Source organism: Paenibacillus sp. BIC5C1, assembly GCF_032399705.1.
Taxonomy (GTDB): Bacteria; Bacillota; Bacilli; order Paenibacillales; family Paenibacillaceae; genus Paenibacillus; species Paenibacillus taichungensis_A.
The window spans coordinates 4,729,065-4,844,407 of the sequence record NZ_CP135922.1; the positions used below are offsets into that span (position 1 = coordinate 4,729,065).

Below are 115,343 nucleotides of genomic sequence, written 5' to 3' on the forward strand. Positions count from 1 at the left end.
TGTACTCTCTCTCCCTTATGTGAACATATTTTTAGAGGTTGTTCAAAAAGTCCGCTTTTGATTAAGAAGGGTGCGTATCGGCATCATCAGCATCGAATATGAAATTCAGCCGAAATAAGCGGACGCTTGCGAAGTGTTGTTCCTTCGGAAACATGTAGTTGCTCACGTAGTTTCCCCTACGCTCCGCTACTCCATTTCTAGCTTCATCCCATCTTCTCGGTACTGAAAATCGGTCTTTTTGAACACGCACTATAATTAATTGTAACTTAAGACAGTTTTGCTTTGATAGTGCTGACTTCCTGAATCATGCGCCCAAGTACGCCGTTAACGAACTTGCCGGATTCATCTGTACCAAAATACTTGGACAATTCAATCGCTTCATTGACAGATACTTTTGCCGGAATATCCTCACGGAACACCATTTCATACGTTGAAAGTCTTAGGATCTGGCGGTCGACACGCGACAAACGGCTAATCTGCCAGCCTTTCAAATAATCCACCAGTAATCCATCAATCGCTTCTTTATTGTTCCATGCGCCCTGTACCATTTCGGTCACGTAGGTACGCATTACATCTGCATCATGAATGACCACTTCGGTTTCATTGTCTTCAGCGGCTTCATTGATCAGCATATTCACGGCTTCAGCTGCGCCCACTTCATTCATTTCCATCTGATACAGACTTTGTACTGCAATTTCCCTTGCCAAACGTCTTTTCATGTCCTGCCTCCTGCAGCGCTCCCTTTAGAGCGTCATCATGCTTATTTTAAAATATAAAATCTTTGATGGAATCAGAGATCTTATTATATTGTTATCCCTTTTCACAAAAAAACCTGCAATCGTTTCCTCCAAAAAACGGGCAACCTAAACTACAGCTCTATTTTCGGAAGAAACATATTGCAGGGTTCAGGTGGCTCACTTAAAGGGACGCCAGCGATCGCCAAGCCATTGCCCCCATTCCCTCCAGGGAATGAACGAGCCCAACTTCGAGTCGCTTCGTCTGCCTAACGTATAACCGATGAACACCAAGAGTGCAAAGAACAACATATCCCAAAAACCGATCCATACATAAAGAAATCCAAAAAAGATGCCGCCGACAATTCCGGTAATTCGGCCTCTGTGACTATCCCAAATCTCTCTCCACAGCATCAGTGAAACTCACCTCATTCCACTCGACTCTTGTAGTTTGGCGACTGGGTAACATTGGCAATATACACGGTGACAAAAGAAACAGGGATACCCGTAATCTCCTGTACATGATCATGTATTGCCTTCTGCAGATCGGCCGTCAACGTCGGGATTGGCGTCTCGCCATCCACGACTGCACGGATCATAATCTCCAGTCCGGATTCAACCACACGAATACGAGCTTTGACATCACGTACTCCCCGGAAACGGGAAGTCGCTTTGAGACAGAGATTTTCAATCGTTTCCATCGAAATCTGCACATCACCATACTCGGTACGCTGATCTACAGACGGCAATGAAGCACGATCACGCCGAACCGAGATGTAGAAAAATCGCAAACTCAGGATAAACAAAATCGCTGCTGCAACAACGGCTGCAATAATAACGTTTTGTTCCTGCTGGTAATTCAATTCGTAAGGCAACACACCACTGATAAGAAGTATGACTGCTGCCGATATTGCTCCAACGCTTATGCTGTATATAAACAACAGAAGCCGATCCAGTATTTTAGCCACGAACTGCACAGCCTCCCTTGCTCACTAACATGGCTTAACCTGCACTTTGGCAAAAAGGTTGATCCTCAGGTGCAAGCTCCCGCTTTTTATGAAGACCTGTCCAAGACGGGATAACCCCCGGCAGTGATGCCGGGGGAATCTGTCTTCTTTTATTTTACGCGCTGACTGTTCAGGTCGATTTCTTCCACTTTCTCGGTGCTCTTGAACTGAACGTCATGAATGTGCACATTAACTTCATTCACATTCAATCCTGTCATGTTCTCGATGGAACGCTTCACGTTCTGTTGAATTTCGGTAGCCACCTGTGGCAGACGGTAACCATATTCAATAATAACAGAAACATCCACAGCGGCTTCACGCTGACCTACTTCAACCTTAACGCCTTTGGAAAGGTTTTTGCGACCAAGCAATTCAGCAAATCCACCAGCAAATCCGCCGCTCATGCCTGCAACACCTTTGACTTCAACTGTAGCCAGTCCAGCAATCACTTCAATAACTTCAGGTGCGATCTGGATTTCACCGATATCCGTTCGTTCAAATTCTGTCGGCAGTGTACTCATAACTGTTCAACACACCTTTCGCGAAATAAGTTTGCGGCCATCCGTCAGGGCGCTGGTACTCAGGCCAATCTGGCCTTCAGAACCCTTCCGGTCCGGCTTTACCGGAACTCCTGCAACCTTCATCCGCGTATGTGCGGCGGCTTATCCTCTGCAGGAGACATGCGCTCTTATTATTACATACTATATCATTTGGGCTACATTATGACAAACAAGCCCAATATACCTTTTAAATCTCATTTTCCTCAAGAAATTTGATATCAAAGTCACCCCGAACAAACGTTGGATGATCCAGTAATTTCTGATGAAAAGGAATCGTTGTGGAGATACCTTCAATCGCAAACTCAGCCAATGCACGCTTCATCTTCGCGATGGCTTCTTCCCGGTTTGCTCCCCATACGATCAATTTAGCGATCATGGAGTCGTAATAAGGAGAGATCGTGTACCCCGGATAAGCTGCACTATCTACACGTACACCCGGTCCTCCTGGTGCAAGGTAGAAACCAATTTTGCCTGGTGACGGCATAAAGTTACGGTCCGGATCTTCTGCGTTAATACGGCACTCAATGGACCAGCCATTGATCACAACATCTTCCTGACGGAAAGAAAGTGGATTGCCTTCAGCTACCGAGATCATTTCGCGGATCAGATCCACTCCTGTTACCATCTCTGTTACAGGGTGTTCAACCTGAATACGTGTATTCATTTCCATGAAATAGAATTCACCGTTAGGGCTGAGCAAAAACTCAAGTGTACCTGCTCCCGAGTAATCCACGGCAAGCGCCGCCCGCACTGCGGCTTCTCCCATCAATGTACGCACATCTTCAGAGATGATTGGACAAGGTGCTTCTTCCACCAGCTTTTGACGACGACGCTGAACGGAACAATCACGCTCGCCCAGATGCACTGCATTTCCATGTTTGTCTGCAATGATCTGAATCTCTACGTGCTTCATGCCTGTCAGGAATTTCTCCAGATATACTCCGGCATTACCGAAAGCTTTCTGTGCTTCCTGCTGGGCAGCTGTTATTTGCTTGATCAGCGTTTCTTCATCTTCAGCAATACGAATACCTTTACCTCCACCACCAGCGGTAGCTTTGATAATGACAGGATATCCAATATCTCTAGCAATCATAATGGCTTCATTCATATTTTCAACCAAACCGTCGGATCCCGGAATGACAGGTACACCTGCATCCTTCATCGTTTGTTTGGCAACAGCCTTATCACCCATTTTGGTAATGGCTTCCGGAGATGGGCCGATGAACGTAATATTGCAGGAACCACAGATTTCTGCAAAATCAGCGTTTTCTGCCAGGAATCCGTAGCCTGGGTGGATCGCATCACATTCCGTCAGTGTAGCTACACTCATCAGGTTAGTAAAGTTTAGATAACTGTCTTTCGAAAGTGTAGGCCCGATACAATACGCTTCATCTGCAAGACGAACATGCAGGGAGTCTTTATCCGCTTCCGAATAGACTGCTACCGTCGAAATGCCGATTTCACGACAGGCACGAATAATACGTACCGCAATTTCGCCACGGTTCGCAATCAGTATTTTTTGAAATTTCATTTCGTTATTGTCCTCCTTCGAAGCTCATGCAGTTGCCGTTATGCGGCTGTAACCGTTATTCCGGTTTCACCAGGAACAGGGGTTGTCCATACTCAACCAGCTGTCCGTTCTCAACCAGCACTTCAACGATTTCTCCCTTGATGTCAGCATCAAGCTCGTTCATCAGCTTCATCGCCTCAATGATACATACCGTTGTTTTCTCAACAACTTTATCACCAGCGCTTACAAAAGGACCTGCTTCCGGCGAGGAAGCTCTGTAAAAAGTACCCACCATCGGAGATACAATTTTATGTAAATGACTTGTAGTATCGACTTGCGGAGCAGCCTCAGCTACAACTGCAGCCGGTTGCACCTGTGGTGCAGCAATCATTTGCGGTTGAATAGCAGCTGTCTGAACATACTCGGTTTTACCCGGTTTGCGAATCGACAACCGTGATCCTTCATTTTCAATTTCCAACTCTTGAACGGAACTTTCATCTACCAGTTTGATCAGCTCTTTGATCTCACTCAATTTAAACATTTCCATTATTCACTCCTTCGGCATCATGCCAGTCTCACTAGGACGGTCATATGGCTTTATGTATTATATCATAATCATTAAAAATGGAAAGAGCCCGAGATCTAATCCAGCTCTCGGGGCTACTTTTCCATATTTTAGATTACTGTTCTGTCACGTATTGAACGCTGATTTTATTTTGGGATACAGCCAGTTCTTTCATAACCAGATCCACAATGGAAACCGCCTGTTTAACATCCAATTTGTCACTGAGAACAACGACTTTATACTTGTCGGCATCCTCTTGAACGATGGCATTGGCAAACTGCTGAGACAGGGTTTCTTCAATTCCATTGATTTTGGCTTCTTTTTCTTCCAGCGTACGAAGCTGCTCTGTTGCTTTGGCATTTTCTTCTGGCGTTTTGCTCAGATCACCCGCAACGGTCATGAGTTCCTCATACTTGCGATTGTTGCTCTCCTCACGCTGCCACTGGTAGTTCTGGAACTGGCTGCTCGCAGATGCCGCTGTATTCTGTTCCTCCATCTCCTTGAGAACGTCCTCATCTGTTTTCGTTGCCTTGCTGTCTGTTCCGGTACTTGCATCAGGAGTGGTTACAGCGCCTTTGTCTGTCCCTTTCTCGCTGCCTTTACCCGCTTCACCTTGTTTCTCTCCCGATTCCGCAGCCGGTGATTTCTCGGTGTCTCCAGCTTCTTTGCCATCTACAACCGCAGGATTATCCACAGATTCAGTAGCTGTTTGATCTCCTTCAGTCCCTGTAACTTCGCCGCCATTCACCACTTCATTCACAACTAGACCTTCTGTTGGATCAAGGATTCCAGCCGTTTCCTTCGCTTCTCCCTGTTTCATACCATCCACCTGCGTGCTCTCAGCTACAGGCGTATTAACCGGACCGGAATCTTCAGTGAACAGGTAATAAGCGGACAAAATGACCATCAGACTCAGCATGGATACGAGCCATACCGTTTGACGTTTATTATTCATTAGAACTTCCTCCTCGAATTGGCTTCATTCTTATGACATCAAATCTTGTGTTTCATGGTTTGGGATTAATCCTGCTTGCGCGGAACAACCGAAATCCGGTAGGCCGCAACATTCAGTCCTTTTTCCACAGCATCTGTAATCAGGTCCTTCACAACCTTGTTCTCTGCACCTCTGGCAACAACAAGCACACCCCGGATCTGCGGTTTGAGCTTTTTCGTGACAATCGGTGTCTGATCCCCTGATATTTCATACGTAATAATCTCGCCATCCCGGGTATATTGCGTCATATGTCGCTTTCCCCCGTTTGCATCCGTTTCTTCGGTGAGCTGCTGTGAATCCTTCACATTACGCTGTACAACAAGTTCCTCTGTAGAATCCACGGTAACCATCACATCAACAGTTCCCACACCTACGATATTTTCCAGCACACCCTTGATCTTGTCCTCAAATGCAATCTCTATCGCCTGAAATGGATTCTGATCCGTCGGATCCGTCTGTATGGATGCCATCGATGTAGCCGGATCAGGAGGTTCACGACCGATATTTTCGGAATCAATCTTTTTGACATTGACGAAGGAATTGAACAACATGATTCCGACTCCGATCAAACCAAGGATAATCAGCCAACGAAAGGTTTGACTGCGCCGCTGCCCGCCTTCTCCTCCGCCGAGCCAGCTTTCCATCTTTTTGAGCCATTGCCTCATCGGATACCCTCCTTCTTACAACGCCGAAGCGTTTTTCTTTTCTTTCACCTGAACCTTGTTTGCATCAATATCCCACTTCTCAGTCAACAGCGTAATAATTTGTACTGCTCGTTCAGATCGGGATGACGTCTGTCCTTGCTGAGAGTTTGTCTCTGTCTGCTCACCCGACACAGGTGTGGAGCCATCTTCTTGTCCATTTTGATTGCTGCCGCTGTTCACCTCGATCTGTACATCCGGGACTTCGATCTGGCCAATCTGGATTGGCTCCTTTACTGGAGGTGATTCAGTGGCTTCGGATTCCGGGTCAGAGTCGAATATCGGTTTTGTCGTTTCCGTAGCTTCCTGTTGAGCCGTATTGGAGTTGACTTTCCCCGCTGCTGCCTCACCTGTCATCTCCACCAAAACATACTGGATCACCGGAAGTTCCACCGAGGAAGCCAAGTCCGTCTCCGGCTTAGTAGTATCCATTGCGAGCTTTACCTCAACAGACTGCACTCTCTCCCCGGTTGTTTCTTCAATTTGCCCTTTCATTACGTTAGCCAGCTCTTTGGCTGTCCATTGCAGCGACTGTTCCTGTTCATTGGATTGCAGCCGCCTGCCTTGAGCCAAAATCTGTTCAAGTGTTGCATTTCCATCAGATGGCGAATCCATGGCGGTCATCGCTCGCTTAAGCTCGCCAACCGGATCACTTTTCAAAAGCTTCGTTATGGGCGATAACAGGGTCAGCAGGATAAGAAGGCTCAGCACAAGCTTGACATAACGCTCCATGGATCGATTGGGCAACAACATATCCACGAAAGTCGCCAGTAGAACGATCATGATCAATTCCCGGAGCCAGCTGCTCAGCCACCCCATCCTTCCAGCCCCTTTCTCTCAAGCATCCCCTCATCTCATCATGACGGTCAGATTGCCTGCGGTTAGCAGGATCGTGATTGCCAGAAAAAACATCAGTCCCACAGCCGCCAGTGCTGCAAATACATAAAGCATGCTTTTGCCTATCGCCTGCAGACATCCTACAATCGGCGTATCTCCTAACGGCTGCATGATCGCGCCAGTTATGTTGTAGATCAGGGCTAACGTCAGAATTTTAAGTGCAGGAAACGCACATAGAAACAAGATGATGATGACACCTGTTAGTCCGATTGCATTTTTCACCAGCAGTGACGCTGTGATAACCGTGTCCGTTGCATCCGCAAACGTTCGGCCAACAATGGGGACAAAGTTGCCTGCGATGTACTTCGCCGCTTTTAGACTGACCCCATCTGCCACAGAGCCCGATGCCCCCTGAACCGAAATTACGCCCAGAAACATCGTAAGCAGTATACCGAGCAGAGCCACACTAATGTTCCGTAACAGGTCTGCCAGCTGTGTAAGCTTGTACTTGTCGGACAAGGAGCTGACGAGATGTAATACGGCTGAGAAAAAGAGTAGCGGGAACACCAGCATGTGGATTAATGTACCAACCAGATGAATCATGAAAATGATCAGCGGATGGGTCACAGAAACGGTAATCACATTCCCCATTGAAGCCAGTAGCGTAAACAACAGGGGTACCATGGCCATCATAAAGTTGATCATGCTGGCTATGGCATCCTTGGCATATCCAATCGCCACACTGAAGCTGTTTATAGCGATGATAATAATGACCATATAACAGATGGAGTATGCGATTTTGCTAATATTGTTTTTCTCAAAAGCGGTCTGTAATGTCTCCAGAATCATGCTCAGCACACTTAACATCACAATCGTGACCAGAAGTTTGCCGTTATATAAAATCTCATGCAGCATGAAGGTTCCAATTGCTATAAACACTGATTTCAGGCTAAACCCTTCATTGCCGGGCATTAACATATCCATAAAGGAAGGCGTTTTTCCTTCGGGGAAAAAACCACCGTATTGTTGCATGAGTTGGTCCCAATATTTTTCTACCTGATCCTTGGGAAGCTGGTCAGCCTGCTGCTGCATCCACTCTCCCGAGGGAGAACCCGCGAATACCTGTCCCATGATCGCAAACAGAAAACACAGCGTCAGCACGAAGGTAAGGCGCCACTGCGGCTTGTGATGCATCATTTTCATATGAAGTCCGCACGCCTCCCTCTACACCGGCATCAGCTTCATGACGGTTTCGATAATAATGCTGATGATCGGTATCGCGAGTACAAGGATCAGCACCTTGCCAGCAAGTTCAATTTTGGAAGCTATGCTCTCCTGGCCTGCATCCCTGACGATCTGTGCTCCGAATTCAGCAATGTACGCTATACCTATAATTTTCAGTACCGTTTTCAGATAAATGCTCTCCATGCCTGAATTTTCGGCAAGCCGTTTTAACACTTCGATTACCGCGCCAATCTTGCCAATCAGCAGCATGAAGATTACGATTCCGGTAGCAGCAGCAATCAGAAAAGCAAACATGGGCTTCTGTTCTTTGATAACTAGAATGAGCACCGTTGCGATGAGCGCCAGACCTACAACTTGGATAATTTCCACAGGTCACCACCATCCCGGCTTCATGACCGTTTTCATTGAAAAAGAAATATCGATTTGATCTCTTGCAGCAGGCTGTCCAGCATGCGGACCACCATGAACAATACGACGACAAATCCGATCACGGTCACCCAGTGAGCCATATCTTCCTTTCCCATTTGTTTCAGCACCGTATGAATCATTGCAATAATGATTCCGATGCCCGCAATTTGAAAGATTGCGTTCACTTCTAAATTCATGACCTTGGCACCTCACTATCCCGGCTATTTCAGAAGATCAGAATGACGATTAACGCTCCGACAAGCATCCCGAGACTGCGGCACATTCGTTCATATTTCATTTGATCGGCTTGGGCACGGGATTCCTCATGCATAAGTTGCTGAATGGCTAACGAGATGTGCTTGGTCTGATCCTGACGATCGCTGGTGCCAAGGCTGAAGCTCAATTGCAGCATGACCTCCCGCTCGTCCGCCTTCATGGCTGATCTTCCCCACGCCTCTTCTATACCAGACTTAAGACTCTCACGAGCAGTATGTCCATGAGGTGGTTCCATCTGTTTGGCTGCGTGGAGAAATAGGGTCCGAACAGGCTCTTTTGTCTGGGCTCCCATTTTCCCCATGGCATCAGGTAACGGGGTCAGCCCGTAGTTAATCTCTGTCATCAACCGCTGGAGAGCGGCGATTAATTCTCGCAGTTGTCTTGGCCTCAAGGCATACTGCCTTGCTTTGTAGAATCCGGCGAGGGTACTGGCCAGCAGAATGATGACGGCACCGAGCATGTTAACCAAAGGCCTCACCTCCCACTTCCGCCTGCTGGAGACCACGCATTTTGCCATCGGCCAATCGAAAGGTCATGCCCCGGCTCGTCCGTTGCAGCTGTACATAGCGTTGGAACATCTGCTCGACGATCAGGGTTCTCAGTGCAGGTCTTGAAGAAAGCTCAGCCAGATCACGACCATGCGCAGTAGCGATGACAGATACGCCTGCATGGAGTGCTTCCATGACCGCCTCAGCATCTTCCGGTCGGCCTATCTCGTCCACGATCAGGACATCGGGAGACATGGAGCGAAGCATCATCATCATGCCCTCAGCCTTTGGACATCCGTCCATGACATCTGTACGAGGTCCTACGTCAAATCCAGGTACGCCCTTGTAGCTTCCAGCGATTTCAGACCGCTCATCAACGATGCCAACCTTTAGACGTGGACGTATGCCCTGAACAAGTTCATTGACACCCGTAAGTTTGGTACCACTGCTAATCTGTCTTGCCAGATCCCGCAGTAATGTGGTCTTGCCTTGCTGCGGAGGTGAAAGAATTAAGGTGTGCATGACCTGTCCACTTTTCATGTCCAACAGATACGGCAGAATCCGATCAGCGACTCCGTGAATCTCTCGGGCCACCCTGACATTAAATCCATTGATGTCGCGCAGGTATTCGACGCGGCCTCCACTTAACACCGTCCGGCCAGCCAGTCCGATTCTGTGCCCGCCAGGAATGGTGATGAACCCTTTACGCAGCTCCTCTTCCAATGTATAAAGCGAATGATTGCTGATCAGATCCAGCAGCCTGTGTGTTACCTCTTTTAAGGGAATATAGGCTTCATCAGGCTTCGAAGTCGGACTGCCCTGGGGTGTGAGGAAGTGATAAGTGTCTCCTGCATTGATTTCCAGTGGTCTTCCTTCACGGATACGTACTTCCTCCACTTTATCCAATAAAGCGGGCGGCATTCTTCCCAGAATGGTTCGAATCGGTTCCGGAAAGAGATCCTTCCAGTTCACCATCATGAATAGGCCCCTCCAACCTTGAATTCGGTTTTATTGCGTTCCTGGTGCTTGTTCATATCTCAAGTTTATGTGTGTACATTGAATTTATGACGCTGAAATCTATCATTTTCTTCAAAATAGGGAGGAGAGTTAAAAATCATAGACCCAGCCTACTATTTCAGTTCTAGGCACCCGTCTAGATCCAAGTGCATATAGTGCTTGCAGACAGGTGATAAACATTCCGGGATAAAAAAGGACAGAATCAACTATCCCCAAATATAGAAAGGAGTTGTGGGGGATGCGAGTCGATGTGGTAGGCAATGTGAATGAAGTTCGAAGAATGGATATTGCAGGACGCTGTGTGGTCGTTATCGATGTGTTGCGAACGACCAGTACCATTGTTACGGCACTGGCATACGATGCAGCGGATATTATTGCTGTAGAAACTGTTCCTCAAGCGAAACAATTGAACGTGAAGGATGCCATTCGAGGCGGGGAGCGTTTTGATAAAAAAATTACAGGATTCGAGGTGGGTAATTCCCCCTATGAATATATGACTCCAAATATTGCGGGTAAAACCATTATTCTGACTACCACAGATGGTACGCGTGCCTTGATCAAGGCATCCAAGGCCAGACATGTGTTTGCAGGCTCATTTCTCAATGTGAAAGCTGTGGCGGCTGTTCTGTGCGAGCTACGCCGGGATATCTTATTGTTATGCGCCGGGGATCAGGATGAGTTTGCGCTGGAGGATGGTTTATGTGCAGGCAGCATTATCGAGGAGTTGTACCGACAATCTCCTTTTCCCATTATGCTGAACGATTTGGGGTTGGCTCTTCATCAGGCGGCTACTCATGCCGAGGACAAATTACCCGATCTGATTAGAGTATCCGCTGGTGGCCGAAGATTGGAGAGGTTGGGGAGGATGCATGACGTAACGTATTGTACCCAATTGAACTTGCTGGACTGCGTTCCAGAGATGGGTGAAGGGAACCGGATGCAACCTTTTAGAGGAACGCGTAAGGAACCGTTGTTTAAATTGCTGTGAACAATCTAAAAAGGTGTACTGTGATCCCGAATGGGAACTCACAGTACACCTTTGGTGTTTCTTTACAATTTCCGCTCTTTATCTGCGAACTTGCGGTCCACCAATTACGGCTTGCTCAGCTGTATCCAAATCATACGCTGTATGCAGCGCCTTGATTACGTCATGAAGCTTCTCTCCATCAATTACACAAGATACCTTGATTTCGGAAGTGCTGACCATTTTAATGCTAACACCTTCGCCCGAGATGACTTTGAACATCTTCGCAGCAACACCAGGATGGCTAACCATGCCTGCACCAACGATGGAGACTTTAACCAGGTTTTCTTCAGAAGTAACTTCACGGTAAGGCAGGCGGCTATGAAGAGCTTCAATGACACGCAGTGCGTTCTCCCGGTCAGATAGCGCAACAGAGAACGAGAAGTCTGCTTTACCATCCATCACACCGCTCTGAACGATAATGTCGACATCCAGCTGTTCTGATGCAAGGGCACCAAATACTTCAGCGAGAACCCCCGGTACGTCTGGTACACCCAGAATACTGATGCGAGCCACATTTTTGTCATAGGCAATTCCACTAACTACCACGCCTTGTTCCATTGTTGCTTCCTCCTTCACAACCGTTCCTTCATTATGGTTAAAGCTGGATCGTACAATCAAAGGCACACCGGAATGCTTCGCGTATTCAACTGCACGCGGATGCAATACCGCTGCTCCCAGATTGGCAAGTTCCAGCATCTCGTCGTACGAAATTTCCTTAAGCTTGCGTGCAACCTTCACGATTCGTGGATCGGTGGAATAAATACCGTCTACATCCGTGTAAATCTCGCAAGCGTCAGCCTTGATGGCTGCTGCCAAAGCTACTGCTGTTGTATCCGATCCGCCGCGGCCAAGCGTCGTAATCTCGCCGTCTTCCGTCATTCCCTGGAAGCCTGCAACGATTACAATGTTGCCTTCTGCCAACGCCTGATTCACCCGTTCCGGATGAATATCGTTAATCCGAGCTTTGCCGTGTACCGGCTCTGTACGAAATCCCGCTTGCCAGCCTGTAAATGAAATGGCTTTGCGGCCCAGCGCCTGAATCGCCATGGATAACAATGAAATCGAGATCTGTTCTCCCGTAGTCAAAAGCATATCCATCTCACGTGCAGGCAATTCACTGTTCAGCTGTTTCGCCTGATCAATCAAATCATCCGTGGTATCCCCCATGGCCGAAACCACGACTACACACTGATGTCCTTCATCCGCTTTTTCTACAACACGTCCGGCTACACGCTTCATGCGTTCTGTATCTCCGACCGAGCTGCCCCCAAATTTCATGACGTACAATGACAACGCAAATCCACTCCCTACCTTGTGCAGTATGCATAATTGATGTCCATCGTCATTATTCTCTCCGAAAAATGACTTTAACCCAGTATATTACGAAAGCGCCTGATAGGCTAATCTTTTTTCGAAAAAACCCTTTGCCAGAGAAACGGCAAAGGGTTGAATTAACGCTTTATTTAGCTTACACCATGTGAACGTTACGCGCGGGAAGAGTATTTACCTTCACGAGTATCGATCAGCAGGACATCGCCTTCGTTGATGAACAATGGCACTTGTACATTCAAGCCTGTTTCAACTTTAGCATTTTTTGTAGCGCCTTGTGCTGTGTTACCTTTTACGCTTGGCTCGGTCTCGATAACTTTCAACTCTACGCTTGTAGGCAAGTCAATTCCGAGAATTTCACCTTGGTAGCTAACGATTTTTACGTTCATGTTTTCTTTGAGGAAGTTCAATTCCCATTCCAGTTGGTCGCTTGTCAGTGTGAACTGATCATATGTTTCGTTGTCCATGAATGTGTGCTCTGTACCACTAGCATACAGGTAGGATACGCCACGGTTTTCGATGATGGCACGGCCGATAGTTTCACCTGCACGGAATGTTTTCTCAACGGTGTTACCGTTGCGCAAGTTTTTCAGCTTGGAACGTACGAAGGCAGCGCCTTTACCTGGTTTAACATGTTGGAAATCAAGTACGGTATAGATGTCGTTGTCTACTTGTACGGTCAAGCCTGTTTTAAAATCGTTTACTGAAATCACAAAAAATCCCTCCTGATATGGTTGAAAAGTAGGTGATATAAGACGATGGGTTAATTTAAAGGTGGGTTCATTCTGAATTGATGACCATGTGCGACGTGACCGTTACGGGTTCGGATCGTTCCTCCGATCGCTGTTGTCCCCTCATTTTCCCGATTAGACTTTAATAAGGTTTAAAATGAGGAGACAAAGGCGAGCGCTTCGCTTCTTCAGAATCGATTCCGCTCCCTTCACTACTTTTGAAATGGTCCAGAACAATCAGCAATAACAGGTATCTATAAATTAAAAATCGTCTTATATTACCGTCGGCTGTAATTTAGCCGATTACGGTGAACTTCTTGTCCGAATTCGTCAAAATGTGAATACCTGTCTCGGTAATCACCACGTCATCCTCGATACGCACGCCGCCAAGGCCGTCAATGTAGATACCCGGTTCAACGGTTACCACCATGCCCGGTTTCAATACATCGTCGCTAAGCTTGGACAAACGAGGAGCCTCATGGACTTCCATGCCCAGACCGTGGCCCGTGCTGTGTCCGAATTGCTCTCCGTAGCCATGCCCTGCAATGATATCACGTGCCAATGCATCTGCTTCCCGCCCGGTCATGCCCGGTTTCAGGTTCGCCAGCGTATGTAACTGGGCTTCCAGTACGATATCGTAAATTTTACGCAGTTCAGGTACAGGTGTGCCCGTTGCGATGGTACGTGTCAGATCTGAACAGTATCCATCCAAAAGTGCACCAAAGTCAAATGTAATTAACTCATTTTGTCCGATGACTTTGCCACTTGCTACACCGTGAGGCATAGCAGAACGTTCACCCGATGCCACAATGGTGTCGAATGAAGATGAGGTTGCTCCATGTTTGCGCATGAAAAACTCCATCTCCAAATCCACTTCACGTTCAGTCATACCCGGTTTTGCGAATTGCAAAACGTGACTGAATGTTGCATCTGCCAGATTCGCAGCTCTTTGCATTACAGCGATCTCATCTTCGTCCTTGAACATGCGAAGTTGCTCCACTATACCGGATACAGCTTTCAATTCAATGGACTGAAGTGCTTCAGCATAAGCAGTATGCGTGCCATAAGTGACATGATCCTGCTCAAAGCCAACCTGTTTGATATTTGCCGATGCAAGCAATTCGCGTACGGATTCCAACGGTTTTGGTCCATGTTCCACAACGGTAAATCCTTTGGCTTGTTGCGGCGCCTGTGTCATGTAACGGAAATCGGTAAGCAGATAAGCTTCCTGTTCCGTAATCAGCACATATCCTGCTGAACCTGTAAAACCCGTCATATAACGACGGTTAATCGGATTTGTAATCAGCATAGCCGTGAGTTCATGTTCATGCATGGCCTCACGCAACTTATTTACTCGTTTGTTTTCCATCGGTAACCCTTCTTTCTCTCACATTCCCGGGTCCCCGGCTCAGGTTTGTTTGTCCAGATGACGCACGAGAGCCAGCAGCCCCAGTTCATAGCTTACTTCGCCAAATCCGGCAATTTGCCCGATTGTTTCTGCAGCAATTACTGAATGATGTCTGAACGCTTCGCGTGCATGAATGTTGGATAGATGTACTTCTACTGTAGGAACTTTTACGGCATTGATGGCATCACGCACAGCATAGCTGTAATGGGTCAGCGCTCCGGCATTCAGCATGATTCCGTCTGCATCGCCCATCGCTGCATGAATTCGATCAATGATGTCCCCTTCGTGATTGGATTGATAAAAAGCGATGGAGACGCCCAGCTCCTCGGCCTGTCTGCGAATTTTGTCCTCAATATCCTTCAGACTAAGCGTTCCATAGATGCCGGGTTCACGTACACCGAGCATGTTCAGGTTCGGGCCATTGATTACAACAATCCGTTTCATAGCTGCTCCACCCTTTCTGCAAATAACCATCTGCTATTTTAACACAGCTATTGCCGGATTGAGAAGCTTTTTTGCGGCTATGCTCCCGCTTGCTCTGGCTCACGTTTCCGTTCATCCGTGAACTCCATGGCTACGGTGTAGCCGATAAACAGTCCCCATAACAAAAAGAAACAAAATTCTGTAATGATTGAATCCCAGGTTAAGCGGTTTAAGGGCTTCACCATATCCAGTTTGGGACCTACCAGGACAAAGATAATGAGCCACCAAAAAATTCCGTATCCCATGCCTGGAAGCGGACCTTTCCATTTTTTCAAAGTGAACGTGTAAATCAGGGAGGTGAGAACGGAAAAGACAATAAAAAACAGCCATCCGGTCAAATGCCCTGCTGCAGTATAGATGAAGTTGTGTTTGAAAAATGGTTCAGCCAAAAATCCCAATGGCACAATCGTAAAATGAAGCAGATAGAACAGCCAATGCAAACCTCCCCAGATGAAACCTGCGAAAAAACCTAGCTCCACTGCAAAAGGGAACGGCTTGGTGAAATAATGTGCCTGGCCTTGTCGCTGGGTAGGACGTCTCCCCCGGTCCTTCTGCTCTCCTTTTTCAGCACGCTGATTTTCCTTATGGGATGTGTGTTCACTCGTGTGCTCTGTCATCGATATTCTCCTTCACCTTCAGTTTGCAAAACTGTGAATAAATCTCCATTTTCGTCCTAACTCTACCGGGTAGTATGTACAAATCAGGACAAAGTTAACAACATCGGTCCTGTATCGACTCGTAAACTAGAAATTGCTCTCAAAATTCGATACAATAGGGTTATAAAACTGCCTTCAACCATGAAGGCCTAGAACAGAATAGGAAGGTGAATAATTTGCCTCAACAATCCAAGCCTGTCAGCTACGGGGGGCAAGCTGTCATTGAGGGCGTAATGTTTGGCGGTAAACATGTCAACGTTACAGCTGTGCGAAGAAAAGACGGCGAAATTACGTATCTGGAAGTTCCCAAGCAAGACAAGTCCTGGGTCATGAAATTGCGGCGGATTCCACTACTGCGCGGGATTGTCAGCATTATAGATTCGAGCGTCAAAGGAAGCAAACATCTCAATTATTCTGCTGACGCATATGCTGATGATGAACTGGAACCTGAAGAAAAAGCAAAGCAAAAAGAAAAAGAAGGCTCAGGTTGGAGCCTTAGCATGATTATCGGCGTTACTGCAGTAGCTATCCTTTCGTTCCTCTTTGGTAAAATTGTGCTTACATTGTTGCCGGTTGTCATTGAGAATTTTCTGTTCAAAAATGCATTCGACAATCAGTTTTTGCATAATTTACTGGAAGGCGGAATTAAGCTGATTCTGTTGCTTGCCTATCTGTGGCTGATTTCTCAGACACCAATGATTAAACGTTTGTTCCAATACCATGGTGCTGAACATAAAGTCATTAGTGCTCATGAAGCCGGAGAAGAACTTACACCAGAGAATGTGCAGAAGTATAGCCGTCTGCATTATCGTTGCGGAAGCAGTTTTATTATGTTGACTGTCATTATCGGCATATTTTTGTACTCGCTCTTCACATACGACAACCTCTGGGAACGTATGGGACAGCGGTTACTGTTGTTGCCAGTAGTACTCGGTATTTCATTCGAATTGTTGAAGATGACCAACTCGGTACGTGACATTCCTGTACTTCGTTATCTCGGATACCCGGGGCTGTGGCTGCAATTGCTGACAACCAAAGAGCCAACAAATGAACAGGTAGAAGTATCCATCGCTTCGTTTAACCGTATGCGTGAATTGGATGCCAAACTCGCAAACGTATCGGCCACGTCGGAAGTTTCTGTTGCAACACTTGATCCTGTGAAAGGGTGAATGATATGAAGAAGCAGGCAATCATATTTTGGACGTTCATCGCACTCGCTGCTATTGGAATCTTGACTAGGCTGGGAAGTGGAGGTATATCCCAAATTATCATCCCCCTCGTCGTGTTCGGAGTTGTGTTCCTGCTCTATAAATATCCGCCCCGCCGCTGGGCACGCAAGACATCATCACCGAAGATCAAACCATCGGCTAAAACCATGGCTAAAGTTAATGCACAGTCTGGTGCCCGAAAAAGTAGCGGTTCTTCCAAAAAACGCAAGGATTATCCTTTCCAAGTCATTCAGGGACAAAAGGGTAAAAGTGATGAAGACGTACCCAAGTATCATTAGAGCGCTAATACAGACGAAACACACAGAAAAGCAGTTCTCCAAACATGCGGAGAATTGCTTTTTCATTTTTATACAGGAGTCAGCGGCGGGTTCTCCGCTTGTTTCTTTCTTAGCTCTCGTTTCTGTTTGTCCAGCTGTTCACCATATATCTTGGTATTCCACCCACTGAAAAATTCAGTACCAGCGGTAACACCAGATTGATATAAAGCTGCGCTATCTTGTATGGAAAGGTGAAATTCCGTAGGTTTAATTCCAAGGGTAGGAATTTTCACAGTACGGAATCGATTAACCTGTTCGATATATCGCTCGTCATGAGCAGTAAGCATCGTTTCGACCAATGCCTGAAGCATGCTTAGAGGTCCTCTGATTCTAGCTGGCTCTCCATCGGTTTTGCCAACCATCTTAAAACCGACTACAGGGATGATGTCTCCTCCACGTTCTGTACGCTCTCCATCAAACAGCCAGAGCGGAAAATTGCTGAGTAATGCGCCATCCACGACGTAAACAAACTGGTCCGCAAAACGTAAACCTTTGGATAGAATCGGGGATTTGCGAATGGCAACCGGGTCGAAGAAGTAGGGGATACTGCAGCTCATACGTACGGCCTTGGCTACTTCCAGTTTCGAAGGATCAATTCCGAATCGTTTAATATCGTCTGGAAGCACCAAAATGGTACCATTGGAAATATCAGATGCAATGATTAGCAACTTACCTGGAGGCAGATCAGCAAACGTCCGCACCCCCTTTTTTTTCAGCATATCCCGAATCCAGCTTTCCAGAGCTTCCCCAGAATATAAACCTTTCTTCAAAAACAGCCTTGCGGCAGGTCCGATCCACTTGGTATCAAATATGGGAGAACGTCGCAGCAACGAAGCAAACGGCGTATTCTCGATAATGCCTTTCATCTCTTCCGCCGAATAGCCAGCCGCCAGCAAAGCAGCTACGATAGAACCCGATGACGTGCCCGCTACGCGATTGAACTCAACACCGTGATCCTCCGCACCCTTTACAGCGCCAGCAAGTGAAATCCCCTTTACGCCGCCACCTTCAAATACTCCGTTAATCAACACAATAAAACCCCCGTTCTCCAGGCAGTCCATGCTACTACTGCAACTGTATGAGAACAGGGGTTGGTCATATTACGTTAAATTGTTTTACAGTCCATAATAGGCTTTTAATTTGGTAATCAGTCCAAGCGGATTTTTCGTCAGGTATTGTGAACTGAAGAAAATATCCCCTTTCACCGTATCATATTTCTCATTATATATAAGCTGATCAATGATCTCCTGGGATGTCTGCCACCCGATTTCCGGTGTGCCCAGCTTATAAGGAGAGTGACCAATATACAATTTCACATCGGTATTTGCCACTTCATTGGCCCACCAGTCAACCACCTTGTCATATCGTGCTGCACTTAGTGTCATGCTCCAGTACACTTGGGGTGCAACATAGTCAATCCACTCCTGCTTGATCCATGTCCGTACATCTGCATTCATGCTGTCATAAGCAGTTACTCCGGCCTTTGTATCAGAACCTGTCATATCAACCGATTTGTTACGCCATACACCAAATGGGCTAATGCCATATTCTACGCCAGCTTTCACCTTGTGGATGCTCTCTCCAAGCTGCTTGACGAATTGATTGATATTGTCCCGGCGCCATTCGGCACGGTCACTCGTATTCAATGTGTTGTATGCTTTGAAAGCCGCATCATCATTAAACGTTACATTGGAAGGATAGAAGTAGTCATCCAAATGTACGCCATCAACATCATACTGATTAACCACTTCCATGATGGAATCAATAATATGCTGTCTTGCTTCCGGAATGCCTGGATTAATATACAGTTTGCCTGATGCGTTAACAATCCAGTCCGGATGAAGCTTGGATACATGATTGGCTGCAAGCCCGGTTGTCGTTGCCGAATTAGTAGCCCGGAACGGGTTGAACCAGGCATGGAACTCAAGGCCACGTTTGTGTGCTTCTTCGATCATAAATGCAAGTGGATCATACCCAGGATCTTTCCCCTGTGTACCTGTTAGCACACTATTCCACGGTACAAGACCTGATGGATAGATCGCATCCCCATTGGCTCGCACTTGAACAAATACGGCATTGATCCCCATATCCTTCAACGTATCAAGCTGCTGAATGAACTCCAACTTTTGTTTTTCTACATTTCCTTTGGCACTAGAAGAAGGCCAGTCTCCATTTACAGTCGAAATCCAGGCTCCTCGCATCTCATCTGTATTTGGCGTAGTTCCCGTCCCTCCAGGCTCTGCTGGTGTCACTGGTGTAGGATTGGGAGCATTGCCTGTGTCCAGATTAATCGTCTGCTCAGACTGGTTCCAGGTGACCTGAATTCCCAAGTTCTCACTGACAAATCGAATCGGTACCATGACACGACCTTGCTTCAGTTCTACCGACGCATCAAGATCAACCACGCTACTGTCCACCGTTGCCTGCTGGCGTCCACTCGTCATCGTAATGACTGAATCGGATTTCTTGATCGTAACCGTGCGGGTAGCCTGTGACCAGAGCACAGATGCACCCAGCCCTTCGCTAATGACGCGCAGTGGAACCATCGTTACATTTACTTTGGGCAAAATGTAAGGTGACACATCCGACTCCAAACGCTGACCATCCAAATAAATCACAATTTCCTTTTGACTAGCTGCCTGCGCCGTCAGTCCTGAGGTTTGTAAACCCAGAACAAAAATGAGCAGCAGGATTAATCCGTTACGAAGCTTCATCAGTGCAATCCTCCAAAATAATTATAAATTCGCGGCAAATTCTGCTAGTTTAATAGACGCTCCTAATGATTGTTAAGTTGCGAATTATCGCCAAATTTTGGTCAGAAAAATGCAAAAGGATGCTGCCTACCGTTTTAGCGGCAGGTGCATCCTCTGATTTTGAATGGGTATTCATTGTAATTTTTTCAGTTAAGTCTGGCTTTAAAAAATTAAGATTCTGTATTGCTCATGACATCCTGAATACTTTTAAGATCACGCAGTCGAGTCTCATCCTGGCGGAAATATTCAACCAAAGATTCAATGCAGGTAATGGAATCCCAGCTCAAATGGTGTTCAATCCCTTCAACATCCTGGTAAATGTTTTCTTCCTGAACACCAATCGTCGTCAAAAATTGTTCAAGCAGATGATGGCGCTCCATCAACCGTTTGCCCATCTTTTTGCCTTTTGGCGTAAGCACCAGCCCGCGGTACTTCTCATAGATCAGGTACTCGTCTTTGTCCAGCTTTTGGATCATCTTCGTCACCGATGAAGGATGTACTTCCAAACCTTCAGCTATATCAGACACACGAGCATAGCCCTTTTCATCAATTAATTTGTATATACGCTCCAAATAATCTTCCATACTGGGCGTTGGCATCTGCTTCCCTCTCTTCTCTCTGACCGACAATATTCTTGCCTGATCACTATCTTATAATGATACATGTTATCAATACGCATTGGCAAGTCCTGCACAATTCATTCACTATTTACAGTCCATATAACACTCCTCGTCGCTTAAATTCCTCACCTTTACGCAAGTATTGGCAAGGGTGACTTATCTCTAAACGAGGCAAACTAAGCAAGGTTCCGTATTGAAAGGAGTGATTTCGTGAGTACAAGTGTAGCGCAACCACCCGTTCGCAAAGCAAAAGGCACTAAACCCTTTATTCCCGATTTGGTGTATTTTGAACCCGGCGCGCTGGAATATGAGAAAGGTAAACGGATTATGGAATGGGTTACCTCTAGGGATATCCCATATCAGATGACGACATCCCATAATCGAATTACCAATCTCCCTGGTGAAACGGAACAGGAAAAGTACCGAATGGCGAAGCGTACTCTTGTCGTCGGCGTGCGTAAAACACTCAAGTTTGACCAATCGAAGCCCTCAGCCGAATATGCCATTCCCATCTCCACAGGCTGTATGGGCCACTGTCATTATTGTTATCTTCAGACAACACTTGGGGCCAAGCCCTATGTCCGTGTCTATGTAAACACCGAAGAGATCATCGAGGCTGCTAAGGGATACATTGAGGAACGTGCACCTGAACTTACCCGTTTTGAAGCAGCATGTACATCAGATCCTGTAGGTCTGGAGCATATTACAGGAAATCTCGGTGACCTAATTCGTTTTATGGCGGAAGAGGAGCACGGACGACTTCGCTTTGTTACCAAATATCATCATGTAGATCCTTTATTAAACATCAAACATAACGGACACACTCGTATCCGATTTAGTGTGAATTCCGATTATGTGATCAAAAATTTTGAGCCAGCCACCTCAAGGTTTAATGAGCGTATTGAAGCCGCAGGCAAAATAGCTCATGCCGGATATCCGCTCGGATTCATTATTGCCCCAATTATGTGGTACGACGGATGGGAAGAAGGATATAGTGAGCTTTTACAAAAGCTTGCCGATACACTTCCCGAAGAAGCAACCAAGGATCTAACCTTTGAGATGATCCAGCACCGTTTTACCAAAACGGCAAAAGCCACCATTGAGAAGCGATACCCCAAAACCAAGCTGGAGATGGATATCGAAAAGCGGAAAATGAAATGGGGCCGCTGGGGCCAGTACAAATATGTGTATAAAGATGATCAGCAGGATGCCCTGCGGGAATTTATTACCGAGCGCATTTTTGAGCATTTCCCACTGGCCAACATTGATTACTTCACCTAAGCGTAGATCCAGCACTGGCAGCTTTAACAACAGCCATTGATTAAAAAAGCAGGTTACATGAGCCCAGAATTATTCTGGTTTTCATGTAGCCTGCTTTGTTCTTATTTAGAATAACCGTGGAGTAAAGCAAAAAACCTTGTTGATGCGCTAGATAATCATCCAGTCTGGTGTAATTTGCTGTAGCCAGATCGTAATTTTCGTCATCTGATCTGTGAATAACAGCACACCGAGGAACAACATTAATGCGCCTCCGGCTTTCATCATGATATTGGAATAACGCAAGATCCAGCGTGTAGAACCGATGAAAAAGGCCAGAATGAAGAACGGTAACGCAAATCCGGCCGTATAACCCGTAATTAAAGCCAACCAGGTTGTCGGTTCGCTCGCAGCCATCGCGATGATTGCAGTCAAAATCGGTCCAATACAAGGCGACCAGCCTGCCGAGAAACCAATGCCAAAAATAAATGAGCCTAAGTACCCCGCTGGTTTCCATTTCATATCTATCTTGCGCTCTTTCATCAGAAACTGAGGTTTGAACAAACCAAGCAGGAATAAACCCATTAACATAATCAAGATCGCAGATAATTGACGAATGAGATCACGGTTATCATTGAAAAATTGGCCAAACAATCCAGCTCCCAGTCCGAGCGAATAAAACACAGCCGAGAAGCCCAAAATAAACGCCAGCGTATGAGTCAATGTCTTGAAGCGAACTTCACGCTGATTACGCTCATCCTTCAACCGTTGTACCGTCATCCCCGTAATGTATGAAAGATACGATGGATACAGCGGAAGACAGCATGGCGATATAAACGAAGCTAATCCTGCTACAAAAGCCAGCCACACATTAACATCAGGCATGAAGCGGATGTCTCCCTTCCCTGGGGGCTCACTTGCTCACGTTCAAACTCAGGCTCGGAACCCTTTTTTTCCAATCATCGTAAGAATCAGCATCATAATAAGCAAAAGTACAATTGTTGCTCCTGGTGCAAGGTTCCAGATCCCGGCCACAACCAGTCCGATGACCACAGCAATTTCGCCAATGACCACGGACAATATAATCGCCGATTTGAAACTTCGTGCCATCAGCAGGCTTACAGCTACCGGAATGGTCAGCAGTGCAGATACCAGCAATGCACCCACGATTTTGATCGCCGTACTAATGACAAGGGCTGTCATCACGGTAATCAACATGTTAAGCAGTTTCACGGGCAATCCGGTAACCGCCGCGGCATCCTCTTCAAAGCTGAGCAGGAAAAACTCCTTATGTAACAGTGCTACAACGATGACCACGATTAGCGTGACCACACCGACCAGCTTCAAATCCGTGGAGTCTAGTGTATAAATACTGCCGAACAGGTAACTCATAACATCTGTATTATAACCTTTGCCCAGCGTGAAGAACAATGAAGCCAGCGCCACCCCACCGGACATGATTATCGCGATCGATAACTCGGCATAACTTTTGTACGCCTTGCGCAGTTTCTCTATTGCAAATGACGCAAGCACGGCAAAAATAAGCCCCACCGCAATCGGATACACTTCAATCAGGAATCCAAGTGCAACCCCGGCGATAGTTACATGAGACAAAGTATCCCCAATCATGGATAACCGGCGCAGCACCAGGAACAATCCGATTAATGGTGCGGTGATGCCGATTAGCAGTCCCCCCGCCAACGCCCGCTGAAAAAAATCACTCATTAAAATTTCCAAAACACACACGACTCCTTCGGCCTTGCTCTAATCTGGTTGCGCACTCGCGTCTAACGTACCTGGGTGGTGGTATGCTGCAAATTAGTCTCGGCGCAGTCTTCCACCTCATGGGAATGACGGACATGGAAATGTATTTTTCCGTTTGTCACTGCTGCTTTGGAACCGAGATAACTCTCCATCCGGTCCATATCATGTGATACCATCAAGAATGTCATCCGGTGGTGTTCATGCATATGGGTAATCAATTCGAAAAAGCTGGCCTGGGATTCGGCGTCGATACCCACCGTCGGTTCATCCAGAATTAGCAGGTCAGGATGATTAATAAGCGCCCGTGCCAAAAACACACGCTGTTGCTGTCCGCCGGACAGTTGTCCGATCCGTTTGTTCGCCAAATCCTCAATCCGCATCACCTGCATAGCATCTGTGCACTGCTGCTGACATTTACGAGACATTCGGCGAAACATATTCTTGTTATTATACAAGCCAGACATCACAACTTCCCGTACCGTCGCAGGAAACAATGGGTTAAACGCATTTTTTTGCGGAACATAACCAATCCGTTCCCAATCCTTGAATCGGCGGATCGACTGTCCGAATAGCTTGATATCTCCCTCAGCTGGAGGCAAAAGTCCAACCAACATCCGCAGCAATGTCGTTTTGCCCGCCCCGTTTGAACCGATAATTCCGACAAAATCCCTTTCCTGGACCATAAAATCAAGATTTTCAATTACTCGCTGGTCACCGTAGGAAAATGATAGTTTCTCGATCTCTATGATTGGATCATGACACAATGGCATGATTTGCTGCATGGCAAAGCCGCCCTTCATTATATATAAGGATCAAACGAATCCTTCAGTCTATCTTATTTTAATGCGATCAGCAGATTTTGCAAATTTTTCTCCATCAGGGTGAAATAATCATCCCCGTTGGCAGCCTGTTCTTTGGTTAAACCTTCAACCGGATTCAGGACCATAGTCTCTACACCCGCCTCATTGGCAAGAGTTTTCGCCAGTTTGTCAGATACCAGCTCTTCGAAGAAAATGTATTTAATCCCTTCATCCTTCACCAACTTGGCCAACTTCACAATATCTTGGCCTGTAGGCTCAGCATCTGGAGAAAGTCCCATAATGGCATGCTGGGTCAACCCGTAATCACGTGCAAGGTACCCAAAGGCTTGGTGCGATACGACAATTTCCTTGTTGGGTACGTTGGACAATTCATCCGTAAAGTGTTGATCCAGTGTTTCCAACTTGGTCCGCAACTCTTCATAACGTTGTTCATATCCTTCTTTATGTGCAGGGTCTACTTCAACCAAGCTGTTTTTAATATTCTCAGCCATTACCATTGCCGATTTTGGACTTACCCACGTATGAGGGTCCACATGATGGTCTGCGATGTCCTCTGCATTAGCTTCATCTGCATGTTTGTCGCTATGTTCATCCACCTGTTCTTCACCATGACCGTGTCCATCATCACCTTCAGCAGTCAATAGAGTAACCCCTTCACTGACTGCAACTGACTTCACCTTGGTATCACTATTCAGTGACTTCAGGAAGTTGGGGACCCATCCTTCCAGACCAGCACCATTGTATAGAAACAACTCGGCTTTGGATGTATTCACAATATCTTGGCTCTTCGGCGTCCAGTCATGTGGTTCAACACCAGTTGGCAGCAAATTAATGACATTTGCATCTTCTCCGCCAATAGTCGAAGTAAACGCATAGACAGGATAGAAACTCGTGATGACGTTCACTTTGCCTTCCACCAGCTTGGCACTCTCCGAATTATTCTGACCGCATGCTGACAATATGAGCAAACTAAGAACAAGCAGACCGCTGAGCAACAATTTTATATGCCTTCTTCTACCTGACACTAAAGTCCGGTTTACCTGGTCTAGATTTCTTCCATTATAAAGTTTCACTAGTATTCACTCCGCATCTCTTAATCGTAAACATTACTGAAAGAATTATAGGTAACCTGCTCGAACTTGTCAAGCCGCTCTGTCCTATTCATTCTTTCCTTGAGCACGGAGTTCATAACAGTATATGCTTGTTTTCTTCGCATCAGATCCGATTTCATCCCAAAATAAAAAGTGACCCGATTCGCATCGAGCCACCTTCTATACAACTATATAAATCAAATCCTTGGTTGCACGGGTCAAATTCTTATTTCACTTGTGCACCATTAGGCATATTATCAGGCACTGTTGCCAGTGTAAGCTGGTCGCCATGAGACGCTGCCAGGATCATGCCCTGGGACAGTTCACCGCGCAATTTCACAGGCTTGAGGTTCGTCACACAGATGACTTTGCGTCCAACCATATCTTCAGGTGAATAAAACTTCGCGATTCCTGATACAACCTGACGTTGCTCATAGCCAAGATCCAGCTGCAACTTCAGCAATTTATCGGCTTTCTTGACTGGTTCACAGGCAATTACTTGAGCGACACGAAGTTCCACTTTAGCGAAATCATCAATACCGATCTCTTCTTTGCCTTCTGGTGCTGTGACAGGTTGAGCCGCTTCCGAAGAGCCTCCAGCATCAGCTTGAGCTGCCTCAGGCTGCACTTCAGCTTTTTTGCCCCCAGTCATCGCTTCAGCAATATATGCAATCTCCTGTTCAGAGTCCAGACGCGGGAAGATTGGATCACCCTTCTGCAAAGCGTTTCCAGCCGGGATAACGCCCCATTGCTTCGCTGAATCCCAAGCCGTCAGTTCACCTTCCTGGATGCCGAGTTGTTCCCAGATTTTGCGCGGAGCACGTGTCAAGAACGGTTGCAAGAGGATGGAAGCAATCCGCAAGCTTTCAATCAGATGCGACATTACCGATGCCAGTTCATTGCGTTTCGCTTCATCACGAGCCAGAGCCCAAGGCTGAGTCTCGTCAATGTATTTGTTACTGCGGCTAACAAATTGACTGATCGCTGTTAGTGCTACGGAAAATTGCAGGTTTTCCATAGCCTGCTCCACTTTCTCCACAGCAGCAAGACCCGCTTCTTCAAGAGATGCATCAAATTCAGTTACACCAGAAGTAAATTCAGGCGCTTTGCCTTCGAAATATTTGTCCACCATGGCTACCGTACGGTTCAACAGGTTTCCAAGGTCATTGGCCAGATCGGAGTTTACACGTTCTACAAAGCTTTCTGGAGTAAATGTACCATCTGAACCAAATGGAACTTCACGCAGCAGGTAATAACGCAGTGCATCCAGACCATAACGGTCAATCAAGGTTACCGGGTCAACGACATTGCCCTTTGATTTGGACATTTTGCCGTCTTTCATCAACAGCCAACCGTGAGCGAATACTTTCTTCGGTAAAGGTAGGTCCAACGCCATCAGCATAATCGGCCAGTAAATCGTATGGAATCGAACAATTTCTTTCCCTACCAGATGTACATCTGCTGGCCAGAATTTGTTGTACAGCGATTCGTCGGATGATCCATAGCCTAGAGCCGTAATATAGTTGGACAACGCATCAATCCATACGTATACAACGTGTTTCGGATCACCTTTAACTTTGACACCCCATTCAAAAGTTGTCCGGGATACAGCCAAGTCTTCCAAACCCGGCTTGATGAAGTTGTTGATCATTTCATTTTTACGGGACTCCGGCTGAATAAAGCCTGGATTCTCTTCATAATATTTCAGCAAACGATCAGCATACTTGCTCATCCGGAAGAAGTAAGATTCTTCTTTTACCAGCTCCACCGGATGTCCGCTATCCGGACTTTTGGCCGAAATAATTTCACCATTGTCATTCTTCTCCACATCAACCAGCTGGGTTTCCGTGTAATAGGTCTCATCCGGGATACTATACCAACCTTCGTACTCACCTTTGTAGATATCCCCTTGTTTCAACAAACGGTCAAAGATATCCTGAACCACTGTTTTGTGGCGTTCTTCCGTCGTACGAATGAAGTCGTCATTGGAAATGTCCAGTTTGTTCCACAGTTCCTTGATGCCCACAACGATGTCGTCTACAAAAGCCTGCGGTGACTGTCCTTTCTCCTGTGCCTTGCGTTCAATCTTCTGTCCGTGTTCATCGGTTCCTGTTAAATAACGAACTGCATAGCCGCGCAGACGTTTGTAACGAACCATGGCGTCACCCGCTACAGTCGTGTAGGCGTGCCCGATATGCAGCTTGTCACTCGGATAATAAATCGGTGTTGTCAGATAAAATGTTTTTTGATCAGCCATAGATGACTTCTCCTCCTTCATATGGTCGTGCTTTTTCATTACATTTGCCTAAAAAAGAACACAAAAAACTCCCGTCCCTATATGGGACGAGAGTTGCTCTCACGTGTTACCACCCAAATTCCCCGTGCTTTTTGCAAACCACAGGCTCTGCCGGTCCTTCGACCGCCCATTAACGCTGGATCACGCCTCAGCCTTACGACAGCCGTACTAATCAACGTCTGCACGCTCGAAAGAGGTTCCTCCGGGACCATTTTCCATCCTCCTCCCAGACCGGTTCTCAGCTCATCCGGCTCTCTGCACTGGGGGTGTGTCTGTACTTATCCCTTCACTGGAAATCATATAGAAGTTATTCAAAAAGTCCAATTTTGATTACGAATGATGCCTAGTGGCATCATCAGCATCGAATATGAAATTCAGCCGAAATGTCCGTTACTCACGTAGTTTCCCTACGCTCCGCTACTCCATTTCTAGCTTCATCCCCTCTTCTTGGTACTGAAAACCAAACTTTTTGAACAGCTGTACATACCAAAAATATACTGAAATACTGCCTCCTTTGTCAAGTGGACAGCAATCTTAAATCAACTCAATCCGGCAAAAATGACCATTGAATTGTTAATCCGATACCATCACAGTCTTTTCAGCCTTCGGCGGCACCAGATCCACTCCACCTGGATGAAACGGATGGCATTTCGCAATACGCTTTGCCGCAAGCAATGATCCTTTGAACGCACCGTGCACCTCAACCGCCTCCATCGCGTAAGCCGAGCAAGTGGGATAGAAACGACATGTCGGCGGCTTCAAAGGAGAGATATAGCTGCGATACACCCGAATGGGAGCCTGAACCAGTCTGCGGGATAACTTCATCGTCAGTGCTTCCCGTGAGTGTGCTGATGACCAGATGACACTTTGGCCGGCATATGGTCAGCACAGTCCTTACAGTACCCGAAAACTTCAAATTTATGATCAACAACCTGAAATTGCTCAGGCGCATCTGCGAGCTGCATTGGGCAAAAAACGATTGGATATGTCTTTTGGCATTTCAGACAGATCATATGGTGGTGATGGTGATCCTCGCTGCAATGTGCTCTGAACTTCACCCCATCTTCAAAGATGACCTGCTCCAGCACACCCAATTCTTGCATGACACGCAAATTCCGGTACACCGTGTCAAAACTCAGTCCGCTGTAAGTTTTACCCATATATTCATAGACGTCCTTGGGTGTCAAATACCCAGGGGATTCAGCAAATAACCGGGCCAGTGTCTTCCGCTGATCCGTAATGCGGAGCCCCTGCGAGGACATGGTAGTAATAATCTGTTCTGTCGACAGCATGATCTAAAGCACCTCCTGTCATTCGAGCATTATGCATAACTCCCAAAGAGCGAGTTCCATTACAGCGATACTTAGAACGAAATGGTTTTATTCGTCTAGGTAATGTACCCGTTAACCTGTGGAATCAATTTATGCAAATGCTGATAATTATGCTTGATTTATATACTACTAATAATGCCTTAAATGAAGTTCATAGTCAACGAACGAACCTGGGCCCGTCGTCGCTTCAGTCACAATTAAAAAGGACCCCATGAACATGGAGTCCTTTCCTGACGGTTCAGATGTTTAATCCTTCGGGCGACTTTTGGGGTGACAGGATATATAGCATATAAGCTTTCACTCCAAACCGTCCGTTCCTGGTAAAAGGTGAAACAATTACTTCTCTGTCGGAAGCGGTGTGAACAGCAAGTTGACAGGAAGGTTGCTTCCTGGTGCAGCCGAGAACACAATCGTTACAGCTTCGCCATACGAACCTGTACGATAGAGTACACTTTGTTCATTTGGTGCACTTAAGGATTTGCTGCCATTCGAAATCTGCACAACCTGACCATTAACGAGTGCTACACCCGAGTATCTACCACCACGAGGGTTGAATGAGATCAGCGTGCGCGGAGCCACATTGTTCAGTGTGATTTTGTAAAGTACGCCGAAGTTACCTGCGTTAGAAGCTTCCGTATAGGCCATAGGGTCTGTGCCGACCAGGTTCGGGTCACTTGCATTATCCCCGAGCGGCAGACGAGCGGGCTTCGAACCTACTTCTTGGTCATACGTAATGACACGTGTTGCATTCGGATACGTACCACGGTTGTGCACACCATCACGATCCAGAACAGGCAGTGTGGACCATACAGCCATCGGATCTTTATTTTCTTCGATCATGATAATGTTATAATCCAGCCTGTAGTCGCTGAAAACATCAGAATAAAGTGAAATTACTTGCCCTTGCTTCATAGGAAGAGCATTGAGTTCAGTAAGAATCAATTTGCTCTCTCCTGGCTGCAACACAACATTCAATTTTCCAGTGCCATCTTGCATGGACTGGAACCAACGCTCAATCGATAACCTTCCGGCTACTGTTGCGAATGGCGAAGGACCCGCGAAGCCCATATTTTGCTGCTCTAGTGTTGCTGCGTACATATTATTATTCGTAGCAACAACGTACATTTTCACATTTTTACCGGTGTTATTTACATGGTGAATCATGAAACGGGTCTGACCGATTGAAGACTCTTTGTACACAATCCCTTCCGAATTAACGGTTTCTGGGCTGTTACTACGAATCAGTACACTTTGCTCATCGTAATAAGTGTACGGAACTTTCTCCATGGCAGGAACTTCACTGCCGTTGAAGCTGAACTTATCACCTACCGGCGTGAACAACTGATTAAAATCAGAGATAGTATACAGTGTTTCATTTGTGATATTGACATTCTTGGTATAGCTGTTACTAGCACCATGTTTGTCCGTAACGGTAATTGTTACTGTCTTTGGTCCCGGAACAAAGAATGCCAGAGCATTGTTTTCCCATTCGGTTTTCACAATAGCGTTTTCATCATCGGTGCTTTGATCAATATAAGTGATCTTTTCACCCATTTTGTACTCTTCCTTGTCTGTCGTAAACATCGCTACAGGGGGAAGATTCGGTTTTTGGACCTGAATCGTAACAGAGTACGGATCACTCCATTGTCCGCTTGAATCCTGGACAGCATACGTTACCGTATATGTTCCTGGTTGGTCAAACGAATCCTGACGGCCAGTCCAGCGCTCGTCTACGATGTCCAATCCCTTTGGAGAGCTGGATTTAGTGTTGTAGGTCACCGTATCTCCTACAAAAATCTCTTTTGGTACGGTGAAGCTGGCTACCGGTTTTGTATTCAGGTTCAGTACAACAGTCTTGGCAGATTGATTAACTTTATAAGTAATATTGAGTGCCTGAGTAATCGACGTCAGTGGCACCATGAACGTATTTTTTTGTTGATAGGCAGGGCCTTTCATCGTTCTGGATTCACCGTTAACAGTGTAAATGCTACTATTTGTTTTGAAGCGAAGCTCATCTTCGCCACTAATAATAATGGTTTCTTTGGTTGTATTGTCATATTTCACTTCATAACCAACCCGATCAACCAGTGCGCGGATCGCTACATAAGATACTCCATTTTTAACAGCCATCGGCTGTCCGGCAAGATATGTTTTGCCGTCTTGCACCATTTTGTTGCTGTTCATATAAAGTGTCAGATCTCCGCCTTTACTTCCGGCTACAGATTGACCACTTGTGGATGGTTGCTCTACCTCAACTGGAGCTGTTGGAACTGTTGTTTCCTCTCCCGCATCCTCTTCATCAGCAGGGTCTGTAACAGGGTCAATCGGAGTAACATCTGTACCGGTAGGTTCATTCGTCACCGGGTTTGTTCCTTCGACTGCATTGTTATCATTGTTATCAGGCTGTTTTGTATCTGACCCAGACTTTACATCCGATTCCGAGATTGTTTGTTCTTTCTTCACAACCTCCACGGATTTAACATTGGCTGTATTTGTTGTTGTTGTATCACTTTGATCGGCTGCTAGTGCATTCGCTGGAATCGCTGCAAACGCTTGGAATACAGCTAAAGTGGTAAGTATGGATAATTTCTTCTTCAAATTCATTCTTTGTCTTTGGCTCCTTCTGCTCCCATTTTATAAATATCCCCCTCAAAAAGTCATACTATTAGACGCTTAGTACCGGGAAAAGTTGCTAAAAATATTTGATAAGAATTGTAAACATTTAATAGAGCGAAAATACTATGAAAATAGTTATCTATTACACCTTCGACTCAAAACGAATTCTGTATTGCTGCCTGTCACAAATCCCAATAAAAAAATCTCTCCAAAGCATGGTTGAATAAGCACCATGCCACAGAGAGATATAGAGAATATAGAGTTTACGAATATGCTAACGTAAACTGACGGGCAAGCGTCCTGTTGGCTTCAATTCACCTGTTAAGACGAGGGACAATGCGCGAACCACTGCAGGAGTGTTCTCGTACGTACATACATAACTTCCCGGCGTCGGAATCTCCAATAGATCATATGGATTACGCAGAGCGACTACAATCAAGGAATGCTTCTCACTAAGTTTTTGAACCAAATGATGTTGTCCTTTCGGAAGATGGCCTGCGGAAGTGTAAGTACATACGATGATTTGATCTTCATCCGACACATCTTTCAGTATCTGATCCGCTTCATCATAAGTGGGCTGTGTCGTTATTTTGTGCTCCCGAACTCCGCCTCTCAGCTGCGATAACGCCACGCCAAGTGAATCTGTATGAGACCATGGTTCATCCACTTCTGTCCGCTGCACAACCTCGGGCCAGATGACATACACATTCTTCTCAGGGTTTAAGGGAAGCAATCCATCACTCTGAACTACAGTAATGCTATTGGAAGCAATCTCATCCAATCTGGATTCGATGGAGGCCAGCGACCTTGATGATTCATCTTTCTCTTTTGTTGAGAACGTGATCCCATCCTCATCAGATCCATCTGATATAGCATCATTCTCTTCCATAGAGACAAACGTATGCTTCCAATGACCACAACGCGCTGTCTTCCATGAAATAATACGTTCCAGTGCCTGGTTAATGGTGGCTTCATCCACTCGTCCAGTACGAACAGCTTCCACAACAGCTTCCACAGCCGAAATTTGATCTTGCAGTGTGTGACTGACCAGAATTAGATCGGCACCTGCCTCCACGGCACGAATGGCTGCCTCGGCCACACCATATGGCTTGGATATCGCATGCATTTCCAGACAGTCAGTAATAATAATGCCATCAAAGCCCATTTCTTCGCGTAACAGCCCCGTCAATACTTTACGGGACAATGTAGCTGGAATCGGCTCCGGTTCAATTGCCGGGAAGATAACGTGAGCTGTCATAATAGCATCCACTCCGGCCTCGATAGCGCGATGGAAAGGCAACAGCTCCACCTGATCCAGTCTGTTACGATCATGAGGTACAGTGACCATCCCCAGATGAGAATCCACCGCTGTATCTCCATGTCCGGGAAAATGTTTGGCTGTCGCAGCAACGCCTCGGGATTGATACCCTTTGATGGCTGCTGCACCATGAGCTGCTACGCTCTCCGCATTCTCGCCATAGGAGCGCACGCCGATGACCGGGTTAAGAACGTTGTTATTCACATCCAACACTGGAGCGAGGTTCATATCAATACCGATGTTTTTTAATTCATGACCTAGAATTTGTGCGCATTCAAGGGTATAGTCTGGATTCCCCGTCGCTCCCAGCGCCATGTTTCCAGGTACCTGGGTCACTCCCTCTTTGTCAATCCGGGCCACCATCCCGCCCTCCTGATCCACGGAGATCATCAGAGGTAAATCTCCGGCTTCAGCCGCGATCGATTGCAATTCGGAAGACAGTTGTTTTAACTGGTCTATGCTTGCCACATTCCGCCTGAAATAAATGACGCCTCCAACATGATAATCACGGATCAGTTGATTGATCTGTTCATCTGCATGCTGTCCATGGAATCCACACATAAACATCTGTCCTACCCGCTGTTCCAATGAAAGCTTATCGATCGAATTCATACGCATGCTTTCCTCCCCATTATGAACCTGCTCTTTGGTTTGACCTGAATTCTGATGGTTTCATGTGAAAATGTTTATGGAACACTTTGGAGAAATATCGCCGCTCCTTATACCCCGTCGCTTCTCCAATGGCTGTAATACTCCATTCCGTCGTACTCAATAATAAGGCTGCACTCTCCATCCGCTTATGGGTCATATATTCAACAAAGGTTACACCCATCTGATTTTTGAACAGCTGGCAAAAATAGCCCGGACTGATGCCCAGCCAATCAGCTACCTCATCAATGCCCAGATCACATTCCAGTCTGGCGTTCATATACTCGCACGCAGAACTGATCAGCTCCGACACAGAGGGGCGAGGTACACTTTTCTTATCATGACAAGCATAAGCAAGTGCCTCCGCCAGTTCGATTAATTCCTTGATGGAGGTTGCTGAATGCAATGCACTCCAGAAGTGCATTTCGTCCTGTTCAGCCATGACATGTACTTCGCGCAATTCACGAAGCATATGTACCAGCAGAAAACGCAGACTATTTTCGGCTACGCCATCCAGCTTACTCTTATGCTCGCTCATCCGATGTTTGAGCCGCACGAGCAGGTCTATCAATCCTTGTTTATTTCCCTGTCTGATCCAGCGGGTGATCAAGTCCAAATCCTCTTTTGTAACCCACATTGTTGTCCTGCTGGAAGGTTCTTTGGATGACATGATAGAGTGCTCAGCAGATTGTTGTTCCAGCGCATCGCTGCGCTGATTAGAATCATTCATGATCAGCAATCGCTGACAATGCCGGTATCGCTCAGCCATCTGATCATCCAGTTTCACAGGCATAACATCCTGAATGACTCTTGTCTTCATGCCTGAACCCATCTCAAATGTCGTATCTAGTTCCAATTGAACCTGTTGAGCCAGTACATCTGCTCGCAGTTTCCATTCATCTGACGCCTCCACCAACATGCACCATTCTCCCTTACGGGCCGAAATCAGCAGAGTTCCTTCACAAATCCGGTCTGTAATCTCCCTAAGTTTGGAACGGATCATTCCATGCCAGCTTTGGTGCTGTGCCCCAGACCAGCCGATCGAATGTTTGAAGTAACCCGACACATCGATAAGCAGCAGAATATACCGTAACGAAGATGCCTGTGTTTCCGGGGAAGAAGGAGGGGAAGAAAATAACGAATCCTCCTCTTTTCGCATCAGGTCAATGATATGTTTATGCTTTACCCATACTTCCATCTCCGATTTACGGTGGCGTTCAGCCTCCATTTCCAACCGTTTCTTCTGAATCTGACTGGCAAGCTCACGCAATTTCTGTTCCAGATCCAGGTAATCGATTGGCTTGCATATGTATTCATGGACATTGTAACGAATGGCTGTACGAGCATACTCGAACTGCTGATATCCTGTCAGCAAAATAATCTCACAAGTTTCTCCTTGTTCCCGCAATATTTGAATCAGCTCCAGACCATCCATAGAGGGCATGCGAATATCACATAACATGATGTCAGGGTGACATTCTGCAACTTTATCCAGTGCTTCTGACCCGCTTCTGGCCGTACCCACAATTTCAATGCCCATGTCTTCCCATGGCAAAATAAAACTCAAATTCTCCAAAATCGGCAGCTCATCGTCAACCAGCAACGCGGTTAGATTCATTCATCTTCCCCCTGCTCATATTGTGGAATAATACATTGAATGACGGTGCCATGTCCCGGAGAGGAACATATAAACACCCCATATCCGGCCCCATATTGAATCCTTATCCGATCTGCAACACTTCTTAAACCCAGCCCTCGACGCTCTGCCATTGAAGACAGCGGCTTCGTTCCCTCAGCCATGATGTATTCAGGCGGGTCTTCTGCCATGTATTCGAATCGAGCCAACATTTCCTGGGGAATACCGATACCATTGTCCTCAACTCGCAGCACCAAGTTATTCCTTTCCACAAATGCACTGATCCGAAGTATACCCTGATATTCAATTCCCTCGAACCCATGCTGAATACTATTTTCCACAAGAGGTTGAAGGGTAAGCTTGAGTATAGATGAGGTGTACAGATGAGATGGAATGTCAATCTCGTACCGGAACAAATCACTAAACCTGTAATGCTGGATCTCAAGATAACTCTGCAGGTGCCGTAACTCCTCACTAAGCGAGATCTCCTCCTGATCCTGAATACTGATCCGCAGCATATTGCCAAGACGTGTTACCATTTCACTTACTTTACGCCCTTCTCCCCTCATGGCTAGTCCGTTAATGGATTCCAGCGTATTGAATAGAAAATGAGGTTTAATCTGGGCTTGAAGCACGCGTAGTTCTGCCTTTGCCTTCTGTTCCTGCTCTGCACGCACACGTCGGAACAGACCTCCGATGCGATCCAGCAATTCATTGAACCCTTGGGCAAGCAGCTGCATCTCGTCAAAGCCACTTCCTTCGACCCGGGCATTAAAGTCTCCATCATCTACACGTCTCATGAATCGCACGAGTACCGCAATATTGCCTGTAATCCGGTTCATGAAAAACACATTGAAAACCATCGCAGCAAGCAGGCACAGCAGAATGATAATAATCGACCAACCTGCGAACACATTCGTCTCTGCCGATAATGCTTCCCATGAAGTGACACTGACCAGACTCCAGTTATAGTTTTTCAGATGATATTGTGAAATGATGCTTTCACTGCCATCGAACACTGCTCTGGTGCTGCTGAACCCTGGTCCGTAAATTCCAGAACGCACACCCAGATTCTCCATCCTTTCTCCGCTATAACGTCCAGAAGGATCGTATACAATCAGACCTTCTTCATTGATCAGCAGGAACGAAGTATCTTGTGCAGGATCACTTATTTGCAAATGGCGGAAGATGCGGTCCATCTCCCCTTTTTTAATCTGAACAACAAGAACCCCAATATTCTGAAAATAACTGAGTTCCTTGACCAACCGAATCTGAGTAAAGACAGGCTCTACGCCCGTCAGTTCAGGATATTCCAGAGGGGCCAGCCATTTGGGCACGCCGTTGAGTTCCTGGATTTCTTTGAATATTGGATGAACCTTAAATTGTTGAAAAGGAAGCGCTTGAAAATTTTCTTTCGTAAATATAGAAACAATCTGGTTATCCTGAGACGAACGCGGACGCAAATCATACAAAAAGGCATAACTGATGAACGGGTAGTTGTATAAAAGGGAACGGAAATTACGCTGGCTGGCATTCAGCGACAATTGATTACCGATTCCAAGATCCTGTTTGCTCGGATCTTTGGCGTTCAAAGCCATCTGGAATACCGATGTGGCAATGCCGTTGTCCGTGACATTGTTGATCTGCTGAAAAACATTCTCGATATTATAGCTAATCGCCTGGAGTGCATATTCAGACTGCTGATTGTATTTTTTCTCAATCGTATGTGATGTGACCAAGAACATGCCGATTCCAAGCGTGCACATCGGTACAATGATGAGCAACAGAAATGCCATGGCCAGCTTCATCCGCAAGTTCATTTCCCGTTCTCCCTATATAACGCATCGTTAATTAACCTTTAACACTACCTGCCGTTACGCCTTCAATGATTTTCTCCTGCAATATGGCGTAGATTACTACAACCGGTACAACACTGTATACAATGCCTGCTGACATCTGGGCATAATTCATTTGATACTGATCACGAAACTGGACCATGCCGACAGGCAGTGTACGCAGTTTATCGGTGGATAAGAAATAGTTGGCGAGTAAAAATTCGTTCCAGTTGCCGAGGAAATTCACGATAAACACCGTAACAATGGCTGGAACTGTAAGGGGTATCACTATTCTAGCAAAGATACCCGGAGCCCTCAACCCATCCATAACCGCCGCTTCCTCAATTTCCCCAGGAAGCGACCGCATAAAAGCAGCCAAAATAATAATCGTGAACGGAATTGCATTCGCAACATAAGGAATGATTAGCGCCAAATGAGTATCCAAAATGCCGAGCTTGCGGACAAGCAAATAAATCGGCAGCATGAGCGCATTGTTTGGAATCAGCATACCCGCCAGAATGAGACTGTACAGTAACATGCTCCATTTGCGGTGTCTCATCCGTGTTATAGCAAAGGCAAACATGGCACCAAGCACAATGGTTCCGACTGAGGACAAGACCGAAATATACATACTGTTCCAAAAATACGTTCCAATCTTGGCATTTACCCAAGCCTCCACGTAGTTATTAAACACCCAAGTGGAAGGCAGACCGAACGGATTCAGTGCAATTTCGTTGTTATCCTGCTTAAATGAAGAAAAAATTACGAATAAGAAGGGAAACAGAATCGCAAGTAGATACAACATCAACAAAACATGAGGTATACTGCCTTTTATGTTCTTTACCATCAATATTCCACCCTTTCGTTGCGTCTCGCCACCAGCAACTGATATACCGCGGTGAGCACAAGCGTCAGAGCAAAGATCAGAACCGCAATCGTATTGCCATAACCGTATTTAAAATTGGTAATCGCATATTTGATCATATACGTGGCAAGCACTTCGGTAGAGCCTGCGGGTCCACCTTTGGTCATAACCAGAACAATATCGGCTGCCTTCATCGCCCCGGCAATGGATAACATAATGACGACAGAAATGATAGGTCTGATAAGTGGCAATGTAATTTTGAAAGCTCTTTGTACGGCTGTTGCTCCATCAATGGCTGCCGCTTCATCCAGGTCCTTGGGAATAGCCAGAATGGCCGCCAAAACCATGACAATATAGAATCCCGTCCACTGCCACGCATTGGTTACGAGAATGGATATCATTGCGAATCGGTTATCGGACAACCAATAGACCGGCGAGATTCCTACCGTTTCAAGTAATTGATTCAACAGGCCGATGTTAGGCTCGTAGATGAACCCCCATAGAATACCGATAACTGCCGTTGACATAATGGAAGGCAAAAAGACGGCTGTTTTGTATAATCCCTTCAATCTCTTCACGTTTGCAATGAGCAGGGAAAACAACACAATGAGAGGCACCTGGATCAAAACCGAAAATGCGATAAAGAAACCGTTATTGCGCGTAGAAATCCAAAAACGTTCATCTGTCAAAGCTTTTGCATAGTTGGACAGTCCCACAAAACGAGGCTCTGCGGATACACCGTTCCAACTGGTCAGACTGTAATAGAGCGAACTGCCGATAGGATACAGGAAAAACATGATAAACAGGATCAGTGCCGGCAACACAAACAACGCATAGATCAGCGGGCTGCGGAGTGAAGTATTCATGATCTACCTCCTTCAGTGACTTCAACTTCTTATGCTCATATATAGAGCAGATTCCTCAGCAGTGTAATTCTCTAGATAGGACCAAGGGTTTTACCCCGGCAGTGTTCCAACCGGGGTAAACCAGCATGGTGTTAGCAGGTACTCTTCTTCGCTTAAAGATCGTTTATTCTACTGAAGCATTAGCCTCTTCCTGAACCTTCTGCAATTCTTCAGCCATTTTCTCTGGTGTCGTTTGTCCACCAACCAGCTTCTGAATTTGCAAGTTACTGATCTCTGTCGTTACATCGGCTTGAACGAGTGCATCGAAAGCCGGGAATGAAGTCTGCGATGCATTCAGAACAGCTACAATTTCTTTCATCAAATCGTCAGTGATGCTGTCTGTCAGCACTTTTTCATCCAATTTCATCGCTGGTAACACACCGTCTTCTACGAGTCCACGAACTTGCATATCTTCGTTGTAGAAGTTTTTGATAAAGGCTTTAACAGCCGCAAGCTTCTGAGGATCATCCGCAACCGCTGCGGAGAAGCCGTATCCGTTATTGACGTCACGCATCAGGGCTGTTTGATCTCCTGCACCGTTCTCTACTGGAGGCATATTGAAGAAACCAACCTTGCCAATGAGTGACTCACCGCTCTGTCCTTCCTTGAATACAGACGATTTCCATGTTCCGTCGTACATCAGAATCGCTTCACCACTCGTAAATTGAGTTGTATATTCTGCATATTCAAAGCCAAGCTCACCTTTTTTGAAGTAACCTTTATCCACCCATTCCTTATGCTTCGCGAATCCTGCGACAACGCCTGGATCAGTCCACTTGGCTTCGCCTGTAGCAAACTTCGCCGTAATATCAGGTCCAGCGTAACGGGACCACAGATGGTTCGTTAACATGAGTGGAACCCAGCCTGCTTTGGAAGCAGAAGCAAGTGGCACTTTGCCATCAGCCTTGATCTCAGCGAGCATATTATCCAGCTCAGCCATTGTTGAAGGCGCTTTCCAACCTTTTTGCGTAAAGTACTCTTTATTGTAGAAGAAACCTTCTCCCGATCCGCCAATAGGCAGTCCGTAGACTTTACCTTCATAGGTGAATGGTTCAAGCGATGAAAATTGGTCCTGAATGCCCAGCTCTTGCAAGATTGGCGTGAGATCCAACAACATGCCCTCTTTGGCATATACTTTGGAGTCCGGACTGCCGAACAATTCGAAGATATCCGGCGGATTGCCTGCTGCCATCTCACCACGAAGCTTCTCCTTACGGTTTACATCGGATTCAACTCCGTCCAGTGTAAAGGTCAGGTTAGGTACTTCACTCTCCACTTTGGCCACAACGTCCTGCAGAATGGCCAGCCTTTTTTGTTTGTCGGCACCCACCTGAGTGTGACGGAGAAGCATCTCAACCGGTTCCTTGCTTGGCTCCGCAGGCGTATTGCCTGCTCCCTGTTGTGGTTCGTTAGTTGAGCTCGAACAACCTGCCAATGTCCATGATGTGATTAGCAATAATGAAAGCAGTAATGTCATTCCTTTTTTCATTCGTATGACCCCCCTCAAGATATTGAGCATTTGGCTTTACACTCTGATTATAAAAAGTTGTAGCTTACATCGTAAGGATGACAATTCATCAATGGAGGGATAAAATCCTTCACTGGACAAATAATCTTGTATTTACAATAGATAACAGCACAAAAAAACAGCCCCTGCGAAACATGTTCGCAAAGACTGCTTGGTTGGAAATAAGTTGAACTAAAGAATATTTACACTTGCCACTCCGATGACAGAACAACCTTCCGATCGCTGTTATCCCCCGATTTTTTTGATTCACTTTTACAAAGGTGAAAATCTGGGAATAAAGGCGAACGCTCCGCTTCTCCAGCTTATTTCTGTCCTCTACGTTCTCGTGTAAATAGATAGTTCAATTTATTTATAACTGTTGCTACTTATTTGGAGCAAGTCATGCCCGCCGTCTCCGCACGACCTTGTTCAATCAAACGATACGCTCGTTCCACTTCCTCATCACTCGGAGAAGGAACACCATCAAGCGGATAGGCTTTCCCCAGCGCCTGCCATTTGTAGATTCCCATCTGATGATAAGGCAGGATTTCGAACTTCTTGACTCCATTTAGCGTTCCAATAAACCGCCCCAGATTGAGCAAGTCTTCTTCCTCATTGTGGATCCCTGGCACATACACGTGGCGAATCCACATTTTTCGTCCATTGTCCGATAACCATTGTGCGGTGCGCAATGTTCTCTCGTTGGATTTGCCTGTCAGCTTGATATGTTTCTCATCATTGATGTGCTTCAGATCCAACAAAACCAGGTCCGTGTTATCCAACAAATCATGAATCCGATCCGGTTCATTGAAACCGTTGCTGTCCAGCGTAGTATGCAGTCCCCAGCGGCGTTTCGCTTCTTTGAAAACTTCGGCTACAAAATGAGCCTGTAATGTTGGCTCCCCGCCGGATACCGTAAGTCCTCCGCCGGAGCTGCGATAGTAGGACAGGTATGGCTCGATTTCAGCCAATACCTCCTCCACGCTCATTTCTCTGCCACCATCCAGTGCCCATGTATCCGGATTGTGACAATACTGGCATTTGAGCAGACATCCCTGCATAAAAAGCACGAAGCGGATGCCTGGGCCGTCTACCGTCCCGAAAGTTTCGAGTGAGTGAATATGTCCATTAACCATGCTGCCTCTTCCTTTCTGTATCGCATCCGCTGTGCGTTTAATATGGAGTTTCTACTCCTTTGAACCGTTGAGTTAAGTCCGAGTTACATCGAACCGTGGAAGGTCCGGTTAATGACATCGAGTTGTTGCTCACGTGTCAGTTTGATGAAATTAACCGCGTAACCGGATACCCGTACTGTCAGCTGCGGATAGTTTTCCGGGTGGTCCATCGCGTCAATCAACTGCTGACGATCAAATACGTTCACGTTCAGATGGTGTGCCCCTTGACCAAAATAACCGTCCATCATTGCAACCAGATTGGATTTACGTGTGTCTGACTCTTTCCCGAGTGCTTTAGGCACGATAGAGAATGTGTTAGAGATCCCGTCAAGGCTGTGTTCGTACGGCAATTTGGCTACTGAGCCAAGGGATGCCAGTGCACCTTTTTTGTCCCGACCATGCATTGGGTTCGCCCCTGGTGCAAACGGTTCGCCTGCTTTACGACCATCCGGCGTTGTACCTGTTTTCTTGCCGTACACTACGTTCGATGTGATCGTCAATACAGACTGAGTTGGGATCGCATTACGATACGCTTTGTGTTTGCGAATCATTCCCATGAAGCTTTCCACCAGTTCAACGGCGATGCTATCGACACTGTCTTCATTGTTACCGTAACAAGGGAAGTCACCTTCAATTTCAAAATCAATTGCGATGCCTTGTTCGTTGCGGATCGGTTTGACTTTCGCATACTTGATGGCACTCAGAGAGTCTGCTGCAACCGAGAGACCAGCAATACCACAAGCCATCGTACGTACAATGTCACGGTCATGCAGGGCCATTTCAATACGCTCATAGCTGTATTTGTCATGCATGTAGTGAATGACGTTGAGTGAGTTCATATACAGTTTAGCGAGCCATTCCATCATCGGTTTAAAACGTTTCATCACTTCATTGTACTCCAGCACTTCGCTTGTGATCGCCGGATATTCAGGTCCAACTTGCGCTCCCGATTTCTCATCACGACCGCCGTTGATTGCATACAGCAATGCTTTTGCCAGATTGGCACGAGCGCCGAAGAACTGCATTTGTTTCCCGATCTTCATCGCAGATACGCAGCAAGCAATACCATAATCGTCTCCGTAGATCGGACGCATAAGATCATCATTTTCATACTGGATGGAGCTCGTTTCGATGGATACTTTTGTACAGTATTGTTTGAAAGCTTCCGGAAGCTTGGTAGACCAAAGTACAGTAAGGTTCGGCTCAGGTGCTGGACCAAGATTGTTCAGGGTGTGCAGGAAACGGAAGCTGTTTTTCGTAACACGGGTTTCTCCATTTACGGACATGCCACCGATGGATTCAGTTACCCATGTTGGGTCTCCACTGAACAATTCATTATAATCCGGCGTACGCAGGAATTTGACAATCCGCAGTTTCATAACAAAATGGTCAACCAGTTCTTGAGCCTGTTCTTCAGTTAACAAGCCTTCTTGCAGATCACGTTCGATATAAATATCAAGGAAAGAAGATACACGTCCAAGTGACATCGCCGCACCATTTTGCTCTTTGATTGCTGCCAGATAACCGAAGTAGAGCCATTGGAACGCTTCTTTTGCAGTTGTAGCTGGCAAGGAAATATCGAAACCGTGCATTTCACCCAGTTGTTTCAATTCTTGCAATGCACGAATCTGCTCGGACAGTTCTTCACGGAGGCGAATGACATCTTCATCAATCACATCGACTTCAAGTGCATTTAGTTCTCCTTTTTTATTTCGAATCAGGAAGTCCACACCATACAGAGCAACCCGGCGATAGTCACCGATGATCCGGCCACGGCCGTAAGCATCCGGCAGACCGGTAATAATCCCTGCTTTACGTGCTGCACGCATTTCAGATGTGTAAGCATCAAATACACCCTGGTTATGTGTTTTACGGATGTTCGTAAATATATCAATGACGCCTTGAGGCATTTCAAAACCATAAGCTTCACAAGCATCAATCATCATGCGAATTCCACCGAATGGCTGAATGGAACGTTTGAACGGAGCATCCGTTTGAACACCAACAATCTGTTCTTTGGATTTATCCAGATAGCCGGGTTGGTGAGAAACAATCGTTGCTGGCGTGTTTACGTCAACATCAAGTACCCCGCCGTTATCGCGTTCTTTTTTGGTCAGATCGGAGACGATATCCCATAACTCTTTCGTATTCTGAGTTGCACCTGCAAGAAATGCTTCGTCGCCATAGTAAGGTGATAAGTTACGTGCCAGAAAATCATTCACATCTACGGATTTCGTCCATGTTCCTTTGGTAAAGTTTCTCCAGCCTGTTTGTTGTTTGACATCTTTTTCGATCACCGACATAGTAATCCCTCCACAAATTTGGATTTCCGGACACATGACAGGATGCATCACTCGTCTCATCTGTGCCCAGAGCCGCGATTAATGTGATAAATTTCACATGTAAGCCGGAACATGTTCTCTCTACTTGGGAACCGGAACCGCGGATGAATGTTTTTCTTACATTTTCAGTATACGTCTTCGTTCTTTCATCATCTGTGATTTTTATCACAAAGTTTGTGACCATCCTCACTTCACCTATGCTGTGTTCAAATTGAACCCTGTAAAATTCACACTTAGTCACTACGCGGGCAGAACAACTTCCGATCGCTGTTACCCCCGGATTTTTTCAATTATATTTTTCAAAGGGTAAAATTCTGGGATAAAGGCGAGCGCTTCGCTTCTTCAGTTTTTTCTGCCCCCTCCGTTATCGTGTGAATACCTGGTTCAAAAAGTAACATCACGGATTACGTGTAACCTCTTTTAAAAAAGGCAACTGCAAGGATTCCGTTATACCTTTTTTTACAGGAAAGACGGCAATCGGGGCTCCCCTTACGGGGAACCCTGACTATAGCTGCCTGAATCATGCTGCTGCTTTAGTTGTTATTCAAACTTGCCGTAGAAAGCGTTGCGGTATACATCAGCCAGTTCAGTCACCAGCGGCAGTTTTGGATTGGCTGTTGTACATTGGTCCTCGAATGCACGGTCTGCCAGATAATCGACATGTGCCTCAAAGTCTTTGGCATCGAATCCAATTTCCTGGAACGACTCTTCTATACCCAATGTTTTGTTCAGTTTGCGAATGGCATTGATGAGGCTGGTAACCCCTTCTTCTGTCGTACGTGCAGGCAATCCCAGAATGCGGGCAATTTCGGCATAACGCTCATCTGCCACAAAGTGCGAATATTTCGGGAAAGATGCAAACTTGGTCGGTTTTTTCGCATTGTAGCGAATGACGTGCGGCATCAGGATCGCATTGGTACGTCCGTGTGCGGTGTGGTACTGACCGCCCCATTTGTGTGCCAAGCTGTGGTTAATGCCCAAGAACGCGTTGGCAAAAGCCATACCGGCAATCGTCGAAGCATTATGCATTTTCTCACGAGCCAGTTTGTCACCTTGCAGTGCCGATTGCTCAAGATATTGGAATACCAGCTGGATTGCTTTGATCGCCAGTCCATCCGTGTAATCATTCGCCATAACGGATACATACGCTTCGATCGCATGCGTCAGTACGTCCATACCTGTGTCTGCGACAGCTGTTTTAGGCAGCGTGTATACAAACTCAGGGTCGACGATCGCCACGTCTGGTGTCAACTCGTAGTCTGCCAGTGGATATTTTGTATTACCTTGATTTTTATCTGTAATAACTGCGAACGATGTTACTTCCGAACCTGTGCCCGAAGTTGTCGGGATCGCTACGAATTTCGCTTTCACGCCGAGACGTGGATATTTGTAGATCCGTTTGCGGATATCCATGAATTTTTGTTTCAAGTCATTGAAATCCGTGTCAGGATATTCATAGAACAGCCACATCGCTTTGGCAGCATCCATCGGTGAACCCCCACCGAGTGCGATAATACAGTCTGGCTGGAAGCGGCGCATCATTTCCGTACCGCGGTCTACCGTTGTTGTGGATGGATCAGGTTCGACATCAGAGAACACTTCAATGGCTACCGGCATTTGACGTTGACGCAGATAGTGCTCTACTTTTTCCACATAACCGAGTTTGACCATCATCGCATCCGTAATAATGGCTACGCGTGTGATGTCCGGCATTTTGGCAAGATACTGTGTTGCACCTTTTTCGAAGTAGACTTTGTTCGGCACTTTGAACCACTGCATATTCACGGTACGGCGAGCCACCCTTTTCACGTTGATTAAGTTCACAGCGGTTACGTTGGAAGAAGTCGAGTTCCGTCCATACGATCCGCAGCCAAGTGTCAGAGACGGCATGTTGGTGTTGTAGATGTCACCGATAGCACCGTGTGTGGATGGCGAATTCACGATAATCCGTCCGGTTTGCAGGCGATCTGCGAACTTGCCAATAACTTCTTCATTCGTCGAATGAATAACGGAGGAGTGACCCATGCCGCCAAAAGCAACCACTTCTGCTGCACGCTCAATCCCTTCAGCTGCCGTTTTCACTTTGTAACAAGCCAGTACCGGGCTTAGTTTCTCAGCCGACAACGGGAATTTCGTACCTACCCCTTCAATCTCTGCTACGAGAATTTTGGTGTTAGCAGGGACCTCGATTCCGCACATTTGCGCAATGCTTACTGCAGATTGACCAACAATTGCCGGGTTGACCGCACATTTCTCAGCGTTAATCGCACCTGCGGTCAGTTTCGCTGCTTCATCCTTGTTAACAAAGTAACAGCCGTTGGCGATCATTTTCTTTTTCACCTGATCGAAGATCGGTTCTTCGATGATAACTGCTTGCTCGGAAGCACAGATCATGCCGTTATCGAACGATTTGGACAAAATCAGATCCGTTACCGCTTGATTGATATCTGCGCTCTTCTCAATAAAGCAAGGTACGTTCCCTGGCCCTACGCCCAGTGCCGGTTTACCACAGCTATATGCGGCCCGTACCATACCTGATCCGCCTGTTGCCAGAATGAGCGCCACATCATTATGATTCATCAGTGCGTTTGTACGATCCATGGAAGGATCATCAATCCACTGGATACAATCCGCTGGAGCTCCATGCTTCACTGCAGCATCTCGCAAAATTTTGGCAGCTTCCCGGCTACAGTTCTGTGCAGATGGGTGGAAACCGAAGATGATCGGGTTACGCGTTTTGATGGAAATCAGTGCTTTGAACATCGTGGTGGATGTTGGATTCGTTACCGGGGTAATCCCCATGATAATGCCGACAGGCTCCGCAATTTTCTGGAAGCTCTCGTACTCATTATCTTCAATAACACCTACTGTTTTGTCATATTTGATGCTATGATATACATATTCTGTTGCAAATATATTTTTGGTGATTTTATCCTCATACACACCCCGACCTGTTTCTTCCACAGCCATTTTGGCGAGCATCATATGTTTGTCCAGACCTGCCAGCGCCATCGCTTGCACGATGCGGTCAATCTGTTTCTGATCCATGGACATGAATGCTGCATGTGCTTTATTCGCTTTGTCAATTAACGTTTGAATATACTGACCTGCTGTCGGTTCTTTTACTGGGGCGACTTCGTTCTTTACAGCCATCTCCCTCATCCTCCTAAAGGTTCGTATTGGTTTGTCTCTCTTCTTTACATTCACATCGTATCATGGGGAAAGAGTTAATTATGTGATTTTTTTCACAAAGTATAACAAATTTAATTTAAGTTTTTTAGTGTTCCTCACTTAGCCATTTACACTTCCTATTTAAAATATATAGCTGTCAGATTCATACTCTCCTTTCGAAAGTGAATTTAATCACAATGTTTGAAATTTCGCCATTTTTGCCCCCTTTCCATGCCCCTCAAACGGCAAGATAAGGTATATACTGAACTTAAAAATTGAACCACCGCAATTTGTACCGTCCTTCCCGGCCGAGAGATGACCCTGATCAGGACGGCAACGGTTTGCGGCGAACCACGGGGGCCAGTCCAAGCTGCAGAAGGCCGTCCGATGGACACAAAGGGGAGATAGACTTATGAGAGAACAACTGAGTGTACTGGAAAAACGCGGAAATACCAACTGTTTCTCGGAAGCGAATTTCAACCATCTACTCGTAACGATGAAGGACAGAACCTATCCGGAAGGAACCCATCTGTATTGGGAAGGAGATGTCTCTGACAAACTTTATTATATGAAACGGGGCCGTGCCCAGATCACCAAATCCACGGATGAAGGCAAGGAACTGATTATGTACATGTATCAATCCGGTGATATGATTGGGCAGGCTGATCCGTTCTTCGGATCGAAACACAGCTTTTCGGCGGAAGTGCTGGAGGATAGTGAGATTGGTGTACTGGAGCATAAAGACCTGGAGATGCTGATCTGCCAACATTGTGACTTTGCGATCGACTTTATGAAATGGATGGGCATACATCACCGTTTGACCCAGACCAAATTCCGTGATCTGATGTTATATGGTAAACCGGGCGCACTTTGCTCCACGCTAATTCGATTGTCCAATTCCTACGGCGAGCCCCACGGAGAGCATGTCATGATCCATAAAAAAATAACACACACGGATCTGTCCAATATGATTGGAGCGACCCGTGAAAGTGTCAACCGCATGTTAAGCGATCTGCGTAAAAAAGACGCCATTGAATACGATAACGGCATGATTGTTATCAAAGATCTGCACATGCTGCAGGGCATCTGCCACTGCGAATTGTGTCCTAACGAGATTTGCCGAATCTGACGCTTTCCCCGACTTTTAAACATTTGATATGAAAAAAGCCCATCTTCTATAACGAAGATTGGGCTTTTGTTATACTTAAGATACAGTAGTTAACTCGAGCTTTACTGCATCACGTGGATTCAATTTCATGTCCAAACCGTTTTCCATCAGTTCCTTATCATTCACCATGATCATCCAGCGTTGGTTCATTCGGGGAATTACATTTTCAACGGAAACAACGAATTTGTTGTTCTCTGACATTCTTACAATCCCACTGGACTTCAATACATCACGCACAGTACATTCCTGAACATACACCCCGGCATATTGACGATTGAGATTTGGCATAATATTTCCACCGCTCACCTTGAGTAATGTTGTTTGGTAAACAACATCGTCTCCCCCACTGTCAGCGGCTTTTACATATATGATTACTTCATCTTTGACATGAAGCTCCATGTCCCAATTTTCGGGGTCAATATCCTTGCCATTCAGTTTGACTGCCCAGCTAAGTGAGGAATCCAGAGAAACTTCCCCCACGGATTGGATCCGTTTTCCATCTGCTGTAAAATCGACAAGTCCACTGTTCAACAGTGCTTTTTTGAGCGTCAGACCTTCACTAAAATCTCTCTTAATGGACTTCGTTGCGTCAGGCAAAAAAGTGCTGCCATCCACTGCCACAGTGATCGTATTCTGCGATTCGGTCTCTTTAACGATTGGTTGTTCGGAAGGCTGTGTCTCGCTACACCCGGCTAATATAACCAGAATAAGCAGACATATACCTATGTAACCGGGGATTCTCTTCTTCATGTAGGTAACACCACCCTGCGTAAAATCATTCACCCTGTTGTCCATAACCTCTATTATGGCACAAAATTCATGCAAAAAAAGTGTCAATGCCGTTACTTTTCATCCAGCAGCGTCCATAACTGGTTTGTACAACACAAAGAGCCTGCAAGCAGGCCCTTTGGCTCCTAATTATCATTAAGCACTATTGAGTAGCATGGTTACTGGACACAAGCCTGCATGTAGGTACGGCCTCCGTCTCCATCCTTCAGATACGGATTGAGCCCAAAGAACTGTTCCTCCGACACATAAACGCCTGTCAGCAAACGCCCTTCAAGTAATCCACCGTCCACCTGTACACAGAACGAAGGTGCATCCACATATTCCTGGTAGAGCGGAATCTGACCTGATGAATGGTGTACCTTGGATACCTTACCCTGCTCATGCAACGGCCGTTCGGAGAAATAGGTAGGTACAATATAACGGGCAATCACATCCAGCTCCTGTACAGTGTAGAAGGTATCATCACCCAGCCAAGGTGCGAACAGGCGGATCTTCTCATATTGTGACCATACAATCGCCTGAATCAGCATCTCCGCTTGAACAAAACGACCTTCGCCCACATCCAGATACACACGTTCTTCATGAAAGTTGGCTTCTTCAGTCTGTACACCGATAGAATTGGGTTGTCTCAGTTCACATCCGATACATTTCCAGCCTCTTGCTGTCTGAATCCATTTTTGCAGTACCGCCGGAGCCATTACCTGACCATTGTTATTCGTGGAATGAGTCTTCTCTCCTGCAACATCATCCTTAACCGACGCGGAATATGAAGTTCGTTTAAATAGCTCCGCAGCTTTTTTGTAGATTAAATGTACCTGGATGGATGCGCTCTCAAGTTCTGCAATATCTTGCTTGCCGTAGCGTACTTCACGGGATAAGCTTTCTTCTCTCATGACAAGTGGCCTCCTCGCTCCGGCCGCCTGCGGCCATTTTATTTACAATTATACTACAACTCGCGACAACATGTGCAGGACCCTGAAGACAAAAACTCCTGATTTCCACTGGAAACCAAGAGCCTTTATCCCAACAGTTCCTTTTAGTTTGAGCCGGGGAAGCTGTTACTACTCAACCCACTGCTCTGCCCAGTCTTGAATTTGATTCATAACAGGCTGTAGCGCCTTGCCTTTCTCCGTCAGTTCATATTCAATACGAACTGGCGTCTCCGGATAGACATGACGGATCAGAATTCCTTCGCTTTCCAGATCTTTCATCCGTTCTGACAACATCTTATCACTCATCGATGGAATCAGGTTGGAGATATCCTTGAATCGCTTCGAACCACTCATCAACGTTTGAATAATCAGACCGTTCCAGCGCTTACCCAGAAAAGAAAACGCCGTCTCAAAGCGCGGACACATCCGCAGATCTTGGCCTTCCACATTAATCACCTCTTTAGAGATCACTCAACTTACGTTTAGTTAGTATATTTCATAATAACATATTTAAGTCTCAAAGAAAACGTCTGCCGCTAAAAAGTTAAGATTTTAGAGGCATAACCCAACTTCGATGATACAACTCAGTATACATCACATGGGACAACGGAACCATGGGAAAATATCGGCTAACTCCCATGTAGCTATCTTACCCAAAAAGAACCCAGCTGCCACAGTCATACATGACTTGGAGAAGGGTTCTTTGGTATATCGTTTATTTTATGCGATCACACAGCCAATTTGCAGCTTAAACCAGTACGTTACCAAGTGGTCTTACCGGTTCGCTGAAGCCAAATTCAGGCTTAACGTTGCGAGCAGGATATGCCCACTTCACGCCATTGCTGATCACTTTTAAAATTTCCGGATTGTAGAAGGTTGGGTACGTTTCATGACCTGGACGGAAATAGAAAATTTTACCTGAACCGCGGAGGAACGTACATCCGCTCCGGAATACCTCTCCGCCTTGGAAGTTGCTTACAAACACAAGCTCATCAGGCACTGGAATATCGAAGAATTCCCCGTACATTTCTTCTTTTTCCAGAATAATCTTGCTATTAATACCCTCGGCTATTGGGTGGGACGGATTTACACACCAGATAATCTCCTGCTCATTAGCTTCACGCCATTTCAGATCACAACTTGTGCCCATCAGTGCTTTGAATGGCTTGGAGAAGTGACCGGAGTGCAACACAATTAACCCCATACCATCCAGGACCCGCTGTGCAACCTTTTGTGTAATCTCGTCGCTCACGCGATCATGCGCCATATGTCCCCACCATATAAGCACATCTGTAGAATTCAACACCTCATCACTTAATCCATGCTCAGGCTGATCAAGTGTTGCAGTGCGAATGGCAAAGCCTTCCCCTCCCAGTCCGTTTGCCAACGCCATGTGCAAACCGTCTGGATAGACTTCCCTTACTTCATCGTGAATTTTCTCATGGACAAATTCATTCCAAATGGTGACGTTAATCATATTCAATTTCCCCCTAGTGTAACTCTAAACCCACCACATATCTCCCAGCGGCTCTTCAATCAATACTTGTTGGAGATTTTGCACAGCTTTAGAGAATCCTTCTTCTACCGACATCAGACCATCTTCGTGTTCAATACTTACGACATAATCATATCCAACCAGACGCAGAGCGCTAATAATATCAGCCCAAGTCTTGTTATCGTGACCATAACCGACCGAGCGGAATTGCCAAGCACGATCAAGCATGTTTGTATAATCCTGCATATCCGTTACGCCATATTTATTCACGTTAATCGGATCAATAGTTGTATCTTTCGCATGGAAGTGATGAATCGCGCCTTCACGTCCCAGAATGTGGATTGCTTGTACCGGATCGATACCTTGCCACCACATGTGGCTTGGGTCCAAGTTAGCGCCAATCACTTCGCCTGCTGCTTCACGCAATCTCAGCAAAGTAGCTGGTGTATGCACCGAGAATCCACCGTGCAGTTCCAGACCCACTTTCACATTGTGATCTGCAGCGAACTTGCCCCACTCTGTCCAGTAAGGGATAACTTTGTTGTCCCATTGCCATTTAAGAACTTCCTGGAAGTCATTAGGCCATGGTGCAACAGGCCAGTTTGGATATTTGGCATCCTCATGGTCTCCCGGGCATCCGGAGAACGTATTTACAACAGGTACTTCCAGTTTCTCAGCCAGTTCTACCGTTTTAACGAAATCATCGTGGAACCCTTTCGCAATATCCTTTTGCGGGTGAAGCGGGTTACCGTGACAGCTCAATGCGCTGATGGTCAGACCGCGGGATTCTACTGCATTTTTGAAGTTTTTCAATGCTGTCGGGTTGCTCAGAAGCTCATCCGGTTTACAATGAGCATTCCCTGGATGTCCTCCAGTTCCGATTTCTACTGCTTTCAAGCCCTTGGATGCAACATAGTCGAGTGCATCCTCCAATTTACGTCCTCCGAATAGTACCAAAAATACGCCGAGTTTCAAGTGCGATTCCTCCCTAGAATAAATATCATATTAATTGCTGGTTTTATGAACAATGAACTGCATAAATATACCGTTCAGATCACATGATTGTATCATTATTGTGGAAAATCAAGAGCTATTCTATCCTGAAATTAAACGTAAGAATACTGGTTATTTCATTGGAAATGACACCCGGTCGGTTTAGTCGAAATAAACCGCTTTGCCTGTTTGAGCAGACTCGTAGATCGCTTCAAGGATCTGAGTAACCACGATAGCTTGTTCAGGTTTTACAACTGGATCTTTGTCTTCGATGATCGCTTCAAGCCACATTCTAGCTTCACGATCCGCTTCATTTTCTGCGCTACCGGAATAAAAAGCAACCCCGCCAGCGTCTAGATCTACCTTGGTTTCAAACAGACGGCTGCGTTTCTCGCCATTGATACGCAGACCATCCTGCATATCCGCGCCACCTTCTGTTCCGCAAAGCAGTGATTTGGCTTCGCCGAACTCAGCAACATTCAGTGCCCAGCTGGACTCGATAATAATTGTAGCCCCATTCTCCATCGTCACAAAACCAAATGCAGAATCCTCTACCTTGAATTGTTCCGGGTCCCACGGACCAAAAGCATTGGCCGCATTCTCACGTTGACCCAGCTTGTGGAAAGTTGAGCCCATTACACTCTTCGGCTTGTAATTATCCATCAGCCAAAGAGTCAGGTCCAATGCATGCGTACCGATATCAATCAGCGGTCCTCCGCCCTGCTTTTCCTCATCAAGGAACACACCCCAGGTAGGGACAGCACGGCGGCGAAGTGCAATTGCCTTACCGAAATAAATATCGCCCAGCTCGCCTTCTTCACACATTTGTTTCAGGTATTGGCTGTCATTGCGGAATCGGTTCTGATACGCAATGGACAGTTTTTTGCCTGTACGTTGTGCGGCTTCCAGCATAGCCTGCGCTTGTGCAGACGTCTTCGCCATTGGCTTTTCACACATTACATGTTTGCCCGCCTCAAGAGAAGCGACCGTGATCACGGAGTGGGAGTCGTTTGGTGTACACACATGTACCACATCGATGCTTTCATCCTTCAGCATCTCGTTATAATCCGTATATACTTTGGCTCCCTCAGCACCGAATTCGGCTGCTGCCTCCTCCGCACGTTCTTTCACAATGTCACAGAAAGCGACCATACGGCCTTTAGATTGTTTGGACAGGCTGGGCATATGTTTACCTTTGGCGATTCCGCCACAACCAACGATGGCGATATTAAGTACTTTAGACATGAACAAGTCCTCCATTAGCGGCATATTTTCTAATCCAGTTCATACTGCTCTCGATGCTTTGCAGTGGAGGATTCTGACATACATCCTGTTCCACAACAAGCCACTCGGCTCCCGCCTGATCTGACGCTGTAGCTACAGCCCCCAAATCTACCTCGCCTTGACCGAATTCCACTGTAATGACTTGACCTTCTGAACGGCGCATGTCTTTCCAGTGGACCAGTGGCAAACGTCCCGCATACTTCGCGATGACTTCCGTTGGCGGGTATCCTGCGGCGTGAGCCCAACACGAATCCAGCTCCACTTGCAGATGGGAAGCGGTTACGGTATCATACATCGCGTATAACGCCGGCTGCCCCTCAACCTGCTCTGTAAATTCAAAATCATGATTGTGATACATTAACACCATGTCCTGAGCTGCACACTTCTCGCCAATCTCATTCAGGGAAGCAAATACGTTATCCCATTGCCGTTGTTCTTCCGACAGATAAGGCACAATCAGGTTTTTGTTTCCGATGGCTTTGTGATACGCGATCACGCCATCAAGATCCTCAAGCAGACTAGTGTACTGAACATGGGTACCAACGATCTCCAGACCAAATTCATCCAGAATGGCCCTTACTTCCTCCGGGCTATGCCCGTAAAAGTTATGGAACTCCACACCTTGATATCCAAGCTCTGCAACTTTGGCGAGTGTGCCTTTGAAATCGCGCTCCAGTTCATCACGTACCGTATATAGCTGTAATCCAACCTTCAACATTTACCGTTTCACCTCATCCAAGATCAATTAGTGTGACTGTACAGCCTCTGACTGATTTTCATCTGTATTGTTTTTTGCTCCTGCTTGATAAGTGCTCTCCATTTGAATGTGTTTGCCCTCAAGCGAGGAGCGCTGGAACGCATGCATAGCTTCAAGCACATGGTAGGCGAGCTTACCGCTGGCTTTGTGTTCGCGTCCGGCTCGAATGGATTCAACCATTTCGGTAACGCCGATTCCGCGCTCGTTCTGTCTGCTTTCAAAAGCAGGCGTCACAGTCTCCCATGTGTCCTGACCGAATCTGCGGAGCTTCACTTCCCCGTTAAAAAAGTTGGGATCCGGTATGCTCATCGTACCTTCGGTACCGTAGATCTCAATCCGTGGCAAATCCGAAGCACCCCGGATATCGAAGCTGGTGATCATTGTTGCAATGGCACCTTCCTCAAAATCAATCGTTCCTGCCAAGTGTGTTGGCGTCTGTACCTCAAGAGGTGTACCTTCCTTCGGACCGGAACCAATAACGCGGTCCGTGATCTGTACACCTGCCGATGAACTGATTCTGCGAATCGGTCCAAGGAGAGTAATCAGAGCGGTCAAATAGTAAGGTCCCATATCAAACATCGGTCCACCACCAGCGACATAAAAGAACTCCGGATTCGGATGCCAAGCCTCTGGCCCTCCACCCATGAAGAATGAAGTTGCCGCAATCGGTTTACCGATCAGTCCTTCTTCAATAGCCTTGCGGGCAGTCTGAATACCTGATCCAAGGAACGTATCTGGTGCTGAACCAACATACAATCCTTTTTCCTCAGCCAGTTCGATTACCTTGCGACCATCCTCAAGAGAGATTGCCAGTGGTTTCTCGGCATACACATGTTTGCCTGCTTCAAGCACAGCCAGATCCGTCATGGCATGACTGCCAGGAACCGTAAGGTTTAGCACAAGCTCAATCTCGTTATCTTGCAGCAACTCATCTACATTGTAAACGTTTGCGATATTAAATTCATCAGCTCGTTCTTGTGCCCGTTCACGAATCAAATCCGCAACAGCCACCACTTCAATGTAAGGATTATTTTTTAAATTTTCCAGATATATGGCGCTAATGTTACCGCAACCAATAATGCCTGTTTTCATTTTCTCCACAGTGGTGTTCATCTCCTTATGAGTGGTGAGAACCTGTAATTTGCATATGAGCCTAGGTGTTGCACTTGAATTTAATACTATGGTATTCCGTTTCGGCTTCAATTAAAATGAATAATATGATCGAAACATGAACTATCTGGTCATAATTTTCAAATTGCAAGGAGTATGCCAATGCCGACTGATTATTCCTGCCAGGTTCTTACAGCAGGCTTCTCGTTTCATCGCAAACCTTATATAGGTTTGCATCCTGAGGGAGTAAAGAATTACTTGTTGAGGCTCCAGACGGACGGACGGTGCCGAGCCCGTGTAGACGGCGAGATGTCCCTTGTTGATGCGGGTGATCTGCTTCTGTTTAGTCCAGATGAGCCATATGAACTGAGAATAGACAAAGAGCAAAATCCGATGGGTGAACGACTTGTGGAGAGTGGTGATTACCATATTTTCTTCAATGGGGACTGGGTGGATGAGTGGTGGAAACATCACAAGAGACCTAACCGGATCAAGGTGCAGCTGACCGAAAGCCTGCTTACCCTGTTTCGACAGCTTGTACTCGAGCAGCGCCGTATTTCCAACCCTTACCCAGAAATTGCCAGTTATTATATGCGAATTCTTTGTCTTGAAGTGGATCGTATGCTCTCGGAACATCCGACGATTACCAATACCAACTACGTGGCATATGAGATTAAAAGTTACATCGAGGAGAACGCTTCTTCTCTATTCAAGCTTGAAGATATAGCTACCCATATTGGAATCAGTGTTTCCAGGGGAGTTCATCTCTTCAAAGAAGCGTTTGGTAAAAGTATTATGCAATATACACTTGATGTACGACTGAACATGGCCAGGGAACGGATCATTTTTAGTCCAATGACACTCGAACATGTAGCCGAATCTTCCGGCTTTAACAATTATACGTATTTCCACCGGGTATTCCGCTCCCGGTTCGGCATGTCGCCCAAAGAATTCCGCGTCATTCACCGGGAACAGATGTAATCGCTTCATTAATACGTATACGTATTATCCATAACCGAAACTTATTTGCGCGCGGCAATCGCCTCGGATACAACCATAGCCAGATCTTCATTGCCAAACATGGATAACACGCCCAATACAGTGTCGTCCGGAATGTCCCCGGCTTCCTCCTTGGATACAACTAGCTTCAGCACTTGCTGCAAACGCTCATTGCTCAGTTGTTCCGGGTAGGCTTGCCGGTACATCTCTTCCGGATCCAGTCCATGATTGACACACCACTGGGCAAATACCAGAATCATCATTTCCTCTTCCTGTTTATACGACTCAATTACAGCTTCCTCAATCTGTTTATTTCGTTCTTTTTCATATTCATCCATGGTATTATTCTTCCTCCAATATCGTTTAATGAATCATTGGTGCGGAAGACTTCATTCACACTCCCGCACGACCTTCTGCAAGATTAACCGCGAATAAGCTGTTCGGCCAGGTCATGACTGTCCATGACGTGACTTGCACTGATGGCACAGTCATCCGGGGTTTCAAGATTTGCCAAGAATTGATCAATCGCTCCTGTGAATCCTCTTCGGGTCAAAATACTTTCCCAACTGCCAAAGGTTTCCTTGCGTTCCTGTGCACTGCGTTCCTCATACTTCGCTATTTCCATGTTCAGCACTTCTACCGATCTTCCCCCACCATACAGCTCAAGCTTCTCCAAATCCGCTCCTGCTTGGCGTACCATATCGAATCTGCCAATTGCCGTTCTGCCCAGCTTGGCTGATCCAGCAGCATGCAACAGTCGGTCCAGATCATTTTTACGTATCCACTGATGGAGCAGCTGCACATCGTGATCCGAATACCATAACATCAGGTCAAGGATATGAATCAGATCATCATATATGGTTTCCGCAGCGGGACGATCCTGAATTCCTGTCCGATGTTTAGTAACTGTCAGCGATTCAAAACCCTGTCCAGCCTGCATCCATTCCTTCGCATTTTGATACAACGGTGCAAATCTCCGGTTAAAACCTACCGCCAAAAGAAGACCCTGTGCTTCCGCAAATGCGGTCATTTCTTCCGACTCCCGTAACGTATAGGACAGCGGTTTGTCCACATACACTGCCAGCCCACGTTCCAAACATTGCATAACGATGTCAAAATGAGCTTCTGTCGCTGTATGTACAAACACCGCATCCAGATCCCAGGACAACAATTCTTTTATATCCGTTGTTCCATTGTTCAATCTATAGGTATGCTGTATTTCCTTCACCGGCTCGGGAGAACGGTTCATAATCCCCGTAATTTCCACGTTAGCGTGGGCAGTCAACAGCGGCAAATATACTTTACGTGCAATATCCCCGAGTCCGATGATCGCAGCACGAGTTCGCTTGGTTGTTTCCATTATGATCATTCCACCTTCAGATGAGTTCTATATTTCTACGTCCTATAGTGTAACCCTTCAGACAGCAACATGCCAGTGATTGCCGCTAGAACCGGCATGAATTATCCATCCTTTGGTTGAACGTGGTAAACTTTAAAGAGATAGCAATACGGATTGGGATACAGGTAGACCTTCCTGGTCTGAAAGGAGCGTTTGGGATTTTGCGAAAATGGTTATGGCTCCTCTTATATGTTTTACTTGCCGGAGTCACGTTTATTTACAGATATAAACTGCTGGCCTGGACCGATCTGCATCAGTCCATACCACTTTTACTCGCCATGGCGACATTGTTTGCTCTTGTACCTGTAATTCCGTATAAAATTGTCATTATTGCCTTTGGCTACAGTTACGGTGCTGCAACAGCAGCCTGGATATGCTGGCTTGGAACCACAATTGCTGCACTGCTGGTATACACCGGAGCAAGAACGATATTCCGAAATCAGGCCAGATCCTATCTCGAACGCATTCGGGGTTTGAATCGATTTACAACATGGATGGAGGCTCATCCCTTCATGGGTATCATGACTATGCGGCTGCTGCCCATCGTGCCCCAAATGGCGGTTAATATCTATGCGGGCATTACCTACACCCCATTCTGGGTGTTCATGGTCGCGACCGCGATTGGCAAATTGCCTGCGATTTTTGTTTTTGCCTATGCGGGTGCACAAGCAGAATCATCAATCTGGGTGAGCCTGTTAATCCTTGCCGGTTATCTCGTGTTCATGACGATAATATTGCTCTTGTTTCGCTTACGTTCTCGTAAAAAGGTCTAAGTCGGAACAGTCAGAAACATTTCAGACTCATCCTCTTTCCGATCCTGCTTGGTTGGCTTGCCAATTCGGGATATAATAGAAGAGTAAGCCAAAATATCATTCTTCATCAGAAATGGAGTGACTATAGCATGGAACAACATACAAGTGAAAAAGCAACTTTTGCAGGCGGGTGCTTCTGGTGTATGGTATCCCCCTTCGAGGAACTACCCGGCATTCATAAGATTGTATCGGGTTATACAGGAGGACATACGGAGAACCCCACATATGAAGAGGTCTGCTCGGAAACGACAGGTCACGTAGAGGCTGTTCAAATTACGTTCGACCCGGCCATCTTCCCATATGAGAAACTCGTTGAATTGTTCTGGCAACAGATCGACCCAACAGATACGGGTGGACAATTCCACGACCGTGGATCATCTTATCAGACGGCCATCTTCTATCACAGTGAAGAACAACGTCAGATCGCAGAAGCTTCCAAAGCAGCTTTGGCACAAAGCGGACGATTTGACAAACCGATCTTTACTCCCATCCTGCCAGCGAAACCGTTCTATGAAGCAGAGGAGCATCACCAAGGTTACCATCACAAAAACCCTGCGCACTACAAACGGTATCGTAAAGGTTCTGGACGCGAAGACTTTATCGAACGGAACTGGTCCGGCAAAGTGGATAAAGACGGCCTGAAAGAGCGTCTGACGCCGCTGCAATATGAAGTTACCCAGAACAACGCAACCGAGCCAGCGTTCCATAACGAGTTCTGGGACCACCATGGTGACGGAATTTACGTGGACATCGTATCCGGTGAGCCACTGTTCAGTTCCACCGACAAATACGATTCCGGCTGCGGCTGGCCAAGCTTCACCCGTCCACTGCGGGACTACAATGTGAAGGAAAAAACGGATCTCAGCCACTTCATGATTCGTACCGAAGTGAGAAGTCGTGAAGGGGATTCCCATCTGGGTCACCTGTTCAACGACGGCCCTGCCGAAGCTGGTGGAATGCGTTATTGCATCAATTCCGCAGCCCTTCGTTTTGTACCCAAAGAAGCCCTTGAAAAAGAAGGATATGCCGAATACGCCGTACTTTTTAATTAAGTAATGGCTCATTGAAGGTACTGAATTTAATCAAGCGCTAGCGAATCGACCGCTGAGCAATACACCAAAAAGGGGATTCCCGTCATGTTTATGACATATGGGAAATCCCCTTCTTAGTGTGCCTTTTTGGTATATAGATCGGAATCAGAGCTACACCCTACCTTCTTACCTACCTCTTCACATCGGATCTCACATCATACTCACAATCCAGCCGATCCAGTAGGCAAATGGAATCAATAACAACTGGGCCAACAATGTGCCAAATAAACGGGATACAAGCATACAGCCATAGATCTGATTCATTCGATCCAGCCGGATTTCACCGCGCAGAGATTTGTCGCTGAGCAACGAAATACGAGGATCAATCAGGATGGTTAACAAAATGGTTGCTACTCCATTAATGAGTCCAGTAGATTGCGAGGCAGCTACAGCCTGCCCCGGATAAAGATACGCAGCGTACAGACTGGACAGAACTCCCGTCGTATAGATTGCCGTCACCGCTATGTTCAACGTCATTAGACGTCTGGGCATTCCGTTGTGTACCAACAGCTTTACCATTTTCCATGAAGGTGGGGTAATATAATACATCGCATTTTTGATCTTGCTGCGTTTCAACAAGCCTCGAACCATGGAAGGAATTGATCCTGCCGCCTCAAAATGAACGACCATTCGGGAAGCGAGCTTGACCATCGTTGGAAAACTTAGAATAGCCAAGGCTGTTCCTGCCGTAGCCGCACCCATTAGCCAGTGCAGTTGTGCTGCAAAGTGTGGGTTCCCTCCATTCGTCGCAGTGTCCACGAGATTACCTACCATCGGCCCTTGGGCCATATTGGAGGTACGCGACACCAGCAGCAAAATTCCGGACAGGGACAAGGCCAGCGCTATTCTGCGAGTACGTAATCCTCCAAGGCGCAGCGCATAGGACAGACTGTCAGCTGCATGAATAAGCATCGTAAACAACATAGGAATGGCTAGGCTCAAACTAAACATATGTAAATCTCCTTATCTTTTTCCTAAAGTACTTCTATTGAATTTTTAAGTATGGAAGCATTATACTCCTCATCCACATAAAAGTATAGAAAAGCACTATGAAGTTGAACGTATAATGCACAAGAATACAGTACACGCTTCAATACCCAACACAATAATCGTTTATCCATCCCCGTACAGGGTAATATACAAATAACTTACAATGTACAGGAGGGAATCAATATGCCGTGGAACAAACAGGACTATCCCGTTTCCATGAAAAATCTGGAGCCTCGTGTCAGACATAAGGCCATTGAGATTGCCAATGCATTGTTGGATGACGGTTATGAGGAAGGACGCTCCATTGCAATCGCTACTGCCAAAGCGGAAGAATGGGATGAGAATCATCCCACATCGAAGAATTCGAAGCAGGATACCAAACATTCTTCATCAGACAGCAAATCAGAGCATGGAAAATCTTCATCTCCACGCCGTCATTCCGAGCCCGTCTCTTCTTCCAAAAGCCATGATAACATTCATGTCGTTCCTACCGACTCCGGTTGGGCCATTAAGGAAGAAGGTCAGTCCAAATCTCTGGCTACGTTCCAAACCAAAGCCGAAGCTGTGGATGCTGCCAAAGAAAAGAGTGAAAAACAGAACATTCGGGCTATTATCCATAATGAAGATGGGCAAATTGCCTCTTCTATTAAGCCTTAAGTGAATCTGTTCTAAAATAGGATATATCGTGGATGTATTACGTTAATTTTTTTACTGAAGGTAAGCAAAAAAGCCCTTTCGCCGCTAATGGAATAATTCCCATCAAGCATGCAAAAGGGCTTTGTGTTTGGTATGAGGCAAGCCCACCATACTCGAACAACATTTATTTCGAATAAGGTGGTCGTTACGTTCAATGGGAAACCCCTCTAGCCACCGGAACTCGTTGTGAAGCACCGCTGACTACTTTGGCTGCAGTCGACACGGGCAGTTTCACAGCTGAAGTGGTAACCGACCGGCGAGCAGGGAAACTGACCATGTACGTAATCACTTTACTGGCAATCCATACGGCCAGAATGGTATATAAAGTTTCTTTTACCGGTAGAAAGAAAAGCGACAATCCGAGTACAAACGCATCACTGACAAAGAAAACCGTTCCCAGCTTCCAGCCCTTCCAACGGCTAATGAGCACCGCCAGAATGTCATCTCCACCTGTCGCTCCTCCAAATCGAAGCACCATACCAGCTCCCACGCCCGTGATAACACCGGACAGGACTGCCGGAATCCACAGATTACCGTGAAACGAAATGACCAGGGTAGAGTACCGCTCAAACCCGTCATAGAACAATGAGAATGCGGCCACACCCAGCAGCGCCTGAATCATGAACTTCCAGCCCTTGAGGAACCAGGCCAGAATCATGACTGGAATATCCAGCAGCAGCATGCCGATTGCAGGTGATAAGCCTGTCGCGTACTTTCCAAGCAGGGCCAGACCGACAAATCCGCCCTCCGATAAATGATTCTGAAAATTAATGTGATAGTAGGCAAATGCCAAGATAAATGTTCCGAGCAGCATAATGGCGAACTTTCCCGCCTCTGTCTTAACTTGTTGTAAGGTTAACGATGTTCTCTTCATTCAGGTTCCCTCGCAGTTTGTAAAGGTTGGTTTGCACCGACCGTACCCTGCAAAAGGCAAGCCTGGAAGAAATCATCGTATTTGTCCTTCGAATATTATTCATTCCAATCCCCTCTTTCGCAGAGTCAGCCGTTTTTTTCTTTACGGTGGTGTACTCTACAAGGGGCGCTAAGTGTAAGAGAGATCGTAACGTTTCCAGATCGTCCTTGGGGAGATTATCCTTCGGGAACTCATGGTATCCTGATCCTTTCTGTCTGTTGGTGGTTAGCTATGCTTGGTTAAACTGATGAATATTACACCTTGCATAAGACCATATAAACTTTACACTAAACCACTTCGATTGCAGTACCCTCTTTCGATCGCTGTTATCCACGAATTTTTCTGATCCCATATTTCAAATGGGAAAATTCGTTGATAAAGGCGAGCGCTTCGCTTCTACAGACGGGTTCTGCACTCTTCGTTCCTGTGTGAATGTAAGTTCAACATGATTCAAAGCGTGTAATCGTTCATTCTGCTTAAACATCAAAAGCTAACTTGCTTGTTCTTCTATTATATAACACCGATGTGATTGGGTCGAAACAGCAGACCCTTCAAATATGCGCAAAAAGCATACTCTGGCCTGCTTGAGTCGCCAAACAGCCACACCAGGACAAGCTTCTCTAACTAATGGTGCTACCTGCTCCTTCATTCTATGACTGAAGCTTCCAAATATAACTGTCCAGTCACCCAACTGTGACAATTTGGGTCCATTTTTTATTTTTCCGCGGATTTTAAAGGAATCATCTCCCTCTTACACATACACTATAGCAAATGTGATCGGCTTATCTTGGTCCAGCAAACGTTTCCAGACTTACTCTGCTGTTTATGGTATAATATAACAATTGATTCCCACTACCCGTTTAAGCGAGGCGGATTGATGAAAACGTTAAAGCCAAGAGTCTTTATTGGCTGCTCGCTGGAAGCGAAGCCGATTGCAGCCGCAGTACACGAAAACTTGCGTTTCTCGGCCGAAGTTACCCCTTGGTACTCCGGAGTTTTTAATCCAAGCAGTTATACCATGGACGATTTGGAAACAGAAGTGCGCACGACTGACTTTGCCATTTTTATTTTTCATCCGGATGATATATCGAAAATTCGCGGGAAGTACTATGCCTCTGTCCGTGATAATACAATGCTTGAAATGGGTTTGTTTATGGGGCGGCTAGGACGAAAGCGTATTTTTTTCATTCTTCCTGAAGATATTACGGACATCAAAGACGCTTCCAAGATTGAAGGTTTACGCATGCCTACAGACCTGCTGGGATTAAATCCACTGGTTTATGAAATTCGTTCAGATGGGAAATGGGCGCCAGCTGTCTCGGTGGCCTGTTCCAAAATCGCCGACAGCATCGAAGAACAGGGACGATGGAGCGATCCCGAAGTGGAAAAAATCATCGAGAAGCACAAAAGGTCTGAGGGCGAAGCCCGGTTACAGTTGCTCAAGCTGCTGCGATTCTTCAGGGAGTTACTACGTACCCGCAAAGCAGATGCAGTTATGCTGGAGCGAATGAGCGATGCACTTCGAAGTGCATTTGTATCCCTTCCTCCATTTGCCGTGCGTGGGACTGCCATATACCGTACAGATGACAGTGGTCATATTGAACAATTATGTGGTAATGTTGGGGAACCGGGGAGAAAATATAACTTGTCCGCCAATGACGACAAACAACCTGATGATCCGAAGCGGATTCTGGTTATTGATTCTTATCGGGAGAACAAAATCAAGATCAATCTCTACGACGACTACCTTGAGAAAGAGTATCTGCTATGCTATCCTGTAGCCAAGAGGTATGTAATCACGGTCCATATTATTGGACATATTGAAGCGGATGAGGCGATATTTCAGCAGATGGATTTGGAGAACCGTCATCTGTTCAACGCCATCAACGATTTGTTAGGAGGCGAACCGGAATGAAACCGGAAACGAAAAAAATAAGCAAGCGCTGGGGCAGCGAGAAAAAGGTACGCCTCAGTTCTGCGCCCGAATCATCACGACCGGTTCCGGAACCCAAGGAAGAAGATCGTTTCCACAAACCGGCCGTACCGCTGACTACCATTGGCCCTTCGCTGAAGGGTAAAGAAAGACCTTACAAAGTGATTCTGGAAAAAGAGGCTCTTTATGAGAAACCTCAGTATCTGGCTTAACCGCTTTATGCTCATATACAACTCTGCCGTCTGGTTCGGCAGATCATCTGGCCCCGCCGCCCAAGGCAGGGGCTTTTTTGTTGCAATCACTTTGGCAATTCTTCATAACCTTTGCTAATCAACGAACCGAAAAGCTTTTCATCTCTTCCTCTGATGCATTAAGTCTTTTTCTTTATGCCCTTAGGTTTCCTGCAAAACCCAAATATTATACCTTATTTTGGAGAAGGCCTGTCCCTATTTCACCGCCTACAACCTCAACATCAATCGCATACGGACTACTTCCAATATTTCTCGGTTGTATTGTGTATCATCATTGCATATATTGATTATAATATAAGAACATACGTTCTGTAAATAAGAACATGTCCGAATTCAAGGTTAAGGAAGTGAAAGTATGTCATCATCCTCTTCCGCCCCATCCCCTGCGGATGAAGACCACCGATTGATTAAAAGCATGGTTGTACGCACCCTGCTGCTGGATGTGCTTGAACGGGACATTCGCACACTGGATACGTTGCAGCTCAAAATGCCAGAGGTCTACATTCTGTCTCTAACCCGTATTCAGAATGAGGTACTTAAGGAAATGCTCACGCTTCGCAAACAGATGAGAACTCGTGGCGTCAAGGTTCTGGAGGAGAAACGGCAAGTTGATGGAATCGAAACCGAGTATCTATGCAGAGGATATTTGCAGCGGTTCTATATGCTATGGACGTTCGCACGGAATGAAGTCAAAAAAGAGCTAAGTCGGCATCTGGATATGGACCTGGCGCAAAATTGACGGCTTTGACAACATTGCACTCAGGTACACGCCATATTGTTATTTCAGGAGATAGACCTGACCCCCTTATCCGTCATTACGTTCGATTCTGACTTATACTCGCTTTCTCCAATATCTTGGCTCCTCTGGTTCGAACCTCCCTGATTATCAAAACAGGTTGACCCCGTGAGGCTGCGTTCATTAAGATGGAATAGACATGTCTGTACATTCCGTTCAGACTTGTAATGAAAATGGATTCCTATAAGCAACAAGCCTGCCTGCCATTTACGGCGGAGAGACTTGTTCATTGGAATTGCTTTCAACGTCTTATCAATCAAGGAGTTGTACTTCATGGACTTGAATTCGCATTTCATTCAAAATCAAAAAAACGCACATACAGGCATTGCCGCAGATGTTACGGAACTGATCGGCCAGACACCTGCCGTTAAACTGAACCGACTCACAGGCAGCGACTCCGCTGACGTATACGTCAAGCTGGAATATTTCAATCCGAGCGGCAGCGTAAAAGACCGTGCCGCCTATAACCTGATCGTTCAGGCTGAACGGGCAGGACTGCTGCTTCCCGGCGCAACCATCATCGAGCCGACCAGCGGCAATACCGGCATCGGTCTGGCAATGAATGCTGCCGCCAAAGGATATAAGGCCATCCTGATCATGCCTGACAACATGTCCAAGGAACGCATCAACATTCTGAAAGCCTATGGCGCAGATGTCGTACTTACCCCTGCTGCCGAACGGATGCCTGGTGCGATTCGCAAGGCCAAAGAGCTTCAGGCCGACACTCCGGGAAGTTTCATTCCCCAGCAATTTGAGAACCAAGCGAACCCGGATATCCACCGGATCACCACGGCTCCCGAAATTATGCAGCAGATGGAGGGCAAGCTGGACGCCTTCATTGCTACAGCAGGAACTGGCGGTACGATCACCGGAACGGGAGAAGAACTGCGCAAGCAGTTGCCGGACATTCGTATCTATGCGGTAGAGCCGAAAGGTTCACCTGTGCTGTCCGGCGGCGAGCCCGGACCCCACAAGCTCGTCGGTACAAGTCCGGGATTCATTCCGGACATCCTGAATACCGACGTGTGGGATGCCATCATCCAGGTGTCCGATGAGGACGCACTGGATACGATGCGGCAGCTTGCTGCCCGGGAAGGGCTGCTGCTCGGCCCTTCCTCTGGCGCTTCGGTGTGGGCCTCCCTGCGCATCGCGCGGGAACTGGGGCCGGGTCACCGGGTGCTCTGCATTGCGCCTGATACCGGGGAACGGTATTTGAGCATGGGTATTTTTTAACACAATTAAAATCTGTACACATCAAAAAGGCCGCTCCATAAGTCATCATAAAAATGACAGGAGACAGCCGTTCTTCGCATTTATTGCGTCTAATGAACCTGACACACGCTATTCGCTTCTATCTGCGCAGGTTTGACGTGTAAAGAATCACAGCGACGTTATCCCTCCAAATTCGGTCGATTTCTAGGTTGATACGCCAATTTCGGACGGGATAATGTTACTGAGATTCGTTAGAATTTACATCTCTTAATGATCACGCTAATAAGATGCGGTAGCTTCGTTAGAATGTTGGAGCGATTGGAAGCGAGGGAAAATTCCTCGAAAAAAGGGAAGAGAAGAACATCAGAGGAACCATCAAAATAAGCTCTTGCTCACTTACGGATGATGAATCCACAGAGAACAAGAACTTATTTTGGTAAGAAGCCTTATCATCAAAAACAAAGCAGAACATTTAACGTAAGCTGGTTAATGAGTCAGGGTTGTCCATTCTACACCTTCGGGGAGCAGAGCCGCAATGCGGTCTTTGGCTTCCTTTTTGCTGTACAACGATTCATCCAGAATGGCGGCGGTACCCGAATCACTGCTTGTCCGAATCAGACGTCCCAGACCTTGCTTCACACGCAGCAGCATATATGGAAGATCTATCTCTTCATAAGGCGCCGCTGACGCTGTACGTTTTGCATTAAATACAGGGTCTTGTGGTGGATACGGGAGCGACCAGATCATAACATTGGATAATGACGGCCCTGGAACGTCCAGACCTTCCCACAGATTGACGGAGCATAGCACACTCTCCTCATCCTCCTGAAAAGCGGCAATCAGGTCACTAATCTCCCGATCTCCCTCATACATAAAGCGTAACCCTTGAGCCTCAGGGACATGAACGATGTCCTGCTTGAATGCACGCAACTCTTCCATCGTACGGAACAGAATCAGGGCACGCCCCCCACTCTCCTGAAGCAGCGTCACGGCGTCACGCAACCGATTTTCGTTTTCCGGGTGACCAGGTACAGTTTCATCGGTAATCTTCATCTGCATTTTGTCCGCGTAGTCATATGGAGAAGCCACGGAGAACGATACAAAATCATCAATCCCCAGACTGTCTGCCACATAACGGAATGAACTGTCCACAGATAACGTTGCGGATGAGAAGACAATCGGAATGCCTGTATTGAACACACGCTCGTTCAGAATTTCCTTCACGGTACGCGGCATGATCGATAAGGTTGTTTCGTCTTCGCTCTCTTCAGCCCAGCAGATGTATCCATCTTCCTTACGGAACAACGCAAGTGCAGACTGAATCATGTCCAGATGTTCTTCCACGACGCGCATCTGATAGCCATCCAGTGAGAACAATCCGCTCTCAAATACCAATTCTTCGCCGATCGCATCCAGTACGTTGGTTAGTCGTTCAATCTCACGCAGCAGCGGCGGCTCTACCCGCACTTCTTTCCGTTCCGAGCCGGGAATGGCTACCGTATACGTATCCAGCAGTCTGAACAGTCGTTCACTGCTCTCAATCGCTTCATCCACACGCTCCGCGAGAGATTCACGAATCTCACCTTCAAGCAGACGGGTAACCAGTTCCTCGAAGATGCGGTGTTTCAATTTGTAGCTCAGTGCGTTCAGGGCCGCTTCTTCCAGCAAATGTCCTTCATCAAATACAACCGAGCTGTGATCTGGCAGCAGTGGCAATTGTCCCTCGCGTTTGCGCGCTTCATAGGTCCACACATGCTCCATGTAGTAATCATGGGAACAGATAATGATGTCCTTGGAACGACGATAGTGGTCACGCGACAGCGTCAAGCCACAGCGTTGACGTTTGGGACAAACGAAGCAATCCTGGAACGGGTCCCAGTTAATTTTGTTCCACTGGCGATCATTCAGATGTGGATACTGTTTGCGGTCACCATACGGATGGAAAGCCTGAAGCGTACCCGGCGTATTCACAAAATCCGGAAGGCTTTCATGCACTTCTTCAATGACAGGCGCATCCTCATCCGCAAATCTCATCGCACTTAATTTGTTCAAACAGACGTATTGGTCAGGTGACTTGCCCAGACGTGCGTCCACTTCCAAATCCAGATGTGCAGCCAGCTTCGCAATATCTCCGCCGGGCTTCACGAGCTGTTCAATCAATGACTCATCCGCACAGGCGATTACTGCCGGTTTACCCGTATAACGTGCATAACAGACCGCGTAGAGCAGATAGACTAATGTCTTGCCTGTTCCCACACCGGCCTCAGCCATAATGGTCTTTTTTTCTCCATAGGCCCGTTCGAGCTGGTACGCCATAAAAATCTGTTCATCCCGTACCTCGAAGCCGGACTCAGGCAAAATATCATAGAAAACATCGGCAACCCATTCCCCTAAACGGGATACAAAAGGTTCAGCCGGATCATATGCGAAAGGATAACGTTGTGTTGACAATCCTGGGTCAGCCTCCATTCTTCTATAAGTGGTGCATTTTTATCTAAAAACCGTCCATAGGGCAAAAGTTAATTATCCCACGCCATGAGGTGGGTGACAAGCTTTTTTTGCGAAATTTTATGTATAGAACCGGACCACAGGGAAAATATATACAGAAATCCAACCTAAGGAAAGGTGGTACTCCATGGATAACCATTCTTCACAACCTGAGCATTCCTCAGACAAGGGACCCGAGACATTAACGGATCGGCAAGGCCATCCCATCACGGATAATCAAAATGTTCGAACCGTCGGCAGCCGGGGACCGACCACGCTGGAGAATTATCATTTTCTTGAAAAGATCACCCATTTTGACCGCGAACGTATTCCAGAACGGGTTGTCCATGCCCGCGGCGCTGGCGCCCATGGCGTATTTCAGGCTTATGGAACGGCCGGGGATAAACCGGTATCAAAGTATACTCGCGCACGTCTGTTTCAGGAAAAAGGTAAAGAAACGCCCGTATTCGTTCGCTTCTCTACAGTTATTCATGGTGGGCATTCACCGGAGACGCTTCGGGACCCGCGCGGATTTGCTGTGAAATTCTATACCGAGGACGGCAACTGGGATCTGGTGGGCAACAATCTGAAAATCTTTTTCATTCGTGACCCGCTCAAGTTCCCGGATATGGTACATGCCTTCAAGCCAGACCCGTTGACCAATGCACAGGATATGGAACGGTTTTTCGATTTCGTTTCGCTCAGTCCCGAAGCCACCCATATGATTACGTTTCTCTTCTCCCCTTGGGGAATTCCGGCCAACTATCGACAAATGCAGGGGTCGGGCGTCAATACATACAAATGGGTGAATCAGGAAGGCACTGGCGTGCTCATTAAATATCACTGGGAACCGCTCAATCAAGGCATACGCAACCTGCTCCAGAAGGACGCCAGTGATATTCAGGGGCAGAACTTTAACCACGCCACACTCGACCTGTATCACGCCATCGAACAAGGAGACTACCCGGAATGGGAGCTGTGCGTTCAGGTTATGGAGGACGGCGAGCATCCCGAACTGAATTTTGATCCGCTGGACCCGACCAAGCTGTGGCCGCCAGAGCAGTTTCCATTTTTGCCGGTTGGGAAAATGACGCTAAACCGCAATCCAGAGGACTACTTCAATGAAGTGGAACAAGCAGCGTTTGGCACAGGAGTGCTGGTAGATGGACTGGATTTCTCGGATGACAAACTGCTGCAAGGCCGCACCTTCTCCTACTCGGATACCCAGCGTCACCGGGTGGGTGCCAACTACCTGCAACTGCCAGTTAATGCACCCAAAAATCGGGTTGCCACCAATCAGAGCGGTGGACAGATGCAATATCAGGTCGATCGTGCACCAGGTCAGAATCCACACGTCAACTATGAACCTTCGTCACTCGGTGGACTAAAGGAAGCAGCGCCACGTGGCAAGGAGCATGAACCATTGGTGGAAGGTAGGCTAGTGCGTGAGAAGATCGAACGTACGAATGATTTTGGTCAAGCCGGTGACACGTACCGGGCGTTCGAGGATTGGGAGCGAGATGAACTGATCAGCAATCTGGTAGATGCTTTAGCCACATGCAAACCGGATATCCGCGAGCGCATGATCTCCCATTTCACACAAGCGGATGCTGATTATGGACGCCGGGTAGCGGAAGGATTATCCTCCGTCTCAACAGATGACAGTCCCACGGTTCAGCCCAAGCATGAGCCCACAGTGGAACAGGCTGCCAAAGACAGTCATGAAGCAGATCCATATTAAAGATTGCTGATGTAGCTGATGCATGCATGTTTAAAGGCAACGGATATGTTTTAAGGCAACGCACATGTTTTATAGCAACGTATAGGTTCATTTCATAACCCCTGGTAGCAAAGACTGCTTGAAGTGGCCTGCTATCGGGGGTATTTGACGTTTCAACCTGAGCAGACTGTGAGCTGTCCACGTGAGGCTCTTCTATTCTAAATATTGTTAAGTTGATTTCAGCAGATTGGAGGTATGGATCATGCCGTTTGCTGGGAAAAGGGTCTCTTTCAACGTTCATTTCAGATGATCCCCTGTTAAATGAGGGACATGAACTGAGCGCAGGATTATGCGTTACTTATATAAACTTCCATTTTCAACCAGCTATACGAGGCTTGTCAGCAGGTTGAGCCCATCTGATCAAATGATTATTGATGATAACGTTTACAACATTTACCATGAACCTGTGTCCTAGAGATTGCATCCAGCCAACCGCGGTGACTTATCTCATTGATAACGGTCTGGTACACAACTGCCACGCTTCTTCATTCTACTCCCAATTAACCAAGGAGGTTTGCTTAATGAAATTATTCCCTATTACTTCTGCTCATGCCTCATCTCAACGTTCGCTGAAATCGAAAATGACTCACATCTGCCTAAGTGCCGCGTTCCCTCTATTATTGCTCGGCGGTGGATCCGCTGGTGCGGCGGAATTGATCGATAACGGACTGCAAAATCCCTCTGATTCTGTGGCTGCCTCCAGTATCGCACTCGCTGCAGGTGATCTATATGTCGCTCCTGGCGGCTCGGCTAGCAATCCCGGAACCCTCGCGAGTCCTACGTCACTGGCTAACGCGTTGACCCAGATTGCACCGGGTAAAACAATATATCTGCGCGGTGGCACCTACAGCTTCTCGGAAACGGTTACGATTGAGCGAGGCAACAGTGGTACATCAGGACAACGCAAAAATCTGGTGGCGTACGGATCGGAAAAGCCTGTCTTTGATTTCTCGGCACAAGCCTTCGCCTCCACCAATCGTGGGCTGCAAATGTTCGGAGACTACTGGCTCGTCAAAGGGCTTGAAGTGAAGGGTGCGGGCGACAACGGTATCTTTATCGGGGGCAGTTACAACCGTTTGGAGCAGATCGAAGCCCATCACAACCGGGATACCGGCATTCAACTCGGACGCTATGCCTCTACTGCCGCCAAGAATGATTGGCCTGCTTATAACGAAATTATCCGCTCCTATTCCCATGATAACTATGATCCGGATGACGGAGAAGATGCAGACGGCTTTGCTGCCAAATTGACGGTAGGCCCAGGCAACCTGTTCGATGGTTGTATCGCCGCCTATAATGTGGACGATGGTTGGGATCTGTATAGCAAAACAGACACAGGTGCCATTGGCGTCGTGACGATCCGCAACAGCATCTCCCATCACAACGGGCAGACTTCGGATGGTACATCCACCACCAATAGTGACGGTAACGGCTTCAAACTGGGCGGCGAGAAAATCGCAGTGAATCACATCGTTGAGAACAGTATTGCGTTTAATAACAAAAAGCACGGCTTCACCTATAACAGCAATCCCGGTTCCATTCAGATGAAAAACAATACGTCCTGGCAAAATGGTCAAAGCAACTTCGCCTTTGATGTAGGCACACATATCTTCACCAACAACCTGTCCTTCGAAGGCGGCGCCAGCGACAAAACCAGTGGAACCGACGTTAGCAGCACCAACGTCTGGTGGAAGAACAAGAAAAGCGTCAACGACAAAGGCCTACTCGCCAGCGCAGCCGACTTTGTCTCGCTTGTGCCATCGGTGACACGTAGCGCGGACGGAACGCCTGTCTTGGGAAATTTCCTGAAGCTTGCCACAGGCAGTGATCTGATCGGCTCGGGTACTCCATCGGGTACGAATATTGGGGCGCGGTAGGTTAGTTAGACAGCTGTAGTTGAAAAGTTCAGGATTAAACACAAAATCCCCTTTCCATTCCAGTCTGATTGCTGGTGATGGATTAGGGGATTTGTGGTTTTAAAATGATCGGGCAGTCACAGTGCTAGTTGCTTATGTTTTTGGCTTTTGTGGGCCTGGTTTTAAAAAGTGAAATCTGCCCTGCTCGCTTCTAGGTAAGGCTAATCATTTGCGCTCATGTTCTGCACAAAACCTCGATCATCAACCTACCGCCTGTACGGAAACCTTGCTCAAACGCTGCTTCCACGTACATGGACGTCGATTGCCCAATTAAGTCTACCAATTCTTCCAATGCATCATATTCATTCTCGCTATGCTATATCTTATAGTTCTGCATAAGATCCGAGATCCGACGATTGATCTTCTGATACTAGGCATGCTCAGGATGAATCGACTCGTCCAACCGCAGATTCCCGTGAAACAAATCTTCGATCAGGTTTGGCATGTTATCCTTCATAGTAAGGTCACCTCAGGAAAATTGTACATGAAGGAAATTAGCAAGGTGAGCTTTTAGCGGGAAATCCGCTAGTATTGTTTTATCGTTTATAAATAGGTTGAGTCGAAGTATAAATTGATCATTTTTCTGTATTCTAAACAACTCCTAGATAAGGTGTTACGAAGAATTAGAATATTGAAAGGCAATAATTTAAAAATCTAAGCCTCGTTGTAAGACCTGGCTATTTCTCCTCTGAATATATAAATACATAATTACCTTCATCCGACTTCTCTTCTGAAAAAACAAAGTCTAACCGATCAAAGTTTCTAATATCCTTCACATCTGTAATCTTACGCTCTGCCATATACCGTACCATCTCACCTCTAGCCATTTTGGCCCGCGTTGCCTTTTCAACAAGCTTCCCATCGACCATTTGTCCAAATACACAAGTAATCAACCGGGTTTCCTCCTTCAGAAAAGGAGTGATGTTTTTGCTATACTCTTTGGAAGCCAGATTCAGAATACAGTCGCTTTCCGATTGAAGCTGATCCGCCAATTTGCTACCCCAGAACTGATAAAGGGATTTGAAGCCCGGACCTTGCAGCTTGCCCTGCATCTCCAACCGATAAGGGGTAACTCCATCCAAAGGCCGTAACATGCCATAAAAACCGGATAATATGCGTAAATGCTGCTGAAGATACGCCAGTTCTTCATTTTGAAAAACACCCAGAGCCATATATTGATACTGAATGCCCTCATAGGCATAGATGGCTGGCGTAAGATTTGCTTTTATATCCATATTCCGAATCCGCTCCACGTTCTGTTCGGCGATTGCATCGTTACACTTCCACATCGCTTTAAGTTCGTCATAGGATAACTTTTGAAGCAGACTCAACAGCTGTTCTGACTCGTTTATAAACTGCGGCATCTGCGCAATAGCCATAAGATCGGTATCAATCTTCATCTTTTTAGCTGGTGATATGATAATTCTCATCGTGCTGATCCATCCTTAATCTACCGTTGTTTTTGTCGTTATTCATTGTACAGGATCGGCTAGGTAAATCCAATGTCAGGGCTTAACTAAATCCCTCATGGTACCTTGTAAAGACTCAAAAATGAACAAGTCAGCCCACCATTGGACCGGCTTGTTCATTGGAATTCAACACATTAAATTGTTGAGAAAGCAAGGCTCGCATTTCAGACCGCAATTAGGGAGATACGCTTCCCGCCCCGCTGTTTTGCTCTACTTTAGTACCCGGCAATTGAATCATTGGCGTATTGGACCCACTTACATATGGAAGGGCTCCATCCCATTTCTTAATGGTTTCATATTCAACGAGTTGACTCGATAGAGATTGTTGAAGCTCTTTATTCGCTTTAGCCTGACCTTCTGCTTCAATTAATAGTTTGTCTGCATTACCTTGTGCTTCCACACGCTTGCGTTCTGCTTCTTTCTTGGCGATCTCAAGTTCAGTCGTTTTACGTTCCAGTTCTTGAGAAGCTTCGACACGCTTATCGATGGCTTCCTGAGTCTTAGCATCTGGTTGAGGAACACCTACAGTAACGTTCGATACAATAAAGCCTAACTCTTTAACGTCATCAGAAAAACGTTGCTGGACGTCCACTCCTGCATCGGATGACTTTTCACCATACACATCAATGACTGTAAACTTGGAGATACCTTTACGAGCTGCGTCACGGAAACGTGTTTTGAGATATGTATCCTCAATTTCTTGAATGCTAATTGGCCCAAATGTATTAAAGATAGAAGATACTTTACTTGGTTCGACTTGGTAGTTGTAAGCAAAATCGATTGTGATGTTTTTCCCGTCAGAAGTAGCAATCTGAATATCTTTGTATTCAACCGTTTGAATTCGGATCGGATATTTCGTCACTTTATCAAACGCTCCAACGAGTTTCCATCCTTGACTCAGTGTACTATCTTTTACGCCTCCATTGGGTGAATATACGACCCCAACATATCCGTTAGGAATTCGTGTGACAAAGAAGGTCACCAGTAACACTCCCACGATAATAACCAATGCAACCGTGATCGCCCCTACCCTATACGTCTTTGAATTTTTCATCTGCATTCTCCTCTTGTTTGAATTTATCGTACTTTTTCAGAATTCTACTACCTATTTTATTGAATAGCGGGATCATTAATGCCCATAGAATAAATGCTAGGATCAATATTAAAATGATTCCCCCAATAAATGGCATATTCGTCCTCCCCTCTATGGATGTAACCAAGCACAAATTTATAAATTGCAACTAATTATATCCTTCTTTATATATACTTTGTAAAATCGTATTCGGTTTCAATGGTATTCAGACACCATTCTAATATTCTTCTATCGCTGTAGATTGAAAAGAGGGACATACAAAGGCGGAAGATTTCCCCACTTTCCTCGTCTGCACAACCAAAATATAAAAGAAACCCCGGTAGCACGTCTGCATTCAGCAGCGTTCAGCCGAGGTTCATCATTATATTTCAATTATTAAAAAATATATTTCTACTTAAACTCATCTCGTAAAATCATGCTGCCCAATCGTCAGCAGCGTTGGTCTGCTCTTACTCCACAAGGACGTCGCAATCTTCGGATTGTAGTAATACAGCGCTCCATTCGTGGGATCAGTACCATTCAAGGCTTTTCGAGCTGCCTTATAAGAGGTCGCCGTCGGCTTGGTATTAAACTGCCCATCGTCTATGGCCGTGAACTGCCCTTTTTGGAAAATCACTTTCGGGATTGATGACGGGAATGCATTTGAATGCACTCGGTTTAAGACGACCGCACCTACGGCAACCTGTCCTTCAAAGGATTCTCCGCGTGCTTCCCCATGAATCAGCTTCGCGAGCTGGCGCAGTGTATTACCTTGGGCTGCAGCCTTCTTGTTCAGTCTATTTAATGTTGCCGGGCCTGCAATCCCATCCGCACTCAGCCCCTGAGCCTGCTGGAACTTACGGACAGCGCCTTTGGTAATAGAACCGTAATATCCGGTTAATCCAGCCTTAAAATACCCCAGTTCGTTTAATTGCTCCTGCAATTGCAGCACATGTTCACCGCGAACGCCCTGCTCCAGTTTCTGTGCTCCAGCTGACGGAGCTGCCATTGTCAGTCCCAGAGCCATTGCAAAAGCACCGAGAAACACACTGACTCGTCCTGCTCTTTTGCCAGCCTTTTCCCCCCTGCGATGGGTGACTTTCCGACTGACGGTAATAGGCTCCATGTGGTCAGTGCTTGTGTGCATATCTTGCAGATCAAGCTTCTCATCCCCGCGATCTAATCTAAATTCTTCATCAAGGCTGTACATATAGCTCGTCATCTTCATCTGTTTCATTTCTCTCATCTCTTTAACAGGAGTAAGATCAATCACATCGTATCTCCCGCTTATCTCACTTATCCTATCATTGCCATTATAACTGTACATCACATTCATCCCCACATTATCAGTCACACGTATTACTTCACACACGCCATTCTGTCCACTCATCATATACTTTTCATTCATTCTATTCTTGTCACTTATTCTATTCTGCTCATTCATCATATTCTCTGCATTCGCTTCGCTCAATTCATTCATTTCACGGGTCTGATGCATTTTAATATTGTTCTTCATCATTCCATTAACCTCCACTTTTCTGAATCCAGATCCCACTTCTTCCCCCTGAATCCTCACGGCCCTACATCCCGAGTGTCATTATAGGATATCAAAAAAGTGACGTCTATCGGACCGATGGCGCAGGCGAAAATCCACTCCAGACACAGCAAAAAGAGGCATGAGCCCATGGTCACGCCATAGTCATGCCTCTTCTTGTATCAACCATCTGCCGCTCGTCTAGCCCATCATTTCCGTAGGCAGGTTGACCCGTACAAAAGTTGCGTTGTATTTATTGACATTTATTCAGCCAATTCCAGACCCTTGGTTTCCCGGCCCAGGAACAGCACAGCCGCTGCCCCAATAAGAATGGTCACGAAGAAAATCGTGAAAATCAGGCTGATTGCAACCTCACGCTGAACCAACATACCCACCATTAATGGAGCAAGCACGCCCCCAATTCGGCCTACCGATGTGGCAAGACCCACACCTGTTGAACGAACAGAAGTGGGGTATAATTCCGGACTATATGCGTACAGACCGCCCCAAGCTCCCAGATTGAAGAAGGAAAGACAGATCCCTGCGGTCAGAATCGTCGCTTCCGTTGTTGCCAGTCCAAAAGCAATCGCACTTACTGCTGTCAATGTAAGATAAACGACAAGTACAAATTTGCGGCCAAACCGCTCAATGAAGTACGCCGCCGTGAAGTAACCTGGCAGCTGTGCGATCGTCATAATCAGCACGTACTGAAAGCTTTTGACCAGTGTAAAGCCTTTTGCCATAACAACCGAAGGTAGCCACAAGAACATGCCATAATAAGAGAAAATGACGGTAAACCACAAGATCCAGAGCATCAACGTTGTACGGCGATGAGGTGCTGACCATACCGTCGCAACCTTTTCTCGGAACGTGATTTTCTTAATCTTGGTATTGTTCTTGTAACGAGGTGGGTCCTGAATGGCACGGCGCAGATACAGCGCATAGAACGCCGGAACGGCACCAATGGCAAAAGCAATTCTCCAGCCATATTCCGGGATAACAAAGTTGGCAATGAGTGCTGATACAATCCAGCCACCTGCCCAGAAGCTCTCCAGCAGTACAACTGCACGTCCACGTTCTGCCGTAGGCATCGACTCCGATACCAACGTAGATGCAACGGGCAGCTCCCCGCCGAGGCCAATACCTGCAATCAGACGCAGTACACACAACACGGCGAATCCGGTCGCCAATGCTGACAGGCCACTAGCAATCGTAAATACCAGCAGAGTCCACATCAAAATGGCCTTTCGGCCGAAACGGTCCGCAAGTGCCCCCGCAAGCAATGCACCTAGCGCCATACCGATGGAGTTGATACTCGTAAGCACCCCAACTTGTCCCGGACTGAGACTCCATTCCTTGGCGAGTGCAGCCACGATGAAGGAAATCATGCCGACTTCCATGGCATCAAACAGCCAGCTCATGCCAGCACTGAACAGCAGCTTGCGCTGCTTGGGATTCCGCAATACTTCCAGTTTGCTCATGTCTTATAGCTCCCTTGATCTCTATGTAGTCATTCTGACACTAAACCATTATTATGCAGAATGATCCAGAAATCAATGTAAAATACGCATATCCGTTGATCTTCTTCACATACCTTACCCCTTGAGTGAACCCGCTGTCAGACCTGCAACAAAATAACGCTGAAGCAGAATGAACAGCACGATCATCGGAATAGCCGTTACCAGCACACCGGTGAGCATCATCGGATAGTTTGTCACGTATTCTCCGCGGAACTGCATGAGTGCGAGTGGTAACGTCAGCTTGGACTTACTGCTGAGCATTAGCATCGGAATGAGCAAATCATTCCACACCATCACGAGCAGGAACGTCGCTGTAGCTGCCAAAGAAGGTGCGGCGAGTGGCAAAGCAATCCGCGTGTAGAGTCTCCACTCATTCGCGCCATCCATACTGCCCGCTTCCAGAATTTCCGCATTGAGCATACGCATGAAGCCTGTCAGCATAAATACGGAGACCGGCATCAACATGGCGGCTGATACTACAATGAGTCCTGTCAGACTGTCCGACCACCCGAGCGTACGCGTGAGGGAATAGATCGGCAGCATGCTTACTTGGGAAGGAACGATCAGACCTGCCACAAACAAGGCAAACACGATTTTGCCCACACTGCCGCCCCAGCGAACAATGGCATAAGCAATCATGCTGCTAAGCAGCAGCTCAATCGCAACCGTGCCCAGCGTGACGACCAGACTGTTCCCGAAATACTGCCACATCGGCTGGTTGCGGAACATGCCCGTGAGATTATCCCACGTAAACGGGTCCGGCCAGCTAAATGGACTGATGAAGAAGTTGCTGCTTGTTTTGAACGAAGATACAAATACAAAGTACAGCGGCACGATAATCAATAGGGCGTACACCAATAGGATCAGTCGATTGAACCATTTTAAAACCATATGAACCCCCTCCCTTCTTGTATAAGTCTTTTAGGTCTGTTCAGGCATCGTTCTCATTCAAGTTTTCTGCCCTCGTTTAATCATTCGTTGAACAACTAACATACTCACGATTCACGACTCACCTATCCAAGCACATCTCCATCTGTCTACCCCTTAATAGCTTACCCGGTCGGCACGCAGCGCCTTGAACTGCAATAACGTCAGCAAAGCGAGCAGAACCAGGAAGATCATCGAACCCGCAGAAGCGAGGCCAAATGAGTAGCTGCCAAAGGCGGTATGATAGATATATGTGGTCAAAATTTCAGTAGCATAGTTCGGGCCTCCGTCCGTCATCGTGAAAATGAGATCAAAAGCTTTGAACGATTGAATCGTGGTATAGGCCACGACAATCGTTGCCGAAGGTGCAAGCAGCGGCCAGGTCACGGTACGGAATACCTGCCATTTGCTGCCGCCATCCATACGTGCTGCTTCATACAGCTCCGCCGGAATGCCTTGCAGACCTGCGATAAACACGATCATCATCTGTCCGGCATGTGCCCAGACCTGTACCGCGGCAATGGAGTAGATGGCGATCTTCGGATCACCAATCCAGTTGTGGGCCATGCTCCCCATACCTGCCTCTTTCAATCCATAGTTAATCAGTCCGATCGAAGGATCGTACATAAAAGCCCAGATCAAACCCACCGATACGGAGGACAGAATCGCAGGCAGAAAATAGAGCGCCCGGAGCGCGATGCGTGTCTTTGTGTTACGTACCAGAAGCAGCGCCAGAACAAGTGAAATAAAGGTTTGCGCAATGACAACCGTTAACATGAACTCCACGTTGTTGCCAAAAGCTTTGCGAAACACGATGCTGCTGAGACTGTCCTTGTAATTATCCAGCCCTACAAATGCATACGACGGGGATACCCCGTCCCAATCCGTAAAGGAGTAGAACAGCCCCGTCAATGTAGGAAATACGAACAGTGCAACGTACAGCAGCAACCCGGGTAACAAAAACAGGGATAGCTGAATACGGTTCTTCATCGTTTATTTCCCGATATGCTGATCAATGATCGCCTGTGCCTGCTGCGCTGCCTCTTCAGGAGAAGTGCCGCTCAGTACAGCCTGAATGGAGTTCGTCACTGCTTTCTGGTTATCTCCGTTCAGGATAGTGAACCGTGGCTGGAACACGGTTTTTTTGCTTGCCCAATCTCCGGCAACCTGAAGCTCAGGTGAATCGTACTTCACATCATTCACCGTTACATTCTGTCCCGTCTGGTTGGCATATTCGCCAGCCACTTCCGGACTGCTCAGGAATTCGATGAACTTCTTTGCTTCTTCCGGGTGTTTGGACTTGCTGTTCACCGCGAGCATGAATGTCGTGGTATGAACACCTTCATACTTCGCTTGATCTGCACTTACGGTAATCGGTGCAAGCAGCTTCTGCTCCAGATTCGGATTTTGCAGTTTGTTCTGTGCCAACTGATACGATCCGCTCGCCAGCATGGCTGCTTTCTCCTGGATAAAGAGTGCACCCGCTGCCGGGTCTTTCGTTCCCAGTGCATCCTGTTGGAAGTATCCTTTGTCGTTCAGTTCCTTGATCTGAGTCAATGTTTTCACCCAAAACTCATCCGTCAGTTTGGCCTCTCCGGCTTCCACTTTGGTAAAAATGTCGTCACTCGGTGCATTGTTCATCACCATCGTATTCATGAATTGGCCCGGACCAATATCCGCTCCGGCAAATGCAATCGGAATGATGCCGTTGTCTTTCAGCGTCTGGCAAAGTGCCAGAAAGCCTTCCCAATCTGTCGGAGGAGTCAGTCCGTATTTTTCAAACAGCTTCACATTATAGATTGGATCGTTATATACGAGTTGATAGGGAATTGCATATTGCTTGCCATCGTGCTGGCCTGCTTCAATCAGCTTAGTATTGTAGGCCGAGAGAAACGACGATCCGGTCAGATCGGTGAACAATCCGGCTTTGGTGAAGGCTTCGAACTGTGCACCAGGGAAGGAAGCAAATACATCCCCGACCGAACCGTCACTGATTTTGGATTGTACAGTGGATTGATATTGGTCCGAAGGAAGCGTCTGCATTTCCACATGGATGTTCGGATTTTCCTTTTCAAACGCATCAATGGTCTTGTTCAGTGCTTCCACATCCTCTCCACGCCAGTGCATGAAGCTGATTGTTACTTTGCCCGAACCGGAGGAGTCGTTCCCTCCTGATGCCGCGTTATCCCCGCCGCCGCAGGCAGACAGCAGGATGGACAACACCAGCATGCTGACAAGGGGCAGGATATATTTTTGTTTTTTTCTCATGAAAGAAGACCTCCTGAAGGATGATTAATGTAAGTTGCACGAATGTTTTTTACACTGGATACTCCGAGTGCAGTACCATCTTCCGATCGCTGTTATCCCCGAATTTCTTTGAATCATCTCTAGAAATGGTTAAAATCCGGGGATAAAGGCGAGCGCTTCGCTTCTTCAGATCGGTTCTGCCCTCTCCGTTAAAGTGTAAAAAAAGGGGCCCTTACTTAGATTTGGTAGTAACTTAGTTCGTAGTAACTGAATGCTCCTTCTGTCTTGTTTTCCACTTCTCACGAATGATGGGCATAACCGTGCGGCCAAAAATTTCGGCTTCTTCCAGATGTGGATAACCGGACAAAATAAATGTGGTCACGCCCAGATCCCCATATTCCATCAATCGTTCTGCAACCTGTTCCGCTGTACCCACAATGAGGATCGCTCCGCCGGAACGTACGACGGATAACCCTGTCCACAGATTGGGACCTACGACGAACTGCTGTTTCTCGGACAGTTCCCGCAGCTCATTCTGTCTGCGTTGGTTGGTTGCATCCGTCTCTGCGAAGGCTGCTTTGGCTTTTTCAATCGCTTCAGGTGGGACTTTGCTAATAATCTCCCAAGCCGCCGCCCATGCTTCTTCTTCCGTATCCCGGATGAGTACTTGTGCCCGCATGCCGTAACGCAACTGGCCATCTTGTCCGGTTTCCTCTTTGATCTGTTCGCGAATGACTTCAATTTCTTCGATCTGCTCCTGAATCCAGTCATGAGGCTCGCCCCACATGAGGAATGTATCTGCGTGTTCAACAGCGACCCGTTTGGCAATCGGTGAACTTCCACCCAGGTAGAACGGCGGATACGGCTTTTGCACCGTTTCAGGCATGCCTACCGGACCTTTGAAATTGTAATACTTACCATTAAACTCCGATTTGTCTTCGGATGCTTCCTGATTCGACTGAGCACCACTTCCGGCAAACTCGGTCAGATTGAGCCCGGCCGATTGTGTCCATGAACGCTTCATCACTTCCATGTACTCGCTCGCCCGTTCATAACGTTCATCATGGGCATGAGCCAATGGATCTCCCAGTTCCTCCAAATCCCGAACCGAGCTGCCTGTCACCACATTGATCATGGCACGACCGCCAGACAGTTGATCCAGTGCCGCTCCCATTCGTGCCGCCAATACAGGGGTGACCAGACCTGGGCGAATGGCCACAAGCGGACGCAGTGTTTTCGTGTGACTCATGACAGCCGAACCCACAACCCACGCATCCAGACAGGCTCCACCTGTCGGAATCAATACAAATTCAAAACCTGCCGTCTCCGCTGTCTGCGCCACTTGAACCAAATAATCCAGACTCGGCTCCCGCTCCGGGGCAACCCCTACATACTTTCCGTCTCCTGCTGTAGGCAAAAACCAACCAAACTTCATTTCTTCCTGTTCGCTCATGCAAGTCAATCCCTTCTATGAATAAATAAAGTCTCATGATTAAAATAAGATCGGTGTTGTGCACATTGGCCGTTCCGGTTACGAATCGTTCTTTCGATCACTGTTATCTCCAGATTTTCTTTTATCTCTTTTTCAAGGGTAAAATCCGGAGATAGCTTATGCTTCCGATGTAGCTTTCTCTCAGAAAGCTTTCAGGTGAACGCGTTGCTTCTTCAGAATCGATTTCGTCCCCTCCACTACGTTCGCACTCGTTAACCTTATTTTTAAAGTGCGCCTAATTTCTAATCATTTTATAAGTACGTTTACATCCAAATGCCGATTAATTAACTTGGTTTAATAGGTATGGACATCATAACAATTGATTTGTCTGTGATCAATGTCATTTCGCGGTAATTTTATTTTGTCATTTTGTGGTGAATTCACAGGAATAGGTCTTCTCGATCTTGAATATTTACAAAACCCACCTGTATAATAGGTTATAAGAGAAACTTTCAGAGATTACAAACTATACTTATATTAAAGAGGTGTTCCTGATGATCGAGAGCATGAAGGAGGACCACCACGAGTTTTTGGATATTATTTTTTTTACTCCGTCTGAATTCGAGAAAGCCGGTGGAGCTTGGCCGATTCGAATTGGCCGTAATATAGCCAAGAGCAATTATCATATTGGCCCTCGAACGACGCCTTTTCATTATTTGATTTTTGTTCTGGAGGGCGAGGGAACGTTCATCCAGAACGGACATCGTTATTCCCTGCGTGCCCGTGATGCTTTCTGCCTGTATCCACAGGTTACCCATGAGTACTGGTCCGACCCGAAGGAATCTTTGCACAAAATTTTCATTGCCTTTGATGGAAAACATGCAGCTGAACTTTTGGCACGAATCGGGCTTACGCCGGACGCGCCGCATCGTTCAGGTGTACTCACGCCGGAGACGGCAAGTGGCATGCGTGCTTTTATGGAAGAGGTTCGCAAACCTCAGGGAGGCGCAAGCGACCTGGGACGACTTACCCGTTTTCTCGGATTGTTTGACCGCATTGCCAAATCCCCCACTACCCGAGTGCTTCAACCAGACACTGCTACACCATGGCTGCAAAAGGGCAAGGAGTACATGGATATTCACTTTGCCGGCGGTATTACCGTGGAAGGTGTATCTTCACACGCAGGCGTGGATCGGACCCATTTTGCCAAACAATTCCGCAAAGCCTACGGCCTGTCCCCTGTCCAATACATTCAACGTCTGAAAATGAATCAGGCCAAACGACTGCTTGTTCAGACCCCGTTAACGTTAACTGAAGTAGCGCACTCGGTCGGTTACCCTGACCTGTTCTCCTTCTCCAAAGCATTCAAAAAGCAGGTCGGTCTTCCACCCAACCGCTATCGAACGGCCGAGAACAACAAAAACAAAAACTGATTTATCGCCAAGCCGCAAGCTATGAATAGCAAAAAAGGCAAGCCTCCCTGACGGAGACTTGCCTTTTCTCTCTTACAATTCACAACGATCTTTCCATTAACCACATGCACCTGTTACTTCTTCTCCTCGCTCTTTCTAGCCAGCGGAATTCCATTTTCCTTTGCATACCATGCCTCATAATGATGCACTGCGACACCTGCAAAAGAGGAATGAGAAGCACCGAGATCAAACACTTTCTTCATTTCTTCGTCCATGTTGGTGATGGATTTGCTGAAAAAGGTTAGATGATCGCCCTCATGTGTATCTGCAAGCTCGGCTCCAACCCATACCTTCTTGCCAAGCTCATCCGCTTCGTCCAACTCTTCCTTGGACAGATCATACATCTGCTGACCACTATCCCGATAGGCCATAATAGCCACCGCATCAAAATGGTCAATCACCCAGCGGCTGAATGTACCTCCGCCTTCTGCCGACTCGCGTGCATCCAGCCAGAAAGGGATTGCGGCGCTCATGTAGAGCCCGGCACCCTTACCAGCTTTGGTCCAGGCCTTCATGTTGTCGCTCCACTCCGCAATAACGCTATTCTGCTCGTCCTCCCAGCGTTTTAACTGATAAGGCTCCACATCCAGCTGAATTCCCTCAAAGCGTTCCTTTTTGGCTGAAGCTGCATTATATGCCCGTACTTTTTCAATAAACGCAAGTCCCTCTTCCCGCTTCTCCGTATAGGCCCAGTCTGCATGACCATTAAGGGCATGTACTTCGATCTCAGCCTGGCTCGCAGCCGCGATGAATTTGCGGTATGTCGCATCGGTTACCTCATCCTGAATTTGCAAGAAAATGGTATCCACGCCCTGCGCTTTGGAGAAGGAGATAATCTCAGGCGTCTGCTCTGCAATAATGGAAGCGTCCCACAGCCAGGTCGCCTTATGTTCCTCATGTGAAAACCATTTGAGTAGCCAGGGCAGAAGAAGCAGGCAGAACAGCAGGGCCAAGATGGCCCATTTTGCCTTCACCGTCAATTTGCCCCACTTGTTCGTTAGATTCCTCAGACGAGCAACGCTTCACTTGGCTCAAGCACAGGGTGCTGTACCGAATGACCAATCTTGTAAATGTGCGGATGTGTATACGTTTTGAACGCATTACGTGTATCCAGAATCGGCACACCCATCTCGGCAATATCAAAGTAAGGCAAATCGCTGTGGTTGGTGATCAGCACGATGCAATCGTACTTCTTGAACTGTTCCAGATTGAACGCTTCGCTATAAACCGTCTCGCCATGTTTGTCCCGGAACGATTCAGCATGTGGATCATAATAGCTGACATTAGCTCCACCTTCCTTGAACAGTTCGTAGACTTCCAGTCCTGGAGATTCACGCAAATCGGCAATATTCGGTTTGTACGACATACCAAGCAACAGAATGTTGGATTTACGTACCGATTTTGCGTACTCATTCAGAATGGTTGATGTTTTGTTCAGTACATAATATGGCATATTGTCATTGGTGGATTGCGCCAGCTCAATGAATTTGCTGTAGAAACGGAATCCTTTGGCCTTCCAGGACAGGTACATCGGGTCAAGCGGAATGCAGTGCCCACCGATACCAGGGCCCGGATAGAAAGGCATGAAGCCAAACGGCTTCGTCGCAGCTGCGTCGATAACTTCCCAGATATCAATGCCCATACGGTCACACATCATGGCCATTTCATTAACAAAGGCAATGTTTACGCTGCGGAACGTATTTTCCAGCAGTTTGGACATTTCAGCCACTTTTGGTGAAGATACAGGTACAACCGTTTCAACATATTTGCTGTACAACGCTGTTCCCAGCTTGAGGCAAGCTTCAGTTGTGCCCCCGATTACTTTTGGTGTATTAAACGTAGTGAATCGTCCGTTGGACGGGTCCACACGCTCAGGCGAGAAGCACAAGAAGTAGTCTTTGCCTGCTTCATGTCCGATCTTGTCCAGCTCATCCTGAATCAGCTCTTCGGTTGTACCCGGATAAGTGGTGCTCTCCAGGGTAATCAGCATACCTGGTTTCATATGCAGTTTAATCTGATCCACAACCGTCTCGATATAAGACGTATCCGGGTCCTGATTTTCACTGAGCGGTGTAGGTACGCAGATACTCAACGCGTCAATTACACGCAGCATGCTGTAATCCGTAGTAGGCTGGAAGCGGCCGCTTTGCATCACTTTTTTCAATTCATCGGACGAAATATCGTGAATATAGGAATCTCCCTGATAGATGCTCTCCACTTTGGATGCATCCAGATCAATCCCGATTACCGTGAAGCCCTGATTGACCATCTCCACCGCAAGTGGTAATCCTACGTAACCGAGCCCGACCACGCCGAGCACCGCTTCTTTATTTTCAATCGCATTCAATAATGTGTGGAATTGTTGATTCTCCATGATATTCCCTCCGGGCAGTGTATTTGTTTGGTTAATTGACGAATCCATTTGATAGATGTTTGTCTGTAGATATACTTGTTTGACTGATAAAAATTAAAGAAGACTATCTGTTTCTCTTAGCTTTACTTGTGGTTGCGTTTAATGCAGGCAACGCCTGATTCGGGCATCCAGCTCCACAGGCGAGAACGGTTTGGTCATATAATCATCGACTCCGCTGCGGAAGCATTGACTGATTGTTTGTTCCACACGCTGTTCCGTCAATACGACGATTTTGGGCGGCTGCGCCACATCCAGGTTCTGGATATGTTGAATGAACGGCAGGCCATCAATGCCATACAGGTTCAATTCAGTCAGCACCAGGTCAGGCGTGATTTTCTCAATCAGTTCCAGTGCAGCCAGTCCATCCACCGCTTCATAGGTTTCGTACCCCTGCATCCTCAGACGCAATTGCAGAAACTCGCGTACCGTCGGATCGTTATCCACAATCAAAATTCGTTCCGGCTCGTCTGCCGTCTTGTCCAGCGTGTAGATATGAATCTCCGACGGGTCTACCAGCTTGGCGGACTCAGCCATATGTTGAATGGTTGCCTTTGAAGGGCGTTCACCTGCCGGGAAACTTGCCAGCGTGATTTGCGGATCGGCACCAGGTACCGTTTCCTGCAATTCATGCTTGATGCGAAGCCCCTCATAATGAACCTCATCCAGTGTCAACCCTGGCAGCAGGACAGCAATCGCCTGTGTAGCTCCATCCTCCCAGACCTGGAAGGCAGACTCACTGGTCTGCTCCAGATGTGTCCTGACCTGCTGCTCCGGCTGAGACTGCCCTGCACAATGGATGAACATTAAGCCGCATGTTTCGGCACCCGTTTCTTTCAATCCCTGTTCTACACTGCGATACACATTAACGGCAGCCTCACGCTGCAATGTCGCCGTATTTGGCATGTTCTTTTCCACCCTTCTCCCTCGGTTATCTATATTGTTTCTGCTGTATTACACTGTGCTTATGCCGCCTCGCTTGTTTTCTCTTCCTCGGACCAGCTTTGGCGTGTCATGGTACCCCATGAGTTGTTATTTTGCATGAACTGAATATGCCCCTGCAATCTCCACAGCACGCCAAGCTGATGGTAGCCGACGAATTTTAGCGCGGAGTAGAACAGCATTTTGACTAGATCGGACAGCTTGTTATATCGCTTGAATGCAATCTCCTCGAGCACCAGGGCTCCCACACTCAGCAGATAACCACTCACCACGTTGAGCAAACCAAAGAGTACAAGTATCGGCCACTGGGTCATATCCATCAGTACATATCCCGTGAGAGCGAGAAGTCCGGTAATGCGGAAATATGGATTCAGCGCTTCAAAAAGAATGTTGTACGGCATGGTCAGCATGCCCATGACTTTATATTTCGGGTTGAACAACATACCGCGATTCTCGATCATGTTCTTCAGATTTCCACGTCCCCAGCGTTTGCGCTGACTAGACAAGATCCGATAGGAATCCGGCGCTTGTGTCCAGCACACGGCTTCAGGGCAGAAGGCTACACGGTATTTCAATTTGTTCTCCAGCATATAACGGTGAAGCTTGATGATAATGTTCATGTCTTCACCCGGATAACCGTCCCGGTATCCCCCAACCGCGATAACCGCATCCTTGCGGAACATGCCGAAGGCACCCGAGACGATGATCAGACCATTCATGTGACTCCAGCCAATCCGTCCACCGAGAAAAGCTTTGAGATACTCGATAGACTGGAACATCGGCCAAATCTTGCGAGGCAGTGAAACGTCCTGCACTGCCCCATTCTCGATTTTGCAGCCGTTGGCTATCCGTACATCTCCGCCAATAGCAACGGTCTCTTCCGGATTCTCCATATACATGCGAGCCATACGAATCAGGGCATCCTTCTCCAGCAAAGAGTCGGCATCGATGGAAGAAATCAATGGATAATGAGACAGGTTGATTCCGGCATTGAGGGAATCGGCCTTCCCGCCGTTTTCCTTGTCAATGACGTAAAGGTCCGGGAATTCCGGATTATGGTAGATCCCGCGAATTTTCTGACAGGAAATCTTGCCCCGAATCTTCGTGTTGGGTACCGGCTTTAGACGATATTCTTCCAGCAACACCTTTAAGGTGGTATCGCTGGATCCATCATTCACCACGATGACTTCATATGTTGGATAATTCAGCGTCATCAGGCAGTTCACATTTTCAATAATCGTCAGTTCCTCGTTGTATGCGGGAACCAGCAAGGAAACCGATGGTACCAGTTCCGAGCCTGACAACGTATTGTATTTCGAATAATGCGATCGCCTGAAGATCGTCCAAATGTTACGGAATGACAAGGCCAGAATGGAAAAGTAAAGCGTATTTACGGCAACGACATAATAGATTGCAACCATGCCGTAGATTAATAGTAGATCTCTAAGCAGTGTAATCCCCTCCTACCGCAGCCACACCTGTACGTTTCTTGCTTGTTGTCCGGTTCCCACGTACGGGACCGAAGTACCGATCATACAGCAGCCTTTTTTTGTTATGTGCAATCATCTGGTCAACGGCTTTGTGGTCTGTTCCTGAGTGCTGCATCGTGCTCTCAATCTGCTGCATTGCAATTTCCCGTTCAGCACCTGTGCCCTCCACAGCGGCCTGACACAAGGCTTCAAATCCCGGTTCACCCAGCTTGCCCAGGCTCTCCGCACTGTTATAGCGTACTCCCCAATCTTCATCACGCAGCGCTTTGCGCAGCAGTGGAATGCTGCCTGCCGCATGTTTTGAACCGAGCGCCTGAACCACTTCGGCACGCACCTCCGGGTCCGAATCCTGCATGAGCTTCAGAATGGTTTCGTCCTGAAGTGCCGGACTTGCGCTAAGGTACAGCTTCACCGCTTCTGCCCGTACATCCTGATGTTCTGCGCCAACGAGTCTGTCGAGTGCAGGCATTACTTCCGGCACAGCTTGTCCCCACATCGCAACCAGTCCCACTTTGACAAAGTCAGGATTGCGATCTTCCAGCAATTCAATCAAAATTCTGCTTGTATCCAGACTGGTTTCGAGCAGAATATCTGCTGCCAGATGATGAATCGATTTTCCTTTGGTCAACAGCAGTGCGAGCATGTCTTTCAGTTCACCCTGACGAGTGGTACATCTTGCAATTGAACGACCAATCATAATCGCCATCGGGCCGGGTTTCTCATCCTTAAGCAATTCCATTAAGCCTGGAACGGCCTCTGGACAACGCATGCCGCCCAATCGATAAGCTGCATCAATCTGGCGTCCATAACGAATACGACTCAGTTCCTTCAGATCATGCTCTACAAATCCGGCTTCACGGCAGAGTACAATCAATTTGTTGCGATACTCGCCCTTGAACTGATCGATCCATTCAATAAGTTTGCTCTGGATGACCCGGCGCTCAAGCGGGGCCAGCTTCCCAGGTGGCAATCTCAGGGGACTGTCCTCTGTCAACGCCGTCTGCAGATACGTAAAGTAGTCACGCTGCTTTAGTTTATAAAACTCAATCTTGCGCCGTTTGCCGTTGTGGGACATTTTCATGGCAAACAGCAGGATTACACCCACAGCGACGAGCGCCGTACAGATGTATAGAAATAGATAAGCCAAAGCCAAATTCGGAAACATGTGAAAAGGTCCTCCTTTATACTCATTTATTCGGTCTGAAAACTTGGAATTTGTTCATACCGTTTCTTCATTTCCTCGTAGCTCAGTTTCAGTCGTTCACTGTACTGTACCTGCTCCCATGGCTTCCAGCTGTATATAGGCAATGTTTTCACATCCAGTGTCTTCTGGTCACCACCAGGCCAAGAGATATTTCCAGTAGAACGATCCATTAGCCACGGAACCAGGGTCACACCCTTGACTGCGACAGTTTCGAATTCCCGTCCACCTTTCAGCGCTCCATACTTGATCGCTTGCAGTGAACTTGGGTCACCGAATCCAAGCAGCATCCAGGGAATACGCATCTCGATCTGATTACCGTTATACTGCCAGGCGGTTAACGAATCGGTATCGGACTGATCCGGAGCTGTCGTTCCCCGTTTCAATGTACCCACCTTCTCATTCATGAACGGTTGGGCCGACCGGGTATCTGGTGGGGTCATCCGCAGGCTGACAGCCAGGTTCCATGGATGGAATGGATCTGCCGCATTCTCTTGCTTCTCGGGCAGCATACCGTAACCGTCCTTGCCATAGAGGCGCTGGTTAAAGTCATAGTCCTTGGCGATCTCCACTTGTGATTCATCATCCTGCCCCAGTGTAATCACTGTTTCGAGTCCGTCACTCAGCGTTCGATCTGGAAGTCTCGTACCTGGCTGATTGCCACCATCCAGCGTATCTGTTCCGATACGAAGCAAAGTCTGATTCGGGTCAAAAGGTTGTTCCAGCGTCATGCCAATGTACAGGTAGGCTTCATCATGGGTCATTTTCATTTCCTTGATGCCTTCTACCTTGCCTTGCCAGATGGTGACCTCTTCCTTCTTCAGATCATTCCAGTCGTCCAGTTTCCCGTCGATGGTCAGCTGTTCCTGCTTACCCGGGTCCATGGCGAGCAGACCGAACATCTTCTCATTAGTCAGCACGTTCAGCCAGTAGGCCCGCCGATCAGCGGGAATTTCCAGCGGCATCGTGTTCCAGGTTTTTTTGAACCACTCATCCTGCCACATGAACAAAATCGCTCCCGCATACCCCTCATCATAAATATCCTGAGTCAGCGATGCGTCGATCTCGCCCTGTTCGGCCTCGTTATGTCCGCCCTGATCCCGACCTCCCATACCCAGATGGGAGATCCCAAGCGAAGACGGTACACCGTACTCTGTAATCATTACAGGCATATCGGAAAACTCGGCTTTGAGCTTGCGCAGATAACTTTTGTACGTGTTGTACTCGCCGTTCTCATCCTTGATCGTCTGGAGTGTCTGGTCCGTATGGAACAAGTCCGGGTAATAAGGGTACACATGGTATGCTGCAAAATATCCGCCTTGCCACTCTTCCGGTTGAATATGTCGCGCATCCACACTCACCAAATCCTCTTCAAACAGCGGCTCGCCCGGATGATCCAGCACATCGGTGGTTACCCAGTTGGTAAAGGTCATCGGATGCTCCCACCCGTATTTCTTCTCCAACACGGCGGTATAATCCAGCAGCTCTGCGAGCCAATTCTCGAACGGTGATGCATCCTGCGTCCCGGAAAAATGAACGCCTTTGTACTGCGGCACGTCAGGATGGCTCTCATTCGTGTTGTTCACCATCGAAGGGTCCCACTCGGTTCCCACATGCCAAGCCATCAGATATTTCCCGGCATTCGTCTTGTATGTGCCGCTTGACTCTCCCGGTTTATCGGGAATGTCCGCATCCCCATATACAGCCGATACCGCCTTTTCAATCTCCTGCTTGAACGTCTGCTCAATATGGTCAGCATAGGCATCCTGCTTCTCGATCAACTCTTCTTCCGGCGACCATATGCCCTGTATAAAATATAACGGTTGCTCCCGGCCACGGTTATACTCAACCAATGCGGTGTAAAAAACCGGCTCATGTACCGTGTACACCCGGATGACATTGGCCCCCAGATCCTCAATCTGCTGGAACCACTTTAAGTAATCCTCTTTGGTCAACGGAAACTCGCCTGGGTAATGTCCTGGTGATGTTGCGCCCAGGTTCACACCTTTCACGAACATCTCCCGCCATGCAGCATCGGGTCCATATTCCATGAACCGGTCTCCATCGGTCTTGAATTTCATCTCCGTGCCATTATCCGCTGTGTACGTAACGAGCTGGGGTTGCATATAGTGCCAGCCGGCAAATATTCCGCCTGTCACTACGGCCGCTCCTGCAAACATCGTTAGCAACCAGCGTCTTCGTCTTCGTCTGCTCATGGCTCTTAATTGCTCACCTCTCTAGTATGCATCCTGCTTCATCTGCGGATCTTAAATGACATGAAGGTCTACGGGAAATTCCGCATCGGATGTCCGCTTTGGGTAGAGATGTCAGCGGTGTAGTTCTCACTATAGCTCTAAGTCTCTGCATTTGTAACTAGGCTGATGGAAGCAAACGTGAACTGCAACATTCTGCCCATAATTCGTAAAATGCGCCATCAACTAGCATCCAGGAGTCCTTCTTGCTCTTATGTTCCATGGACACGAATATTGCCACTTTAACCGTCCGTTTGAGGTTCTTCCAGCCTTGCACATCTCTACCCGTTATTGTTATATGCAACGCGGATTGCGAGATCTGTTTCCGCTTGAACGCTTACCCCATTAAACGCTAATGATATTTTAAAGTTGCGGACATTTTTACAGTATTAACCATAAAGATTACAAAATTGATACTATAGTCCGATAACGCATCCTTGAAAACCCGCGTCCTATCAAGGTTTTCTGAAAAGTGCAGAAAATGAAAAAAGGACATCAGTCCCCCCCTATAGGACTGTGCCCATTTATATTACTTTTACATAAAGCCCAATGAACACCCGGTCATCACCCGGAAGTCACGGATCTCTTACATGAAATGTAAAAAAATACATCTTATTTCCTAAATTTTGACTCTATTAGGTCCATCCAATATTTGTGTCCAATTTGCAAAATAATTCCGGTTGCCGCGTCTGACATTGTCGGATATGCTTATAAAACAGGAACACTTGTTCCATACTGTAAATAAACTGTAAAATAACATTGGCTGAATGAATCCCATCGCTGCACAGAAGCAGCCGAATTATGAATAAAAGGAGAGAAGTACTATGCCCCGCAAAGACGGACGTGTCATTATGCTGGCCGATTGCCAGTCATTTTATGCCAGTGTGGAGAAGTCTGCACATCCTGAATACAGAGACCGTCCGCTTGTTGTTGCGGGAGATCCTGCACGCCGTTCAGGTATTATTCTGGCAGCCTGCCCACTCGCCAAGTCCTATGGAATTACTACAGCAGAACGTCTGGGCGAGGCTCTTGCCAAATGCCCCGATGTTGTCGTCATTCGTCCCCGGATGGCCGAATATATCCGTGTTTCCCTACACATTACCCGTATCCTTCAGTCCTATACCGACCTGGTTGAACCATATAGCATTGACGAACAGTTTCTGGATGTCACCGGAAGTTTGGATCTGTTCGGCAGTCCCGAAACGATTGCCCGCAGCATCCAGGACAGGGTCATGGATGAGACTGGCGTCTATATCCGCGTCGGCATCAGCGACACCAAGGTTGTCAGCAAGATGGCCTGTGATCTGTATGCCAAAAAAGTCCCGGGAGGCATCTATACACTGCCCCGCAAGGACATGCAGACAACGTTGTGGAATAAACCTGTTCGAGACATGTTTATGGTCGGTTCCCGGATGGGGCAGCATCTCTATAAGATGGGGATTCACACGATCGGTGATCTGGCGCAGACTCCATTGTCCCGGCTTAGAGAACGTTGGGGGGTAAATGGTGAGGTATTGTGGCGTATTGCCCGCGGAATCGATGATTCTCCGGTAAAACCCGGGACATATGCTCACCAGCAGCAGGGCATTGGACATCAGATGACATTGCCTCGGGACTATGAATCGTGGGCAGACATCAAGGTGGTACTGCTCGAACTGGCAGAGCTGGTCAGCCGGCGTTCCCGGGACAAATCGCTCATGGGCCATGTCGTCTCTGTAGGATGTCGGGGACAGGATTACGATCGTCCAACCGGCTTTTCCCGCCAGATGAAGGTGAATGAACCTACCAACATCACCGATGAAGTATACGATGCGGCAGCAGCTCTGTTTCTGCGCCATTGGGACGGATTACCCATTCGCCGCATCAGCGTGTCATTGACCGGGCTTGTGCCTGATTCCGAAGTACAGCTGTCCTGGTTCGATGACCGTGAACGCAAAAGAGAACTGGAACGTGCCACGGATGACATCAAGCGCAAGTTCGGAGAAACCGCGATCATGCGGGCCTCCTCGCTCTGCTCGTCCGCGCAGGCACAGGACCGTTCTCATAAAATTGGAGGTCACTATAAATGAGTAAAAAATTACAGCAAAACGGGATTTTTGAATCTTCGCGCATGATGCTTCCTGAACACCGGGAAGCCTACATCATTCATCAGGAGCAACTTGCTCCCCGTACCCGTCCATCCCTGGATGCCCAGGCAGCGGAAGAAATGTCCCGTTTGCTTAGTAACTCCATGCTGCTTGGGGATGCAGTCACCATCACCCTGTTTCATGAACATGATGATATCCGTTTTACCGGACAGGTGCTCCGATTGGACTCCCCTGCCCGTACCCTTAAACTGCTGATGGAGAGCGGGACCCGGGACATTCAGATGAATCTTATTACGGATGTGGTGCTCGCGAATGAATGATGCGGGCTGGGGTTGCGGGTATACAGGAATAGATGCAGCATAGCCATTGCTGTGCAGGACCGTTTTCCTACACATTCTGAACCAAGTCTGAAGCAGCCGACAGGCCAGATTCCTAACGGATCATTTCGTTCAAAAGAATCAAAAGGACGGATTGATGATTCATCGGCTGCTCAGGAGGGTAAAGGAGATTTCTTAGTTTTAGAACAAAGTTTTAGAACAAACTCCAGTCAAATTCTTTGGAAAGACGCTCAAGCAGATGCACGCCTGCAATGCTGTTTCCTTTCCGATTCAGAGCCGGACCTACAAGACCGATGCCAAACTGGCCTGGAACCAGAGTCAGAATTCCTCCCGACACTCCGCTCTTGGCAGGCAACCCGACCTGAATCGCGAATTCGCCTGATGCATTATACATACCGCAGGTGGTCATGAACGTTTTGGCGATCTGTACATAACGACGAGGAATAAGCTCAATCCCGGTGATGGGATCTGTCCCGTCATAAGCAAGCACCAGTGCCATACGGGCCAGGTCCGCACAAGTCACCTCGATGGAGCAATGGCGGAAATAGACGGCGAGCACATCTTCCACGTCATCCTTGAGCACACCATTGTGCTTCAGAAAATAACCAAGCGAGCGGTTCAGATGGCCTGTCTCCGATTCGGACCGATATACCGCTTCGTTATAGCCCAGCCGATCATTATTCGCCAGCTTGCGGAAAAATTCCAAAATGCGCCGTGACTTCTCCTCTTTGCAATCCCCGGCAATCAGGGACGATACCGTGATCGCACCCGCATTGATCAATGGATTAAACGGAATGCCCGGTTCGACCAGTTCGAGCTTGATCATGGAATCATAATCATCCCCGGTAGGTTCTTTTCCTACATTAAAGAAGACCGCTTCCTCCCCATGATCCATCAGGGCCAGAATGAGTGTAAATACCTTGGAGATACTTTGCATCGTAAACGGGACACCACAATCTCCGGCTGATACATGATTGCCTTCGGCGTTCATGATATGTATACCCAGTTCGTCTTGTGAGGCCTTGAACAACTCGGGAATATAAGAAGCGACTTTCCCCTGTCCAGTGTGCAGACGGCTGGTCTCCAGCCATTCTGGCAGCAATTGGTTCAGACGTTCCATTGCAGCATTGCTCATCTCCATCTCCTCCAAATCTCTGTATAAGCATTTCACAAGCATCCGAATGACAAGTTCCCATCAAAGTGATGCAAAATGCTCGGTATAGTATGTATTACCCGCGAGTCTGATCCCTTACCGCTTCACCTGAAGATTCAGCTCCAGAATCTCGCCGGGTAACCCATGATAATCCCCAACCCATGTGGATACAAAGTTCTGTCTGAGCAATATTCGACGTGATGCCGCATTGGACGGATCGATAACCGCATAGAGTACACCAATTCCCGCCGCCTGTGCCTGAATAATCAGCCGAGCTGCGATGGAAGTCCCGTGTCCTTTCCCCCAATGCTCCGGCAGAATCATATAACCCATTTCCGCCCGGGACGGATCGGATTCATCCGGGATCAGTTTCGCATAGGCCATGCCTACCCCATCTTCACCAGATATCCGATAATAGCCACAATTGTTTCCGAGATTATAATTCAGCATGGATTCAAATTCCGCCGTAGCTTCATGCTCAGGCAAAGCACGTTCGGTAATCTGCTGCATGACTTCAATATTGGACACAAGAGCATAATAATCAGCAAAATCAGATGGTGCATATTTCAAGAAATTCATGACGAACATACCTCCTCCAAATGGCTAACAAGGACTTGCTCTTTTTATTTCACCTAGAGTATACCAGAAGCAAAGTATGCATTGCACACAACCGCATCATGTACAAAAATCTCATTCCTCCCCAGTCGAGCAGGTACCAAAAAAGCGGCCTCCACAGAGACCGCCCAGCTTGCATTTATAAAATAGAACTTCGTCCCTGGCTACACTCAGCTTGCCCGGGATGAAGGCTTAAGATTCATCTGCTGTTCACGTTGACGTGTACGACGTCCTTGACCCGGAGGTGTAATAATCAACGCCAGCAAGAGCGAGATGGCACACAGTACAGCGATCACTATAAAGGTAAGATGGAATCCGCCCAGCAGGGCGCTGATAAACGATCCAGCCAAGGCACCAAATCCAAATCCCTGATAGATAACGCCATAGTTTTTGCTCTGATTTTTCAGTCCGAAGTAATCTGCTACAATCGCCGGGAAGACCGTGATATTCCCACCAAAGCAGAACGCGATAGCGGCTACACAGGCGAAGAAAATGCCAAAGCTCAGCGGTACCAAACTCAGCGTCATTACGGCAACAGCCGTGACCAGCAGTGCTCCGGCAATAACTTTCATCCGTCCTACTTTATCCGACAGCGCACCCAGAATGATACGTCCAGCGGTGTTAAAGATGGCAACCATCGCCACCGCATTCGCGGCTGTAGCCACATTAAGACCTGCCAACTGTACACCGATGTCTTTCACAATACCGATCAGATACAGTCCGCTCATACATGCCGTGAAGAAAATAACGAACAGCATATAAGCTTCTTTCGTACGCAGCATTTCTTTGACCGTATAATCATGACGTGTTACTTGTTGCTTCCCACCGTCCGTGCTGCTTGCTGCCGGAGCTTGTTCCCGAACAACCGCTTCACGGATAAGGAACGAGCCACCTACAATCAATACCAATACAATAATGCCCCAGTACATAAAAGCTTGAGCAGGACCAACGGCACCGATTAATGCAGAGTTCACGTATTTGAACAACAGACTGCCTGTACCAAAGGCCCCGACCGAAATACCTGAGATCAGACCTTTTCGCTCAGGGAACCACTTGATCAGGTTGGAGAGGGAAGTAATATACGCCGTACCATCCGCGAATCCAACCACAAATCCGGCCAGAATGTAGAGTAGTGTCAACGAACTCACTTGAGAACTGAGCACGAGTCCCAGACCAAGCACTATACCCGCTACCCGAATCAGGCGACGAAGTCCCCATCGTTCTTGCAGTCGGCCTGCAAATAGTGTGGCAAATGCCAAAGCAAAGCTGGTAATCGAAAAAGTTATCGCGACCGAGCTGACGTCCCATCCGAAACGATCAGACAACGGTTGATTAAATAAACTCCAGGTGTAGATGGTTCCGAGACCCATTTGTACAATAATCGTTCCCAGTACAATAAGCCAGCGGTTCATTTTTATAGTTGTAGATGCTGAATTAGGTGTGGATGAAATAGTTGCTTTCATCGTGATCTCCCCTTTGCCGATGTCATATATATGAATGCGTTCACAAGCTAATCATACATGAAAGGGGATTCATTACACCGATTTAGGCATGAGTTGCATCAGATGCGGAATGAAATGCCTCTAGATGCGCATGAGCTGCCTGAATTCTTTAACCTTGCCCCGGCTGACGGGCACTTCAGCCTCCAGATCACGCAAACGAAGCAGGTACGTATTGTTAAACCAGGGTACAATTTCACGGATTTGAGACAAATTTACCACGTAAGATCGATGGCAGCGAAAAAAGGTTTCCTGCGGTAATCGGCCGTGAAAATCCGAAATGCTGACTGGCATCGTAAACTCACCATTTTTGGTATACACCTTCGTTACTTTCTCTTGTGCTTCCGCATAATAAATATCGGCGGTGTCTGTCACAATAATATTGTCATTGCGCAGCAGATTGATGCGTCTTCCCGTCTGGGCATTGGATTCACGCGCCTGCATATATGATGCAGACCATTCATCGTTTGTTTGAGCCGTATTGTGAGCCTGTCCATCGTCGCTGCCACGTTCACGTTCGTCCTGCTCATGATCCCGTTTGAACGCCGTTTCGAGTTTATGCAGCATCGCGGCAATTCGTTTCTCATCATAGGGCTTCAGAATATAGTCAAACGCCTCCAGCTCAAACGCTTCAGCCGCATGTTCCTTGTACGCCGTTGTGAATACGATATATGGCTTGCTCGCAAACTTCCCTATATGATGTGCCAGCATCATGCCATCCAGCGAAGGGATATTTATATCCAGAAAAATAACGTCGACTTCCTGCTCCTGCAAAAACTTCAGCACATCCAGTCCATCTTCCAGACAATCTACCACTTCAATTTGACTATGTTCCTGTATCAAGTAATTCAGTTCCTCACTTGCCGGAATTTCATCTTCAACAATAAGGGCTCTCATCGACCGTTCATCACCTTGTTACTACATCTCCTTTGGGTACATCAAATAAAATATCGGTTCCTTGCTCCAGCCGGGTAATCGTCACCCCCTGTCCATAGATGAGTTTCACCCGCCGATGCACGTTGTACAACCCGATCTGGTTGGCAGGCATCCGGTCATGGTATACACGCTCAATAATGTCGGCTCCAATGCCTGCTCCCGTGTCACTGACCCCAATTCGCACAAAGTCAGGATACTCCTGTACCCGAATCCGTACGGTCCCGGGTCCTTTTACCTTGAGAATACCGTGAATAATGGCATTTTCCACAAGCGGCTGAATGACCAGGCTTGGAATATGCACAGCCACCTCATCAATATCATAGATGACGTTAAGCCTGCTCCCGAAGCGTGCCTTCTCGATTTCCACATAATTGCGGACCTGCTCCAGCTCTTTGTGAATATCGATAAGCTCATCCGACAGCTCCAGGTTATAACGCATATATCCAGACAGATTCACAATCAGCTCGCGCGCCCGATCCGGCTTGGTGCGAATCGATGAGGCAATCGCGTTCAGCGCATTAAATAGAAAATGAGGATGAATCGTGGTCTGCAATGCACGCAGCTCCGCTTTATTGGCGGCAGCCTTGATCTCCTCCACACGTGATACTTCCATCTGAGTGGAAATAATCTGGGACAAACCCACAGCCATCGTTTGCAACGGATACGTAATCTTGTATGCTTTACGGTAATAGATTTTCAGCGCACCCGTCACTTCCCCCCGCTCTTTGAGCGGAATAATGAGCAGGGAGTGGATATCCGGCGTTTTTTCGTCAATTACATCATTGCTGATTGTAATCTCTCCACTGGAGATCGTCTTCTTCGTCATCTCACTAATAATTTCATTACCGATGTGATATCGTTCTTCACCAAATCCCACATAAGCCAGTACATTTCGGGTATCCGTAATCGCAACCGCATCAGCCTGAATATCCTCCTGAATAATCCGGCAGATCGTACGCAGAGAGTCTTCATCAATGGAGCGGAAGTATGGCAAGGTTTTGTTCGCAATCTCCAGCGCCAGCTTGGCCTGACGAGCTGCAATCATTTCCTTTTCCCCTTCCACACTCTGTACCAGCAGCACGATTAGTCCAATGTTCACCTCACCCAATATCATCGGCAGCGCAATCTTCGAGACAATATCAGCACCCAGAGGATCGGGATAGGAATACAGCAGGATAAGCAGCATCGTAAGCGCCTCACAGATCATTCCGGCCGCAATACCGATCATCCAACGCTTCGACTTAGGTGTATACTTGTGTATATACCCGGAGACCAGACCTGCAAGGATACTTGTGATCAGGCACGGGATCGCCGTGACCCCATCCATATCGATTAGATACCGATGCACCCCGGAGACAATCCCCGTAATGATGCCCACAGGCGCTCCAAACAGAATGCCGCCAGACATGATCGCAATAATGCGCACATTCACCAGCGAGCCTTCCACATTAATACCGGTATACGTACCAAAGATGGCAAATGCACAGAATAACAACGTAACCGCAATGTACTCCTGCCATCTCAATTTTCCCTTTTGCAAAATCTGTCTAAACCGCGGTATCCTCGATAGAAAGAATAAAAATATAATCAGCAGTGCCGCCCGTTCAAACAGCCCCAGCAGCATCGTAAACATTTCCATCAATCTGACTTCCTCCAAATCCGTCAAAAATAAACGCCCCTCATCGCAGCATCGTTTTTACTCGCTTTGAACTCCATGCACGCTCGTATGCAACAGTTTACCGCTCCAATAGGAGGAAAGCAAAGTCAATCCTGTGAAAATAGCAGCATATGCACGTTCGTCAGGCCAGCTTACGGATAAATTATTCCAACAAATTTATAGCTTAAAAATATAATGTGGTATAATCAGGAAATTATTGTTGCGTTGTCTTATATCCATATTATTATCTAAATTCCAATTGCTCTGTTCATTTTCCTCACAGAAAGGTGTACTTACATGTTTACCCTCCTGATCCTTGGTTCATTTCTACTTTTTAGTCTCATATGGTTCACCCTATCCGAAATTTCCAAACGCTCCAAAGATTCCGAACGCTCATCAGGACGAATGCTCCACATCATTTTATGTGTTTCAACTCTGATCCTGATTGTACAGGACTACATATTCAAAGTAATACCGTATAACGGCAGCATTATTGCAACATTCATCGCAGTATTCATAATGACCACAATCCCCGACCCTCCTCCGCACATGAAAAAGAAATAAGAGCATATCCGGCAGTGTCACTCCAAATTCTAACGAACCTCAGCGACCTTATTTCATCCGCAAACAGCAATAAATAACGTATGCATGTCGGAATTGAGAAAATAGCGCCTCTCAGGTTCGTTACAATTTCTATCAGGCAGAAATGCTCCAAATAGCGTCACCTCAGTTCGTTAGCCACAGTTAATACGTCTATCCACGCTCTTCATCTCACTGTTATAACCTCAGCTTCACAACCATAAAAAACGCATAGCATAAATCAATTCAGGACCAAGGACACGCCTACATTTAAATCAAAAAGGCGATCCATAAGTCAACTTCCTGACTTATGGACCGCCCAGCCACTAAAATTACTTCATACACATTCGATGTAATTTGGTTTTTATAAAATAAAACTAAAATTTACACAGTAACGGAGAGTGCAGAACCAATCTGGAGAAGCGAAGCGTGCGCCTTTATCCCCGGATTTTACCCTTTGAAAAAGGTAATTCAAAAAAATCCGGGGATAACAGCGATCGGAAGATGGTACTGCAATCGGAGTGGCCACGTGTAACGCCATGTAGTTCATTTTATAACACCCAACATTCCATCGAATCCCTACCTAAACATGCCCCACAGCTTAATCAAATGAAACGTATTGTTCGGATCGATCTTCTGTGCAAGAACAAAAGCAACGAATTGTTCCTCCTGAGTCGTAGAAAAATTCTCGTTCATAATGACCGCTGACGACTTGACCAGCCTTCTCACCTTCGCCTTATCCTGCAAATCGGACTTGGTGACCCCATCTATCAACTTTTTGATACGCTCTTTGACAGCGGGATTTTTCATCTTTGTTTTGATCCGCTCCACCAGCTGCGGACTGATTCCATATTGTTGGTAACCCAAAACGTACAGCACCTCCTGAATAATGAACTCACTTCTTATTCATATGACAGGAGGGCCTGTACACTTGACATTTTCCCACGGAAAATGTGGAAAACCACACATCCACAGCTCCGATTAATCGATCAGATCACCCTGGAATACTTGCTGCTGCTGTAAAAAGTCACGTAAAGGAGCGTAGTCAACAGACGTCCAGAAGTTCGCATCCCCAATCAGGCTGGACACATCATCTCGCGCCTGCTCCAATACGGCAAAATCCGCAACCATGTCGGCAAGCCGGAACTCGGGTAGTCCACTTTGCTTGGTGCCAAAGAAATCCCCCGGTCCCCGCAGATCCAGATCCCGACGGGATACTTCGAACCCATCTTCGGTTTCCGTCATGACCTTCATGCGCTCCTGCCCAACCTCTGTCTTGGGATCAGCAATCAGCACACAATAAGAGGCATGAGCGCCCCGACCGACCCGACCACGAAGCTGATGCAGCTGCGACAGACCGAAGCGGTCCGCATCCATAATGACCATAAGCGTAGCGTTAGGTACATCGACACCAACCTCCACAACCGTTGTGGAGACCAGAAGCTGAATTTCGTTGCTGTAGAAGTCCCGCATCATCTCTTCCTTCTCACCAGCCGTCATCCGTCCATGCAGCAGACCTACACGGTACTTCGGAAAGTTCTGCTGCATCTGGATGTGCAGGTCAATGGCATTCTGTACATCCAGCTTCTCCGACTCTTCAATGAGCGGGCAGATCAGATAGGCCTGACGTCCTTGGTCCACTTCGCGCGATATAAAACCAAGAACCCTGTCCATCATGTCATGCTTGACCCAGTACGTTGAGATTGGAATCCGTCCCTTTGGACGTTCCGAGATGGTCGATACCTCAATATCACCAAAAGCGGTAATCGCTAGTGTTCGCGGAATCGGCGTCGCCGTCATCGTTAACACATCCGGGTTATAGCCTTTACGCCGCAAAATGCTGCGCTGGTTCACACCGAAGCGATGCTGTTCATCCGTAACGACAAGACCCAGATCGCGGAAAAATACATCCTCCTGTATCAAAGCGTGTGTACCCACAACGATATCGATCATGCCCATTTGCAAGGATGCAATCAGATCTTTGCGCTTCCGTCCATTCACACTGCCCGTTAACAGCCCCACAGTTACGCCAAAGGGTTCAAACAGCTTTTGCAGTGAGCGCATATGCTGTTCTGCCAGAATCTCCGTAGGGACCATCAGAGCCCCCTGAAAACCGGAACGCACGGTCGTATACAGCGCAATCGCCGCAATAACCGTTTTACCCGAGCCTACATCTCCCTGCAGCAGTCGATTCATCGAATACGGTGAACGCATATCATGCAGAATTTCAAGCTCTACCTTCTTCTGCGCGTCCGTCAGTTCAAATGGCAGACTACGGACAAACTCCCGAATCGTCGTATTATCCGTTGTGTGCACTACACCATCCATACGATCCCGGTTCAATGCACGATAGGCCTGCATCTTGAGTTGAAACAAAAATAGCTCCTCATACACCATCCGTTGTCTGGCCTGCTGGCCTTCCCGGTTATCCTGCGGACGGTGAATCCCGGCAATCGCCTGTTTGCGAGCCATGAATCCATATTTCTTCATGAGTGATTGAGGCAGAATTTCGGGGATCATTTCCCCGAATTGGACTAACCCCTGATTAATCGTTTTGCGCATCCAAGACTGCGTAAGCTTGCCGGTTACGGAATACACAGGCTGCAGCGTGCCTGATCGCCCTTCCCCTTTATCCGGGAATTCCGAATCCGTTACGGTCATCTGCATACGTTTCTGTTCCCATTTCCCCGTAATAACAATCTCCCGATTGGGCGTAAGCTGTTCCTTCAGAAAATGCCGATTGAACCAGGTGGCTGAAATCATCCATTCTTCCGTCATCACCTTACAGGTAAGGCGTGATTTTTTGCCATAACGCTGCAACACCGGGATACCCATCACTTTACCCTGTACCGTGATTTTATCCCCGTCCTTCACTTCACTGAGCGAACGCAGTCGATAATCCTCATAACGGAACGGATAATATTCAAGCAAGTCTTTTACAGTAGAGATGCCAAAGGCGTGAAGCTCTCCCTCTTTGAGAGCACTCACGCCGCTAATTTGTTTTACCGATATTTCTTCCCATTTCATGTCTAATCCCTCATTCCGGAACAGGCCACATAAAGATGGCAATTACGCCAGGCCCAACATGGCTGCCAATGACGGCCCCAATATTGGTATATACCACTTCATTCAGTGTAAAATGCCCGCGTAATTGCTCTGCACAAGCGATCGCTGATCCGGGGTCTGCGGTATGACCTACCGCCAGATTAACACGTTGACCCGCCAGATCCTGCTGAAACAGCTCAATAATGCGTGCCATGGCTTTTTTGTGACCTCTGACTTTCTCCACTGCGTAAATAACGCCTTCCTCATCAATGGACAAGATCGGTTTAATATTCAGCAGTGTTCCCAAGATGGCCGCAGCTTTGCCTATCCGACCGCCTTTCTGCAAATACTCTAATGTATCTACGAGAAAGAACAGCTTGCGGCTCTGCTGCATGGCTGCTACAGCCGCAGCGATCTCCGCAGCGGACTTGCCTTGTTCAGCAAGCTCGGCAGCCTGTACGACCAATAAACCATATCCATAGGATGCAGACTTCGAATCCAGTACCGTTATGTCTCCCTCACGTTCCAGCAACGATTTGCCAAGCAGTGCCGATTGATAGGTACCACTCATGCCGGAAGACAAATGAATCGATACAATGGGCCGCTCTGGGTCCTCATCCAACAATGTGTTGTAGATATTCATAAAATCGGTGGGAGAAGGCTGTGAGGTTGTAGGCAGCACGGATACCTTCTCCAATTTTGCATAGAACTGTTCCGAAGTCAGATCAACGCCATCTGCATAAGCTTCTTCCCCGAACAAAACACGCAGCGGAACAACATGAATTCCATATTTACGGATCAGTTCTTCCGGTATATCTGCCGTGCTATCGGTTACGATCGCAACCTTGTGGCTCATCAGATCCCCTCCTCTTTGCTTAAGTGCTATTAGTGCATGTTCAAAAAGTTAACTGGGAACTTTTTGAACAACCTCTATTAGGACTCTACAGAGAACAAATAATAATAAACCGGCTGTCCTCCAAGATGCACCTCTACCTCAGCATCAGGATATTGTTCTTCAAGCCATGCGACAAGTGCAGAGGTAATCTCTGGGGTAGCCTCGTCCCCTTCAAGTATGGTCACTACTTCATCTCCGCTCTCCATCATCTGTTGCAGAAGGCCTTCACATGCGTGCAGCATGCTCTCGTCCGTTGCCACGATCTTGGAATTATGGATACCGATATAGTGTCCAGCTTTGATATCAAGCTCGTCATATTGTGTATCTCTGACTGCATGAGTTACTTGACCGGACTGTACCCGGCTAATCGCCTCAAGCATATGGTCACGATTGGTTTCCGCAGACTCATCCTCCTGGAAAGCAAAAGCCGCTGCCATACCCTGAGGGATCGTCTTGCTCGGAATCACAATAATTCGACGTTCATCTTCAAGCAGCTCCCTAGCCTGCTCCGCAGCAAGTACAATATTGGAGTTGTTCGGCAAAATAAATACCTGTTCTGCCGCGATCGAACGCACCGCTTTCACAAAATCTTCAGTGCTCGGATTCATCGTCTGTCCACCAGAAAGAACTACATCCACGCCAAGACTCTGGAAAATCTCCGCAATCCCTTCACCAGAAGATACCGCGATGAATCCATACGGTGCCATCTCGTCTGCTGGGAGCACAGCTTTTTCCATGCTACGCGTCGCTTCAGGTGGAATCTCTGCGAACAGCTCAGGCGAAGGCGCAATGTCCATGCCTGCAGTCAGAAGATCACGATGCTGCTCACGCATATTGAGGATGTGAATTTGTGTGATTTCTCCATATCGGAGAGCCAGGTTTAATACATCCCCAGGTGTCTTGGAATGCACGTGAACCTTAATCACTTCATCGTCAGCGATTATAATGATGGAATCCCCGTTAACTGACAACGCTTTCCGGAATGCTTCGTCATCAAATACAACACCTGCGTTCTCTCCAAGCTCGCGGTTAATAAAGAACTCCATGTCATAAAGGAACTCAATATCTTCCGTTTCCAATCGTGCTTGGGCAGACATTGGCATCTCCGGCACGATTACCCGCTGTTCAGGCTTCGCAGAAACCACTTCTGACGGTGCAGCCGGTTTCAATGCAGATGCCGCTACGGTTGGTTGTACGTCTCTCTGGAAGGATGTACGACTTGCACCATCCGTCTGCAACAGAACGTCCATAAAGCCTTCGTAAATATATACAAGCCCCTGACCGCCCGAATCCACAACACCGACCTGTTTCAATACAGGCAGCAATTCCGGAGTCATTGCCAGTGCTTCTTTTGCTTTTAACAATACTTCATTCATTAATTCAGTTATATCATTCGTCCGTCTTGCGTAGTAGCTGGCATGTTTCGCCGCTTCCTTGGCTACGGTAAGAATGGTCCCTTCAACGGGTTTCACTACAGCTTTATAAGCTGCGTCCACACCGTTCTGCAGGGCTGCGGCGAACTGGAGCGTATTCAGTTCCTCGTAAGGAGCAGCTGAACGACTGAATCCGCGGAACAATTGCGATAATATTACTCCGGAATTCCCCCGTGCGCCCATAAGCAGGCCTTTTGATAAAATACCGGCAGCTTCTCCGATGGAGGCAGAACTCTTGCGTTTAATCTCTGCGACTCCTGCACTCATTGTCAAATTCATGTTCGTTCCCGTGTCGCCATCCGGCACAGGGAAAACATTCAGGGAATTGACGTGCTCTGCATGCTGTCCAAGTTGTTCCGCTCCGGCAAGTACCATTGCGGTGAAATCTGTTCCATTTAAAGAACGTATACTCAAGTGAGAATTCCCCTTCCTAGCTTGATACACGAACATCTTGCACCAAGATGTTATCTGGTCTGTTCATGCGCAAACGCTAATCGCGTTATTCTTCGTCCATACCTTGTCCGGCCCAGGCATATAATACAACATGTCAGCCGGATTAACGGTCTGGGCGGCCGGGCAACCGATATCCTGCAATTGCTCTGTAACCCCTAATTCGGGGCATACGGATATGCACCGGTATCAAGAGCCGGCATGAATGCCGCATGGAGACTGGTGCCAATGATGGAATGCCGCAGCTCACAGCGTTGCCAAAAAAGCAGACCACCGACCCTTTAAGGCCGGTTTTTTCTCCGGCTTCCCCGCGGCAACAGCCTGTTCACCGCTGTATTATGGACTATTCAACATTGTACTATATTAGACAGGAGAAATAAATAAAGTTTTTGGATCAGTTGACGAAGCTTTTTTCAATATGATATTATATTCAAGTATTGTTTTATGCAGGTTTAGTAATGGAAATGATCCGGCTATGCCGGCTTGAACAACGCCATTAGCTACTGGAACCTGACCATTGCGGTCAGGAAGAACAATTTAGCCCGTCTGGAATGGCATTCGTGTCTCCTTAGGGCAACTGGTTATTTTAGGATAGGAGGTGTAATCTATGTCTCGCAAATGTTATGTGACAGGTAAGAAACCGGGCACCGGTAACCACGTATCCCACGCTAACAACCGTAACCGTCGTTCTTGGGGCGTAAACGTTCAGAAGGTCCGCATTCTCGTGAACGGTAAACCAAAACGTGTATACGTAAGCACCCGTGCACTGAAAGCCGGTAAAGTGACTCGCGTATAATCACGCAAAGCTACTATAAATCGGGTAAGCAAAAAGCACCTTGTTCCTTGCAGGTGCTTTTTTGGTATTCAGAAATAACATCATGAATACACACATCAGCATGTGAATGGCCGCCGCATGGCGCTTCGCAGGTCCGAATTCCAGATGATCCTGTAGCCAAAGCGGCGGTATTCGCCAATGGAACCTTTTAATCATGTCAGTTCTTTTGAAACGTATTAAGAATCGCCTTTACAAACCCTCCCAAAAACTTCGGCAGTTTGAATGTGTAAAATTTCATACTTCACCCTCCCCATCATGCTCATGCATCCGCCGTATCCTATGCTCCAGGCCTTCCTTGCCTTAAACACGACAAAAAAGGCTACATGAGAAACCTGCTCATGTAACCATATTTATGCGGAACTCTCTGTCCCTATTCCACAATGACGAGCCTGTTATTCAGTCATTTAGGTTTGGGCAGGGATATATTGATAGACAGCGATCATGAATACACTCAATAAGTAATACAGTATGCTGAATATTACAAAAGTAACCCGAAGTCCTGTACGGTCAAATTTGCGGAAGTACATAATGACAACACCAACCCCGATCAATGACGTAATCGCATTGTAAGGGGATTGAATAACCGCAAACATAGCAAGCACCAGTCCCGTAACGAGACTCGCAGCCATTGTCCACAGCGTCTCCTTGAGGTTCATGCTCAGCCTCCGTAGCTACTGCGAATTTCGGCAATGGCGGCAGCGCGATCTTCACGTCCAAATACAGCACTTCCCGCAACGAGCACATCTGCTCCAGCTTCAACCACAAGCGGAGCCGTGTCAGCAGCGATACCGCCATCCACTTCAATATGCACGTCATGACGACCTTTTTCGTTCAGCCAGCTACGAATTTGCTTGATTTTGTTCATAGTACCAGAGATGAAGGCCTGTCCACCAAAACCGGGATTTACGGTCATGACAAGCACCATATCCACATCGTCCAGCACTTCTTGAATAGCACTCGCCGGAGTTCCCGGATTAAGGGCAACCCCTGCCTTAACTCCCTGTTCCTTGATCAAATGGATAACCCGGTGCAGATGCACACAAGCCTCTGCGTGAACTGTAATAACAGCTGCGCCAGCTTTCGCGAATTCCTCCACATAACGCTCTGGGTTCTCAATCATCAAATGAACATCAAGCGGCAAGCTTGTATGTGGAGCGATCGCTTTGACAATCGCAGGTCCAAGCGTAATATTAGGGACGAAATGACCGTCCATGACATCAACATGAATCCAGTCTCCGCCAGCAGCTTGGGCTTCCGCCACTTCCGCGCCGAGACGGGCAAAATCCGCAGATAAAATAGATGGGGCAATTTTAATCATATTAATACCTCCGCTTTTTGTCTTTCATTTCTGTAAGGAATTGTTCGTAATGCTGATAACGGCTTTCGGAGATCATTCCCTCCGCTTTGGCTGCAAGTACTCGGCAACCTGGTTCGTGCGTATGAGTACAGCCTCGGAACTTACACTGATCCGCATATTGAGCGAACTCCCGGAAACAAGTGGATAACTCCTCCACACCAATCTCCAGGAAGTCCAGTTGGCTGAATCCCGGCGTATCGGCGACAAAACCACCATTATCCAGCGGTATGAGTTCCACGTGCCTGGTGGTGTGTTTCCCTCGGCCAAGGCGCATGCTGATTGCACTGGTCTCCAGGGTTAGACCTGGCATCAAGGCATTCAGCATCGAAGATTTTCCTACACCGGATTGTCCGGAGAATACGCTAATCTTGCCGGCAAGGCGCTCCTTGAGCAGTTCATTACCTTCACCAGTTCGTGAACTGGTAGAGATCACTTCATATCCAATTTGCTCGTACAAAGCTTTTACTTCAGCCACTGTATCACGGGCATCGTTTTCTGGATCAGCCAGGTCCTGTTTCGTTAGCACAATCAATGCATCCAGTCCAGCTTGTTCGATATGTACCAGGAATTTATCCAGCAGATTGAGATTCATATCCGGTTCCTTAACGGAAAATAACAGAACAGCCAAACTAACATTGGCAACAGGTGGACGGATTAATTCCGTCTCACGTTTGCGAATCTCATCTACTGTTCCTTCCCCGTTCTCTGTCAGCATATAGCTGACTCGGTCACCCACAAGCGGTGACGTACCCCGTTTTCTGAAGATGCCTCTGGCCCGGCATTGAACGGCGGAGCCTTCAACCGAAGGCACCCCGCTGTCTTCTAGTGGCATGACATAATAGTAACCGCTTAGCGCTTTAACGATGATACCTTCTGGCATAGCTCCGTCGCCCTCCTTTAATTTACAGTACATTTACCCTGAACGTCGGCAATAAGCCGCCCTTACGGACGGCTTGATGCGTTAATGACTTCCTTTTTCTTATCTTTTCCCTTGGCGAGACCATGTCCGTTCTTCATCGCGGAAGTATCTGCCTCGTCGTGCTCCCCTTCACCCTCAACAGGTGTATCCGGTTCACCTTCCTGTTGTGTATCCACGGTGCCTTCATCACCACCACCGCCTTGTTCAGGCTCCTCTGTTGTTGGAGGCGGCTCTGCACCCTTCTCAGGCTCAATGGTAGGTACAACTACCGTTCCGTTTTTGGCATCAGTGTAGGACACCAGATACGTATCCAGGAATTGTCCATCCCGGTAGACAGAGACAACACCATCGACGTTTGGAGCCAGAATAAGCGGAATTGTCAGCGTTTGGACAGACTTGATTGTCCGGGTTCCCCATTCCTGACTTTTGCCACGAGCATCTTCGAACGTAATTCGAATTTTGCTGCTCTTTCCTACTTCTTTTGGCGAAACGTTAATGTTATAGGCGTAGTTCAATGCCTCCGGCGGATATCCGGTACTAATGAAAATGGTGATTTTATCACCAGGATTTACCTCTGCACCAGCTTCCACAGGCCATTGCTGTGTCACTTTGCCTTCATCTACGGTGTAACTCGACTCTTCCTGAACCTGAGCAAGGATTAACCCGGCGGATTTGAGCATACTCTCTGCCTCACTTCGAGTACGGTTTTTCAAGTCAGGCATTTTTATCGTTTCGGACCCTTTGCTCACAGTCAGAACAATCTGAACCTCTGCCGGATCGTATTCTTCATTCACTCCAGGAGTTTGGGATAGAACCGTACCCGCAGATTTATCATTTGAATATTCATCTTTTCGCTGGATCTGATCCTCTTTGATGCCCAGTCCGGTGAGTTGTTTGACCGCCTCATCATAAGATTTGTCTTTGAGATCAGGCATCTTCAACAACTCTTTTTCCGCCCCAACACTCAGCTGGACCTCAGAGCCTTCTTTGACCACATCGCCTTCATTTCGGGTCTGGTCAAATACTATACCTGGTTCCACATTCTCCTTGTACTCCCGGATGACATTATCACTGACCACAAGCCCTTTATCCTGCAACATTTGACGAGCCTTTTCCTCGGTTTGGCCAATGACATTTGGTACAGTCACATCAGGCACAACAAGCATGCCTTTCACGTACCATACAACTCCAACCATCGCGATAAGAATAAGCACTGTCAAAGAGATCAGCAGCGCTGGCTTCTTCCAGTTCTTTGTTTTGGGTTTGCCCTTGTTGTTATCTTCGTCAGACTCCATCACGGGTATAGAACCTGTGGATGTAACTCCACGCGGCTCTGGCTTGATTGCCGGCATAACACGTGTCTGATCAATATCATCCTCATCCGGAAAATCAATCTTCGTTTCATTACGTCTTTCCGGCATCAGGCAGGTTTCCAGATCCGTCTGCATTTCTTTAGCGGATTGGTAACGCTCCTGCGGATTTTTGCGCATGGATTTCAGAATAACGTTCTCCACGCTTTGCGGGATAAGTGGATTGAATTTGCGAGGTTCATCAAACTCTTCCTGCAAATGCTTCAAAGCAACGCTAATTGGACTCTCTCCCAGGAACGGAAGCTGCCCAGTCAGCATTTGATAAAGTACGATACCGAGAGAATATAAGTCCGACTTCTCGCCAGTTACGATGCCTTTGGCATGTTCAGGTGAGAAGTAATGTACGGAACCGACCACTGAGCCGGTCTGTGTAATCGTTGTGGACGTAACCGCACGGGCGATCCCGAAATCCGTTACTTTCACACGGCCATTTCGACCAATCAATATATTATGGGGTTTGATATCCCGATGAATGATCTGATTATGATGTGCATGATCAAGAGCATCTGCAATCTGGGAGGCGATCCGAACCGCTTCGTCCACCTGCAGAGGCGCCCGCTCTTTAATAATTTCATTCAGGTTTTTGCCTTCAACATACTCCATGACAATATAATGAACGTCATCTTCCTGCCCCACATCGTAGATACTGACCACGTTAGGATGGGACAGGGATGCTGCAGACTGTGCTTCCCTGCGAAAACGGCGAATAAACTCTTCGTCATGCACAAATTGCTGCCGTAACACTTTGATGGCAACGTTCCGGTTGAGCAACAGGTCCTGGGCTTTGTACACAAGAGCCATGCCGCCACCGCCGACACGCTCGATCACTTCATAGCGTCCGCCTAGCTGGTGCCCAATCATGACTCACACCCCGTTTCCGATGTCACGGAACCTTCCTTTTGCAGTTCGAATAATGCCACCGTGATATTGTCATCTCCTCCAGCTAGTAAAGCCAGCTGAAGCAAGCGATCCGCTCGATCTTCCAATGCCAGTTCCAGATTACCAGCGACCTGAATGATCTGCTCATTGCTGACCAGATTACTAAGCCCGTCACTGCACAGGAGAAGCACTTCGCCTTCTTCCAATTTGACGGTATCCAGATCCACCTTCACTTCAGCATCTGTCCCAAGTGCTCGAGTCAGCACATTGCGACGTGGATGATGAGAGACATCTTCTTTGCTGATCTGACCATTTTTGAACAATTCATTGACCAGTGTATGGTCCTCGGTCAACTGGATCACATGTTTATTTGCAATTTTGTATGCTCTGCTGTCACCGATGTGACCAATAACGCCTTCCGTATCATTCAATAATGCCGCAACCACGGTAGTCCCCATGTTATGGTAATTATCATCCGAAGATGCAGTACGGAAGATCACTTCGTTGGCATGCAAAATAGCATCGCTCAATGCGGCCGACAAAGACGCATGTGAAAGACCTGGCTCAAGCGTTCCCAGATCCTGCACCAACGTCTCTACCGCCAGGCGGCTCGCTGTATCTCCTGCAAGATGTCCACCCATACCATCGGCAACAATACCCAGAATATAACCTGTATCGAGATTTCGAATCCAGGCTGAATCTTCATTCACCGAACGCACCCGTCCGATATGGCTCACATGAACTGTTTTGATCAAAACGTTCTCACCTCAACTCCATATGCTTTGCACGAAGCTGACCGCAAGCGGCAGCAATATCATGTCCCTGTTCACGACGAATGGTTACATTAACACCCTGCTCCGAGAGAATCTTCTGAAAATTGAAAATGTCGCTTCTGGATGTTCTTACGTACTTGCGCTCAGGTACATGGTTGACCGGAATCAGGTTCACATGGCACAGCATGTTTTTAAGCACGCTTGCCAGTTCTGCCGCATGTTCCGGCTGATCATTCACACCACCGATAAGTGCATACTCAAACGTAATTCTGCGGCCCGTTTTCGCCAAGTAATAACGCAATGACTCCATTACATCATCAAAAGGAAAACGGCGGTTTACTGGCATCAATTTGGAACGCAATGCATCATTTGGAGCATGGATGGAGATCGCCAGGTTAATCTGTGTATCTTCATCTGCAAACTTGTAAATGTTTGGTACGATTCCACTTGTGGATACCGTAATATGGCGCTGACCGATATTCAGTCCTTTTTCGTGGATCATAATACGCAGGAATGTCATTGTTGCTTCATAGTTCTCAAAAGGCTCACCTGAACCCATGATTACGATGCTGCTGACCCGCTCACCACGTTCATCCAGAATTTTCTGGGCTTGCACAACCTGAGCCACAATTTCGCCAGCTGTAAGGTTACGTTTCAGTCCGCCCAGCGTGGATGCACAGAACGTGCAGCCAATTCGGCATCCGACCTGTGTTGTTACACAGATGCTGTTACCGTAGTTGTGCTTCATGATAACTGTTTCGATCGCATGATCATCATGCAGACCGAACAGGAATTTCACCGTTCCATCCTTGGATTCAAATTTCGTAATTTCAGTAAGTGTAACGAATTCGAATTGTTCAGTCAGCTTTTCACGCAGCGCTTTCGACAGGTTCGTCATTTCACTGAAATCATTCACACGTTTCACATAAATCCAGTCGAAGATCTGACCACCGCGAAAAGCCGGCTCCCCGTTCTCAACAGCCCACTGTTGCAGCTCCTCCAGGGAATAATCATATATAAAAGGTTTCATTTTGTTGTCAACACCTATTCCTTCTTTTCTTTTCATTCTTCCTATTCTATCACAAAGACCACTTTACATCCATGTATACCCTTGATGCCTTTACTTCATGCATTATAACACCTCAGTGCCTGCATCGCACCCTATCATCACATTTTACTGATGTAGAACACCTTGAGGCTAATCACAAAGAAATCCGCCGAAGTTCCCCTCGGCGGCTATCCTTCAGTGCTCTATTAAACTGTTAATCCGCTATCCTTG

The 115,343-nt window shown here is 47.1% G+C and carries 102 protein-coding genes and 1 pseudogene (1 of these 103 only partly in view); 19 read left to right on the plus strand and 84 right to left on the minus strand.

The features are described from left to right. Positions 1–266: 266 nt before the first annotated feature. The 14 genes from nusB to spoIIIAA form a co-directional block, all read right to left on the minus strand. Positions 267–719: a transcription antitermination factor NusB gene (nusB, locus tag RS891_RS21065; RefSeq protein ID WP_315793089.1), complete on the minus strand. Its 453-nt coding sequence runs from the start codon at positions 717–719 to the stop codon at positions 267–269. Between the two features lie 195 nt (positions 720–914). Further along, positions 915–1,148: a DUF2273 domain-containing protein gene (locus RS891_RS21070; protein WP_053784412.1), complete on the minus strand. Its 234-nt coding sequence runs from the start codon at positions 1,146–1,148 to the stop codon at positions 915–917. 14 nt (positions 1,149–1,162) lie between these two features. Next, positions 1,163–1,702: an alkaline shock response membrane anchor protein AmaP gene (gene amaP, locus RS891_RS21075; protein ID WP_076291879.1), complete on the minus strand. Its 540-nt coding sequence runs from the start codon at positions 1,700–1,702 to the stop codon at positions 1,163–1,165. Between the two features lie 149 nt (positions 1,703–1,851). Then, positions 1,852–2,262 carry an Asp23/Gls24 family envelope stress response protein gene (locus RS891_RS21080; protein WP_024630996.1) on the minus strand — a complete coding sequence of 137 codons (411 nt, stop codon included), beginning with the start codon at positions 2,260–2,262 and terminating at the stop codon, positions 1,852–1,854. Positions 2,263–2,488: 226 nt separating this feature from the next. Next, positions 2,489–3,832, minus strand: coding sequence for an acetyl-CoA carboxylase biotin carboxylase subunit (accC, locus tag RS891_RS21085; RefSeq protein ID WP_099858204.1), 1,344 nt, complete (start codon positions 3,830–3,832; stop codon positions 2,489–2,491). Between the two features lie 55 nt (positions 3,833–3,887). Beyond that, positions 3,888–4,352 (minus strand): acetyl-CoA carboxylase biotin carboxyl carrier protein, encoded by a 465-nt coding sequence (gene accB / locus RS891_RS21090; RefSeq protein ID WP_113054062.1) that lies wholly within the window; start codon positions 4,350–4,352, stop codon positions 3,888–3,890. Positions 4,353–4,491: 139 nt separating this feature from the next. Next, on the minus strand, positions 4,492–5,331 hold the full coding sequence (locus RS891_RS21095; RefSeq protein ID WP_315793090.1) for a SpoIIIAH-like family protein: 840 nt from the start codon (positions 5,329–5,331) through the stop codon (positions 4,492–4,494). Between the two features lie 65 nt (positions 5,332–5,396). Then, positions 5,397–6,035 (minus strand): stage III sporulation protein AG, encoded by a 639-nt coding sequence (gene spoIIIAG / locus RS891_RS21100; RefSeq protein ID WP_109998546.1) that lies wholly within the window; start codon positions 6,033–6,035, stop codon positions 5,397–5,399. Between the two features lie 15 nt (positions 6,036–6,050). Further along, the gene (gene spoIIIAF / locus RS891_RS21105) at positions 6,051–6,890 is read right to left on the minus strand and encodes a stage III sporulation protein AF (protein ID WP_315793091.1); all 840 of its coding nucleotides are present in this window, start codon (positions 6,888–6,890) and stop codon (positions 6,051–6,053) included. A gap of 30 nt (positions 6,891–6,920) precedes the next feature. Next, positions 6,921–8,111, minus strand: coding sequence for a stage III sporulation protein AE (gene spoIIIAE / locus RS891_RS21110; RefSeq protein ID WP_109998548.1), 1,191 nt, complete (start codon positions 8,109–8,111; stop codon positions 6,921–6,923). Positions 8,112–8,132: 21 nt separating this feature from the next. Continuing rightward, the gene (spoIIIAD, locus tag RS891_RS21115) at positions 8,133–8,522 is read right to left on the minus strand and encodes a stage III sporulation protein AD (protein WP_017687586.1); all 390 of its coding nucleotides are present in this window, start codon (positions 8,520–8,522) and stop codon (positions 8,133–8,135) included. A 32-nt stretch (positions 8,523–8,554) separates the two neighbouring features. Further along, a complete protein-coding gene (spoIIIAC, locus tag RS891_RS21120) occupies positions 8,555–8,758 on the minus strand; it encodes a stage III sporulation protein AC (protein WP_017687585.1) in 204 nt (67 codons plus the stop codon). A gap of 29 nt (positions 8,759–8,787) precedes the next feature. Continuing rightward, positions 8,788–9,306, minus strand: coding sequence for a stage III sporulation protein SpoIIIAB (gene spoIIIAB / locus RS891_RS21125; protein WP_315793092.1), 519 nt, complete (start codon positions 9,304–9,306; stop codon positions 8,788–8,790). Further along, positions 9,299–10,303, minus strand: coding sequence for a stage III sporulation protein AA (gene spoIIIAA, locus RS891_RS21130; protein ID WP_076291872.1), 1,005 nt, complete (start codon positions 10,301–10,303; stop codon positions 9,299–9,301). Before spoIIIAA ends, spoIIIAB begins: the two co-directional genes overlap by 8 nt. Before the next feature lie 277 nt (positions 10,304–10,580). Between spoIIIAA and RS891_RS21135 the strand changes: the two genes are divergently transcribed. Continuing rightward, on the plus strand, positions 10,581–11,330 hold the full coding sequence (locus tag RS891_RS21135) for a 2-phosphosulfolactate phosphatase (RefSeq protein WP_315793093.1): 750 nt from the start codon (positions 10,581–10,583) through the stop codon (positions 11,328–11,330). 78 nt (positions 11,331–11,408) lie between these two features. Here the strand turns inward: RS891_RS21135 and RS891_RS21140 are convergent, their stop codons facing one another. The 5 genes from RS891_RS21140 to RS891_RS21160 all read right to left on the minus strand — a co-directional run bounded on the left by RS891_RS21140 (position 11,409) and on the right by RS891_RS21160 (position 15,937). Further along, positions 11,409–12,662 (minus strand): aspartate kinase, encoded by a 1,254-nt coding sequence (locus RS891_RS21140; protein ID WP_076291870.1) that lies wholly within the window; start codon positions 12,660–12,662, stop codon positions 11,409–11,411. A gap of 191 nt (positions 12,663–12,853) precedes the next feature. Beyond that, complete coding sequence (gene efp, locus RS891_RS21145) at positions 12,854–13,411, minus strand: elongation factor P (protein ID WP_024631007.1); 558 nt, start codon at positions 13,409–13,411, stop codon at positions 12,854–12,856. Between the two features lie 313 nt (positions 13,412–13,724). Continuing rightward, positions 13,725–14,798 (minus strand): M24 family metallopeptidase, encoded by a 1,074-nt coding sequence (locus RS891_RS21150; RefSeq protein WP_315793094.1) that lies wholly within the window; start codon positions 14,796–14,798, stop codon positions 13,725–13,727. 39 nt (positions 14,799–14,837) lie between these two features. Then, on the minus strand, positions 14,838–15,281 hold the full coding sequence (gene aroQ / locus RS891_RS21155; RefSeq protein ID WP_076291868.1) for a type II 3-dehydroquinate dehydratase: 444 nt from the start codon (positions 15,279–15,281) through the stop codon (positions 14,838–14,840). Positions 15,282–15,358: 77 nt separating this feature from the next. After that, positions 15,359–15,937 (minus strand): YqhR family membrane protein, encoded by a 579-nt coding sequence (locus RS891_RS21160; protein WP_315793095.1) that lies wholly within the window; start codon positions 15,935–15,937, stop codon positions 15,359–15,361. Positions 15,938–16,152: 215 nt separating this feature from the next. Between RS891_RS21160 and RS891_RS21165 the strand changes: the two genes are divergently transcribed. Together RS891_RS21165 and RS891_RS21170 are read left to right on the plus strand one after the other, a co-directional pair. Further along, positions 16,153–17,145: a DUF1385 domain-containing protein gene (locus tag RS891_RS21165; protein WP_315793096.1), complete on the plus strand. Its 993-nt coding sequence runs from the start codon at positions 16,153–16,155 to the stop codon at positions 17,143–17,145. 5 nt (positions 17,146–17,150) lie between these two features. Further along, complete coding sequence (locus tag RS891_RS21170) at positions 17,151–17,483, plus strand: hypothetical protein (protein ID WP_113053998.1); 333 nt, start codon at positions 17,151–17,153, stop codon at positions 17,481–17,483. Positions 17,484–17,551: 68 nt separating this feature from the next. Here RS891_RS21170 and RS891_RS21175 read toward each other — a convergent pair whose 3' ends face one another. The 3 genes from RS891_RS21175 to mntR form a co-directional block, all read right to left on the minus strand. Continuing rightward, complete coding sequence (locus RS891_RS21175; protein WP_315793097.1) at positions 17,552–18,553, minus strand: patatin-like phospholipase family protein; 1,002 nt, start codon at positions 18,551–18,553, stop codon at positions 17,552–17,554. 84 nt (positions 18,554–18,637) lie between these two features. After that, complete coding sequence (locus tag RS891_RS21180; RefSeq protein WP_113053996.1) at positions 18,638–20,236, minus strand: family 10 glycosylhydrolase; 1,599 nt, start codon at positions 20,234–20,236, stop codon at positions 18,638–18,640. A gap of 209 nt (positions 20,237–20,445) precedes the next feature. Next, positions 20,446–20,874 carry a transcriptional regulator MntR gene (gene mntR / locus RS891_RS21185; RefSeq protein ID WP_076291863.1) on the minus strand — a complete coding sequence of 143 codons (429 nt, stop codon included), beginning with the start codon at positions 20,872–20,874 and terminating at the stop codon, positions 20,446–20,448. A 231-nt stretch (positions 20,875–21,105) separates the two neighbouring features. Between mntR and splB the strand changes: the two genes are divergently transcribed. Further along, positions 21,106–22,176 carry a spore photoproduct lyase gene (gene splB / locus RS891_RS21190; protein WP_315793098.1) on the plus strand — a complete coding sequence of 357 codons (1,071 nt, stop codon included), beginning with the start codon at positions 21,106–21,108 and terminating at the stop codon, positions 22,174–22,176. Between the two features lie 147 nt (positions 22,177–22,323). On the opposite strand, the gene RS891_RS21195 is transcribed toward splB, so the two are convergent. The 17 genes from RS891_RS21195 to adhE all read right to left on the minus strand — a co-directional run bounded on the left by RS891_RS21195 (position 22,324) and on the right by adhE (position 47,455). Then, positions 22,324–23,037, minus strand: coding sequence for a cytochrome c biogenesis CcdA family protein (locus tag RS891_RS21195; RefSeq protein ID WP_113053995.1), 714 nt, complete (start codon positions 23,035–23,037; stop codon positions 22,324–22,326). 48 nt (positions 23,038–23,085) lie between these two features. Then, positions 23,086–23,889: a metal ABC transporter permease gene (locus RS891_RS21200; RefSeq protein ID WP_024631018.1), complete on the minus strand. Its 804-nt coding sequence runs from the start codon at positions 23,887–23,889 to the stop codon at positions 23,086–23,088. A 50-nt stretch (positions 23,890–23,939) separates the two neighbouring features. Further along, positions 23,940–24,698 (minus strand): metal ABC transporter ATP-binding protein, encoded by a 759-nt coding sequence (locus tag RS891_RS21205; protein WP_076291860.1) that lies wholly within the window; start codon positions 24,696–24,698, stop codon positions 23,940–23,942. A 53-nt stretch (positions 24,699–24,751) separates the two neighbouring features. After that, positions 24,752–25,735 carry a metal ABC transporter solute-binding protein, Zn/Mn family gene (locus tag RS891_RS21210; protein ID WP_258530692.1) on the minus strand — a complete coding sequence of 328 codons (984 nt, stop codon included), beginning with the start codon at positions 25,733–25,735 and terminating at the stop codon, positions 24,752–24,754. Positions 25,736–26,054: 319 nt separating this feature from the next. Continuing rightward, positions 26,055–28,106, minus strand: coding sequence for a methionine--tRNA ligase (gene metG, locus RS891_RS21215; protein WP_397386966.1), 2,052 nt, complete (start codon positions 28,104–28,106; stop codon positions 26,055–26,057). Between the two features lie 591 nt (positions 28,107–28,697). Further along, positions 28,698–28,949 (minus strand): membrane protein insertion efficiency factor YidD, encoded by a 252-nt coding sequence (yidD, locus tag RS891_RS21220; protein ID WP_113053993.1) that lies wholly within the window; start codon positions 28,947–28,949, stop codon positions 28,698–28,700. Between the two features lie 2 nt (positions 28,950–28,951). Then, positions 28,952–29,416 carry a Fur family transcriptional regulator gene (locus RS891_RS21225; RefSeq protein WP_113053992.1) on the minus strand — a complete coding sequence of 155 codons (465 nt, stop codon included), beginning with the start codon at positions 29,414–29,416 and terminating at the stop codon, positions 28,952–28,954. A gap of 375 nt (positions 29,417–29,791) precedes the next feature. After that, entirely contained in the window at positions 29,792–32,059 is a 2,268-nt protein-coding gene (locus tag RS891_RS21230) for a stalk domain-containing protein (RefSeq protein WP_315793100.1), read from the minus strand. A 286-nt stretch (positions 32,060–32,345) separates the two neighbouring features. After that, positions 32,346–34,007, minus strand: coding sequence for a beta-N-acetylhexosaminidase (nagZ, locus tag RS891_RS21235; protein WP_397386856.1), 1,662 nt, complete (start codon positions 34,005–34,007; stop codon positions 32,346–32,348). 13 nt (positions 34,008–34,020) lie between these two features. Continuing rightward, positions 34,021–35,655, minus strand: a complete 1,635-nt coding sequence (locus RS891_RS21240; RefSeq protein ID WP_113053989.1) for a response regulator — start codon at positions 35,653–35,655, stop codon at positions 34,021–34,023. Further along, positions 35,652–37,493 carry a cache domain-containing sensor histidine kinase gene (locus RS891_RS21245; RefSeq protein ID WP_113053988.1) on the minus strand — a complete coding sequence of 614 codons (1,842 nt, stop codon included), beginning with the start codon at positions 37,491–37,493 and terminating at the stop codon, positions 35,652–35,654. Before RS891_RS21245 ends, RS891_RS21240 begins: the two co-directional genes overlap by 4 nt. A gap of 31 nt (positions 37,494–37,524) precedes the next feature. Further along, the gene (locus tag RS891_RS21250) at positions 37,525–38,355 is read right to left on the minus strand and encodes a carbohydrate ABC transporter permease (protein WP_063565672.1); all 831 of its coding nucleotides are present in this window, start codon (positions 38,353–38,355) and stop codon (positions 37,525–37,527) included. Next, the gene (locus RS891_RS21255) at positions 38,355–39,239 is read right to left on the minus strand and encodes a carbohydrate ABC transporter permease (RefSeq protein ID WP_315793102.1); all 885 of its coding nucleotides are present in this window, start codon (positions 39,237–39,239) and stop codon (positions 38,355–38,357) included. The genes RS891_RS21250 and RS891_RS21255 overlap by 1 nt, the downstream gene beginning before the upstream one ends. 163 nt (positions 39,240–39,402) lie before the next feature. Further along, a complete protein-coding gene (locus tag RS891_RS21260; protein WP_113053987.1) occupies positions 39,403–40,767 on the minus strand; it encodes an extracellular solute-binding protein in 1,365 nt (454 codons plus the stop codon). A gap of 404 nt (positions 40,768–41,171) precedes the next feature. Beyond that, positions 41,172–41,921: a pyruvate formate-lyase-activating protein gene (pflA, locus tag RS891_RS21265; RefSeq protein ID WP_315793103.1), complete on the minus strand. Its 750-nt coding sequence runs from the start codon at positions 41,919–41,921 to the stop codon at positions 41,172–41,174. A gap of 83 nt (positions 41,922–42,004) precedes the next feature. Continuing rightward, positions 42,005–44,263: a formate C-acetyltransferase gene (pflB, locus tag RS891_RS21270; RefSeq protein WP_315793104.1), complete on the minus strand. Its 2,259-nt coding sequence runs from the start codon at positions 44,261–44,263 to the stop codon at positions 42,005–42,007. A gap of 579 nt (positions 44,264–44,842) precedes the next feature. Beyond that, positions 44,843–47,455 carry a bifunctional acetaldehyde-CoA/alcohol dehydrogenase gene (adhE, locus tag RS891_RS21275; RefSeq protein WP_076291849.1) on the minus strand — a complete coding sequence of 871 codons (2,613 nt, stop codon included), beginning with the start codon at positions 47,453–47,455 and terminating at the stop codon, positions 44,843–44,845. A 430-nt stretch (positions 47,456–47,885) separates the two neighbouring features. Here adhE and RS891_RS21280 point away from each other — a divergent pair, with 430 nt between their 5' ends. Continuing rightward, entirely contained in the window at positions 47,886–48,602 is a 717-nt protein-coding gene (locus RS891_RS21280) for a Crp/Fnr family transcriptional regulator (protein ID WP_076291848.1), read from the plus strand. A 75-nt stretch (positions 48,603–48,677) separates the two neighbouring features. Here the strand turns inward: RS891_RS21280 and RS891_RS21285 are convergent, their stop codons facing one another. The 8 genes from RS891_RS21285 to RS891_RS21320 form a co-directional block, all read right to left on the minus strand. Then, complete coding sequence (locus tag RS891_RS21285) at positions 48,678–49,391, minus strand: hypothetical protein (protein WP_063565665.1); 714 nt, start codon at positions 49,389–49,391, stop codon at positions 48,678–48,680. A 197-nt stretch (positions 49,392–49,588) separates the two neighbouring features. Then, on the minus strand, positions 49,589–50,323 hold the full coding sequence (locus tag RS891_RS21290) for a hypothetical protein (protein WP_315793105.1): 735 nt from the start codon (positions 50,321–50,323) through the stop codon (positions 49,589–49,591). Positions 50,324–50,491: 168 nt separating this feature from the next. Beyond that, positions 50,492–50,788, minus strand: coding sequence for a winged helix-turn-helix transcriptional regulator (locus RS891_RS21295; protein ID WP_148661829.1), 297 nt, complete (start codon positions 50,786–50,788; stop codon positions 50,492–50,494). A 322-nt stretch (positions 50,789–51,110) separates the two neighbouring features. After that, the gene (locus tag RS891_RS21300) at positions 51,111–51,839 is read right to left on the minus strand and encodes a ThuA domain-containing protein (RefSeq protein ID WP_113053982.1); all 729 of its coding nucleotides are present in this window, start codon (positions 51,837–51,839) and stop codon (positions 51,111–51,113) included. Between the two features lie 24 nt (positions 51,840–51,863). Then, positions 51,864–52,832: a sugar phosphate isomerase/epimerase family protein gene (locus RS891_RS21305; RefSeq protein WP_024631039.1), complete on the minus strand. Its 969-nt coding sequence runs from the start codon at positions 52,830–52,832 to the stop codon at positions 51,864–51,866. 180 nt (positions 52,833–53,012) lie between these two features. Further along, entirely contained in the window at positions 53,013–54,095 is a 1,083-nt protein-coding gene (locus tag RS891_RS21310; RefSeq protein WP_113053981.1) for a Gfo/Idh/MocA family protein, read from the minus strand. Further along, a complete protein-coding gene (locus RS891_RS21315; protein WP_315793106.1) occupies positions 54,088–54,852 on the minus strand; it encodes a sugar phosphate isomerase/epimerase family protein in 765 nt (254 codons plus the stop codon). The genes RS891_RS21310 and RS891_RS21315 overlap by 8 nt, the downstream gene beginning before the upstream one ends. A 27-nt stretch (positions 54,853–54,879) precedes the next feature. Further along, on the minus strand, positions 54,880–55,992 hold the full coding sequence (locus RS891_RS21320; protein ID WP_113053979.1) for a Gfo/Idh/MocA family protein: 1,113 nt from the start codon (positions 55,990–55,992) through the stop codon (positions 54,880–54,882). Positions 55,993–56,163: 171 nt separating this feature from the next. On the opposite strand from RS891_RS21320, the gene RS891_RS21325 reads away from it, so the two are divergent. Then, a complete protein-coding gene (locus RS891_RS21325) occupies positions 56,164–56,982 on the plus strand; it encodes an AraC family transcriptional regulator (protein ID WP_099858219.1) in 819 nt (272 codons plus the stop codon). Positions 56,983–57,023: 41 nt separating this feature from the next. On the opposite strand, the gene RS891_RS21330 is transcribed toward RS891_RS21325, so the two are convergent. Both RS891_RS21330 and RS891_RS21335 read right to left on the minus strand, forming a co-directional pair. Beyond that, positions 57,024–57,338, minus strand: a complete 315-nt coding sequence (locus tag RS891_RS21330) for a hypothetical protein (protein ID WP_113053978.1) — start codon at positions 57,336–57,338, stop codon at positions 57,024–57,026. An 83-nt stretch (positions 57,339–57,421) separates the two neighbouring features. Continuing rightward, the gene (locus tag RS891_RS21335) at positions 57,422–58,360 is read right to left on the minus strand and encodes a Gfo/Idh/MocA family protein (protein WP_315793107.1); all 939 of its coding nucleotides are present in this window, start codon (positions 58,358–58,360) and stop codon (positions 57,422–57,424) included. Between the two features lie 200 nt (positions 58,361–58,560). Here RS891_RS21335 and RS891_RS21340 point away from each other — a divergent pair, with 200 nt between their 5' ends. Continuing rightward, positions 58,561–59,172, plus strand: coding sequence for a TVP38/TMEM64 family protein (locus RS891_RS21340; protein ID WP_315793108.1), 612 nt, complete (start codon positions 58,561–58,563; stop codon positions 59,170–59,172). A gap of 128 nt (positions 59,173–59,300) precedes the next feature. After that, positions 59,301–60,263, plus strand: coding sequence for a peptide-methionine (S)-S-oxide reductase MsrA (gene msrA, locus RS891_RS21345; RefSeq protein ID WP_315793109.1), 963 nt, complete (start codon positions 59,301–59,303; stop codon positions 60,261–60,263). Positions 60,264–60,452: 189 nt separating this feature from the next. Here msrA and RS891_RS21350 read toward each other — a convergent pair whose 3' ends face one another. Next, the gene (locus RS891_RS21350; protein ID WP_315793110.1) at positions 60,453–61,253 is read right to left on the minus strand and encodes a lipid II flippase Amj family protein; all 801 of its coding nucleotides are present in this window, start codon (positions 61,251–61,253) and stop codon (positions 60,453–60,455) included. A 222-nt stretch (positions 61,254–61,475) separates the two neighbouring features. On the opposite strand from RS891_RS21350, the gene RS891_RS21355 reads away from it, so the two are divergent. Further along, complete coding sequence (locus RS891_RS21355) at positions 61,476–61,949, plus strand: DUF2188 domain-containing protein (protein ID WP_315793112.1); 474 nt, start codon at positions 61,476–61,478, stop codon at positions 61,947–61,949. Between the two features lie 190 nt (positions 61,950–62,139). Here the strand turns inward: RS891_RS21355 and RS891_RS21360 are convergent, their stop codons facing one another. Beyond that, positions 62,140–62,862: a YitT family protein gene (locus RS891_RS21360; RefSeq protein WP_315793114.1), complete on the minus strand. Its 723-nt coding sequence runs from the start codon at positions 62,860–62,862 to the stop codon at positions 62,140–62,142. Positions 62,863–63,778: 916 nt separating this feature from the next. On the opposite strand from RS891_RS21360, the gene RS891_RS21365 reads away from it, so the two are divergent. The 4 genes from RS891_RS21365 (at position 63,779) to cysK (ending at position 67,114) form a co-directional block, all read left to right on the plus strand. Then, entirely contained in the window at positions 63,779–64,816 is a 1,038-nt protein-coding gene (locus RS891_RS21365) for a nucleotide-binding protein (protein WP_113053971.1), read from the plus strand. Beyond that, positions 64,813–65,046 (plus strand): hypothetical protein, encoded by a 234-nt coding sequence (locus RS891_RS21370; RefSeq protein WP_064636670.1) that lies wholly within the window; start codon positions 64,813–64,815, stop codon positions 65,044–65,046. The genes RS891_RS21365 and RS891_RS21370 overlap by 4 nt, the downstream gene beginning before the upstream one ends. Before the next feature lie 394 nt (positions 65,047–65,440). Further along, on the plus strand, positions 65,441–65,824 hold the full coding sequence (locus tag RS891_RS21375) for a YhjD family protein (protein ID WP_113053970.1): 384 nt from the start codon (positions 65,441–65,443) through the stop codon (positions 65,822–65,824). 330 nt (positions 65,825–66,154) lie between these two features. Next, a complete protein-coding gene (cysK, locus tag RS891_RS21380; protein ID WP_315793115.1) occupies positions 66,155–67,114 on the plus strand; it encodes a cysteine synthase A in 960 nt (319 codons plus the stop codon). A gap of 465 nt (positions 67,115–67,579) precedes the next feature. Here the strand turns inward: cysK and RS891_RS21385 are convergent, their stop codons facing one another. Beyond that, positions 67,580–69,544, minus strand: coding sequence for an ATP-dependent DNA helicase (locus RS891_RS21385; protein WP_315793116.1), 1,965 nt, complete (start codon positions 69,542–69,544; stop codon positions 67,580–67,582). A 184-nt stretch (positions 69,545–69,728) separates the two neighbouring features. Here RS891_RS21385 and RS891_RS21390 point away from each other — a divergent pair, with 184 nt between their 5' ends. Both RS891_RS21390 and RS891_RS21395 read left to right on the plus strand, forming a co-directional pair. After that, positions 69,729–71,321 (plus strand): catalase, encoded by a 1,593-nt coding sequence (locus RS891_RS21390; protein ID WP_315793117.1) that lies wholly within the window; start codon positions 69,729–69,731, stop codon positions 71,319–71,321. A 560-nt stretch (positions 71,322–71,881) separates the two neighbouring features. Further along, positions 71,882–73,237 carry a right-handed parallel beta-helix repeat-containing protein gene (locus tag RS891_RS21395; protein ID WP_315793118.1) on the plus strand — a complete coding sequence of 452 codons (1,356 nt, stop codon included), beginning with the start codon at positions 71,882–71,884 and terminating at the stop codon, positions 73,235–73,237. A 214-nt stretch (positions 73,238–73,451) separates the two neighbouring features. Here RS891_RS21395 and RS891_RS31735 read toward each other — a convergent pair. From RS891_RS31735 to RS891_RS21435, 9 genes and pseudogenes are all read right to left on the minus strand, one after another. Beyond that, positions 73,452–73,577, minus strand: a pseudogene (locus RS891_RS31735) (DUF6809 family protein); the annotation flags it as partial. A 376-nt stretch (positions 73,578–73,953) separates the two neighbouring features. Continuing rightward, a complete protein-coding gene (gene yaaA, locus RS891_RS21400; protein WP_315793119.1) occupies positions 73,954–74,706 on the minus strand; it encodes a peroxide stress protein YaaA in 753 nt (250 codons plus the stop codon). Positions 74,707–74,920: 214 nt separating this feature from the next. Then, positions 74,921–75,799: a prohibitin family protein gene (locus RS891_RS21405; protein WP_315793120.1), complete on the minus strand. Its 879-nt coding sequence runs from the start codon at positions 75,797–75,799 to the stop codon at positions 74,921–74,923. 439 nt (positions 75,800–76,238) lie between these two features. Next, complete coding sequence (locus RS891_RS31740; protein ID WP_397386967.1) at positions 76,239–76,826, minus strand: cell wall hydrolase; 588 nt, start codon at positions 76,824–76,826, stop codon at positions 76,239–76,241. A gap of 788 nt (positions 76,827–77,614) precedes the next feature. After that, on the minus strand, positions 77,615–78,832 hold the full coding sequence (locus tag RS891_RS21415) for an MFS transporter (RefSeq protein WP_076288250.1): 1,218 nt from the start codon (positions 78,830–78,832) through the stop codon (positions 77,615–77,617). 114 nt (positions 78,833–78,946) lie between these two features. Beyond that, a complete protein-coding gene (locus tag RS891_RS21420) occupies positions 78,947–79,762 on the minus strand; it encodes a carbohydrate ABC transporter permease (RefSeq protein ID WP_315793122.1) in 816 nt (271 codons plus the stop codon). 153 nt (positions 79,763–79,915) lie between these two features. Further along, the gene (locus RS891_RS21425) at positions 79,916–80,788 is read right to left on the minus strand and encodes a carbohydrate ABC transporter permease (protein WP_315793123.1); all 873 of its coding nucleotides are present in this window, start codon (positions 80,786–80,788) and stop codon (positions 79,916–79,918) included. 3 nt (positions 80,789–80,791) lie between these two features. Continuing rightward, a complete protein-coding gene (locus RS891_RS21430) occupies positions 80,792–82,066 on the minus strand; it encodes an ABC transporter substrate-binding protein (protein ID WP_315793124.1) in 1,275 nt (424 codons plus the stop codon). Positions 82,067–82,298: 232 nt separating this feature from the next. After that, positions 82,299–83,498 carry an LLM class flavin-dependent oxidoreductase gene (locus RS891_RS21435; RefSeq protein WP_315793125.1) on the minus strand — a complete coding sequence of 400 codons (1,200 nt, stop codon included), beginning with the start codon at positions 83,496–83,498 and terminating at the stop codon, positions 82,299–82,301. 533 nt (positions 83,499–84,031) lie between these two features. On the opposite strand from RS891_RS21435, the gene RS891_RS21440 reads away from it, so the two are divergent. Beyond that, positions 84,032–84,910 (plus strand): helix-turn-helix transcriptional regulator, encoded by an 879-nt coding sequence (locus tag RS891_RS21440; protein ID WP_113053957.1) that lies wholly within the window; start codon positions 84,032–84,034, stop codon positions 84,908–84,910. Positions 84,911–85,023: 113 nt separating this feature from the next. On the opposite strand, the gene RS891_RS21445 is transcribed toward RS891_RS21440, so the two are convergent. From RS891_RS21445 to RS891_RS21470, 6 genes are all read right to left on the minus strand, one after another. Next, positions 85,024–85,923, minus strand: coding sequence for a hypothetical protein (locus RS891_RS21445; protein ID WP_315793126.1), 900 nt, complete (start codon positions 85,921–85,923; stop codon positions 85,024–85,026). 32 nt (positions 85,924–85,955) lie between these two features. Beyond that, on the minus strand, positions 85,956–87,323 hold the full coding sequence (locus tag RS891_RS21450; protein ID WP_113053955.1) for a nucleotide sugar dehydrogenase: 1,368 nt from the start codon (positions 87,321–87,323) through the stop codon (positions 85,956–85,958). Between the two features lie 138 nt (positions 87,324–87,461). After that, positions 87,462–88,265: a response regulator transcription factor gene (locus RS891_RS21455; protein ID WP_315793127.1), complete on the minus strand. Its 804-nt coding sequence runs from the start codon at positions 88,263–88,265 to the stop codon at positions 87,462–87,464. Between the two features lie 59 nt (positions 88,266–88,324). Then, complete coding sequence (locus RS891_RS21460) at positions 88,325–89,722, minus strand: glycosyltransferase family 2 protein (RefSeq protein ID WP_181586610.1); 1,398 nt, start codon at positions 89,720–89,722, stop codon at positions 88,325–88,327. A 22-nt stretch (positions 89,723–89,744) separates the two neighbouring features. Beyond that, complete coding sequence (locus tag RS891_RS21465; protein ID WP_113053953.1) at positions 89,745–90,956, minus strand: HEAT repeat domain-containing protein; 1,212 nt, start codon at positions 90,954–90,956, stop codon at positions 89,745–89,747. 26 nt (positions 90,957–90,982) lie between these two features. Then, positions 90,983–93,208, minus strand: a complete 2,226-nt coding sequence (locus tag RS891_RS21470; RefSeq protein ID WP_315793128.1) for a hypothetical protein — start codon at positions 93,206–93,208, stop codon at positions 90,983–90,985. An 860-nt stretch (positions 93,209–94,068) separates the two neighbouring features. Here RS891_RS21470 and RS891_RS21475 point away from each other — a divergent pair. Together RS891_RS21475 and RS891_RS21480 are read left to right on the plus strand one after the other, a co-directional pair. After that, positions 94,069–95,313: a DNA polymerase IV gene (locus RS891_RS21475; protein ID WP_113053951.1), complete on the plus strand. Its 1,245-nt coding sequence runs from the start codon at positions 94,069–94,071 to the stop codon at positions 95,311–95,313. Continuing rightward, entirely contained in the window at positions 95,310–95,651 is a 342-nt protein-coding gene (locus RS891_RS21480) for a YolD-like family protein (RefSeq protein ID WP_076288242.1), read from the plus strand. The genes RS891_RS21475 and RS891_RS21480 overlap by 4 nt, the downstream gene beginning before the upstream one ends. Positions 95,652–95,862: 211 nt before the next feature. Here the strand turns inward: RS891_RS21480 and glsA are convergent, their stop codons facing one another. From glsA to RS891_RS21525, 9 genes are all read right to left on the minus strand, one after another. Next, positions 95,863–96,804, minus strand: coding sequence for a glutaminase A (gene glsA / locus RS891_RS21485; protein ID WP_113053950.1), 942 nt, complete (start codon positions 96,802–96,804; stop codon positions 95,863–95,865). A 114-nt stretch (positions 96,805–96,918) separates the two neighbouring features. Then, positions 96,919–97,401 (minus strand): GNAT family N-acetyltransferase, encoded by a 483-nt coding sequence (locus RS891_RS21490; RefSeq protein WP_175383105.1) that lies wholly within the window; start codon positions 97,399–97,401, stop codon positions 96,919–96,921. Positions 97,402–97,607: 206 nt separating this feature from the next. After that, the gene (locus RS891_RS21495; RefSeq protein WP_315793129.1) at positions 97,608–98,900 is read right to left on the minus strand and encodes an L-lactate MFS transporter; all 1,293 of its coding nucleotides are present in this window, start codon (positions 98,898–98,900) and stop codon (positions 97,608–97,610) included. A 120-nt stretch (positions 98,901–99,020) separates the two neighbouring features. After that, the gene (locus RS891_RS21500) at positions 99,021–99,833 is read right to left on the minus strand and encodes a LytR/AlgR family response regulator transcription factor (RefSeq protein WP_113053948.1); all 813 of its coding nucleotides are present in this window, start codon (positions 99,831–99,833) and stop codon (positions 99,021–99,023) included. Positions 99,834–99,843: 10 nt separating this feature from the next. Continuing rightward, positions 99,844–101,496, minus strand: coding sequence for a LytS/YhcK type 5TM receptor domain-containing protein (locus tag RS891_RS21505; protein ID WP_315796386.1), 1,653 nt, complete (start codon positions 101,494–101,496; stop codon positions 99,844–99,846). Between the two features lie 1,191 nt (positions 101,497–102,687). After that, positions 102,688–102,975 carry a stage VI sporulation protein F gene (locus tag RS891_RS21510; protein ID WP_113053946.1) on the minus strand — a complete coding sequence of 96 codons (288 nt, stop codon included), beginning with the start codon at positions 102,973–102,975 and terminating at the stop codon, positions 102,688–102,690. A 114-nt stretch (positions 102,976–103,089) separates the two neighbouring features. Next, complete coding sequence (gene recG / locus RS891_RS21515; protein WP_315793130.1) at positions 103,090–105,135, minus strand: ATP-dependent DNA helicase RecG; 2,046 nt, start codon at positions 105,133–105,135, stop codon at positions 103,090–103,092. Positions 105,136–105,145: 10 nt separating this feature from the next. Beyond that, positions 105,146–106,009 (minus strand): DegV family protein, encoded by an 864-nt coding sequence (locus RS891_RS21520; protein ID WP_315793131.1) that lies wholly within the window; start codon positions 106,007–106,009, stop codon positions 105,146–105,148. Between the two features lie 77 nt (positions 106,010–106,086). After that, positions 106,087–107,895 (minus strand): DAK2 domain-containing protein, encoded by a 1,809-nt coding sequence (locus RS891_RS21525; protein WP_315793132.1) that lies wholly within the window; start codon positions 107,893–107,895, stop codon positions 106,087–106,089. Positions 107,896–108,538: 643 nt separating this feature from the next. Here RS891_RS21525 and rpmB point away from each other — a divergent pair. Next, a complete protein-coding gene (gene rpmB, locus RS891_RS21530) occupies positions 108,539–108,727 on the plus strand; it encodes a 50S ribosomal protein L28 (protein ID WP_024631107.1) in 189 nt (62 codons plus the stop codon). A gap of 196 nt (positions 108,728–108,923) precedes the next feature. Here rpmB and spoVM read toward each other — a convergent pair whose 3' ends face one another. The 8 genes from spoVM to rsmB all read right to left on the minus strand — a co-directional run. Beyond that, the gene (spoVM, locus tag RS891_RS21535) at positions 108,924–109,004 is read right to left on the minus strand and encodes a stage V sporulation protein SpoVM (RefSeq protein ID WP_019424875.1); all 81 of its coding nucleotides are present in this window, start codon (positions 109,002–109,004) and stop codon (positions 108,924–108,926) included. A gap of 166 nt (positions 109,005–109,170) precedes the next feature. Beyond that, positions 109,171–109,422: a hypothetical protein gene (locus tag RS891_RS21540; RefSeq protein ID WP_315793133.1), complete on the minus strand. Its 252-nt coding sequence runs from the start codon at positions 109,420–109,422 to the stop codon at positions 109,171–109,173. Positions 109,423–109,424: 2 nt separating this feature from the next. After that, entirely contained in the window at positions 109,425–110,084 is a 660-nt protein-coding gene (gene rpe, locus RS891_RS21545; RefSeq protein WP_053784310.1) for a ribulose-phosphate 3-epimerase, read from the minus strand. A gap of 1 nt (position 110,085) precedes the next feature. Further along, entirely contained in the window at positions 110,086–111,003 is a 918-nt protein-coding gene (rsgA, locus tag RS891_RS21550) for a ribosome small subunit-dependent GTPase A (protein ID WP_090901032.1), read from the minus strand. Between the two features lie 62 nt (positions 111,004–111,065). Then, entirely contained in the window at positions 111,066–113,273 is a 2,208-nt protein-coding gene (gene pknB, locus RS891_RS21555; RefSeq protein ID WP_315793134.1) for a Stk1 family PASTA domain-containing Ser/Thr kinase, read from the minus strand. Next, a complete protein-coding gene (locus RS891_RS21560; protein ID WP_090901037.1) occupies positions 113,270–114,046 on the minus strand; it encodes a Stp1/IreP family PP2C-type Ser/Thr phosphatase in 777 nt (258 codons plus the stop codon). Before RS891_RS21560 ends, pknB begins: the two co-directional genes overlap by 4 nt. A 7-nt stretch (positions 114,047–114,053) precedes the next feature. Beyond that, positions 114,054–115,094 carry a dual-specificity RNA methyltransferase RlmN gene (gene rlmN, locus RS891_RS21565; RefSeq protein WP_090901040.1) on the minus strand — a complete coding sequence of 347 codons (1,041 nt, stop codon included), beginning with the start codon at positions 115,092–115,094 and terminating at the stop codon, positions 114,054–114,056. Between the two features lie 232 nt (positions 115,095–115,326). Further along, positions 115,327–115,343, minus strand: the 3' end of a protein-coding gene (rsmB, locus tag RS891_RS21570; protein ID WP_315793137.1) for a 16S rRNA (cytosine(967)-C(5))-methyltransferase RsmB. It continues 1,504 nt past the right edge of the window; only the last 17 of its 1,521 coding nucleotides appear in the window; its start codon lies beyond the right edge, outside the window; it ends in the stop codon at positions 115,327–115,329.

Bases quoted from the DNA above. Each gene is read 5' to 3' on its own strand.
- RS891_RS21195 (WP_113053995.1), bottom strand. From the start codon at position 23,037: ATGCCTGATGTTAATGTGTGGCTGGCTTTTGTAGCAGGATTAGCTTCG.
- rsgA (WP_090901032.1), bottom strand. From the start codon at position 111,003: ATGCCAGAAGGTATCATCGTTAAAGCGCTAAGCGGTTACTATTATGTC.
- RS891_RS21375 (WP_113053970.1), top strand. From the start codon at position 65,441: ATGTCATCATCCTCTTCCGCCCCATCCCCTGCGGATGAAGACCACCGA.
- RS891_RS21390 (WP_315793117.1), top strand. From the start codon at position 69,729: ATGGATAACCATTCTTCACAACCTGAGCATTCCTCAGACAAGGGACCC.
- RS891_RS21440 (WP_113053957.1), top strand. From the start codon at position 84,032: ATGATCGAGAGCATGAAGGAGGACCACCACGAGTTTTTGGATATTATT.
- RS891_RS21405 (WP_315793120.1), bottom strand. From the start codon at position 75,799: ATGAAAAATTCAAAGACGTATAGGGTAGGGGCGATCACGGTTGCATTG.
- RS891_RS21450 (WP_113053955.1), bottom strand. From the start codon at position 87,323: ATGGAGAATCAACAATTCCACACATTATTGAATGCGATTGAAAATAAA.
- spoVM (WP_019424875.1), bottom strand. From the start codon at position 109,004: ATGAAATTTTACACATTCAAACTGCCGAAGTTTTTGGGAGGGTTTGTA.
- rlmN (WP_090901040.1), bottom strand. From the start codon at position 115,094: ATGAAACCTTTTATATATGATTATTCCCTGGAGGAGCTGCAACAGTGG.
- RS891_RS21495 (WP_315793129.1), bottom strand. From the start codon at position 98,900: ATGAAAGCAACTATTTCATCCACACCTAATTCAGCATCTACAACTATA.
- RS891_RS21290 (WP_315793105.1), bottom strand. From the start codon at position 50,323: ATGAGAGAAGAAAGCTTATCCCGTGAAGTACGCTACGGCAAGCAAGAT.
- RS891_RS21360 (WP_315793114.1), bottom strand. From the start codon at position 62,862: ATGAAGAGAACATCGTTAACCTTACAACAAGTTAAGACAGAGGCGGGA.
- RS891_RS21160 (WP_315793095.1), bottom strand. From the start codon at position 15,937: ATGACAGAGCACACGAGTGAACACACATCCCATAAGGAAAATCAGCGT.
- RS891_RS21225 (WP_113053992.1), bottom strand. From the start codon at position 29,416: ATGCTGTCGACAGAACAGATTATTACTACCATGTCCTCGCAGGGGCTC.
- mntR (WP_076291863.1), bottom strand. From the start codon at position 20,874: ATGCCAACGCCCAGTATGGAAGATTATTTGGAGCGTATATACAAATTA.
- RS891_RS21480 (WP_076288242.1), top strand. From the start codon at position 95,310: ATGAGTAAAAAATTACAGCAAAACGGGATTTTTGAATCTTCGCGCATG.
- RS891_RS21310 (WP_113053981.1), bottom strand. From the start codon at position 54,095: ATGTCTAAAGTACTTAATATCGCCATCGTTGGTTGTGGCGGAATCGCC.
- RS891_RS21205 (WP_076291860.1), bottom strand. From the start codon at position 24,698: ATGCAGCAAATCATGCCATTGTGTCATGATCCAATCATAGAGATCGAG.
- RS891_RS21460 (WP_181586610.1), bottom strand. From the start codon at position 89,722: ATGGTTGCAATCTATTATGTCGTTGCCGTAAATACGCTTTACTTTTCC.
- RS891_RS21255 (WP_315793102.1), bottom strand. From the start codon at position 39,239: ATGAATACTTCACTCCGCAGCCCGCTGATCTATGCGTTGTTTGTGTTG.
- RS891_RS21500 (WP_113053948.1), bottom strand. From the start codon at position 99,833: ATGAGAGCCCTTATTGTTGAAGATGAAATTCCGGCAAGTGAGGAACTG.
- accB (WP_113054062.1), bottom strand. From the start codon at position 4,352: ATGTTTAAATTGAGTGAGATCAAAGAGCTGATCAAACTGGTAGATGAA.
- glsA (WP_113053950.1), bottom strand. From the start codon at position 96,804: ATGAGCAATGCTGCAATGGAACGTCTGAACCAATTGCTGCCAGAATGG.
- RS891_RS21285 (WP_063565665.1), bottom strand. From the start codon at position 49,391: ATGAAGAAGAGAATCCCCGGTTACATAGGTATATGTCTGCTTATTCTG.
- RS891_RS21250 (WP_063565672.1), bottom strand. From the start codon at position 38,355: ATGGTAAAGAACATAAAAGGCAGTATACCTCATGTTTTGTTGATGTTG.
- RS891_RS21365 (WP_113053971.1), top strand. From the start codon at position 63,779: ATGAAAACGTTAAAGCCAAGAGTCTTTATTGGCTGCTCGCTGGAAGCG.
- RS891_RS21415 (WP_076288250.1), bottom strand. From the start codon at position 78,832: ATGAGCAAACTGGAAGTATTGCGGAATCCCAAGCAGCGCAAGCTGCTG.
- RS891_RS21540 (WP_315793133.1), bottom strand. From the start codon at position 109,422: ATGAACCTCAAGGAGACGCTGTGGACAATGGCTGCGAGTCTCGTTACG.
- RS891_RS21150 (WP_315793094.1), bottom strand. From the start codon at position 14,798: ATGGAAAACAAACGAGTAAATAAGTTGCGTGAGGCCATGCATGAACAT.
- cysK (WP_315793115.1), top strand. From the start codon at position 66,155: ATGGACTTGAATTCGCATTTCATTCAAAATCAAAAAAACGCACATACA.
- RS891_RS21465 (WP_113053953.1), bottom strand. From the start codon at position 90,956: ATGTTTCCGAATTTGGCTTTGGCTTATCTATTTCTATACATCTGTACG.
- aroQ (WP_076291868.1), bottom strand. From the start codon at position 15,281: ATGAAACGGATTGTTGTAATCAATGGCCCGAACCTGAACATGCTCGGT.
- RS891_RS21435 (WP_315793125.1), bottom strand. From the start codon at position 83,498: ATGAGCGAACAGGAAGAAATGAAGTTTGGTTGGTTTTTGCCTACAGCA.
- RS891_RS21325 (WP_099858219.1), top strand. From the start codon at position 56,164: ATGCCGACTGATTATTCCTGCCAGGTTCTTACAGCAGGCTTCTCGTTT.
- RS891_RS21330 (WP_113053978.1), bottom strand. From the start codon at position 57,338: ATGGATGAATATGAAAAAGAACGAAATAAACAGATTGAGGAAGCTGTA.
- spoIIIAC (WP_017687585.1), bottom strand. From the start codon at position 8,758: ATGAATTTAGAAGTGAACGCAATCTTTCAAATTGCGGGCATCGGAATC.
- nusB (WP_315793089.1), bottom strand. From the start codon at position 719: ATGAAAAGACGTTTGGCAAGGGAAATTGCAGTACAAAGTCTGTATCAG.
- msrA (WP_315793109.1), top strand. From the start codon at position 59,301: ATGGAACAACATACAAGTGAAAAAGCAACTTTTGCAGGCGGGTGCTTC.
- yidD (WP_113053993.1), bottom strand. From the start codon at position 28,949: ATGAAGTTATCCCGCAGACTGGTTCAGGCTCCCATTCGGGTGTATCGC.
- RS891_RS21300 (WP_113053982.1), bottom strand. From the start codon at position 51,839: ATGATTAACGTCACCATTTGGAATGAATTTGTCCATGAGAAAATTCAC.
- RS891_RS21475 (WP_113053951.1), top strand. From the start codon at position 94,069: ATGCCCCGCAAAGACGGACGTGTCATTATGCTGGCCGATTGCCAGTCA.
- pknB (WP_315793134.1), bottom strand. From the start codon at position 113,273: ATGATTGGGCACCAGCTAGGCGGACGCTATGAAGTGATCGAGCGTGTC.
- RS891_RS21315 (WP_315793106.1), bottom strand. From the start codon at position 54,852: ATGTTGAAGGTTGGATTACAGCTATATACGGTACGTGATGAACTGGAG.
- RS891_RS21370 (WP_064636670.1), top strand. From the start codon at position 64,813: ATGAAACCGGAAACGAAAAAAATAAGCAAGCGCTGGGGCAGCGAGAAA.
- RS891_RS21490 (WP_175383105.1), bottom strand. From the start codon at position 97,401: ATGAATTTCTTGAAATATGCACCATCTGATTTTGCTGATTATTATGCT.
- RS891_RS21355 (WP_315793112.1), top strand. From the start codon at position 61,476: ATGCCGTGGAACAAACAGGACTATCCCGTTTCCATGAAAAATCTGGAG.
- RS891_RS21520 (WP_315793131.1), bottom strand. From the start codon at position 106,009: ATGAGCCACAAGGTTGCGATCGTAACCGATAGCACGGCAGATATACCG.
- RS891_RS21420 (WP_315793122.1), bottom strand. From the start codon at position 79,762: ATGGTTTTAAAATGGTTCAATCGACTGATCCTATTGGTGTACGCCCTA.
- adhE (WP_076291849.1), bottom strand. From the start codon at position 47,455: ATGGCTGTAAAGAACGAAGTCGCCCCAGTAAAAGAACCGACAGCAGGT.
- spoIIIAG (WP_109998546.1), bottom strand. From the start codon at position 6,035: ATGAGGCAATGGCTCAAAAAGATGGAAAGCTGGCTCGGCGGAGGAGAA.
- RS891_RS21430 (WP_315793124.1), bottom strand. From the start codon at position 82,066: ATGAGAAAAAAACAAAAATATATCCTGCCCCTTGTCAGCATGCTGGTG.
- RS891_RS21135 (WP_315793093.1), top strand. From the start codon at position 10,581: ATGCGAGTCGATGTGGTAGGCAATGTGAATGAAGTTCGAAGAATGGAT.
- yaaA (WP_315793119.1), bottom strand. From the start codon at position 74,706: ATGAGAATTATCATATCACCAGCTAAAAAGATGAAGATTGATACCGAT.
- RS891_RS21170 (WP_113053998.1), top strand. From the start codon at position 17,151: ATGAAGAAGCAGGCAATCATATTTTGGACGTTCATCGCACTCGCTGCT.
- RS891_RS21070 (WP_053784412.1), bottom strand. From the start codon at position 1,148: ATGCTGTGGAGAGAGATTTGGGATAGTCACAGAGGCCGAATTACCGGA.
- RS891_RS21280 (WP_076291848.1), top strand. From the start codon at position 47,886: ATGAGAGAACAACTGAGTGTACTGGAAAAACGCGGAAATACCAACTGT.
- RS891_RS21335 (WP_315793107.1), bottom strand. From the start codon at position 58,360: ATGGAAACAACCAAGCGAACTCGTGCTGCGATCATCGGACTCGGGGAT.
- nagZ (WP_397386856.1), bottom strand. From the start codon at position 34,007: ATGCGTATGAATTCGATCGATAAGCTTTCATTGGAACAGCGGGTAGGA.
- RS891_RS21260 (WP_113053987.1), bottom strand. From the start codon at position 40,767: ATGAAAAAAGGAATGACATTACTGCTTTCATTATTGCTAATCACATCA.
- recG (WP_315793130.1), bottom strand. From the start codon at position 105,135: ATGAAATGGGAAGAAATATCGGTAAAACAAATTAGCGGCGTGAGTGCT.
- RS891_RS21245 (WP_113053988.1), bottom strand. From the start codon at position 37,493: ATGAACTTGCGGATGAAGCTGGCCATGGCATTTCTGTTGCTCATCATT.
- RS891_RS21455 (WP_315793127.1), bottom strand. From the start codon at position 88,265: ATGCCAAATACGGCGACATTGCAGCGTGAGGCTGCCGTTAATGTGTAT.
- accC (WP_099858204.1), bottom strand. From the start codon at position 3,832: ATGAAATTTCAAAAAATACTGATTGCGAACCGTGGCGAAATTGCGGTA.
- RS891_RS21180 (WP_113053996.1), bottom strand. From the start codon at position 20,236: ATGAAGCTTCGTAACGGATTAATCCTGCTGCTCATTTTTGTTCTGGGT.
- rpmB (WP_024631107.1), top strand. From the start codon at position 108,539: ATGTCTCGCAAATGTTATGTGACAGGTAAGAAACCGGGCACCGGTAAC.
- RS891_RS21230 (WP_315793100.1), bottom strand. From the start codon at position 32,059: ATGAATTTGAAGAAGAAATTATCCATACTTACCACTTTAGCTGTATTC.
- RS891_RS31740 (WP_397386967.1), bottom strand. From the start codon at position 76,826: ATGGCAGCTCCGTCAGCTGGAGCACAGAAACTGGAGCAGGGCGTTCGC.
- rpe (WP_053784310.1), bottom strand. From the start codon at position 110,084: ATGATTAAAATTGCCCCATCTATTTTATCTGCGGATTTTGCCCGTCTC.
- pflA (WP_315793103.1), bottom strand. From the start codon at position 41,921: ATGGTTAATGGACATATTCACTCACTCGAAACTTTCGGGACGGTAGAC.
- pflB (WP_315793104.1), bottom strand. From the start codon at position 44,263: ATGTCGGTGATCGAAAAAGATGTCAAACAACAAACAGGCTGGAGAAAC.
- spoIIIAF (WP_315793091.1), bottom strand. From the start codon at position 6,890: ATGGGGTGGCTGAGCAGCTGGCTCCGGGAATTGATCATGATCGTTCTA.
- spoIIIAE (WP_109998548.1), bottom strand. From the start codon at position 8,111: ATGAAAATGATGCATCACAAGCCGCAGTGGCGCCTTACCTTCGTGCTG.
- spoIIIAA (WP_076291872.1), bottom strand. From the start codon at position 10,303: ATGATGGTGAACTGGAAGGATCTCTTTCCGGAACCGATTCGAACCATT.
- RS891_RS21425 (WP_315793123.1), bottom strand. From the start codon at position 80,788: ATGAAGAACCGTATTCAGCTATCCCTGTTTTTGTTACCCGGGTTGCTG.
- metG (WP_397386966.1), bottom strand. From the start codon at position 28,106: ATGAAGGAGGAGAAGTCATCTATGGCTGATCAAAAAACATTTTATCTG.
- RS891_RS21240 (WP_113053989.1), bottom strand. From the start codon at position 35,655: ATGAATCTAACCGCGTTGCTGGTTGACGATGAGCTGCCGATTTTGGAG.
- RS891_RS21470 (WP_315793128.1), bottom strand. From the start codon at position 93,208: ATGAGCAGACGAAGACGAAGACGCTGGTTGCTAACGATGTTTGCAGGA.
- RS891_RS21395 (WP_315793118.1), top strand. From the start codon at position 71,882: ATGAAATTATTCCCTATTACTTCTGCTCATGCCTCATCTCAACGTTCG.
- RS891_RS21080 (WP_024630996.1), bottom strand. From the start codon at position 2,262: ATGAGTACACTGCCGACAGAATTTGAACGAACGGATATCGGTGAAATC.
- RS891_RS21350 (WP_315793110.1), bottom strand. From the start codon at position 61,253: ATGTTTAGTTTGAGCCTAGCCATTCCTATGTTGTTTACGATGCTTATT.
- RS891_RS21295 (WP_148661829.1), bottom strand. From the start codon at position 50,788: ATGTGTCCGCGCTTTGAGACGGCGTTTTCTTTTCTGGGTAAGCGCTGG.
- RS891_RS21505 (WP_315796386.1), bottom strand. From the start codon at position 101,496: ATGCTGCTGGGGCTGTTTGAACGGGCGGCACTGCTGATTATATTTTTA.
- RS891_RS21095 (WP_315793090.1), bottom strand. From the start codon at position 5,331: ATGAATAATAAACGTCAAACGGTATGGCTCGTATCCATGCTGAGTCTG.